At 69.1% G+C, this 109,896-nt stretch carries 116 protein-coding genes and 2 pseudogenes (2 of these 118 running past the window's edge); 70 read left to right on the forward strand and 48 right to left on the reverse strand.

Going from position 1 to position 109,896, the window contains the following annotated elements; genetic code table 11:
* A protein-coding gene (locus tag D9R12_RS10855) for a bifunctional aspartate kinase/diaminopimelate decarboxylase (protein WP_122230439.1) crosses the window boundary here: on the reverse strand, positions 1-1,618 show its 5' portion. It extends 980 nt beyond the left edge of the window; only the first 1,618 of its 2,598 coding nucleotides appear in the window; it begins with the start codon at positions 1,616-1,618; the stop codon falls past the left edge of the window.
* Positions 1,619-1,879: 261 nt separating this feature from the next.
* Between D9R12_RS10855 and D9R12_RS10860 the strand changes: the two genes are divergently transcribed.
* Positions 1,880-2,758 carry a PhzF family phenazine biosynthesis protein gene (locus D9R12_RS10860; protein ID WP_122230441.1) on the forward strand — a complete coding sequence of 293 codons (879 nt, stop codon included), beginning with the start codon at positions 1,880-1,882 and terminating at the stop codon, positions 2,756-2,758.
* Between the two features lie 168 nt (positions 2,759-2,926).
* Complete coding sequence (locus D9R12_RS10865; protein WP_170159235.1) at positions 2,927-4,534, forward strand: IclR family transcriptional regulator domain-containing protein; 1,608 nt, start codon at positions 2,927-2,929, stop codon at positions 4,532-4,534.
* 49 nt (positions 4,535-4,583) lie between these two features.
* Here the strand turns inward: D9R12_RS10865 and D9R12_RS10870 are convergent, their stop codons facing one another.
* Positions 4,584-5,228, reverse strand: coding sequence for a glycine zipper 2TM domain-containing protein (locus D9R12_RS10870; protein ID WP_122230445.1), 645 nt, complete (start codon positions 5,226-5,228; stop codon positions 4,584-4,586).
* A 435-nt stretch (positions 5,229-5,663) separates the two neighbouring features.
* Here D9R12_RS10870 and D9R12_RS10875 point away from each other — a divergent pair, with 435 nt between their 5' ends.
* From D9R12_RS10875 to D9R12_RS10890, 5 genes are all read left to right on the forward strand, one after another.
* A complete protein-coding gene (locus D9R12_RS10875; protein WP_014159997.1) occupies positions 5,664-6,050 on the forward strand; it encodes an HU family DNA-binding protein in 387 nt (128 codons plus the stop codon).
* Positions 6,051-6,183: 133 nt separating this feature from the next.
* Positions 6,184-6,774: a M23 family metallopeptidase gene (locus tag D9R12_RS10880; protein ID WP_425479097.1), complete on the forward strand. Its 591-nt coding sequence runs from the start codon at positions 6,184-6,186 to the stop codon at positions 6,772-6,774.
* A gap of 76 nt (positions 6,775-6,850) precedes the next feature.
* Complete coding sequence (locus tag D9R12_RS10885; RefSeq protein ID WP_170159236.1) at positions 6,851-7,150, forward strand: DUF3861 domain-containing protein; 300 nt, start codon at positions 6,851-6,853, stop codon at positions 7,148-7,150.
* Positions 7,134-7,280: a hypothetical protein gene (locus tag D9R12_RS15810; protein WP_170159237.1), complete on the forward strand. Its 147-nt coding sequence runs from the start codon at positions 7,134-7,136 to the stop codon at positions 7,278-7,280. Before D9R12_RS10885 ends, D9R12_RS15810 begins: the two co-directional genes overlap by 17 nt.
* An 84-nt stretch (positions 7,281-7,364) precedes the next feature.
* Entirely contained in the window at positions 7,365-7,931 is a 567-nt protein-coding gene (locus tag D9R12_RS10890; protein WP_122230449.1) for a YceB family lipoprotein, read from the forward strand.
* Positions 7,932-8,031: 100 nt separating this feature from the next.
* Here the strand turns inward: D9R12_RS10890 and D9R12_RS10895 are convergent, their stop codons facing one another.
* From D9R12_RS10895 to D9R12_RS10915, 5 genes are all read right to left on the reverse strand, one after another.
* Complete coding sequence (locus D9R12_RS10895; protein WP_122230451.1) at positions 8,032-8,571, reverse strand: type 1 glutamine amidotransferase domain-containing protein; 540 nt, start codon at positions 8,569-8,571, stop codon at positions 8,032-8,034.
* A gap of 115 nt (positions 8,572-8,686) precedes the next feature.
* Positions 8,687-9,472, reverse strand: a complete 786-nt coding sequence (locus tag D9R12_RS10900; protein ID WP_122230453.1) for a 3-hydroxybutyrate dehydrogenase — start codon at positions 9,470-9,472, stop codon at positions 8,687-8,689.
* Between the two features lie 119 nt (positions 9,473-9,591).
* Positions 9,592-10,059: an SET domain-containing protein gene (locus D9R12_RS10905; protein ID WP_122230455.1), complete on the reverse strand. Its 468-nt coding sequence runs from the start codon at positions 10,057-10,059 to the stop codon at positions 9,592-9,594.
* Between the two features lie 186 nt (positions 10,060-10,245).
* Positions 10,246-10,566 carry a type II toxin-antitoxin system RelE/ParE family toxin gene (locus D9R12_RS10910; protein WP_122230457.1) on the reverse strand — a complete coding sequence of 107 codons (321 nt, stop codon included), beginning with the start codon at positions 10,564-10,566 and terminating at the stop codon, positions 10,246-10,248.
* Positions 10,567-10,736: 170 nt separating this feature from the next.
* Positions 10,737-11,003 (reverse strand): type II toxin-antitoxin system Phd/YefM family antitoxin, encoded by a 267-nt coding sequence (locus D9R12_RS10915; protein ID WP_122230459.1) that lies wholly within the window; start codon positions 11,001-11,003, stop codon positions 10,737-10,739.
* 175 nt (positions 11,004-11,178) lie between these two features.
* Here D9R12_RS10915 and D9R12_RS10920 point away from each other — a divergent pair, with 175 nt between their 5' ends.
* From D9R12_RS10920 to D9R12_RS10985, 14 genes are all read left to right on the forward strand, one after another.
* Positions 11,179-11,646: an SUF system Fe-S cluster assembly regulator gene (locus D9R12_RS10920; RefSeq protein WP_122230461.1), complete on the forward strand. Its 468-nt coding sequence runs from the start codon at positions 11,179-11,181 to the stop codon at positions 11,644-11,646.
* A 17-nt stretch (positions 11,647-11,663) separates the two neighbouring features.
* On the forward strand, positions 11,664-13,133 hold the full coding sequence (gene sufB / locus D9R12_RS10925; protein ID WP_122230463.1) for a Fe-S cluster assembly protein SufB: 1,470 nt from the start codon (positions 11,664-11,666) through the stop codon (positions 13,131-13,133).
* 220 nt (positions 13,134-13,353) lie between these two features.
* Complete coding sequence (gene sufC / locus D9R12_RS10930; protein ID WP_014159988.1) at positions 13,354-14,118, forward strand: Fe-S cluster assembly ATPase SufC; 765 nt, start codon at positions 13,354-13,356, stop codon at positions 14,116-14,118.
* Positions 14,115-15,377 carry a Fe-S cluster assembly protein SufD gene (sufD, locus tag D9R12_RS10935; protein ID WP_122230465.1) on the forward strand — a complete coding sequence of 421 codons (1,263 nt, stop codon included), beginning with the start codon at positions 14,115-14,117 and terminating at the stop codon, positions 15,375-15,377. The genes sufC and sufD overlap by 4 nt, the downstream gene beginning before the upstream one ends.
* Positions 15,378-15,460: 83 nt before the next feature.
* On the forward strand, positions 15,461-16,651 hold the full coding sequence (locus tag D9R12_RS10940) for a cysteine desulfurase (RefSeq protein ID WP_122230643.1): 1,191 nt from the start codon (positions 15,461-15,463) through the stop codon (positions 16,649-16,651).
* Between the two features lie 123 nt (positions 16,652-16,774).
* Positions 16,775-17,302 (forward strand): GNAT family N-acetyltransferase, encoded by a 528-nt coding sequence (locus D9R12_RS10945; protein WP_122230645.1) that lies wholly within the window; start codon positions 16,775-16,777, stop codon positions 17,300-17,302.
* A gap of 9 nt (positions 17,303-17,311) precedes the next feature.
* Entirely contained in the window at positions 17,312-17,647 is a 336-nt protein-coding gene (locus tag D9R12_RS10950) for a Rieske (2Fe-2S) protein (protein ID WP_122230467.1), read from the forward strand.
* A 331-nt stretch (positions 17,648-17,978) separates the two neighbouring features.
* On the forward strand, positions 17,979-20,372 hold the full coding sequence (locus D9R12_RS10955) for a catecholate siderophore receptor Fiu (protein WP_122230469.1): 2,394 nt from the start codon (positions 17,979-17,981) through the stop codon (positions 20,370-20,372).
* Between the two features lie 97 nt (positions 20,373-20,469).
* The gene (locus D9R12_RS10960) at positions 20,470-21,159 is read left to right on the forward strand and encodes a Fe2+-dependent dioxygenase (RefSeq protein WP_122230471.1); all 690 of its coding nucleotides are present in this window, start codon (positions 20,470-20,472) and stop codon (positions 21,157-21,159) included.
* Positions 21,144-21,782, forward strand: coding sequence for a PepSY-associated TM helix domain-containing protein (locus tag D9R12_RS10965; protein WP_170159244.1), 639 nt, complete (start codon positions 21,144-21,146; stop codon positions 21,780-21,782). Before D9R12_RS10960 ends, D9R12_RS10965 begins: the two co-directional genes overlap by 16 nt.
* A gap of 26 nt (positions 21,783-21,808) precedes the next feature.
* Complete coding sequence (locus D9R12_RS10970; protein WP_122230647.1) at positions 21,809-22,336, forward strand: DUF2271 domain-containing protein; 528 nt, start codon at positions 21,809-21,811, stop codon at positions 22,334-22,336.
* Positions 22,337-22,371: 35 nt separating this feature from the next.
* Positions 22,372-23,184, forward strand: a complete 813-nt coding sequence (locus D9R12_RS10975) for a DUF4198 domain-containing protein (protein ID WP_122230474.1) — start codon at positions 22,372-22,374, stop codon at positions 23,182-23,184.
* A gap of 73 nt (positions 23,185-23,257) precedes the next feature.
* Positions 23,258-24,226, forward strand: a complete 969-nt coding sequence (locus tag D9R12_RS10980; RefSeq protein ID WP_244671811.1) for an FAD:protein FMN transferase — start codon at positions 23,258-23,260, stop codon at positions 24,224-24,226.
* A complete protein-coding gene (locus D9R12_RS10985) occupies positions 24,223-25,863 on the forward strand; it encodes a flavodoxin domain-containing protein (RefSeq protein WP_122230478.1) in 1,641 nt (546 codons plus the stop codon). The genes D9R12_RS10980 and D9R12_RS10985 overlap by 4 nt, the downstream gene beginning before the upstream one ends.
* 740 nt (positions 25,864-26,603) lie before the next feature.
* Here D9R12_RS10985 and D9R12_RS10990 read toward each other — a convergent pair.
* Positions 26,604-26,939, reverse strand: coding sequence for a ComEA family DNA-binding protein (locus D9R12_RS10990; protein ID WP_122230480.1), 336 nt, complete (start codon positions 26,937-26,939; stop codon positions 26,604-26,606).
* Positions 26,940-27,178: 239 nt separating this feature from the next.
* Here D9R12_RS10990 and D9R12_RS10995 point away from each other — a divergent pair, with 239 nt between their 5' ends.
* The gene (locus D9R12_RS10995; protein ID WP_122230482.1) at positions 27,179-28,669 is read left to right on the forward strand and encodes a M20 family metallopeptidase; all 1,491 of its coding nucleotides are present in this window, start codon (positions 27,179-27,181) and stop codon (positions 28,667-28,669) included.
* Between the two features lie 120 nt (positions 28,670-28,789).
* The gene (locus D9R12_RS11000) at positions 28,790-29,074 is read left to right on the forward strand and encodes a GlsB/YeaQ/YmgE family stress response membrane protein (protein ID WP_122230484.1); all 285 of its coding nucleotides are present in this window, start codon (positions 28,790-28,792) and stop codon (positions 29,072-29,074) included.
* Between the two features lie 79 nt (positions 29,075-29,153).
* Here D9R12_RS11000 and D9R12_RS11005 read toward each other — a convergent pair whose 3' ends face one another.
* Positions 29,154-30,518 carry an MFS transporter gene (locus D9R12_RS11005; RefSeq protein ID WP_170159238.1) on the reverse strand — a complete coding sequence of 455 codons (1,365 nt, stop codon included), beginning with the start codon at positions 30,516-30,518 and terminating at the stop codon, positions 29,154-29,156.
* Between the two features lie 207 nt (positions 30,519-30,725).
* On the reverse strand, positions 30,726-32,129 hold the full coding sequence (locus D9R12_RS11010) for a mannose-1-phosphate guanylyltransferase/mannose-6-phosphate isomerase (RefSeq protein ID WP_122230488.1): 1,404 nt from the start codon (positions 32,127-32,129) through the stop codon (positions 30,726-30,728).
* Between the two features lie 74 nt (positions 32,130-32,203).
* Between D9R12_RS11010 and D9R12_RS11015 the strand changes: the two genes are divergently transcribed.
* Both D9R12_RS11015 and murU read left to right on the forward strand, forming a co-directional pair.
* The gene (locus D9R12_RS11015; protein WP_122230490.1) at positions 32,204-33,226 is read left to right on the forward strand and encodes an aminoglycoside phosphotransferase family protein; all 1,023 of its coding nucleotides are present in this window, start codon (positions 32,204-32,206) and stop codon (positions 33,224-33,226) included.
* Positions 33,223-33,957, forward strand: coding sequence for an N-acetylmuramate alpha-1-phosphate uridylyltransferase MurU (gene murU / locus D9R12_RS11020; RefSeq protein WP_122230492.1), 735 nt, complete (start codon positions 33,223-33,225; stop codon positions 33,955-33,957). The genes D9R12_RS11015 and murU overlap by 4 nt, the downstream gene beginning before the upstream one ends.
* A 210-nt stretch (positions 33,958-34,167) precedes the next feature.
* Here the strand turns inward: murU and hda are convergent, their stop codons facing one another.
* Genes hda through D9R12_RS11035 form a run of 3 tightly spaced genes read right to left on the reverse strand, consistent with a single transcriptional unit; the run spans position 34,168 to position 37,128 of the window.
* A complete protein-coding gene (hda, locus tag D9R12_RS11025) occupies positions 34,168-34,866 on the reverse strand; it encodes a DnaA regulatory inactivator Hda (protein WP_122230494.1) in 699 nt (232 codons plus the stop codon).
* The gene (locus D9R12_RS11030; protein WP_014159968.1) at positions 34,863-36,020 is read right to left on the reverse strand and encodes an AI-2E family transporter; all 1,158 of its coding nucleotides are present in this window, start codon (positions 36,018-36,020) and stop codon (positions 34,863-34,865) included. Before D9R12_RS11030 ends, hda begins: the two co-directional genes overlap by 4 nt.
* Before the next feature lie 31 nt (positions 36,021-36,051).
* On the reverse strand, positions 36,052-37,128 hold the full coding sequence (locus tag D9R12_RS11035) for a DUF2066 domain-containing protein (protein WP_043290406.1): 1,077 nt from the start codon (positions 37,126-37,128) through the stop codon (positions 36,052-36,054).
* 173 nt (positions 37,129-37,301) lie between these two features.
* On the opposite strand from D9R12_RS11035, the gene purM reads away from it, so the two are divergent.
* Genes purM through D9R12_RS11060 form a run of 5 tightly spaced genes read left to right on the forward strand, consistent with a single transcriptional unit; the run spans position 37,302 to position 41,109 of the window.
* Positions 37,302-38,336 (forward strand): phosphoribosylformylglycinamidine cyclo-ligase, encoded by a 1,035-nt coding sequence (gene purM, locus D9R12_RS11040; protein WP_170159245.1) that lies wholly within the window; start codon positions 37,302-37,304, stop codon positions 38,334-38,336.
* 14 nt (positions 38,337-38,350) lie between these two features.
* Positions 38,351-38,956: a DUF2238 domain-containing protein gene (locus D9R12_RS11045; RefSeq protein ID WP_122230498.1), complete on the forward strand. Its 606-nt coding sequence runs from the start codon at positions 38,351-38,353 to the stop codon at positions 38,954-38,956.
* Positions 38,953-39,609 carry a phosphoribosylglycinamide formyltransferase gene (gene purN / locus D9R12_RS11050; protein ID WP_122230500.1) on the forward strand — a complete coding sequence of 219 codons (657 nt, stop codon included), beginning with the start codon at positions 38,953-38,955 and terminating at the stop codon, positions 39,607-39,609. Before D9R12_RS11045 ends, purN begins: the two co-directional genes overlap by 4 nt.
* A 23-nt stretch (positions 39,610-39,632) precedes the next feature.
* Complete coding sequence (locus D9R12_RS11055; RefSeq protein WP_122230502.1) at positions 39,633-40,418, forward strand: DUF3108 domain-containing protein; 786 nt, start codon at positions 39,633-39,635, stop codon at positions 40,416-40,418.
* Position 40,419: 1 nt separating this feature from the next.
* Positions 40,420-41,109 carry a DUF3108 domain-containing protein gene (locus tag D9R12_RS11060; RefSeq protein ID WP_043290405.1) on the forward strand — a complete coding sequence of 230 codons (690 nt, stop codon included), beginning with the start codon at positions 40,420-40,422 and terminating at the stop codon, positions 41,107-41,109.
* A gap of 314 nt (positions 41,110-41,423) precedes the next feature.
* Here D9R12_RS11060 and D9R12_RS11065 read toward each other — a convergent pair whose 3' ends face one another.
* Genes D9R12_RS11065 through D9R12_RS11075 form a run of 3 tightly spaced genes read right to left on the reverse strand, consistent with a single transcriptional unit; the run spans position 41,424 to position 43,282 of the window.
* Complete coding sequence (locus D9R12_RS11065) at positions 41,424-41,750, reverse strand: hypothetical protein (RefSeq protein WP_014159961.1); 327 nt, start codon at positions 41,748-41,750, stop codon at positions 41,424-41,426.
* Complete coding sequence (gene murA, locus D9R12_RS11070) at positions 41,747-43,018, reverse strand: UDP-N-acetylglucosamine 1-carboxyvinyltransferase (RefSeq protein WP_014159960.1); 1,272 nt, start codon at positions 43,016-43,018, stop codon at positions 41,747-41,749. Before murA ends, D9R12_RS11065 begins: the two co-directional genes overlap by 4 nt.
* A gap of 33 nt (positions 43,019-43,051) precedes the next feature.
* Positions 43,052-43,282: a BolA family protein gene (locus tag D9R12_RS11075; RefSeq protein WP_014159959.1), complete on the reverse strand. Its 231-nt coding sequence runs from the start codon at positions 43,280-43,282 to the stop codon at positions 43,052-43,054.
* A 53-nt stretch (positions 43,283-43,335) separates the two neighbouring features.
* Here D9R12_RS11075 and D9R12_RS11080 point away from each other — a divergent pair, with 53 nt between their 5' ends.
* The 13 genes from D9R12_RS11080 (at position 43,336) to mgtE (ending at position 54,839) form a co-directional block, all read left to right on the forward strand.
* A complete protein-coding gene (locus D9R12_RS11080; RefSeq protein WP_122230504.1) occupies positions 43,336-44,343 on the forward strand; it encodes a KpsF/GutQ family sugar-phosphate isomerase in 1,008 nt (335 codons plus the stop codon).
* Positions 44,344-44,391: 48 nt separating this feature from the next.
* Positions 44,392-44,940 (forward strand): KdsC family phosphatase, encoded by a 549-nt coding sequence (locus tag D9R12_RS11085; RefSeq protein ID WP_122230506.1) that lies wholly within the window; start codon positions 44,392-44,394, stop codon positions 44,938-44,940.
* Entirely contained in the window at positions 44,937-45,500 is a 564-nt protein-coding gene (lptC, locus tag D9R12_RS11090; protein ID WP_014159956.1) for an LPS export ABC transporter periplasmic protein LptC, read from the forward strand. Before D9R12_RS11085 ends, lptC begins: the two co-directional genes overlap by 4 nt.
* Positions 45,478-46,026, forward strand: a complete 549-nt coding sequence (lptA, locus tag D9R12_RS11095; protein ID WP_122230508.1) for a lipopolysaccharide transport periplasmic protein LptA — start codon at positions 45,478-45,480, stop codon at positions 46,024-46,026. Before lptC ends, lptA begins: the two co-directional genes overlap by 23 nt.
* Positions 46,026-46,745: an LPS export ABC transporter ATP-binding protein gene (gene lptB, locus D9R12_RS11100; protein ID WP_014159954.1), complete on the forward strand. Its 720-nt coding sequence runs from the start codon at positions 46,026-46,028 to the stop codon at positions 46,743-46,745. Before lptA ends, lptB begins: the two co-directional genes overlap by 1 nt.
* Positions 46,746-46,798: 53 nt before the next feature.
* Positions 46,799-48,247 carry an RNA polymerase factor sigma-54 gene (locus tag D9R12_RS11105; protein WP_043290404.1) on the forward strand — a complete coding sequence of 483 codons (1,449 nt, stop codon included), beginning with the start codon at positions 46,799-46,801 and terminating at the stop codon, positions 48,245-48,247.
* A 167-nt stretch (positions 48,248-48,414) separates the two neighbouring features.
* Positions 48,415-48,732 (forward strand): ribosome hibernation-promoting factor, HPF/YfiA family, encoded by a 318-nt coding sequence (gene hpf / locus D9R12_RS11110; RefSeq protein ID WP_014159952.1) that lies wholly within the window; start codon positions 48,415-48,417, stop codon positions 48,730-48,732.
* A 139-nt stretch (positions 48,733-48,871) separates the two neighbouring features.
* Positions 48,872-49,822 (forward strand): HPr(Ser) kinase/phosphatase, encoded by a 951-nt coding sequence (gene hprK, locus D9R12_RS11115; protein WP_014159951.1) that lies wholly within the window; start codon positions 48,872-48,874, stop codon positions 49,820-49,822.
* Positions 49,819-50,727, forward strand: a complete 909-nt coding sequence (gene rapZ, locus D9R12_RS11120) for an RNase adapter RapZ (protein ID WP_014159950.1) — start codon at positions 49,819-49,821, stop codon at positions 50,725-50,727. The genes hprK and rapZ overlap by 4 nt, the downstream gene beginning before the upstream one ends.
* A gap of 122 nt (positions 50,728-50,849) precedes the next feature.
* On the forward strand, positions 50,850-51,242 hold the full coding sequence (locus tag D9R12_RS11125; protein WP_014159949.1) for a PTS sugar transporter subunit IIA: 393 nt from the start codon (positions 50,850-50,852) through the stop codon (positions 51,240-51,242).
* Complete coding sequence (locus D9R12_RS11130; RefSeq protein WP_122230510.1) at positions 51,235-51,504, forward strand: HPr family phosphocarrier protein; 270 nt, start codon at positions 51,235-51,237, stop codon at positions 51,502-51,504. Before D9R12_RS11125 ends, D9R12_RS11130 begins: the two co-directional genes overlap by 8 nt.
* Positions 51,505-51,594: 90 nt before the next feature.
* Positions 51,595-53,313, forward strand: a complete 1,719-nt coding sequence (gene ptsP, locus D9R12_RS11135; RefSeq protein ID WP_122230512.1) for a phosphoenolpyruvate--protein phosphotransferase — start codon at positions 51,595-51,597, stop codon at positions 53,311-53,313.
* Between the two features lie 167 nt (positions 53,314-53,480).
* Complete coding sequence (gene mgtE, locus D9R12_RS11140; RefSeq protein WP_014159946.1) at positions 53,481-54,839, forward strand: magnesium transporter; 1,359 nt, start codon at positions 53,481-53,483, stop codon at positions 54,837-54,839.
* Positions 54,840-54,958: 119 nt separating this feature from the next.
* On the opposite strand, the gene D9R12_RS11145 is transcribed toward mgtE, so the two are convergent.
* The gene (locus D9R12_RS11145) at positions 54,959-55,186 is read right to left on the reverse strand and encodes a CopG family antitoxin (protein ID WP_043290403.1); all 228 of its coding nucleotides are present in this window, start codon (positions 55,184-55,186) and stop codon (positions 54,959-54,961) included.
* A 5-nt stretch (positions 55,187-55,191) separates the two neighbouring features.
* Positions 55,192-55,470, reverse strand: coding sequence for a BrnT family toxin (locus D9R12_RS11150; RefSeq protein WP_122230514.1), 279 nt, complete (start codon positions 55,468-55,470; stop codon positions 55,192-55,194).
* Between the two features lie 214 nt (positions 55,471-55,684).
* Between D9R12_RS11150 and D9R12_RS11155 the strand changes: the two genes are divergently transcribed.
* The 8 genes from D9R12_RS11155 (at position 55,685) to D9R12_RS15815 (ending at position 63,981) form a co-directional block, all read left to right on the forward strand.
* Positions 55,685-56,242, forward strand: a complete 558-nt coding sequence (locus tag D9R12_RS11155; protein ID WP_122230516.1) for a peroxiredoxin — start codon at positions 55,685-55,687, stop codon at positions 56,240-56,242.
* A 101-nt stretch (positions 56,243-56,343) separates the two neighbouring features.
* Entirely contained in the window at positions 56,344-56,835 is a 492-nt protein-coding gene (locus D9R12_RS11160) for a M48 family metallopeptidase (RefSeq protein ID WP_014159942.1), read from the forward strand.
* 227 nt (positions 56,836-57,062) lie between these two features.
* Positions 57,063-57,995 (forward strand): acyl-CoA/acyl-ACP dehydrogenase, encoded by a 933-nt coding sequence (locus D9R12_RS11165; protein ID WP_122230517.1) that lies wholly within the window; start codon positions 57,063-57,065, stop codon positions 57,993-57,995.
* On the forward strand, positions 57,992-58,750 hold the full coding sequence (locus tag D9R12_RS11170) for a PIG-L deacetylase family protein (RefSeq protein WP_122230519.1): 759 nt from the start codon (positions 57,992-57,994) through the stop codon (positions 58,748-58,750). The genes D9R12_RS11165 and D9R12_RS11170 overlap by 4 nt, the downstream gene beginning before the upstream one ends.
* Positions 58,747-59,358: a class I SAM-dependent DNA methyltransferase gene (locus tag D9R12_RS11175; protein ID WP_014159939.1), complete on the forward strand. Its 612-nt coding sequence runs from the start codon at positions 58,747-58,749 to the stop codon at positions 59,356-59,358. Before D9R12_RS11170 ends, D9R12_RS11175 begins: the two co-directional genes overlap by 4 nt.
* Positions 59,355-60,095, forward strand: coding sequence for a glycosyltransferase family 2 protein (locus tag D9R12_RS11180; RefSeq protein WP_122230521.1), 741 nt, complete (start codon positions 59,355-59,357; stop codon positions 60,093-60,095). The genes D9R12_RS11175 and D9R12_RS11180 overlap by 4 nt, the downstream gene beginning before the upstream one ends.
* 179 nt (positions 60,096-60,274) lie before the next feature.
* Positions 60,275-63,322, forward strand: coding sequence for a diguanylate cyclase domain-containing protein (locus D9R12_RS11185; RefSeq protein WP_170159239.1), 3,048 nt, complete (start codon positions 60,275-60,277; stop codon positions 63,320-63,322).
* A 488-nt stretch (positions 63,323-63,810) separates the two neighbouring features.
* On the forward strand, positions 63,811-63,981 hold the full coding sequence (locus D9R12_RS15815; protein WP_158308224.1) for a hypothetical protein: 171 nt from the start codon (positions 63,811-63,813) through the stop codon (positions 63,979-63,981).
* 145 nt (positions 63,982-64,126) lie between these two features.
* Here the strand turns inward: D9R12_RS15815 and D9R12_RS11200 are convergent, their stop codons facing one another.
* The 5 genes from D9R12_RS11200 to D9R12_RS11220 form a co-directional block, all read right to left on the reverse strand.
* Positions 64,127-65,068, reverse strand: a complete 942-nt coding sequence (locus tag D9R12_RS11200; RefSeq protein ID WP_122230527.1) for an aspartate carbamoyltransferase catalytic subunit — start codon at positions 65,066-65,068, stop codon at positions 64,127-64,129.
* Positions 65,069-65,178: 110 nt separating this feature from the next.
* On the reverse strand, positions 65,179-65,628 hold the full coding sequence (gene ruvX / locus D9R12_RS11205; protein ID WP_014159934.1) for a Holliday junction resolvase RuvX: 450 nt from the start codon (positions 65,626-65,628) through the stop codon (positions 65,179-65,181).
* Positions 65,629-65,719: 91 nt separating this feature from the next.
* Positions 65,720-66,286, reverse strand: a complete 567-nt coding sequence (locus tag D9R12_RS11210; protein ID WP_122230529.1) for a YqgE/AlgH family protein — start codon at positions 66,284-66,286, stop codon at positions 65,720-65,722.
* 102 nt (positions 66,287-66,388) lie between these two features.
* Positions 66,389-67,060: a peptide-methionine (S)-S-oxide reductase MsrA gene (msrA, locus tag D9R12_RS11215; protein ID WP_122230531.1), complete on the reverse strand. Its 672-nt coding sequence runs from the start codon at positions 67,058-67,060 to the stop codon at positions 66,389-66,391.
* A gap of 29 nt (positions 67,061-67,089) precedes the next feature.
* A complete protein-coding gene (locus D9R12_RS11220) occupies positions 67,090-67,356 on the reverse strand; it encodes a putative signal transducing protein (RefSeq protein ID WP_014159931.1) in 267 nt (88 codons plus the stop codon).
* Between the two features lie 268 nt (positions 67,357-67,624).
* Here D9R12_RS11220 and D9R12_RS11225 point away from each other — a divergent pair, with 268 nt between their 5' ends.
* From D9R12_RS11225 to D9R12_RS11255, 7 genes are all read left to right on the forward strand, one after another.
* Positions 67,625-69,403, forward strand: a complete 1,779-nt coding sequence (locus tag D9R12_RS11225; protein WP_122230533.1) for a glutamine--tRNA ligase/YqeY domain fusion protein — start codon at positions 67,625-67,627, stop codon at positions 69,401-69,403.
* On the forward strand, positions 69,403-69,882 hold the full coding sequence (locus tag D9R12_RS11230) for a hypothetical protein (RefSeq protein ID WP_122230535.1): 480 nt from the start codon (positions 69,403-69,405) through the stop codon (positions 69,880-69,882). Before D9R12_RS11225 ends, D9R12_RS11230 begins: the two co-directional genes overlap by 1 nt.
* Positions 69,882-70,445, forward strand: a complete 564-nt coding sequence (locus D9R12_RS11235) for a nucleoside deaminase (protein WP_014159928.1) — start codon at positions 69,882-69,884, stop codon at positions 70,443-70,445. The genes D9R12_RS11230 and D9R12_RS11235 overlap by 1 nt, the downstream gene beginning before the upstream one ends.
* Positions 70,446-70,453: 8 nt before the next feature.
* Positions 70,454-71,521, forward strand: coding sequence for a 23S rRNA (cytidine(2498)-2'-O)-methyltransferase RlmM (gene rlmM, locus D9R12_RS11240; RefSeq protein ID WP_122230651.1), 1,068 nt, complete (start codon positions 70,454-70,456; stop codon positions 71,519-71,521).
* A 72-nt stretch (positions 71,522-71,593) separates the two neighbouring features.
* A complete protein-coding gene (locus D9R12_RS11245) occupies positions 71,594-71,812 on the forward strand; it encodes a BrnT family toxin (protein WP_210538822.1) in 219 nt (72 codons plus the stop codon).
* Positions 71,772-72,026: a BrnA antitoxin family protein gene (locus D9R12_RS11250; RefSeq protein WP_122230539.1), complete on the forward strand. Its 255-nt coding sequence runs from the start codon at positions 71,772-71,774 to the stop codon at positions 72,024-72,026. Before D9R12_RS11245 ends, D9R12_RS11250 begins: the two co-directional genes overlap by 41 nt.
* 143 nt (positions 72,027-72,169) lie before the next feature.
* A complete protein-coding gene (locus tag D9R12_RS11255) occupies positions 72,170-72,889 on the forward strand; it encodes a hypothetical protein (RefSeq protein ID WP_122230541.1) in 720 nt (239 codons plus the stop codon).
* A 302-nt stretch (positions 72,890-73,191) separates the two neighbouring features.
* On the opposite strand, the gene D9R12_RS11260 is transcribed toward D9R12_RS11255, so the two are convergent.
* Positions 73,192-74,370, reverse strand: coding sequence for a UbiH/UbiF family hydroxylase (locus tag D9R12_RS11260; RefSeq protein ID WP_122230653.1), 1,179 nt, complete (start codon positions 74,368-74,370; stop codon positions 73,192-73,194).
* Complete coding sequence (ubiH, locus tag D9R12_RS11265) at positions 74,367-75,575, reverse strand: 2-octaprenyl-6-methoxyphenyl hydroxylase (RefSeq protein ID WP_122230656.1); 1,209 nt, start codon at positions 75,573-75,575, stop codon at positions 74,367-74,369. The genes D9R12_RS11260 and ubiH overlap by 4 nt, the downstream gene beginning before the upstream one ends.
* Before the next feature lie 153 nt (positions 75,576-75,728).
* Here ubiH and D9R12_RS11270 point away from each other — a divergent pair, with 153 nt between their 5' ends.
* The 9 genes from D9R12_RS11270 to D9R12_RS11310 all read left to right on the forward strand — a co-directional run bounded on the left by D9R12_RS11270 (position 75,729) and on the right by D9R12_RS11310 (position 84,987).
* Complete coding sequence (locus D9R12_RS11270; protein ID WP_122230543.1) at positions 75,729-76,349, forward strand: hypothetical protein; 621 nt, start codon at positions 75,729-75,731, stop codon at positions 76,347-76,349.
* Positions 76,350-76,368: 19 nt separating this feature from the next.
* Positions 76,369-76,932, forward strand: a complete 564-nt coding sequence (locus D9R12_RS11275) for a cob(I)yrinic acid a,c-diamide adenosyltransferase (protein WP_122230545.1) — start codon at positions 76,369-76,371, stop codon at positions 76,930-76,932.
* Complete coding sequence (locus D9R12_RS11280) at positions 76,929-77,837, forward strand: histone deacetylase family protein (RefSeq protein WP_122230547.1); 909 nt, start codon at positions 76,929-76,931, stop codon at positions 77,835-77,837. The genes D9R12_RS11275 and D9R12_RS11280 overlap by 4 nt, the downstream gene beginning before the upstream one ends.
* A gap of 126 nt (positions 77,838-77,963) precedes the next feature.
* Positions 77,964-80,375 (forward strand): LPS assembly protein LptD, encoded by a 2,412-nt coding sequence (lptD, locus tag D9R12_RS11285; protein ID WP_122230549.1) that lies wholly within the window; start codon positions 77,964-77,966, stop codon positions 80,373-80,375.
* Between the two features lie 8 nt (positions 80,376-80,383).
* Positions 80,384-81,817, forward strand: coding sequence for a peptidylprolyl isomerase (locus D9R12_RS11290; protein ID WP_122230551.1), 1,434 nt, complete (start codon positions 80,384-80,386; stop codon positions 81,815-81,817).
* Between the two features lie 12 nt (positions 81,818-81,829).
* On the forward strand, positions 81,830-82,804 hold the full coding sequence (pdxA, locus tag D9R12_RS11295; protein WP_122230553.1) for a 4-hydroxythreonine-4-phosphate dehydrogenase PdxA: 975 nt from the start codon (positions 81,830-81,832) through the stop codon (positions 82,802-82,804).
* Between the two features lie 96 nt (positions 82,805-82,900).
* Positions 82,901-83,713, forward strand: coding sequence for a 16S rRNA (adenine(1518)-N(6)/adenine(1519)-N(6))-dimethyltransferase RsmA (gene rsmA, locus D9R12_RS11300; protein WP_122230555.1), 813 nt, complete (start codon positions 82,901-82,903; stop codon positions 83,711-83,713).
* Positions 83,714-83,736: 23 nt separating this feature from the next.
* Positions 83,737-84,117, forward strand: coding sequence for a Co2+/Mg2+ efflux protein ApaG (apaG, locus tag D9R12_RS11305; RefSeq protein ID WP_014159914.1), 381 nt, complete (start codon positions 83,737-83,739; stop codon positions 84,115-84,117).
* A 12-nt stretch (positions 84,118-84,129) separates the two neighbouring features.
* Positions 84,130-84,987, forward strand: coding sequence for a symmetrical bis(5'-nucleosyl)-tetraphosphatase (locus tag D9R12_RS11310; RefSeq protein WP_122230557.1), 858 nt, complete (start codon positions 84,130-84,132; stop codon positions 84,985-84,987).
* A 3-nt stretch (positions 84,988-84,990) separates the two neighbouring features.
* Here the strand turns inward: D9R12_RS11310 and D9R12_RS11315 are convergent, their stop codons facing one another.
* The 9 genes from D9R12_RS11315 to D9R12_RS11355 all read right to left on the reverse strand — a co-directional run bounded on the left by D9R12_RS11315 (position 84,991) and on the right by D9R12_RS11355 (position 91,586).
* Positions 84,991-85,482, reverse strand: coding sequence for a dihydrofolate reductase (locus D9R12_RS11315; RefSeq protein WP_170159240.1), 492 nt, complete (start codon positions 85,480-85,482; stop codon positions 84,991-84,993).
* Between the two features lie 3 nt (positions 85,483-85,485).
* A complete protein-coding gene (locus D9R12_RS11320) occupies positions 85,486-86,280 on the reverse strand; it encodes a thymidylate synthase (RefSeq protein WP_122230658.1) in 795 nt (264 codons plus the stop codon).
* Positions 86,280-87,179, reverse strand: coding sequence for a prolipoprotein diacylglyceryl transferase (gene lgt / locus D9R12_RS11325; RefSeq protein WP_014159910.1), 900 nt, complete (start codon positions 87,177-87,179; stop codon positions 86,280-86,282). Before lgt ends, D9R12_RS11320 begins: the two co-directional genes overlap by 1 nt.
* Before the next feature lie 277 nt (positions 87,180-87,456).
* Positions 87,457-88,032, reverse strand: coding sequence for a hypothetical protein (locus tag D9R12_RS11330; RefSeq protein ID WP_014159909.1), 576 nt, complete (start codon positions 88,030-88,032; stop codon positions 87,457-87,459).
* Between the two features lie 227 nt (positions 88,033-88,259).
* On the reverse strand, positions 88,260-88,751 hold the full coding sequence (locus D9R12_RS11335) for a TPM domain-containing protein (RefSeq protein ID WP_122230559.1): 492 nt from the start codon (positions 88,749-88,751) through the stop codon (positions 88,260-88,262).
* Positions 88,751-89,647, reverse strand: a complete 897-nt coding sequence (locus D9R12_RS11340) for a TPM domain-containing protein (protein WP_122230561.1) — start codon at positions 89,645-89,647, stop codon at positions 88,751-88,753. Before D9R12_RS11340 ends, D9R12_RS11335 begins: the two co-directional genes overlap by 1 nt.
* Before the next feature lie 18 nt (positions 89,648-89,665).
* The gene (locus D9R12_RS11345; protein ID WP_014159906.1) at positions 89,666-90,313 is read right to left on the reverse strand and encodes a LemA family protein; all 648 of its coding nucleotides are present in this window, start codon (positions 90,311-90,313) and stop codon (positions 89,666-89,668) included.
* A 104-nt stretch (positions 90,314-90,417) separates the two neighbouring features.
* Entirely contained in the window at positions 90,418-91,167 is a 750-nt protein-coding gene (locus tag D9R12_RS11350; RefSeq protein ID WP_014159905.1) for a TerC family protein, read from the reverse strand.
* A gap of 14 nt (positions 91,168-91,181) precedes the next feature.
* On the reverse strand, positions 91,182-91,586 hold the full coding sequence (locus tag D9R12_RS11355; protein ID WP_043290944.1) for a diacylglycerol kinase: 405 nt from the start codon (positions 91,584-91,586) through the stop codon (positions 91,182-91,184).
* Positions 91,587-91,772: 186 nt separating this feature from the next.
* Between D9R12_RS11355 and D9R12_RS11360 the strand changes: the two genes are divergently transcribed.
* On the forward strand, positions 91,773-92,531 hold the full coding sequence (locus D9R12_RS11360) for an SGNH/GDSL hydrolase family protein (RefSeq protein WP_122230562.1): 759 nt from the start codon (positions 91,773-91,775) through the stop codon (positions 92,529-92,531).
* 10 nt (positions 92,532-92,541) lie between these two features.
* On the opposite strand, the gene D9R12_RS11365 is transcribed toward D9R12_RS11360, so the two are convergent.
* From D9R12_RS11365 to D9R12_RS11375, 3 genes are all read right to left on the reverse strand, one after another.
* Positions 92,542-93,483, reverse strand: coding sequence for an isoaspartyl peptidase/L-asparaginase family protein (locus D9R12_RS11365; RefSeq protein ID WP_043290399.1), 942 nt, complete (start codon positions 93,481-93,483; stop codon positions 92,542-92,544).
* An 87-nt stretch (positions 93,484-93,570) separates the two neighbouring features.
* Positions 93,571-94,836, reverse strand: a complete 1,266-nt coding sequence (locus D9R12_RS11370; RefSeq protein WP_014159901.1) for a sensor histidine kinase — start codon at positions 94,834-94,836, stop codon at positions 93,571-93,573.
* A gap of 65 nt (positions 94,837-94,901) precedes the next feature.
* Positions 94,902-95,603: a response regulator transcription factor gene (locus D9R12_RS11375; protein ID WP_014159900.1), complete on the reverse strand. Its 702-nt coding sequence runs from the start codon at positions 95,601-95,603 to the stop codon at positions 94,902-94,904.
* 189 nt (positions 95,604-95,792) lie between these two features.
* On the opposite strand from D9R12_RS11375, the gene D9R12_RS11380 reads away from it, so the two are divergent.
* Complete coding sequence (locus D9R12_RS11380) at positions 95,793-96,152, forward strand: DMT family protein (RefSeq protein WP_122230564.1); 360 nt, start codon at positions 95,793-95,795, stop codon at positions 96,150-96,152.
* A gap of 4 nt (positions 96,153-96,156) precedes the next feature.
* On the opposite strand, the gene D9R12_RS11385 is transcribed toward D9R12_RS11380, so the two are convergent.
* From D9R12_RS11385 to nudE, 4 genes are all read right to left on the reverse strand, one after another.
* Positions 96,157-96,459 (reverse strand): Mpo1-like protein, encoded by a 303-nt coding sequence (locus tag D9R12_RS11385; RefSeq protein WP_122230566.1) that lies wholly within the window; start codon positions 96,457-96,459, stop codon positions 96,157-96,159.
* A 116-nt stretch (positions 96,460-96,575) separates the two neighbouring features.
* Positions 96,576-97,400: a nucleoside triphosphate pyrophosphohydrolase gene (gene mazG, locus D9R12_RS11390; RefSeq protein ID WP_122230568.1), complete on the reverse strand. Its 825-nt coding sequence runs from the start codon at positions 97,398-97,400 to the stop codon at positions 96,576-96,578.
* Between the two features lie 42 nt (positions 97,401-97,442).
* The gene (gene cysQ, locus D9R12_RS11395; protein ID WP_122230570.1) at positions 97,443-98,237 is read right to left on the reverse strand and encodes a 3'(2'),5'-bisphosphate nucleotidase CysQ; all 795 of its coding nucleotides are present in this window, start codon (positions 98,235-98,237) and stop codon (positions 97,443-97,445) included.
* Positions 98,234-98,782, reverse strand: a complete 549-nt coding sequence (nudE, locus tag D9R12_RS11400; protein WP_122230572.1) for an ADP compounds hydrolase NudE — start codon at positions 98,780-98,782, stop codon at positions 98,234-98,236. The genes cysQ and nudE overlap by 4 nt, the downstream gene beginning before the upstream one ends.
* Before the next feature lie 184 nt (positions 98,783-98,966).
* On the opposite strand from nudE, the gene D9R12_RS11405 reads away from it, so the two are divergent.
* A complete protein-coding gene (locus D9R12_RS11405; protein WP_122230662.1) occupies positions 98,967-99,701 on the forward strand; it encodes a 16S rRNA (uracil(1498)-N(3))-methyltransferase in 735 nt (244 codons plus the stop codon).
* Positions 99,702-100,035: 334 nt separating this feature from the next.
* Here D9R12_RS11405 and D9R12_RS11410 read toward each other — a convergent pair whose 3' ends face one another.
* From D9R12_RS11410 to D9R12_RS11430, 7 genes and pseudogenes are all read right to left on the reverse strand, one after another.
* Positions 100,036-100,425 (reverse strand): EF-hand domain-containing protein, encoded by a 390-nt coding sequence (locus tag D9R12_RS11410; protein ID WP_122230664.1) that lies wholly within the window; start codon positions 100,423-100,425, stop codon positions 100,036-100,038.
* A 98-nt stretch (positions 100,426-100,523) separates the two neighbouring features.
* Positions 100,524-100,994, reverse strand: a complete 471-nt coding sequence (locus D9R12_RS11415) for a chemotaxis protein CheW (RefSeq protein ID WP_014159892.1) — start codon at positions 100,992-100,994, stop codon at positions 100,524-100,526.
* Between the two features lie 5 nt (positions 100,995-100,999).
* Positions 101,000-102,421, reverse strand: coding sequence for a chemotaxis protein CheB (locus tag D9R12_RS11420; protein ID WP_170159241.1), 1,422 nt, complete (start codon positions 102,419-102,421; stop codon positions 101,000-101,002).
* The gene (locus D9R12_RS11425; RefSeq protein ID WP_484569536.1) at positions 102,408-108,878 is read right to left on the reverse strand and encodes a hybrid sensor histidine kinase/response regulator; all 6,471 of its coding nucleotides are present in this window, start codon (positions 108,876-108,878) and stop codon (positions 102,408-102,410) included. Before D9R12_RS11425 ends, D9R12_RS11420 begins: the two co-directional genes overlap by 14 nt.
* Positions 108,852-109,214: pseudogene (locus D9R12_RS16320) on the reverse strand (FimL-related protein); the annotation flags it as partial. The gene D9R12_RS11425 and the pseudogene D9R12_RS16320, both read right to left, overlap by 27 nt.
* A gap of 42 nt (positions 109,215-109,256) precedes the next feature.
* Positions 109,257-109,691: pseudogene (locus D9R12_RS16270) on the reverse strand (Hpt domain-containing protein); the annotation flags it as partial.
* 62 nt (positions 109,692-109,753) lie between these two features.
* Positions 109,754-109,896, reverse strand: partial view of a methyl-accepting chemotaxis protein gene (locus D9R12_RS11430; RefSeq protein ID WP_122230577.1) — the 3' portion only. Its footprint extends 1,891 nt past the window's final position; the window shows 143 of its 2,034 coding nt (coding positions 1,892-2,034); its start codon lies beyond the right edge, outside the window; its stop codon occupies positions 109,754-109,756.

The raw sequence follows: 109,896 nt of genomic DNA on the forward strand, positions 1-109,896 counted from the left end.
TGTTGGCCTTGACCGCGTAGTAGCGCCGGTCGATGGCGCCGATCGCGTTGAGCGCCCGTGCCCGTGCCCGTACCGTGGGCAGGTGGTAGACGTAGGCGGGAGTGCCGGCGGCGGCAAGCTCGATCAGGCGCGCGCGCTGGCCGCGCCACCACGGGGTTTGGCGCGGACGAACAGTACCGGCGATCTGGCGCCAGCGCGGACCGAACACGCTGGTCTCTTCCACCGGCATCGCCCCGCTGTCGATCAGCTCGGCGTGCAGGATCGGCAGCAGGCCGTCGGCATCGGCTTCGTCGATGACGAAGGTCAGGTTGAGGTCGTTGGAGGACTGGCTGATCAGGTGCACGCGCTCCTTGCCGAAGGTCGCCCACACGTCCGAAAGCTTGTGCAGCAGCGAGCGCATGCCACGGCCGACCAGGGTGATGGCCGCGCACGGCGCGATCACCTTGACCCGGCAGATTTCGGCCAGGTCGCTGGACAGCGCGGCCAGCACGTCGGTGCTGACCAGGTTTTCCGACGGGTCCAGCGACACGGTGACGTTGGTCTCCGACGAACCGATCAGATCCACCGACAATCCGTGCTTCTTGAAACGGGCAAACACGTCGGCCAGGAAGCCGACCTGCTGCCACATGCCGATGCCTTCCATCGACACCAGCACGATCCCGTTGCGGCGGCTGATCGCCTTGACACCCGGTACGGTCAGCGCATTGCCGTCGATGCTGGTGCCCGGCAGTTCGGGGCGTTCGGTATCCAGGATCGCCATCGGCACGCCGGCATCGCGGCACGGCTTGATCGAGCGCGGATGCAGCACCTTGGCCCCGGTGGTGGCGATTTCCTGGGCTTCGAAATAATCCAGCCGGGTCAGCAGGCGCGCGTCGGGCACCTCGCGCGGGTTGGCGCTGAACATGCCCGGCACGTCGGTCCAGATCTCCACGCGCTGCGCTTTCAGCAGCGCGCCGAAGTATGCGGCCGAGGTGTCCGAACCGCCGCGACCCAGGATCGCGGTGCCGCCGTCGCCGTGCCGGGCGATGAAGCCCTGGGTGATCAGCATGCGGTTGGACTGGGCGCAAAAGCGCGCGCGCCAGTCCTCGCTGCCGCGCGGATCGCATGACACCGACAGGCGCTGGGCCCAGGCGCTCTGGTTGGGAATGGTCATCGCCTCCAGCCACTGCCGCGCATCGCACCAGCCGATGTCCAGGCCGCCGGCCGACAGATACGCCGCGCCAATGGTGGAGGACAGCAGTTCGCCCTGGGCCAGCACCTCGGCCTGCCAATCCAGGGTGCGGGCGGTGGCGCGCGGATCGGCCACCAGGCTGCGCAGCACCGCCAGGCGCTGGCCCAGCACCGCCTCGGCGTCCAGTTCCAGTTCGGCCAGAAACTCGCGGTGGCGCAGTTCCAGCGCGGCCACCCGCGATGCGGCATCGGCCGCGCCATCGGCGATGGCGGTCAGTTCGTTGGTGACCCCCGACAGCGCCGAGACCACGATCAGCACCCGCGCGTGGGTGTCTTGGGCCCGTTTTTTCGCCAGCTTGCCGATGGTGTCCCAGCGATGACGGCGCGACACCGAGGTGCCGCCGAACTTGAGCACGATCCAGCGATCGTTCGGGGGGGAAGCTGACATGGGGGTTGGAGATCTACGAAGAGGGAGAAAAACCCGACCGCGCGGGCGGAACCGTTAATTCTAAAGGAAGCGCCCGAGCCAGCGGCCCGTGCGCGACGGAGAATGCGCGCCTCGCGTTTACCCATCGGCCAGCGGAAGACCAGGTGTGGGTCGGCGGCCTGACCCAGCCGGTGATCGAGGGTCATCTGCGCTGGTGAACGCCGGGCGTGCCGGCGGGGCGCTGCTACCCTGCACGCCTTCCACTGCCCCGATTCGACCGCCATGACCAGCCGCCGCTTTTTCCAGGTCGATGTGTTCTCCCCGCGCCCCGGCTGCGGCAATGCGCTGGCGGTGGTGCTCGATGCCCAGGGCCTGGACCAGGCGGCGATGCAGGCCATCGCCCGCTGGACCAGGTTGCCGGAGACCACCTTCGTGTTCCCGGCCGCCGATGCCGCCAGCAGTTACCGCATCCGCATCTTCGCCCCGCACCACGAAGTGCCTTTCGCCGGCCATCCCAGCATCGGCACCGCGCACGCGGTGCTGGCCGCCGGCCTGGCGCAGCCGCGCCAGGGAATGCTGGTCCAGGACGGCATCGCCGGCCGGCTGCCGCTCAAGGTCGAAACGATCGACGGCATCGGGCGCATCGCCATCGGCGTGCCGCGCGCGCAGCTGGTCGAAGTGGTGGACGCCGCAGATGCGCGCCTGGCCGCGGCCATCGCCGGCTGGCCGCTGGGCGCGCTGCCGCCGGCGTTGATGGATGGCGGGCGCAGGTGGTGGGTGGTCGAGCTGGCTGACCAAGCCAGCCTGCGCGGGCTCAGTCCGGACTGGGACGCCATCGCGGCGCTGGCGCAAGCGAGCGCGGCGATGGGCGTGTTCGCCTACGCGCGCGTGGCAGGCAACGCCGACTACCAGCTGGCGGTGCGCGCCTTCGTCGGCAACGGCCGGCGTTTCGAGGATGCCGCCTCCGGCGCGGCCAACGCGGTGCTGGCCGCCTGGCTGGACCGCCAGGGCGCCCTGCCCGGCCAGGACGGCCGCTATGTGGCCAGCCAGGGCCGCGAAGTGGGCTTCGATGCCCTGCTGGAGCTGCGCATCGATGCCGATGGCCAGGTCTGGTCCGGCGGCCAGGTCCAGACCGTGGTCACCGGCATGCTGGACTGGTGAACTCACCCGCCCCGGCCCTGATGCGACCGCACGCTGTCCTGATGCACCTGGCGCGTGGCCGTGTTGATGCGATTTGCCCGACAATGCGCGGCACGTGGCGCTCGGCCAGGACCGTCCAACGCGCGCTTGACTGCCCACATCGGCCCGATGGCCAGGATGACCGGCAACATGAGTGAAAACAGGCGCAAGGCCACCAGCACCATCGAGCGGGCGCTCGATGTCCTGGAGGCGATCGGCACCTCGCCCCAGGGCGTGACGTTCGCCGAGATCGCGCGCAAGGTCCAACTGCCGCGCACCACGGCCTATCGCATGCTGAGCGGGCTGATCGAACGCAACCTGGTGCGCCGCGAATCCACCCGCCGCGCCTACCGCCTGGGCTTCGGCGCGCTGCAGCTCAGCCGCGAATCGCACCCGGCCCCGGCGCTGGTGGCCGCAGCCAACATCGAACTCAACTACCTGCGCGCGATCACCGGCGAGACCACCAGCCTGTGGGTCCGCGACGGCCTGGAAGTGATCGCCCTGGAGCGCACTGGTGGCGCGCACCGCTCGCAGAGCGACACCCACGTCGGCCAGGGCCGGCTGCTGCACGTCACCGCGGCCGGCAAGGCCCTGCTGGCGGCCATGCGCACCGGCGAGCGCAACCCGCTGCTGGCGCGCCTGCCAATGACACCGTTCACGCCCAACAGCGCGACCAGTCGCGAGCAGGTCGATGCGATGATCGCCACGGTCAAGGCGCAGGGCTATGCGATCGACGACGAGGAAAGCCGCCTGGGCGCGCGTTGCGTGGCCGCGGTGATCCGCGACATGCAGGGCGTGGTGCGTGGCGCGCTGAGCCTGTCCGGGGCGACGGTGCGCTTCACCCCCGAGCGCATGGCCCGGTTCGGCACCGAGCTGACCGAAGCGGCCCAGCGCATCGGCGAACGCCTGGCCGGCACGGTCGAAGTCACCCACGACGACCAGGTCCAGCACGTGCCCGGCCCGGCTGCGCGCGGCGGCGACTTCGCCACCTGGTCGACGGTGCGCAACTGCTGGTACTGGGTCGATACGGCCACCGCCACCTTGCACCGCGCCCAGGACCACCAGGACTGCGTGCTGATCGCGCTGGAGGTGCAGGCGCGCAGCCTGCACGCCACCCCCAACGGCCTGGAAGTGGTGCACGAGGGCGGCATCCTGCGCCTGGATTTCGACGGCAAGGCCGTGCAACGTCCACTGGAACGTCGCGGTGGAGCCGCACCGCTGGCTGCCTGCGTACAGCCGGACGGTCGCGAATGGCAGGTCACGCCCGATCCGGCCGGCGGCTATCGCATCGCCACCTGGCTGCACACCGGCGTGGCGGTGCCGGGCTGGCGCATCGACGACCGCATCGACGCGCTGTGCTGGAACCCGCAAGGCACCCGCCTGTTCGCCGCCAGCGCCACCACCGGCACGCTTTACCAGATGCGTCCGGGCGATGCGCGCATCCGCCGCCTGGCCGTGGTGCCCAAGGCTTCCGGCGAAATTCGCGGCGTGGCTGCCGATGCGCACGGCGATGTGTGGGTGGCGCTGTACGGCGGCTGGGCCGTGGCGCGGTTTTCGGCCGAAGGCGGGATGATGCAGGAAGTGGTCGGCCTGCCGGTGGCCTGGCCGACCAGCCTGGCCGTGGGTGGGCGCGATGGCCGCCAGCTGGCCATCACCACCAGCGCCGGACCGGACGATGCCGGGGCACAGGGCGCACCGGCGCTTGAAGCAGCGGCCACCGGGCTGTACGTGCTGACCCGCCCGGCGTTGGCCAAATAGGGCGCAAGCGCGCAACCCCGCCGCGGCTTGGCGATCCCGGCCGGCCCGGCTAGTCCTGGAGCGGGACCACATCCACCCGCACGCGGATCCGGTCGCCGGGGTGATACGCAGTGCGGGTGTGGTACTGGCGGCCGGCATATTCGTAGGTGACCTCGTAGCCGTCCACCTCGCCGTCGGCGCGCGGGTCGGCCAGCGGTTCGCACACGCGCACCGTGCCGCGCGTGGTGTGCGAATTGTCGTAGACCGATTGCCCCATCGCCGTCCCCGCTGCGGTGCCGACTGCGGTGCCGACCACCCGCCCGGTGCCGTCGCCGAAGCTGCTGCCCACCACCGCGCCCAGCACGCCGCCCAGGATCGTGGCACCCACCCGTCCACCGGGTGTGGCCTGGGGTGTGCCATTGCCGACGGCGTCACCACCGCCTTGCGTGTAGCGCTCGTCCGCGTCGCGCTCGTAGCACTGCTGCCGGGCCGGTGGCGGCGCCACGATGATCGGGCCGACGCGTACCACCCGGGCGTAGTCCTCGTTTTCGCTGCCGCGCCGGTCACCGTAGTCACCGTCTGAGCGAAAGCTGCGTGCGTCCTCGCCCGGATCGCCATGGGCCTGGCGGTAATAGTCTGCGTAGCGCGACTGTGCCTGGGCATGACCCATGCAGGCCAGGCCAAGCAGTGCGACGACAAGCGTGGCGCGGATCATGCAGTGTCTCCTGCGCCGTTGCGGCGCGCGCGCATCGTCGAGCTGCTTGGGTGAAACAGTCCTGAACCGCTCCATCAGCCGTGCCCGCATGTAGCGACGCGATCGGCCAGGGTCGCGCAAACAGACCTCTCGCGCGCGGCCACAAGGGCCACGCGTGCCGAGTCAATCAGCCGACGATCTCGCTTTTTCAGGCGCATGGGCTGACGGTGAGGCGTTGGACGGCGGCCAGTTTCAGGCCTTGGGTTCCCGGCGATGTCCCTGACCGCCAACGGACCGGTCATCTGTGGTCCTTGCCTCGCCTTTGGTCGCAATCGGCGCGAAAAGCCGAGAAAAAAGCCTGTTTTCCCCTTGGCGGCACGTCACTCTTGGCCTACATTCCGCATGCCGACCGTTTCGGCTCGAATACTTCACCCAACACGGTACAACAGGAGCCATATGGCAAAGACCACCAGCAAGAAGGCAGCACCGAAGAAGGCCGCCAAGACCGCCGCCAAGCCGGCCGCTCCCAAGCCGATCAAGGAAGCCCTGACCAAGTCGGGTCTGGTCGCCCACATCGCCGACAACAGTGGCGTTGCCCCGAAGGACGTGCGCGCCGTGATGGCTGCGCTGCAGTCGGCCATCCAGGGCTCGGTCAGCAAGAAGGGCGCAGGCAGCTTCACCTTGCCGGGCCTGCTCAAGATCAAGACCGTCAGCGTTGCCGCCAAGCCCAGGCGCAAGGGCATCAACCCCTTCACCAAGGAAGAGCAGTGGTTCGCCGCCAAGCCGGCTTCGACCAAGCTCAAGGCCACCTTCATGAAGAGCCTGAAGGATGCCGCCGCCTGATCCTTGGCGCGGCTTCCTGCATCACCTGCTCGGGACGGCTTCAAGCCGTCCCGAGTGTTTTTGAGGCCGATCTTCTGGCCAGCCCGTGCCCATTGACCGTGTACTCATTGCGCTGCAGGCAGGCTTGAGGCCCATGCAACCGGCCCTCGACATCGCCACGCCCACCCGGCACGCACGGCGCGTGCTGGCGCCGATGATCTTCCTGGCGATGCTGGGCTTTGCCGCCGGGTGGGCCTGGAGGCAGCCATTGCTGGACACGCCCAGGATGCTCTGGCGCATCAGCCGGATGCCGCCGGCCACGGCGCTGCCTTCGCCGGTCCAAGGGGTGCCGGCCAGGGCGATCGCGGCAACCTTCGGCGCGCCGCGCGGCAGCACCCGCACCCATGCCGGGGTGGACATCTTCGCCAGCCGCGGCACGCCCGTGCGCAGCGCCACGGCCGGCATCGTGATCACGGTCGACGAGCGCGGACTGGGCGGAAAGCAAGTCTGGATCCTGGGGCCGGGCCGCGAGCGCCATTACTACGCGCACCTGGATGGCTGGGCCGAAGGCCTGCACGAAGGACAGAGCGTCCTGCCCGGCGACCTGCTCGGCCATGTCGGCACCACCGGCAACGCGCGCGGCACGCCGCCGCACCTGCACTACGCGATCTACGGGCGTCAGGGCGCACGCGACCCACTGCCGGCATTGCGCGCGTGGCCGGGGCAGGACCCGCCGGAACACTGAGTCACGCCCCACTCGGTCGCGGCCGCGGCAACAGCCTCCTACCTTGGAACCCTGTTCCCCAGTCGTCGTGTTCGCCATGAGACCCCGGCCGCACCGCTACCGCATCACTGTCACGCCCGTCGAGGAAGACGGCCATCCATGCCACCATCGCTGCAGCATCGAATTCGAACATCGCGCCAGCCAGGACTGGATGCAGCTGCTGGAGACACTCCAGCGCCATCGCCAGCTCAGTGCCGACGAGCGCGCCGGCACCCTGATCAGCAGCCGCCTGCTGCACGACATCGCCCAGCGTCACCGCGATGCCGGCGGGGACCTTTTCGCCCCGCTGCAACCGGCCCTGGAGCGCTTCATCGCCGGGCTTGATCCGCGCCGTTAGAAGACGGCTGCGCATCGCCGATGCACAGGGCAGGGTGCGCAACTGGTCGGGCTGGTACCGGCTGCGGCGCAGGATCGGCAACGACGGCTGGCAGATTTCCACCGCCTCGATGCGGCCGCAGCTTGATTGAAGCCCGGTTCACCGGCCGCGCCTATGGTGTGGCCAGCGCACCGGGCGCCGCGACCAGCCAAGGACATCCATGCAGACCTCGAACATGACCTCCCTTCGCGCCGCGCTGGCCGCCGCGGCCCTGGTGGCCGCTTCCATCGCCGCCGCATGGGCGCAGACCGGGCCTTCCAGCGAGCTGGCCGTCTCGGCCGCGCAGGTGCAGGGCTACCTGCAATCCGAATTCCCGCGCGATTTCCAGGCGCTGGGCGGGCTGGTGTCGATGACCGCCAGCAATCCGCAGCTGAGCATCCCGGCCGACGGCAATCGGGTGCAGATGCAGTTCGACGCCAGCAACGGTGGCGACGCCCTAGGCCGGGTGTGGCTGAGCAGTGGCCTGCGCTACGACCCGCAGGCGATGGCGCTGTACCTGGACGCGCCCCGCGTGGACCGGGTGGTGCCCGCGTCCGGCCAAGAACTGCGCGAACGCGACCGCCAACTGGTCAGCCTGTTCCTGCAGGACTACGCCAGCAGCGAGCCGCTGTACAGGCTCGACCCCCAGCTGCTGGCCAGCTTCGGCAAGGTGCGGGTGGAATCGGCGCGCGTGGCGAACGGGCGGATCGTGGTGCAGTTGAACCAGCCGGTCAGCGCGCCCGACCTGAGCGAAGCGCAATAGGTTGCATCCACCCGTCAGTGCCCATCCGGCCATGACCCAGCGGCCCGCGCAGCAAGCACGGTGAATTGGCCGCGTTTGGTTGTCTGTGTATCCAACTGGATCAGCCAGCAACAGCGTTTGCGATCGCTTCGCTGAAAGCGGGAATGTCGCCTGGGTTGCGACTGGTGATGATGTTGCCGTCCACCACCACTTCGCTGTCCTGCCATTGGGCGCCGGCATTGGACAGGTCGGTCTTGAGCGAGCCCCACGAGGTCAGCTTGCGGCCCTTGGCCAGGCCACTTTCGACCAGCATCCAGGGGCCATGGCAAATCGCTGCCACTGGCTTGTCGGCTGCGGCAAAGGCCTTGACGAAGTCCACGGCCGTGACCTCCTGGCGCAGATGGTCAGGGTTGATCACCCCGCCCGGCAGCACCAGCGCGTCGTAGTCGCTGGCCGCGACCTGGCCCAGCACCTTGTCCACCGGGACCGCCTCGCCCCAGTCCTTCTTGTCCCAGCCGCGGATGCTGTCCTTGCCCGGCAGCGAGACCACGTCCACCCTGGCGCCCATGGCTTCCAGGCGCCGCTTGGGTTCGGTGAGCTCGGACTGCTCGAAACCATCGGTGGCCAGCACCGCGATCGTCTTGCCGGTGAGATCGGTCATGGGAAGAGTCCTCTGTGAAGAATGGAACCCCCATGCTCGACCCTCCCCCATTGGCCCGCCATGAACGTTGAGCGCCACGCTTGCAGACGCGGCACGAACGTCTGCAGCGGCGCGCTCACCCCATGTGCCAGCCATGGCTGACCAGGATGCTCTGTCCGGTCAGCGCGTTGCTGGGGAACCGGCACAGGAACAGCACCGTGGTGGCCACGTCCTCCAGCGTGGTGAAGGTGCCATCGACGGTGTTGCCCAGCATCACCCGCTGGATCACCTCCTGTTCGCTGATCCCCAGGCTTGCGGCCTGCTCGGGGATCTGCTTTTCCACCAGCGGCGTGCGCACGAAGCCCGGGCAGACCACGTGGCTGCGCACGCCATGCGCGCCGCCTTCCTTGGCCAGGGTGCGGGCCAGGCCCAGCAGCCCGTGCTTGGCGGTGACGTAGGCCGACTTCAGCGGCGAGGCCTCGTGCGAATGGGCCGAGCCCATGTAGATCACCGTGCCGCGCTTGCGCGCATACATGCCAGGCAGCACCGCCTTGGTGGTCAGGAACGCGCCATCCAGGTGGATCGCGAGCAGCTTTTTCCAGGCATCGAAGGGAAAGTCCTGGATCGGATGGACGATCTGCACGCCGGCATTGGCAATCAGGATGCCCACCGGGCCAAGCGCCTGTTCGACCTGGGCGATGCCGGCGTTGACCGCGGCCTCATCGGTGACGTCCATCGCCACGCCCAGCGCGCGGCCACCTGCGGCCTGGATTTCGCCCGCCGCAGCTTGCGCGCCTGGCAGGTTCAGATCGGCGATGGCCACCTGCGCGCCGGCCTGCGCCAGTGCCTGGGCCAGGGCCTTGCCGATGCCGCTGGCAGCGCCGGTGATGACGGCCACCTGGCCATCGAGGGAACCGGACATGGAGCACCTCCACAGATGCGGGGAAGGGCCCAGTGTCTCCCAGCACCGGTGACCGCCGCGCGACTACGCCGCAATGCGATCGCTGAACTCCAGCAGCAGCTGTTCACGCATGGCAGGCTTCAGCGCTTGGGCTGGAGCATGGTCCCGGTGCACTTGCTCGAGCCGCAGCGACAGGCCCAGATCTTCTTCAGGCGCGGGGTATGGCGCTCGGCCAGGGTGATGCCGTAGTTGTAGGTCAGCTCCTCGCCCGGCCTGATGTTGCGCAGGGCCTCGATCACCACCTTGTCCTTGCGCCGGTCCGGACCGTCGTGTTCTTCGATCAGCGCCTCGCAGTTGGGATCGCAACTGTGGTTGATCCAGCGCGCGCTGTTGCCGCCGCGGGTGCCGTCGATCACGTACTTGTCATTGAGCGTGAACAGGAAAGTGTGGCCGCTTTCCACATCACCGCCGCTGCCACGATCGGCCTGGGCGTGGGTGCGCCGTTGGCCCTTGTATTCGATCAGCCGTTCGCCCTTCTTGATGGGCGCGATCGCAAACATGCCGTTGCCGTGGATGGTGGATTTGCGGGTGGCGATCTTGCGCGGCATCGAAGCGTCCGGAGGAGAAGTCTTCAGACATTGTGGCGGCGCGGCGCGCTTGCTGCCAATCGCGGTCCGGCATTCATGCCGATCGGGTCAGCCGAGCGCAGGCCAAGCCCGGGTCTGGCCCTGAGGGCACCGCGACCTCCTGCAGGCAGGGCAGCTTACGTTTTTACCAGCGATCTGCTCGGACCCTCAGTCGCGCACGAGTCTGTCCAACAGAACCGACTGGAGGTCACGCCGGCTGTCCAATACGGCTAGCACGAGCACCGAATGCGCTTGGATGCGGTAGATGATGCGCCAGGGCCGTTCGATGAGTTCGCGATAATGCCGCACGTCCACCGCACATAGCTCGGGTACTGGGCGACCTCGCGCCGGGTGGTTCTGCAAGGCCTCCGCCCGCCGTTCAAGCCGGTCGAGGACGGCGGCGGCATCGGCAGAACTCTCCTCGGCGATGTAATCGATGATCGCCGCCAAATCCCGGCGCGCGGTGCGGGTCCAGAGGACGTCAGTCACTCTTTCTGCCGGGCCCTAGTACCGCAACCCGAAGATATCGAAACGTGAAAGCGCGGCTTCAAGCCCAGGGCGGCGTTGCAAGCCTTGCCAAGGCGGCCTGCCTTGGCGGCAGCTTGCGCCTTGCCCTGGACTTGAATCCATCGCCTTCACCATGTTCCGTTATCTCCGGGTTACGGTACTAGCCGCTGACGCAGATCATCGAAGACAGCCTTCTGCGGGGACACATCGCCCTGCTGAACGTCCGCTTCGCCCTGCACCATGAGCTTGAGCATTAGCAGGCTTTCCTGCTGGCGCTGGTATTGCGCGTAGTCATGCAGCACGGCGCTGGCGCGCCCGTTCTGGGTCAGCACCACGGGCCGCGGATGCTCCTGGAGTTCCTTCAGCAGACGACTGGCCTGCGCCTTGAACTCGCTCAGACTCATGACAGTGTCGATCATCGATGGCACCAAATTCAGACTGAATTCGATCCGATACTAACATCGGCGCAGGAACGTGTCAGTACGGTGCCGGGCGGTCCGGATCGGTCCGCGCAAAGGCAGGGGACAGATCCGGTCTGGCCTGGGTCCCGCGGAAAGAGTACAATTTCGGTCCGCTTTAGCCGTTGCCCCCATCATGCTGCGCGTCACCAAGCTCACCGATTACGCCACCGTGTTGCTGACTGTGCTGGCCAGCCGCGCCGGCGAAGTGCTCAGCGCGACCGAGCTGGCCGAGGCCTCGGGCCTGGAAGCCACCACCGTCAGCAAGGTGCTCAAGCCCCTGGCCCAGGCCGGTCTGGTCGAAGGCCTGCGCGGCGTTCATGGCGGCTATCGGTTGGCGCACGCGGCCGGTGACATCACCCTGATGCAGATCATCGAGGCCCTGGAAGGGCCGCTGGCGATCACCGAATGCAGCCAGCACGATAGTCAGTGCGGCATTGCCCAGCAGTGCGGGGCCCGTACCAACTGGCGGCTGATCAACGACGTGGTCGCCGATGCCCTGCGCGGCATGACCCTGGCGCAGATGCTGCACCCGGCGCCGTTTTCCCCTTCCACCCATGTCCACACGCGGCGGCGCTCCATCACCGCGCGTGTGGCCAGCTAAACCGTAGGCAGCCCAACATGGCCACCGAAGCGACCCAAATCCCCGCGCCACTGCGCAACGTCGAGATCATCGAACAGCTCGGCCGCCGCTACGACGCCGGTTTCATCACCGAGATCGAATCCGATTCGCTCCCCGCCGGGCTGAGCGAGGACATCGTCCGTGCACTTTCGGCCAAGAAGGAAGAGCCGCAATGGATGACCGACTGGCGCCTTGCGGCCTACCGCCATTGGCTGACCATGCCCCAGCCGCACTGGGCCAATCTGAAGATCGCGCCGATCGACTTCCAGGCGCTGAGCTACTACTCCGCGCCCAAGGGCCCCAGGTACGCCTCGCTGGATGATGTCCCCAAGGAACTGCTGGACACCTACGACAAGCTGGGCGTGCCGCTGCACGAGCGCGCCCGGCTGGCCGGGGTGGCGGTGGATGCTGTGTTCGACTCGGTTTCTGTCGGCACCACCTTCCGCAAGGAGCTGGCCGAGAAAGGCATCATCTTCTGCTCGATGTCCGAGGCCATCAAGGATCATCCGGAGCTGGTCAGGCAGTACCTGGGCTCGGTGGTGCCGGTGGGCGACAACTATTTCGCCGCGCTCAATTCGGCAGTGTTCTCCGACGGCAGCTTCGTGTTCATTCCTGCCGGGGTGCGCTGCCCGATGGAGCTGTCCACCTATTTCCGCATCAATGCCGGCCATACCGGCCAGTTCGAACGCACCTTGATCGTGTGCCAGGACAGGGCCTCGGTGTCCTACCTGGAAGGCTGCACCGCGCCGATGCGCGATGAGAACCAGCTGCACGCCGCGGTGGTCGAGCTGGTGGCGCTGGAGGATGCGCAGATCAAGTATTCCACGGTGCAGAACTGGTATCCGGGCGATGAGGAAGGCAGGGGCGGCATCTACAACTTCGTGACCAAGCGCGCCGAATGTCGCGGCGCGCGCAGCAAGGTCAGCTGGACCCAGGTCGAGACCGGTTCGGCCATCACCTGGAAGTACCCGTCCTGCGTGCTGCTGGGCGATGATTCCAGCGGCGAGTTCTATTCGGTGGCCCTGACCCACCACCGCCAGCAGGCCGACACCGGCACCAAGATGATCCACGTCGGCAAGCGCACCAAGTCCAAGATCGTCTCCAAGGGCATCAGCGCCGGCCGCGGCCAGAACACCTATCGCGGCCTGGTCAAGGTCGAAAAGGGCGCCGCCGGCGCACGCAACTTCACCCAGTGCGATTCGCTGTTGATCGGCAAGCAGTGCGGTGCCCACACCTTCCCCTACATCGAGGTGAAGAATCCCGGCGCCACGGTCGAGCACGAAGCCACCACCTCCAAGATCAGCGACGACCAGATGTTCTACTGTCGGGCGCGTGGCATCAGCCAGGAAGACGCGGTGTCGATGATCGTGGACGGCTTCTGCAAGCAGGTCTTCCGCGAGCTGCCGATGGAATTCGCGGTCGAGGCCAAGAAGCTGCTGGAAGTCTCGCTGGAAGGCTCGGTCGGTTGACCTGTTTCCTTCTCCCCTCGGGAGACAAATCGGCAGGATTGCCGATCTGCACGGCGAAGCCGCCCGGAGGGTGAAGCACATGGATGTGCCGAATGCATGCGGCGCCAAGCAAGGGTCCGGGCGAAGCCACAGGCATCAACACCCTGTGGCGCTTTGCTGCGAACCCTCACCCCAACCCCTCTCCCGGTGGGAGAGGGGCTCAATCACTGGACCCAAGAACATGTTGAAGATCGACAACCTCCACGCCTCCGTCGCCGGCAAGGAAATCCTCAAGGGCCTGTCCCTGCAGGTGAAAGCGGGCGAAGTGCACGCCATCATGGGCCCCAACGGCGCGGGCAAGTCCACCCTGGCCAACATCCTGTCCGGGCGCGAGGGCTATGAAGTCACCGCCGGCACGGTGGAATTCGAAGGTGCCGGCCTGCTGCAGCTGGAGCCGGAACAACGCGCCGCCGCCGGCATCTTCCTGGCCTTCCAGTACCCGGTCGAAATCCCGGGCGTGAACAACACCTACTTCCTGCGCGCCGCGCTCAACGCCCAGCGCAAGGCGCGCGGCGAAGCCGAGCTGGATTCGATGCAGTTCCTCAAGCTGGTGCGCGAGAAGCTGGCGGTGCTGCACCTGAAGGACGAGCTGCTGCATCGCGGCGTCAACGAAGGCTTCTCCGGCGGTGAGAAGAAGCGCAACGAGATCTTCCAGCTGGCCGTGCTGGAGCCGAAGCTGGCGATCCTGGACGAAACCGATTCGGGCCTGGACATCGATGCGCTCAAGGCCGTGGCCGATGGCGTCAACGCGCTGCGCTCGGCCGGCCGCTCGTTCCTGGTCATTACCCATTACCAGCGCCTGCTGGACTACATCAAGCCGGACCTGGTCCACGTGCTGGCCGATGGCAGGATCGTGCAGAGCGGTGGTCCGGAACTGGCCCTGGAACTGGAAGCCCACGGCTACAACTGGATCAAGGACCGCATCACGCCGGAAGCGGCGGCATGAGCGCGCTGCTGGACTCGCTCGCATCGGCTTTCCACGGCGACAGCGCGCGCCGCACCGTGCTGGATGAGGCCCTGGCCGCCGGCCTGCCGACCCAGCGCGAGGAGGCCTGGAAGTACACCTCGCTGCGCGCGCTGGAGCGCCGCAGCTTCGCCCCGGTCCAGGCCGCACCGCCGGTCGATGCGGCGCCGATCGCGCACATCCCGGCGCCGCGCCTGGTGTTGGTCAACGGTCGCCATGTCGAAAGCCTCAGCGATCTTTCCGGCCTGGCCGACGGCATCAGCGTGCAGCGCCTGTCGCAGGCGCTGGCCGAAGGCGGCGATGCGGCGCGCTTCCTGGCCCGGCGCTTCGAGCGCGGCGATGAAGTCTTTGCCCGGCTCAATGCCGCCCTGGCCACTGAAGGGGTGCTGGTACGCGCCGAGGCCGGCGTGCAGGCCGCCACGCCACTGCAGCTGGTCTTCATCGGCGCAGCCGATTCCACTGACCGCGCCTGGCACCTGCGCCACCTGATCGAGCTGCGCGCAGGCGCGCAGCTGCGGGTGGTCGAGCACCACCTCGCCGCAGGCGAGCACGCGCACCTGGCCAACACGCTGACCCACGTGCACCTGGCCCAGGGCGCGCAGCTGGTCCACGCCCGCCTCCAGCACGAGTCCGACAAGGCCACCAGCCTGCTGCGCACCGATGCGGTGCTGGCCCGCGAGACGGTCTACAGGCGGCTGGACCTGGAACTGGGCGCAGCCCTGTCCCGCCATGAACTCAACGTCCGCCTGGAAGGCGAACACGCCCGGCTGGAAGCCAACGGCGTGCTGCTGGCCGGCGGCCGGCGTCATCTGGACACCCGCCTGGGCATCGACCACATCGCCCGCGACACCGGCTGCGCGCTGACCTGGCGCGGCCTGGGCACCGGCCGCGGCCGCGCGGTGTTCCACGGTGGCATCCTGATCCGCCAGGGCGCCGACGGCACCGACGCACGCCTGTCCAACAAGAACCTGCTGCTGTCCGACGACGCCGAGATCGACACCCAGCCGGTGCTGGAAATCCACGCCGATGAAGTCCAGGCCGCGCACGGGGCCACCGTCGGCCGCCTGGATGCCAATGCGCTGTTCTACCTGCGTTCGCGCGGCCTGCCGCTGGAGCAGGCCCAGCGTCTGCTGACCGCCGCGTTCTGTCGCCAGCCGCTGTCGGTGCTGGGTGATGATGCTTTGGTCGCGCAGCTGGTCCAAGCGCTGGACGCCGCGTTGCATCAGGCAGGTGCGGCATGAACACCAGCGAAAACATCGGCACCGCCGGGGTGCAGGACCGCGAAGCGGCCACCGCGCAAGCGCCGGACTGGAACCGGGTCCGCATGGACTTCCCGCTGCTGACCCGCGCGGTCAACGACAAGCCGCTGATCTACTTCGACAACGCCAACACCTCGCAGAAGCCGGTGCAGGTGATTGCCGCGGTGGACAGCTTCTACCGCAACCAGAACGCCAACGTCAGCCGCGCGGTCCACGCGCTGGGCAGCGAGGCCACCGATGCCTACGAAGGCGCGCGCAACAAGCTGGCCCGCTTCATGGGCGTGCGCGGCGATGCGCTGATCCTGTGCAGCGGCACCACCTTCGCCATCAACCTGGTGGCCTATGCCTGGGCGCTGCCAAACCTGAAGCCCGGCGAGGTCATCCTGGTCTCGCGCATGGAGCACCACGCCAACATCGTGCCCTGGCAGCTCATCGCCCAGCGCACCGGCGCAAGGATCCAGGTGGCCGAGATCCTGCCCGATGGCAGCCTGGACCTGGAGGCGCTGTACAAGGCCATGACCCCGCAGGTGAAGCTGCTGGCGATCACCCATGTCTCCAACGTGCTGGGCACGGTCAATCCGGTGCGCGAGATCTGCAGGGCCGCGCGCAAGGCCGGCATCGTCACCGTCGTGGATGGCTCGCAGGCCGCCCCGCACCTGCCGCTGGATGTGGCCGCGATCGGCTGCGACTTCTACGCGGTCACCGGCCACAAGATCTGCGGCCCGACCGGTACCGGTGCGCTGTGGGGCCGGCGCGAACTGCTCCAGGCCATGCCGCCCTTCATCGGCGGCGGCGAGATGATCAAGGAAGTCAGCTTCGAGCACTCCACCTTCAATGACGTGCCGTACAAGTTCGAGGCCGGGACGCCGAACATCGCCGGCTTCGTCGGCCTGGGCGCGGCGCTGGATTACCTGGAAGGCGTGGGCATGGCTGCGATCCGCGCGCGCGAGGCCGAACTGCTGGCGCATCTGACCGAGGAACTGAATCGGATCGACGGCCTGCGCATCTTCGGCACCGCGCCGGACAAGGCCGCCGTGGTGTCGTTCCTGGTCGAGGGCGCCCATGCCCACGACCTGGCCACGCTGCTGGACCTGGAAGGGGTGGCGGTGCGCTCGGGCCAGCACTGCGCCCACCCGCTGCTGCAGTACTTCGGGGTGGCCGCCACGCTGCGTGCCTCGCTGGCCTTCTACAACACCCACGAAGAGATCGAAGGCTTCGTGAGTGCGTTGCGCAAGGCGCGCATGCTGCTGGGCTGAGGAGCTTCAAGCGTGGGAGCCGCCATGGCGGCCAAGAGGCTTCATCGCGCGCCTCATCGCCGCCATGGCGGCTTCCACGATGAATGCGATCAGGCGCCTGCCCGCGCGTTTTACAATGCGCCCATGCCCGCCCTGACTTATCGCGACGCCACGCTCGCCGACATCGACGCCATCACGGCGCTGGTGACTTGTGCCTATCGCGGCCCGGCCAGCCGGGTCGGCTGGACCACCGAGGCCGACCTGCTCGAGGGCAACCGCATCGACCGCGGCGTGCTGGAACACGATCTCACCCGCCCCGACAGCCGCGTGCTGCTGGCCGAACGCGATGGCGTGCTGCTGGCCTGCGCGCATGTGGCCATCGAGGATGGCGCCGGCTATTTCGGCATGTTCTCGGTGCGTCCGGACCTGCAGGGCGGCGGCATCGGCAAGCAGGTCCTGGCCGAAGCCGAGCGCATCGCCCGCGATGAGATGGGCGTGGAGCGCATGCGCATGACCGTGATCGACCTGCGCGAGACCCTGATCGCCTTCTACCAGCGCCGCGGCTACCTGCGCACTGGCATCTTCAAACCGTTCCCGTATGGCGATGCGCGCTTCGGCACGCCGCTGCGCGATGACCTGCGGTTCGAGGTGCTGGAAAAATCCCTTGTCTAGGAGCGGCCCGTGAGCGAACCGTGGACCTTGGTCTGCGCCACCGAGGAACTGCTGCCCGGCGAAATGCGCGTGGCCTTTGACGAGGTCACCGGCGCGGCGATCGTGGTGTTCAACCTGGACGGCGAGCTGTACGCGCTGGAAGACCGCTGCAGCCATGCCGAGTTCGAACTCTCGGCGGCCGGGACCTTCGACACGCAGGCCGGCAGCATCGAGTGCATGCTGCATGGCGCGCGCTTCGACATCCGCACCGGCACGCCGCTGTGCGGGCCGGCCTACGCGCCGGTGCCCAGGTTCCCGGTCAAGGTCGAACACGGCGGAGTCTGGGTGCGCGACGACCGCGATTGAGTGGCCGCGCAGGACCGGACAACCCGATCAGCCGATTCCATGCGCCACCGGCCGCGTGCAGCGGAATGTGCGGTGCGGGCGCGCACCCGCCCTGCCCACCGCCATGGCCGGCGAATTCGGTCCACCTCACCCAAGGTTGCTAATACAAATCGTTCTCATTACAATGCGGCGATTCAGGGGCAGCCGTTTGCCGTCGCCGGCCCGTCCGGAGCGAGCGACCGGCCTGCCCCGGCCCGACCCCGTGCACAAAGCATGAGGTCGGCTGCCCGCACTCCCGTCAGCCGTCGCCAATGGGGGAATCCGCTTTCACTCCATTGGAAGAACGTCCGACATGTACATCCGCTCCCGCAAGCACACTTCTGCCCGTCCCCTGGCCGTGGCCGCGCTGGCCACATCGCTGGCCCTGGCCCTGCCGGGCGCGGCGTGGGCTGGCGCGGCCACGCCGGTGGACACCGACACCGACACCGACAGCGGCGCCAAGCACGAGGACCACAAGGACAAGGCGCACCAGCACCAGCCCCAGCCCCAGACCCTGGCCCAGGTCCAGGTCACCGGCTCGCGGGTGCGCGACTACTCGGCCGAGCAGGTGTCCTCGGACAAGTTCACCCAGCCCATCCTGGACACCCCGCAGACCCTGCAGGTGATCACCAGCGCCCTGTTCACCGAACAGGGCGCCACCACCCTCACCGAGGCCCTGCGCAACTCGCCGGGCGTCGGCACCTTCTATGCAGGCGAGAACGGCAACACCTCCACCGGCGACACGATCTACATGCGCGGTTTCGACACGTCCGGCAGCATCTTCGTCGATGGCATCCGCGATACCGGTTCGATCTCGCGCGATGTGTTCAACATCCAGCAGGTCGAAGTGCAGAAGGGCCCGGCCGGCACCGACACCGGCCGCTCCGCGCCGACCGGCTCGATCAACCTGGTCACCAAGCACGCGCAGCTGCAGGACGCCACCTCCGGCACGGTCAGCGCCGGCGTTGACGGACAGCGGCGCGCCACCACCGACTGGAACCACACGCTCGATGCCAGATCCGGCACCGCGCTGCGCGTGAACGGCATGTGGCAGGACAGCGACGTCCCCGGCCGCGACCACGTGCAGAACAAGCGCTGGGGGATTGCTCCGTCCCTGGCCGTCGGCCTGGACACGGCCACCCGCTTCCACCTGGACCTGCTGTACGTCGAGCAGGACAACATCCCCGACGGCGGCGTGCCGACCATCGGCCTGCCCGGCTGGACCGCGCAGCCCGGCCTGGCGCAACTGGCAGGCCGGCCGGTGGATCCGGAGAACTTCTATGGCACCGGCGCCGACCACGACGATGTCACCACGCAGATGGCCACGTTCCGCGTCGAGCATGACTTCTCCGACACGCTGAAGCTGACCAACACCGCGCGCTGGGGCAAGACCGAGCAGGACTACCTGCTGACCTCGTTCACCGGCACCGGTGGCACCGCCGCCGATCCGCTGGCCGGCAACATCAAGTGGACCGACATCGACGACCGGTCGACCTACACGCTGGCGCGCAACCTGCCCACCTTCAAGGACCAGGAAAACACCATCCTCACCGACCAGGTCAACCTGCGCGCGGACTTCAACACCGGCCCGGTCGTGCACAACCTCAGCACCGGCCTGGAGTTCACCCGCGAGGAGCAGAAGACCCGCGGCCAGGCGGTCACCGGCGGCACGGCCTGGACCGCGGCCAGCCTGTACGACCCGGACTGGAACGCCACCGGTCTGGCCTGGGCACCCAACGGCGCCGACAGCCAGGGCAAGACCACCACTTCCTCTGCCTACCTGTTCGACACGATCAAGTTCGGCGGGCAGCTCCTGGTCACCGCCGGGCTGCGCGTGGACCATTACAAGACGGACTTCAGCAGCCTGGTCGCCTGCGGTAGCCGCGGCGCCCCGGCCTGCGGCGCCCTGGCCGCCGGCAGCATCGTGCAAGGCGTCGATGCCGACGCCTCCGACACCCTGTTCAACTGGAAGCTGGGCGCGGTCTACAAGGTCGCCGACCTCGTCAGCCTGTACGCCAACTACGCCATTTCCCAGCAGCCGCCCGGTGGCAACAACTTCACCTTCAGCAACTCGGCCAGCAGCCTGGACAATCCCAACCTGGATCCGCAGAAGGCCAGGACCGCCGAGATCGGCAGCAAGTGGAACCTGCTCGACGACGGCCTGCTGTTGAGCGTTGCCTTGTTCCAGACCGAGGTCACCAACGAGCTGGTCCAGGACCCGACCGATACCGCGGTGTATTACCAGACCGGCAAGAAGAAGGTCGAAGGGATCGAACTGTCGGCCGTGGGCAAGCTGACCGATCACTGGTCGCTGTCGGCTGGCTATACCGCCATGAACACCAGCGTGGAGGAGGGCGCGGCGGTGACCAGCGACGGCTCCAATAACCTGAGCTACACCCCGGACGATGCCTTCACCGCCTGGAGCACCTATCGCCTGCCGTTCGGCCTGACCGTGGGCGGCGGGGTGCGCTATTCCGGGCGCATGCACCGCGGCACCGATGGCGCGGTGGGCACCCCGGCATTCACCAAGTCCTACACCGTGTGGGACGCGGTGGCGACTTACACGGTCAACCCCCACCTGGACCTGCGCCTCAACGCCTACAACCTGTTCGACAAGGAACACGTGGTGGGCATCAACAAGAGCGGCTACCGTTACACGCCCGGCGCGCCGCGCACCGTCATGCTCAGCGCGGACTTCCGCTTCTGAGCCGGCATTGACCCCTTTCGGCCGGGCGACCGGCCACCACGGGCACGGCGCAGGGTCCGCTCTTCCCGCGCCCGCCTCGCAAGGCAGGAAACCGCCCATGCTGCTGCACGTACCCAGGATCCTCGACGCCGACCAGCTCGCCCAGATCCGCACGGCGCTGGACGCGGCCGAGTGGGTCGACGGCCGCCAGACCGTCGGCGCGCAGGGCGCGCAGGTCAAGCGCAACCAGCAGCTGCCGGATGCCTCGCCACTGCGCGAGCGGCTGGGCCAGCAGGTGCTGGCAGCGCTGGAGCGCAACCCGCTGTATTTCGCCGCCGCACTGCCGTTGCGCACCCTGCCGCCGCGCTTCAACCGCTATGCCGGAGGTGGCGAATACGGCTTCCATGTCGATGGCTCGGTGATGGCACTGGAGCGCCCGGGCCAGGCGCGCGGCCAGCTCCGCTCGGACCTGTCGTGCACCCTGTTCCTGTGCGAACCGGAGGAGTACGACGGCGGCGAGCTGGTCATCAGCGACACCTACGGCGAGCACGAGGTGAAGCTGCCGGCCGGCGACCTGATCCTGTATCCGTCCAGCAGCCTGCACAGGGTCGCCCCGGTCACCCGCGGGGCGCGGCTGGCCTCGTTCTTCTGGGTGCAGAGCATGGTCCGCGACGACAGCCGCCGGCGCCTGCTGCTGGAGATGGACACCGCCATCCAGGCACTGGCCCGCACCGGCGCCGACCAGCCATCGGTGCTGCAGCTGACCGGCGTCTATCACAACCTGCTGCGTGGCTGGGCCGAAGTGTGAGGCCTGCGTTTTCGGCCCAGCAACGCCGTGGCTTCTGGCTGCGTACGCTGCACCAGTGGCACTGGATCAGTTCGGCGCTGTGCCTGGTCGGGATGCTGCTGTTCGCCGTCACCGGCATCACCTTGAATCATGCGGCCAGCATCGAGGCCAAGCCGATGGTCAGCCGGCGCACGGCCACCGTCCCGGCCGCCTTGCTCAAGTCGCTGGGCACGCGCCAGCAAGGCAATGCGCCGTTGCCCAAGGTGCTGTCGGACTGGCTGGAGGGCGAGCTGGACATCGGCCTGTCCGGACGCCAGGGCGAATGGTCGGCCGAGGAGGTCTACCTGTCCCTGCCGCGTCCCGGCGGCGATGCCTGGCTCTCGCTGGACCGGGCCAGCGGCGCAGTCGAGTACGAAGGCACCGACCGCGGCTGGATCTCCCTGCTCAACGACCTGCACAAGGGCCGCAACGCCGGCACGGTGTGGAGCTGGTTCATCGATCTTTTCGCGCTGGCCTGCCTGGTGTTCTGCATCACCGGCCTGTTGCTGCTGCAGCTGCATGCCGGCCAGCGCCGCATGACCTGGCCGATGGTTGGCCTGGGTCTGCTGGTGCCGCTGGTGCTCGCCCTGATCTTCATCCACTAAAGGCTCCTTTGAAGGACACCTGCGCCATGACCAAGACCGTTCCGCTCACCCTGACCATTGCGCTCAGTGGCTTGCTGGCCATGCCGGGCTACGCCACCACGCTGCAGGTCAAGCTGGAGATCCCCACGCTCAACGTCGCCGAGTACCACCGCCCCTACGTGGCGGTCTACGTGGAAGACGCCAACGGCAAGGCTGCCGCCAACCTGGCGGTGTGGTACCAGCACCAGGACAACAGGGAAGGCCACGGCAGCAAGTGGCTGCCCGACCTGCGCCAGTGGTGGCGCAAGTCCGGCCGCAGCCTGGAGCTGCCGGTGGACGGCGTGACCGGCCCGACCCGCCCGGCCGGCGTGCACACCCTGGATGTGGCCGCCAATGCGCCGCAGCTGGCGGGCCTCAAGCCCGGCAGCTACACGCTGGTGGTGGAGGCGGTGCGCGAGGTCGGCGGCCGCGAACTGGTCAAGGTGCCCTTCACCTGGCCGGCCACCGCCGCGCAGGCCGCCAGCGGCCAGGGCAGCAGCGAGCTGGGCGCCATCTCGCTGGTGGTCAAGCCGTAACCCATCTTTCGACGCAATCCATTGGAGCATCCCGCATGAAGCGTTCCCTGATCCTGATGCTGGCCCTGGCCACCGCCACCGCCTCGTTCTCCGCCGCCGCCCACAAGATGTGGCTGCTGCCTTCGGGGACCACCTTCTCCGGCGCCGAGCCGTGGCTGACGGTGGATGCGGCGGTGTCCAACGAGCTGTTCCACTTCGATCACATGCCGCTGGGCCTGGACGAACTGACCATCACCGCGCCCGACGGCAGCACCGTGCAGGCGCAGAATGCCGCCACCGGCAAGTACCGCAGCGTGTTCGACGTGGCGCTCACCCAGGAAGGCAGCTACCGGGTGGCCATTGCCAGCGACGGCCTGTTGGCCGCGTGGGAAGACCAGGACGGCCAGCGCAAGCGCTGGCGCGGCACGCCGGCCGATTTCGCCGCCAAGGTGCCCAGGGACGCCAGGAACCTGCAGGTTTGGCAGAACGCGATGCGCGTGGAGACCTTCGCCACCCACGGCGCGCCCACCACCACCGCGCTCAAGCCCACCGGCGTGGGCCTGGAACTGCTGCCGGTGACCCATCCCAACGACCTGTTCGCCGGCGAGGCGGCCAGCTTCAGGCTGGTCCTGGACGGCAAGCCGGCGGCCAACCTGCAAGTCAGCGTGATCCGCGGCGACACCCGCTACCGCAACGCGCAGGAAGAGATCAAGGTCAGCACCGATGCGCAGGGCACCTTCAGCGTCACCTGGCCGCAGCCCGGCATGTACTGGCTCAACGCCAGCGCCGAAGACGCCAAGACCTCGCTGCCACAGGCCAGCCAGCGCCGCCTGAGCTACGTGGCCACGCTGGAAGTGCTGCCGCAATAAGCCGCGCAAGGCACGGTCGCGGCCGGCGCAGAGCCGCCGCAAGGTACGTGCCACGCATGTCGAACGCCTCATGATGCCCAGCCCGCTCGCCGCTTCCCGCACCCTGGCCACGCTCGGCGGCCAGACCATGGGCACCACCTGGTCGGCCAGGCTGGCCATTCCTTCGCACCTGGATCTGCATCGGCTGCAGGACCTTCTGCAGGGTGAACTGGACCGGGTGGTCGCGCAGATGAGCACCTGGGAAGCCAACTCCGCGCTGAGCCGCTACAACCGCGCAGCCGCAGGCAGCTGGCAGGTCCTGCCCGAGGATTTCGCCAGGGTGATGGCCGCCGCGCTGCGCATCGCGCGCGACAGCGAAGGTGCGTTCGATCCCACGGTGGGCGCGCTGGTGCATGCCTGGGGCTTCGGTGCCGGCGGCGGCACGCCCGCGCTGCCGCCGGAGCAGACACTGCAACAGGCACGCGCGCGTCCACGCTGGTCGCAGCTGGCGCTGTGCGGGCAACCGTTGGCACTGCTGCAGCCCGGCGAGGTGCAGCTGGACCTGTCGGCGATCGCCAAGGGCTACGCGGTCGACCTGCTGCTGCAGGCGCTGGGCCGCCGCGGCATCGACGATGCGCTGGTGGAGGTGGGCGGCGAACTGGCCGGCCGCGGCCGCAAACCGGATGGCACGCCCTGGCGGGTGCTGGTGGAAACCGGGGCCGACGAACACGCCACCCTGCCGGCGCGCGTGCTGGCGCTCGATGGCCTGGCGGTGGCGACCTCCGGTGATCGCTGGCACCGGTTCGAACACGACGGCGTGCGCTACGGCCACACCCTGGATCCGCGTTCGGGCCGGCCGGTGCCGCAGGCGGCGGCGGTCACGGTGGTCATGCACAGCGCGATGGAGGCCGATGCCTGGGCCACCGCGCTGACCGTGATGGGCGCCGAGGCCGGGCTGCGGTTTGCCCAGGCGCGGCAGATGGCGGCACGCTTGGTGGTGGCCTCGGCCAGCGGCATCCAGGAACACATGAGCGAGCGCTTCGCCGCGCTGCTGGCGGCATGAGCAGCGCGCCCCGCGCCCGCCTGTCCGGCGCCGGGCTGGGCAACGGCCTGGCGCTGCTCGCGCTGGTTGTGCTGGCGGGCTTGCTGTTCACCTGGCAGCCCGGGCCCTGGTGGCCCGGTCCGCCAAGGCCGACGCGCTGGATCGGCGCCGGCGCGGCGGTGCTGGCCTGGCTGGGACTCAGCGGCGCACTGCTGTGGCGCGCGCGGGCCAGGCGCACGCCGGTCGTGACGGCCGCACAGGTGCAACAGGTCGACACCGACACCGTCCTGGTCGCCCATGCCAGCCAGACCGGCCTTGCCATCGAACTGGCCGTGCGCACCGCGCAGTCGCTGCGGGAAGCCGGCCTGCAGGCGCAGGTGCAATCCCTGGCCTGGCTGGATGCGCCGGCGCTGGCGCGCTACCGACGGGTGCTGTTCGTGGTCAGCACCACCGGCGAAGGCGATCCGCCGGACCTGGCGCTGGAATTCGTGCGCACCGTGATGGCCCGTGCCGAGCCGCTGGACACCCTGCACTATGCGGTGCTGGCACTGGGCGATGCGAGCTACGCGCACTATTGCGCCTTCGGCCGGCAGCTGGATCGGTGGCTGCGCAGCCGCGGGGCGGTCCCGCTGTTCGACCGAGTCGAAGTGGACAACGCCCAGGCCGCCGCCCTGCGCCACTGGCAACACCAGCTGTCGCTGCTGGCCGGCAAGGCCGAGCTGGGCCATTGGCGGGCGCCGGTGTACCAGGCCTGGACGCTGCGCGCCCGCCACCTGCTCAATCCGGGCAGCGTCGGCGGGCCGGTCCATCACCTGGAGTTGATCCCGCCGGCGGCGCTGCCGCACTGGCAGGCCGGCGACCTGGTCGAGATCCTCCCGCGCCACCCACCGCAGCTGGTGCAGGCCTGGCTGCGGCGCACCGGCCTGGATGGCGACACGCCGGTGCTCATCGAGCAGCCCCCGGTGCCCCTGGCACAGGTGCTGGCCGCGCGCCAGCTGCCCGATGCCCTCACCGGCGATGTGCACGCGCAGGCCCTGGCCGACGATCTGCCGCTGCTGGCGCATCGCCAATACTCAGTGGCCTCGGTGCCGGCCGATGGCGCGCTGCACCTGTTGCTGCGCCGCGTGCAGTGCGCCGATGGCCAGCTCGGCCTGGCCAGCGGCTGGCTGTGCAGTCACGCGCCGCTGGGCGCGCCGATCGCGCTGCGGCTGCGGTCCAATCCCAACTTCCATCCACCGGCCCCGTCCACGCCGCTGATCCTGATCGGCAACGGCACCGGCATCGCCGGGCTGCGCGCCCTGCTCAAGGCGCGCATCGCCGCCGGTGCGCGCCGCAACTGGCTGCTGTTCGGCGAACGCCAGCGCGCCCACGACCTGCACTACGGCCAGGACATCCACAGCTGGCAGGCGCAGGGCTGGCTGGAGCGCCTGGACCTGGCGTTCTCGCGCGACGATGCGCCGCCGCGTTACGTGCAGGACGCCCTGCGCCAGGCCGCCGCACCCCTGCAGGCGTGGATCGCCGACGGCGCTGCGGTGTATGTGTGCGGCAGCGTGGACGGCATGGCACCCGGTGTCGAAGCGGTCCTGCACGAGACCTTGGGCCAAGCGCTGGTGGAGCAGCTGCGCATGCAGGGCCGCTATCGCCGTGACGTGTACTGACGCCTGGGCCGCAGCCGGCTCCGGAACATTGATGTGTCCTCGTCGGCATCGCCCCCTCACCCCGACCCTCTCCTCCGCGAGCGGGGAGGACCGTAGGGCGGGTCTTGACCCGCCACCACGAGGACCGTAGGGCGGGTCTTGACCCGCCACCACGACGACCGTAGGGCGGGTCTCGACCCGCCACCGCAGCCGAAGTGATTACCGATGGCGGGTCAAGACCCGCCCTACGTCGTCGGCTGGCCGCAGCGCAAAAAGAACCGCCCGGATGCGTGCGGCGCATCCGGGCGGAGTACTTCCCTGTCGGCATCGTGCCTGGTCCGCCGGCGTCCTGCCTTCCCTCGTCTCCACCCAGCCAGGGCCGTAGGGCGGGTCTCGACCCGCCACCACGACGACCGTAGGGCGGGTCTCGACCCGCCACCACGACGACCGTAGGGCGGGTCTCGACCCGCCACCGAGGCCGAAGTGATTACCGATGGCGGGTCAAGACCCGCCCTACGTCGTCGGCTGGCCGCAGCGCAAAAAGAACCGCCCGGATGCGTGCGGCGCATCCGGGCGGAGTACTTCCCTGTCGGCATCGTGCCTGGTCCGCCGGCGTCCTGCCTTCCCTCGTCTCCACCCAGCCAGTGGTGCGGAGGTACGTCCCTGTCGGCGTCCTTGCCGTGTCACTGTGGCGTCCTGCCCCGTGGCTCGCTGCGGTGCTGCCTGCGCCGCTGCGTCCGTGACGTGTTTCTAGGAGTCTCCTAGCGGCGCGCCACCGGCTTGGCCGGCGCGGCGGCGGCCGGCTTCTTCGGCGCGGCGGCCGAACGGCCCACTTCGATGCGGTCGCGGTTCTTCTCCACGGTCTTCAGGCCGATGCCCTTGACCATGGCCAGTTCCTCGGCGCTCTTGAACGGCCCGTTGGTCTTGCGGTAGTCGACGATGGCTTGGGCCTTGCTCGCGCCGACATTGAGCAGCACGGCATCCAGCGCGGCGGCATCGGCGGTATTGATGTTGACCCGGGTGTCGGCGGCGTGCGCGGCGGCGACCAGCACCAGCGACAGCAACAGCGACTTGATCAGGATGGAAATGGATTTCATGGCAACGCTCCTTGTGGCGATGAGTTCAGTGGTTGGTGGGGCGGTTTCCGAAACCGACGCGGTGCGTCGTCCGGTGTGCACAGTCTCAGCGTCGGCACAGGCTCACGCCATCGGTGCAGGCCCGGGCGCGATGCCGGGAAACATCCCGCTGCCGGGTAGGAAAAGTCCGACGCCGCATCCGGCGGGGGTTGGGTACAGGCCCGGCCGCGTAAAATCCAGTTTTGACTCGCAGGACCCGCATGGATACCGCACGCCTGGACCAGTTCGTGGCTGGCCTGTGGGACGAGGACATCGTCCCGCAGCTGGTCGAATACATCCGCATCCCCAACAAGTCGCCGATGTTCGACGCCGACTGGGTCGCCAATGGCTACATGGCCCAGGCCGTGGCCCTGATGGAAACCTGGGCGCGCGCCCAACCCATCGCCGGGATGCAGGTCGAGGTGATCGCGCTCGAGGGCCGCACCCCGCTGATCTTCCTGGATATCCCGGCCAGCGGCGAAGGCACCGGCGAGGATTGTGTGCTGCTGTACGGCCACCTGGACAAGCAGCCGGAGATGACCGGCTGGGAACAGGGCCTGGGCCCGTGGACGCCGGTGATCAAGGGCGAGCGGCTCTACGGACGCGGCGGCGCCGATGATGGCTATGCGCTGTTCGGTTCGCTGGCCGCGATCATGGCGCTGCAGGAACAAGGCCTGCCGCACGCACGCTGCGTGATCCTGATCGAGGCCTGCGAGGAATCGGGCAGCTACGACCTGCCGGCCCATGTCGATCATCTGGCCGAGCGGATCGGCAAGCCCTCGCTGGTGGTGTGCCTGGATTCGGGCTGCGGCAACTACGAACAGCTGTGGTGCACGACCTCGTTGCGCGGCATGGCCGGCGGCAACTTCACCGTCAGGGTGCTCAGCGAAGGCGTCCACTCTGGCGATGCCTCGGGGATCGTGCCCTCCAGCTTCCGCCTGCTGCGCCAGCTGCTCTCGCGCCTGGAGGACGAAAACACCGGCTCGATCCTCATCCAGGACCTGTTCGTGGAGATCCCGGCCGAGCGCCTGGAGCAGGCGGCCAGGGTCGCCGCGGTGCTGGGCAGCGAGGTCTACGACAAGTTCCCGTTCCTGCCCGGCATGACCCCGATGGATCCGGACCTGACCGAGCTGGTGCTCAACCGCACCTGGCGCCCGGCGCTGTCCATCACCGGCGCCGACGGGTTGCCGGCGCTGGCCTCGGCCGGCAATGTGCTGCGCCCGCACACCGCGGTCAAGATCTCGCTGCGGCTGCCGCCGACCCTGGACGGCAAGCGTGCCGGCGAGATCCTCAAGGACGTGCTGCTGCGCGACCCGCCCAACGGCGCCCAGGTCGAGCTGGTGCTGGAGAAGTCCTCGACCGGCTGGAACGCCCCGGCGCAGTCGCCATGGCTGACCGAGGCGATCGAATCGGCCTCGCAGGCGGCCTTCGGCAAGCCGGCGATGTACATGGGCGAAGGCGGCACGATCCCGTTCATGGGCATGCTGGGCGAGAAGTTCCCCGGCGCGCAGTTCATGATCACCGGCGTGCTGGGGCCGCACTCCAATGCGCATGGTCCCAACGAGTTCCTGGACATCCCGATGGGCAAGCGGGTCACGGCCTGCGTCTCGCAGGTGCTGGCCGCACACCGGGCGGCCAGCGTCGCCGGGCTGACCAGCGGGGTGGCCGCGGTGGCCGGCGGTCAGGCCCATGGCGCGCACGGCTGCTGCTGAGCAAGCCGCGCGGTCAGGCAACCCCTCGAACGGCCGCCCGGTGCGGCCGTTCGACATTCAGGCGCCTGTGGCCGCGGCGCTGGCTATGATCGACACTTCCCTTCGCCAAGAGGCCTGCACATGGACAACCTGTTCGGCAGCGACAGCTGGCTCTACATCATCCTGGTCGGTTTCGTGGTCGGCCTGCTGGCGCGGCTGATCACCCCGAACAACGGCCGCATGGGCTGCCTGTTCACCATCGTGCTGGGCATCGCCGGCGCGCTGCTGGCCGGCTGGTTCGGCCGCAGGATGGGCTGGTACGCGGCCGGCGAGCCGGTCGGCTTTGTCGGTGCGCTAATCGGGGCGGTGGTGATCCTCGGGCTCGGCACGCTGTTCACCCGACCGCGCGGAAGCAACATCAGATAACCAGCCCGCGGTCACTGAGCGGCTAAATGCGAACAGGCCATCGGCGCGCGCCTGCCAGCAGGCCTGGTCGGGGCGTGGATCACCCCTTGTTGCCGTGCCGCGCCTGCAGAGCCCTTTCGTGGTCGAGCCAGTTCTCGTCCTTGTTGCTCAGGAAGAAGATGTAGACCAGCAGCGACACGAACATCACCGCCGTGGCGTAGAGGATGAAGCCGGTCATGTGGCCGCTACTCTTGGCGGCCTGGTACAGCATCGGCGCGGTGCCGCCGAACAGCGAGTTGGCCAGCGCATAGCCCAGGCCCACGCCCAGCGCGCGGATGTAGGTGGGGAACAGCTCCGCCTTGACCACGGCATTGATCGAGGTGTAGCCGGTGAGGATCACAAAGCCCACCACCAGGATCGCAAATGCCGAGCCGGCCGAGGTCTGCTGCGGCAGCGCAGTGATCAGGTACCAGGTGTAGAGCACGCTGCCGACGCCGAAGAACACCAGCAGGCTCTTGCGGCCCACGATATCCGACAGCCAGCCACCCACCGGCTGCAGCAGCATCAGGATGGTCAGGGCGATCAGGTTGAGCACCGTGCCGGTCATGACATCGTCACCGGCAAACAGCGTCTGGATCATCTTCGGTCCGGTCACCGAATAGGTGTAGAACGCGAGCGTGCCGCCGGCGGTGATCATGAAGCACAGCAGCAGCGGCCGCCACTGGTGGACGATCAGCTCGCGCAGCGAGCCGGACCTGCGCGCGCCGCTGGACCTGGCCTCTTCAATGGCCGCCGACGGGAGCGATTCGTCCATGGTCCGACGCAGCCAGAACACCACGATCGCCGAGATGCCGCCGATGCCGAAGGCCACCCGCCAGCCCCAATCGGACACCTGCTGCCTGTCCAGCAGCGACAGCATGATGAACAAGGTCAGCTGGGCCAGCACGTGGCCGCCGACCAGGGTCACGTAATGGAACGAGGACAGCAGGCCGCGGCGTCCGGGCATGGCCGCCTCGGACATGTAGGTCGCGCTGGCGCCGTACTCGCCGCCGGTGGCAAAGCCTTGCAGCAGCCGTGCAAGCAGCAGGATGATCGCCGCGCCATAGCCGATGCTGGCCGCGGTCGGCACCACTGCGATGCCGAACGAGCAGATCGCCATCAGCGTCACCGACACGGTCAGCGCAGCACGGCGCCCGTGGCGGTCGGCAAACCGGCCGAAGAACCAGGCCCCGATCGGACGCATCAGGAAGGTCACCGCGAAGATCGCCCACACATAGAGCGTGGCGTTCTTTTCCTCGGGCGAGAAGAATTTCGATTCGAAGTAGGTTGCGAACACCGAGTAGACGTAGACGTCATACCACTCGACCAGATTGCCGGCCGAACCCTTGAGCGTGTTCGAAATGGAGCGACGCAGGCTCTTTTGAGTGTCGTGCATGGGCATTGCTGCAGAAATCGGTGTGCTCATGCGGGTGCCTCGGTGTCATGGCCTTGAAGATCGGAACTGCGTGTCCGTCGCGAGGCCGGGGCCGGTGGCACCCGCGCACTCGCCGGGCATGATGATCAGCCTGTCGTAAGCGGCACGCGATGGGGGTCGCGCTTGACAAACGCCGAAGGCCCGTGCGATCGCGGGCCTTGGACTTATGGCCATGCGGCGGGCGGACCCGCAGCGCGTTCAGCTGCGCCCGTACTGGTCCTGGAAGCGCACGATGTCGTCCTCGCCCAGATAGCTGCCGGACTGCACTTCGATCAGCTCCAGCGGCAGGCGGCCCGGGTTCTTCAAGCGGTGGGTCACGCCCAGCGGAATGTAGGTGCTCTGGTTTTCGGTCAGCAGGATGACCTCCTCGCCCCGGGTCACCTCGGCGGTGCCGCTGACCACGATCCAGTGCTCGGCGCGGTGGTGGTGCATCTGCAGGCTCAGCGTGGCACCGGGATTGACCGTGATGCGCTTGACCTGGAAACGCGCGCCCATGTCGATCGAGTCGTAGGCGCCCCACGGCCGATAGACCTTGCGGTGCAGGACCGCCTGGCTGCGCTCATCGTGCTTGAGCTGGGCCACGACCTTCTTGACCTCCTGCACGCGGTCCTTCCTGGCCACCAGGATCGCGTCGTCGGTTTCCACCACCACCACATCATCCAGGCCCACCAGCGCGACCAGGCTCTCGGCATAGACGTAGCTGTTGTGCGTATCGATGGTGATGACATCGCCGGCGCAGGCATTGCCGTTGGCGTCCTTGTCGGTGACTTCCCACAATGCCGACCACGAACCGACATCATTCCAGCCCACGTCCAGCGGCAGCACCTTGGCATCGGCGGTCTTTTCCATCACCGCGTAATCGATCGAATCGGACGGCGAGGCAGTGAAGGCCTCCTTGTCCAGGCGGATGAAGTCGCCATCGCGCTTGGCCTTTTCCAGCGAGGTGCGGACCGCGGCGACCATCTGCGGATTGAACTTCTGCAATTCCTCGACGTAGCGGCTGGCCTTGAACAGGAACATGCCGCTGTTCCAGAAGTAGCTGCCTTCGGCAAGATACCTGGCGGCAGTCTGGGCGTCGGGTTTTTCGACGAAACGCAGCACCGGCTGCGCGCCCTGGCCGCCACCGGCCTGGATGTAGCCAAAGCCGGTCTCCGGGCTGCTGGGAACCACGCCGAAGGTCACCAGCGCGCCGGCCTCGGCCGCCGGAACGGCCTGCTCGACCGCATCGCGGAACGCCTGCGGATTGCTGATCACGTGATCGGACGGCAGCACCAGCAGCAGCGGGTCGGCGCCGTCTTCCAGCGCACACAGCGCGGCGGCGGCAATGGCCGGCGCGGTGTTGCGGGCGACCGGCTCCAGCAGGATCCGCGGCTGCGGTGCCTTGATCTGGCGCAGCTGTTCGGCCACCAGGAAGCGGTGGTCCTCATTGGCCACCACCAGCGGCGGCAGCGAGGTCAACGGTTCGACCCGGCGCCAGGTGGCCTGGACCATCGTGTCCCGGCCACCGAGCGGCAGGAACTGCTTGGGATAGGCCTCGCGCGAGAGCGGCCACAGGCGCGTTCCGGAACCGCCCGACAGCAGAACGGGCTGAAGCTGGGTCATATCGGGAAGTCTCGTATGGGGGATACGGGGCCGCAGTGTACCCTGCGCACCCGAATCCGAATGCGGCATGGCGCATGAACCAGACGTCTTCTTCACCGGGCAACGCCCGCGGCGCGCAGCGCCTGCAATGGGCACGGACCGCGCTGGAAGATCCTGGCGCCACCCTGGAACGGGCCAGCATCGATGCAGGCCAGCGCAGCTACTGGCGAAGCGCCGGCCAGGGCCCGTCGCGGATCGTGATGGATTCACCACCGGGCCTGGAAGACGTGCGCCCCTGGCTGCACTGGCATGGGGTCCTGGCCGCCGGCGGGGTGCGCCTGCCGCAGGTCTTGGCACGCGACGTGCAGGCCGGTTTCCTGCTGCTGGAAGACCTGGGCCAGCCGACCCTGGCGCAAAGGCTCAGCCGCGATGGCTCCGATGCCGATGCCTGGGTCGATGCCGCCATCGCCCAGCTGCTCACCCTGCAGGCAATCGTCCCGCCCGAAGGCACGGGCGTGTTCGGCGAGGCACTCCTGCAGCGTGATGCGGGCCTGTTCGAAGAATGGTTCCTGCGCCGCCACCTGGGCCTGGAACTGGACGGCGAGCCCAGCCAGGGGCTGCACCTGGTCCAGCGCCGGCTGATGGACAACGCGCTGTCCCAGCACAGGGTGCTGACCCATCGCGATTTCATGCCGCGCAACCTGATGCCGGTGCTGCCTGGGCCGGCGGTGCTGGATTTCCAGGATTGCGTGATCGGCCCGGTCGCCTATGACCCGGTGAGCCTGTTCAAGGACGCGTTCCTGAGCTGGCCGCTGGCGCGCGTGGATGGCTGGCTGCTGCGCTACCACGCACGGGCCCTGGCCGCCGGCGTGGCGGTGCCGAGATCACCGGACATTTTCCTGCGTGATGCCGACTGGATGGGCGTCCAGCGACACCTGAAGATCCTGGGCATCTTCTGCCGCCTGCATTACCGCGACGGCAAATCGCAATACCTGGCTGACCTGCCGCGCTTCATCGGCTACCTGGACCAGGTGCTGCCCCGTCATCGGCCGCTGCAGCCCCTGCAGCGGCTGCTCGATGCGCACATCCGCCCCGCCCTGCAGGCCCGCGTGGCATGAAGGCACTGATCTTCTGCGCCGGGCTGGGCCAGCGCATGCGTCCGCTCACCGACACCACACCCAAGCCGCTGCTGGAAGCCGGTGGTGCACCCTTGGTCGTGTGGCACCTGCGCAAGCTGGCGGCGATGGGCATCACCGAAGTGGTGATCAACCTGAGCTGGCTGGCCGAACGTTTCCCGCAGGTGCTCGGCGATGGCAGCGCCTTTGGCGTGCACATCGCCTGGTCGTGCGAGGGTGCGGTACCGCTGGAAACCGGCGGCGGCATGCTGCAGGCGCTGCCGCTGCTGGGCAACGCGCCGTTCCTGGCGATCAATGGCGATGTCTGGACCGATCTGGATTTTTCCACGCTGCCGCGCGAACCGGCCGGTGATGCGCATCTGGTGATGATCGACAATCCGCCGCACCACCCGCGCGGCGATTTCCATTTCGACCAGGCCGGTCTGCTGCAGCCGCGCAGCGATTCGGCCGCCAACTTCACCTATTCGGGCATCGGCGTGTACCGGCCCTCGGTGCTGCGCGACTGGCACAAGGTGTTCGAATCCAGCACCAGCCCGGGCCTGGACGGGCAGCCGCCGCGCTTCCCGCTGGCACCGTTGCTGCGCGCGGCGATGCGACGCAAGGCGGTCAGCGGCCAGCGCCATCACGGGCGCTGGACCGACGTGGGCACGCCGCAGCGCCTGGCCGAACTGGACGCACAGCTGGCCGCCGAACCCGGTCACGGCGCGGATTGAGCGATCGCCGCGCGCAGAAGTTGCACGCGGCTCAGAGGCCGAGAAAAATTCGACCGCCGTAGCGAGAGCGCCGCCAAGCGTTCGTGACAAGGTGCGTTGGGGGCAAATCCGGGGAGTTTGGTGAGCCAAATGACCCGGATTTGCCCGCAGCGCGTCGCCGGCACGGGCGTTTGGCGACGGTCGCAGTAGGCGGGCGATTTTCTCAGCCTCTCAACCCTCGCCGGCCAGCACCTGGCGCAGGAACGGCACGGTGACCCGGCGCTGGGCCGCCAGCGAGGCGCGGTCCAGGCGTTCGATCAGTTCGACCATCCGCGCCGGCTCGCGTGCGGTGCGGGCCAGCATCCAGTCCACCGCGGCATCCTCCAGGGCCAGCCCCCGACGCGCAGCGCGGTCGCGCAGCAGCGCGGCCCGGCCGGCATCATCCAGTGCGCGCAGCACGATGCGGGCGCACTGGCCCAGACGCGAGCGCAGGTCCGGCAACAGCAGGCCGATTTCATCGGGCAGGTCACTGGCGGTATAGAGCACGCCGATGCCTGCAGCGCGGGCGCGATTGTGGAAATCGAACAGCGCGATCTCATCGCTTCGTTCGCCGGCGATGGCCTGCAGCCCGTCCAGCACCACCAGCGCATTGCGCTCCAGGCCGTCCAGCGCCTGCTGCGCGTAGCCACGCGCGGCCTGCAGCGGCAGGTAGGCGGCCGCGCGCCCGGCTTCGCCGGCGCTGGCGCAGGCGGCCAGTGCCAGGTGGGTCTTGCCGGCGCCGTGCGCGGCCGACAGGTACAGCCAGTCCGCACCGGGCACCTGGGCCAGCGCCTGCAGCTGCGCCAGGGCGCCGGCAGGTGCGTCGATGAAGCTGTCCAGACGCTGGTCCGGCGGGGTCCGCAGCGCCAGCGGCAGCTGCGGCACGCTCATGGCGGGGTCGGGTCCTGCGGGGTCGGTGGGCCTTGACCGGCGGGCGGGTCCAGCAGGACCACCGGCTGCGCGCCGGCGTAGAGCTGGCTGTGGGTGTAGCGCTCATGCGCATAGCGCAGCAGCACATTGGCCACCGCCGCGATCGGCAGCGCCAGCAGCATGCCCACGAAGCCGAACAGCTGGCCGCAGGCCAGCACCGCAAAGATCACCGCCATCGGATGCAGGCCGATGCGGTCGCCGACCAGCTTGGGGGTCAGGAAATAGCTTTCGAGGATCTGGCCCACGCCGAACACGATCGACACCAGCACCAGGTGCTTGATGTCGCCGTACTGGATCAGTGCGGCGATCAGGCCCATGGCCACGCCGCTGGTCGGGCCCAGGTACGGGACGAAGGTCAGCAGGCCGGCCACCAGCCCGATCAGGATGCCCAGGTCCAGACCCACCGCCCACAGCCCGGCGCCATAGAGCGCGCCCAGGATGATCATCACCAGCAGCTGGCCCCTGAGGAAACCGCCCAGCACCGCGCTGGATTCGGCCGCCAGCTGGCTCACCGTGCCAATGTGGTCGCGCGGCACCATCGAAGCGACCCGGCCCACGAACAGGTCCCAGTCGCGCAGGAAGAAGAAGGCGATCACCGGAATCAGCACCAGGTTGGCCACCCAGCCGAACAGCGCAAAGCCCGAGCGCGACACATAACCCCACACCGTGCGTGCCACGCCGCCGGTGCGTTCCCAGTTGCCGCGCAGCAGTTCCCAGATGTGGGTGAAGTCCAGGTAGTCGGCGATGCGCACCCTGAACCTGGCTTCCAGCCATGGTATGGCCACCGTGTAGATCCATTGCTGGTAGCGCGGCAGCGAATGGATCAGGGTGGTCACCTGGTCCTGGATCAGCGGCACCAGCAGCAGCAGCACGACCACCAGCACCAGCACCATCACGGAGAACACCACCGCCACCGAGGTGTTGCGCGACCAGCCGCGCTCCTCGAGCCGGTCCACCAGCGGGTCACCCATCCAGCCCACGATCGCCGCGCAGGCAAACGGGGTCAGCACCGGCGAGAGGACCCACGCCAGCCAGCCCACCGCCGCGGCCACGGCCACCCATTGCAGCCGGCGCAGAAACTGCGCGATGACCTGCTGTGGCTCTTCGATGATCATGCCTGCGCCGTCCTGGTCGTGCGGTGGGAAATCATTTGAGATGGAACACGGCCGGATCGCCCTCGCCGCCGACCACCGGACCGTCTTCGCCGAGCATGCGCTTGAGCCCTTCCACGCCGCTGAGCAGGTCCAGGTCCGCTTCCAGCGTGTCCCCGTCCACGCGCACCGGCGCGATCCGGCGCACCACCGCCGCCTGCTGCAGCGCAGCCGACAGCCGCAGGTAGTCCTCGCTGCTGCCGATGCCGCGGAAGATCACCCGGTAGGTGCCGGGCACGCCCCCCACGGCCTGTCTTGCGTAGCGCTTGACCAGCGCATCGGCCGCACCATCGGCGCCGCTGGCCATGGCCTGGCGGGCGTCGGGGTTGTCCACCGACCAGCTCGCCAGCAGCTTGCCGTTGTCGAGGAAATTCCAGTCCGCCACCCAGCCGGACTTGCCGCGGTACAGCTTGCCGATCAGCTGCATCGGCGGTGCATAACGGGCCGAGGCGCGCGCCACCGCGGCAGTGTCGCCGCGCCAGATGGCGCCGACCAGCGCAGCTTCGGCGGCCGAACCCTGCGGCAGGCCCAGGCGATAGCCGCGGTCCACCGCCCGGTCCAGCAACGGACGCACCGCCGCCGATTGCTGCACGCTGACCAGGCGCGGACCGCTGCCATCGTCGATGGCCAACCAGACCACCGGCTTGGGACGCGGCTGCGGCCATACCGGCAGGCCCAGGGCATTGGCAAGCACGTCGACTTTCTGCTGATCAAAACGCGCCACCAGGGTGGTGCGGAAGGTCGGCGCGCCGCCGGCCGAGGTGCCCTGGTCCTGGCGGTAGTCATAGCTGTCCACGTAGTTGCTGGCATTGCGCAGTTCGCCGGCCACGCCCGGGCGCGAGGTGGCATCCCTGTCGCCACTGACCTTGGCCAGCACCTGGCCCAGCGCGCGGGCGAAGCCGCCGTTACGGTCCCTCTCGCTCTGGCTGGCGACGGCGACCTCGGCCTCGTACAGGCCCTGGGCCTGGGAAACGTCGCCTTCCGTGCGCATGCCCTCCTGCGCCAGCGCAGGCAGGGCGCTCAGGAGGACGAAAAGAAAGGTGACGACGGCGAAAGCAGGCAAACGGCGCATTGAGCGTCCCGGGAACGGCGAATCGGGGGGAATTGTTGCCCGAACGGGCAGTCGCCGCCAGCAGGTGAGGTTTTTCCGGAAGCGGACACCGGCGCGCATCGCCTAAAATGCGCGCCTGCCTTCCGCCACCGGCCCGCCTCGTGACCCAGTCCAATCCGCCCGCTTCCACGCCCCTGACCTATCGCGACGCGGGTGTGGACATCGACGCCGGCAACGCAGTGGTCGAACGCATCAAGCCGCTGGTCAAGCGCAGCTTCCGCCCGGAAGTGATGGGCGGGCTGGGCGGCTTCGGCGCGCTGTTCGACCTGTCCAACAAGTACGCCGAGCCGGTGCTGGTGTCCGGCACCGACGGGGTCGGGACCAAGCTCAAGCTGGCCCAGCAGCTGGGCCGCCACGACACCATCGGCATCGACCTGGTCGGCATGTGCGTCAACGACGTGCTGGTCCAGGGCGCCGAGCCGTTGTTTTTCCTGGATTATTTCGCTACCGGCAAGCTGGATGTGGACACCGCCGTGGCCGTGGTCGGCGGCATCGCCCGCGGCTGCGAACTGTGCGGCTGCGCGCTGATCGGTGGCGAAACGGCCGAGATGCCCGACATGTATGCCCCGGGCGACTATGACCTGGCCGGCTTCACCGTCGGCGCGGTCGAGAAGGCCGACCTGCTGGACGGCAGTGCGGTGGGCGAAGGCGACGTGCTGATCGGCCTGGCCTCCTCGGGTGCGCATTCCAACGGCTATTCGCTGATCCGCCGCATCTACGACCGGGCCGGCCGCCCGGGGGCGCTGGATCTGGGCGGGGTGAGCCTGGAAGACGCGCTGATGGCGCCGACCACCCTGTACGTCAGGCCGGTCCTGGAGCTGCTGCGCGGCCACGGCGCCGGCCACGGCAAGCCGATCCACGCCATGGCCCACATCACCGGCGGCGGCCTGACCGAAAACATCATCCGCGTGATCCCTGAGGGCCTGGGCCTGGACATCGACGCCCGCGCCTGGCCACTGCCGCCGCTGTTCCGGTGGTTGCAGACCGAAGGCGCAGTGGCCGACAGCGAGATGTGGCGCACCTTCAACTGCGGCATCGGCTTCGTGCTGATCGCCGCCAGGCAGGGCGTGGCGGCGCTGGAAGCCAGCCTGGATGCGGCCGGCATCGGCCATTGGCAGATCGGCAAGGTGGTGCCGGCCGGCACCGGCCAGCGCGTGCGGATCGGCTGAGCGGCGCGGCCTGCATGAACCTCACAAAGCGCGTGGTGCTGGGCGCGCTGGCACTGATATTTGCGCTGACCTGGGTCCATCCGCTGCGACCGCTGGAACAGGCCATGCACGGCAGCCTGGCGGTGGCCGGGGTGCTGGCACTGGTCTGGATCGACCGCCGCTGGCCGCTGCGCACCGGCCACTACATCATGATCTGCGCCTTCATGGCGTTGCACAGCCTGGGGTCCCGCTGGCTGTATTCCAACGTGCCCTATGAACAATGGTTCCAGGCGCTGCTGGGCTGGTCGCCCGGCCAGGCCTTTGGCTGGAAGCGCAATCACTTCGATCGCCTGATCCACCTGCTCTACGGGGTGAGCTTCGCCCCGCCGCTGCGGCACTTTGCAGCCCAGCGCTGGCCCGCGCTGTCCATGCGCCAGGCGTTCGTGCTGGCGGTGATGGTGATCATGTGCTCCAGCCTGCTGTACGAATGGATGGAATGGGCCATCGCCTTGACGATGTCGCCGGAAGCGGCCGAATCCTACAACGGCCAGCAGGGCGATCCCTGGGACGCCCATGCCGACATGCTGCTGGCCACACTGGGCAGCCTGCTGACCTGGCCACGCCGCCGGGACCCGGCATGACGAGCTCGCGCATCGCGGTGCTGGCATCCGGTCGTGGCAGCAACCTGCAGGCGCTGCTGGACGCGATCGCCGCCGGCACCCTGCAGGCGCAGGTGGTCGGTGTGTTTTGCGACCGGCCCGGGGCCCCGGCGCTGCTGCGGGTGCCCTCGGCGCTGCGCTGGAGCGCTAGGCCCGTCGACTTCCCCGACCGCGATGGCTACGAACAAGCCCTCGGCGATGCGCTGGCCGCCTCGGGCGCCGACTGGATCGTCTGCGCCGGCTACATGCGGATCCTGGGCGCGGCGCTGGTCGCGCGTTTTTCCGGGCGCATGCTCAACATCCACCCATCCCTGCTGCCGCGCCACCGCGGCCTGCACACCCATGCTGCAGCGCTGGCAAGCGGCGATGCCGAACACGGCGCCAGTGTCCATTTCATCATTCCCGAACTGGATGCAGGCGCGGTGATCGCCCAGGCCCGCCTGGCGATCTCACCGCAGGACACGGCCGATTCCCTGGCCGCGCGGGTACTGGCGCTGGAGCACCGGCTGCTGCCGGCGGTGCTGCGCCTGGCCGTGGCCGGGCGCCTGGCTGAACGTGGCGGCACGGCGCTTGTCGATGGTCAGCCGATGTTTACGCCACTGACACTAGATTCCCACGATCGGCTCATGCCGTGACCCCCCTCCAGCCGACCTTCGTGATGACCAAGCTGCTCAGCGGACTCCTGCTCCTGGCCTGTGCCCTGCCTGCCCTGGCGCAGGACCCGCCCGCCGCGCCTGCGCCAACCCCGGTGGATGACGGCCAACCTGCGGACGCCATCGAATGGCAGCTGGCACCGTTCACCGCCACCTACGAGGCCTGGTACAAGGGCAAGCGCGCCGGCGATGCGACCCTGCAGGTGGTCCACCAGGACGGCAACCAGTGGCGCATGGACCTGGAGATCCGCGGCGAACGCGGGGTGGCCAGCCTGTTGCGACTGAACATCCAGCAGAGCACGGTGTTCGATGTCAGCGGCGCCAACCACGACCAGTTCCGCCCGCTCAGCCAGAGCACGGTGCGCAAGGCGATCTTCGGCGACAAACGGCAGACCGGCCACTACGACTGGAACACCAACACCGCCCAGTGGGAAGGCAAGGTCGACAAGGACCGGGGTGCGCCTTTGCCGCTGCAGCCGGGCGACTTGAGCTCGCTGCTGCTGGACCTGGCGATCATGCGCGACGCCCGGCCGGGTGCGGCGCTGGAATACCGGGTGGTCGACAACGGCCGCGCCCGCCGGTACCAGTACGCGGTCGGGGCACAGACCGAGATCGTCCAGGTGGGCGAGATGAGCTATGACGCCATGCGCGTCCAGCGCAGCAGCGGCGGCGATCGCGAACAGATCTTCTGGGTGGCCAACGGTGTGCCCACACCGGTGCGCATGCTCCAGCGCAACGATGGTGAAGACGCCATCGACCTGCGCCTCATCGATTACCAGGGAGTGCAATGACATGAAACTTCACCTCACCCGTCCGTTGCAGCGGCTGACCGCCGCGGCCGTGCTGGCCCTGGCCGCCGCCCCGGCCCTGGCGCTGAATGCCTTCACTGCCACCTACCAGGCCAGCGCCATGGGCATGCAGGGCGAGGGCCGGATGACGTTGACCCCGCAGGGCGCCGGCAAGTGGAAATACGACCTGTCCGTGCGCAACCAGCTGGTCAACCTGACCCAGTCGACCACCTTCGAGGAGAAGGGCGGCATGTTCCGTCCGCTGTCTTCCAGCGACAGTTCGGTGGTGCTGGTCAAGCGCAAGTCGGTGAACACCCATTACGACTGGTCCAGCAAGCAGGCCACCTGGAGCGGCGACATCAAGGATCGCCGCAAGGGCCCGGTTCCCCTGCAGCCGGGCGACATGGACGCGCTGCTGGTCAACCTAGCGATCGTGCGTGACGTGCAGGCCGGCAAGCCGCTCACCTACCGCATGCTGGAAAACGGCAAGGCCAGCTCGACCAGCTACCAGACCGTGGGCAAGGAGACGATCGAGGTGGCCGGCAAGCAGCTCAGCGCGACCAAGGTCAGCCAGACCGACGGCAAGAGGCAGACGATCGTCTGGGTGGTGCCGGACATGCCGGTGCCAGCGCGCATCCTGCAGCGGGAGGATGGCCGGGACTCCTACGACCTGACCCTGACCTCGTTCAACTAAGCGACGGTCCTTCGGGATCCGTTTCGCGGGCGATGCGGTGTTGCCAGGAAAGCCCTGGATTTGCCCCCTCTCCCCCCGCTGGCGGGGGGAGAGGGTCGGGGTGAGGGGGGGAGACGAAGACCGATCCGGCCAACTTGCGCGAACGGTGCCGAAGCCCCCGGCATCGCCGCGCGCCACCGACGAAAGAGCCCCGCCCCTCGCCCCAGCCCTCTCCCCCGCTTGCGGGGGAGAGGGAGCCAAGCGCCGGCCCTGATGCTGTGGTTGCGACCAGCCCTCCCCGCACGCGGGTAAGGGCATCTGAAAGGACGTTGCTCCTACTCTGCCGCATCCGGGTGCAGCTCGGTGCGGCATTGGACCCGGATCTCCTTGCCGCTGCCGCGCCAGCGCAACCTCGTGCAGGTGCGGTTGCCCTCGGTGGTCTTGTCCGCGACCACCGCATAGTAGGACTGGGCGACTTCCTGGCTGCTGACCTGGCCATCGCCATCCCAGTCCATGTCCCGGGTGGAGATGCCGCTCAGGCCAGCCGCACCGATCCAGCCCATCCAGGCCACGGCCAGCAGCGCCAGCACCACCAGCGTCAGCAGCGCGCGGCGCCGTGGGCTGAAGCCAGCCTTGGAGAAGCGACGCCTGATGACGGTCATGACACGCGCCGGATCCTGGCACCCAGGGCGCCGAGCTTGCCTTCGATGTCTTCGTAGCCGCGATCCAGGTGGTAGATGCGATCGATCGTGGTCTCGCCCTCGGCAACCAGCCCGGCCAGGATCAGCGAGGCCGAGGCGCGCAGGTCGGTGGCCATCACCGGCGCGCCACCGAGCGAGGCCACGCCGCGCACGATTGCGGTATGGCCTTCCACCCGGATATCCGCACCCAGGCGCAGCAGCTCGTTGACGTGCATGAAGCGGTTCTCGAAGATCGTCTCGTTGATCACGCCCACGCCATCGGCCACGCAATTGAGCGCCATGAACTGGGCCTGCATGTCGGTCGGGAACGCCGGGTAGGGCGCGGTGGTCAGGTCCACCGCCCTGGGACGGCGGCCCTGCATGTCCAGGGTGATGCTGTCCTCGGTGGTTTCGATGCCTGCGCCGGCTTCGCGCAACTTGTCCAGCACCGCATCCAGCGTGTCCGGGCGGACCCGGCGCGCGGTGACCCGCCCCCCGGTCAACGCCGCCGCCACCAGGAAGGTGCCGGTCTCGATGCGATCGGGCACCACCTCGTGGCGGCCGCCCTGCAGCCGTTCCACGCCATGGATGACGATGCGCGCGGTCCCGGCGCCCTCGATCCTTGCGCCCAGCGCGTTGAGGAACACCGCCAGGTCGGTGACCTCCGGCTCCATCGCCGCGTTCTCCAGCACGGTGGTGCCTTCGGCCAGCACCGCGGCGGCCATCACGTTCTCGGTGCCGGTGACGGTGACCATGTCGAACACGAAGCGCCGGCCCTTCAGACGCGCCGCGCGGGCCTTGATGTAGCCGTTCTCCACGCTGATGTCCGCGCCCAGGGCCTGCAGGCCCTTGATGTGCTGATCCACCGGGCGCGAACCGATCGCGCAGCCGCCGGGCAGCGAGACCACCGCCGCGCCGTGCCTTGCCAGCAGCGGACCAAGCACCAGGATCGAGGCGCGCATGACCTTGACCAGCTCGTAGGGCGCCAGGAAGCGGCTGACCGTGGTCGGATCGATCGTCACCACCCGCCCGTGGGCCAGGCTGCCGTCGGCGACGGTGACGCCTGCGCCCAGTTCGGCCAGCAGCCTGGTGGTGGTGACCACGTCGTGCAGGTTGGGCACATTGCCGATCTCCACCGGTGCATCGGCCAGCAGGGTCGCGCACAGGATCGGCAGGACGGCGTTCTTGGCGCCGGAGATGGTGACCTCGCCGTTGAGCGGGCAGCCACCGGTGACGATGATCTTCTGCATGGAACTTGGGGGTTTCCCGAAGGGACGAGCGGCTCAGCCAGCTTCGTCGGGGGTGATGGTCTTGAGCTGCAGGGCGTGGATCGCACCCCCCATCAGGTCGCCCAGGGTGGCATAGACCAGGCGGTGGCGAGCCAGCGGCAGCTTGCCCCTGAAAGCCTCGCAGACCACGGTCGCTTCGAAGTGCACGCCGTCATCGCCCTGCACCTGCGCCCGGGCGCCGGGAAGGCCTTGTTCGATGAGTTCACGGATGATTTCGGCGTCCAACGGCCTTTCCTCCTAAAATGGCCGGCCATTCTACGCCCACGCCAACCTCGCCGATGCCTTCCACCGCGCACCACCGCGTTCCTGCAGACGATGCCGCCCTGGCCGCCAGTGGCCGGCGTGCCGTGCAGATCGAAGCCGATGCGCTGATCGCGCTGGCCCGGCGGATCGATGGCCCGTTCTCGGCCGCCTGCCGGGCGATCCTGGCCGGCAGCGGACGGGTGGTCGCGATGGGCATGGGCAAGTCCGGGCACATCGCGCGCAAGATCGCCGCGACCCTGGCCTCGACCGGCACCCCGGCGTTCTTCGTCCATCCCGGCGAAGCCGGGCACGGTGATTTCGGCATGATCACCGACGCCGACCTGGTCCTGGCGATCTCCTACTCGGGCGAGTCGGACGAGATCCTGATGCTGTTGCCGCTGCTGCGGCGCCAGGGCAATGCGCTGATCGCCATGACCGGCAAGCCGGCCTCGACCCTGGCCCGCGCCGCCGACGTACACCTGGATGTCAGCGTTCCGGCCGAAGCCTGCCCACTGCACCTGGCGCCCACCAGCAGCACCACCGCCACCCTGGCCATGGGCGATGCGCTGGCCGTGGCCCTGCTGGAAGCGCGCGGCTTCACCTCCGAGGACTTCGCCCGCTCGCATCCGGCCGGCAACCTGGGCCGCCAGCTGCTGCTGCACATCAGCGACGTCATGCACACCGGCCAGGAGATCCCCGCGGTCCCGGCCGAGGCCACCCTGGCCCAGGCCCTGGTCGAAATGAGCCGCAAGCGGCTGGGCATGACCGCGGTGGTCGATGCCGACCAGACGCTGCTGGGCATCTTCACCGACGGCGACCTGCGCCGCGCCCTGGATACCGTGGGCCTGGATATCCACAGCACGTCCATCGCCTCGGTAATGACCCGCAACCCGGTCACCATCGGCGCCCAGGCGCTGGCCACCGAGGCAGCGCGGCTGCTGGAAACGCGCAACATCGGCAGTGGCCTGATCGTGGTCGACGCCGAGCGGCGGGTGATCGGCGCGCTCAATGTTCACGACCTGTTGCGCGCGCGCGTGGTGTAAGACGCGTTGCAGTTCTCTCCAGACACCTTCACATGACGACTTGCCTTGATGCCCCATTCCCACCTGCGTGAGGTCACCGATGCACTGCTGCAGCGCGCCACGCGGGTGCGCCTGGCCTGTTTCGATGTCGATGGCACCCTGACCGACGGTGGCCTGTTCCTGGATGCCGAGGGCCGAGAGGGCAAGACCTTCCACGTGCAGGACGGACTGGGCCTGGTGCTGCTGCGTCGCAGCGGCATCGAGGTGTTGCTGGTGACCGCACGCAGCGGCCAGGTGGTCGAACATCGTGCCCGTGAGCTTGGCATCGGCGTCCACCAGGGGGTCAAGGACAAGCTGGCCCTGGTCACCGCGCTGTGCGCCGAACGCGGCCTGGCCCTGGACCAGGTGATGTTCATGGGCGACGACCTGGCCGACCTCACCACCCTGCGCCAGGTCGGCCTGGCGGTGGTTCCGGGCAACGTGCACGCCTGGGTCGCGCCGGCGGCGCACTGGCGTACCCGGGCCGGCGGCGGCCACGGCGCCGCGCGCGAGGCCTGCGACCTGCTCCTGGCCGCGCAGGGCCTGGCCGGCAAGTTGCGGCAGGAAGGGGCGGCATGAACTGGCGCATGGGACTGGGCCTGGCGCTGCTGGTGGCGACCCTGCTGTTCGGCTGGTCTGCGTGGAAGAACCGCACCGGGCCGGCCGCCGCCGCGGCCCATTCCACGCAGTCCGACTACATCCTGCATGACTTCGAGATGGTCGCCCTGGACAAGGACGGCAAGGAGTCGATCACCCTGCGCGCGCCGGAAATGCGCCGCAGCGCCGCCGACCACACCTACGCCATCACCGCGCCGCTGTTCCTGATCCCCGACAGGGAGGGCGAGCACATGGAAGTGCGCAGCAGGACCGCCTGGGTCTCGGCCAAGGGCGAAAAAGCCATTCTGCGCGACGATGTGGTGGGCAACAGCCCGCCGGGCGTGGGCGCCGCGTCGGAGTTCAGGACCAGCCGACTGGACATTTTTCCCGACCAGCACCTGGCCAGCACCGACCAGCCGGTAGTGCTGACCCGGCCCGGGGCAACGCTGCAGGGCACGGGTTTTGAAATCAACTCGCAGACCCAACAATACAAATTCAAGTCCAAGGTGAAATCGCGCTATGTCCCCAAATCCGCGCAATAAGGCCCGCCTGGCCCTGCTGGTGGCTGCTTCGCTGCTGATCACCGGGGCTGCGCTGGCCAAGAGTTCCGACCGCAACCAGCCCATGACGATCGACGCGGCCCGCAGCGAGGGCAGCTTCGAGAACGATGGTGTGACCCATCTGTCCGGCGACGTCGTGGTCGTCCAGGGCACACTGGAAGTCCACGCGGACAACGGCGAGATCCACTTCAGGAACGGCGAAATCGCACGCGCGGTCTTCACCGGCAACCAGGCGCGCATGAAGCAGGTCAATGATGACGGCACCCCGGTCGATGCGGTCGCCGATCGCATCGACTACGACGTCATCAACAACATCGTCACCTTGACCGGCAACTACAGGATCACCTCGCCCAAGGGCTCCAACGCCGGCCAGAAGATGGTCTACAACACGGTGACCGGCAAGATGCAAAGTGGCGGCGACGGCACCCGGGTGCACACGGTGATCCAGCCCAAGAACAAGGCCCCGACCTCGCAAACCCCTGCACCGGCCAGGCCGGGAGCCAAGTGATGCTCTCGGCGCAGGGACTGAAGAAACGCTACAGGCAGCGCGACGTGGTGGCCGATTTCGGCCTGACCCTGGAGCCGGGTGAAGTGGTTGGCCTGCTCGGTCCCAACGGCGCCGGCAAGACCACCTGTTTCTACATGATCGTCGGGTTGGTCTCTTCCGATGCGGGCAGCATCGTGCTGGATGGTCAGGACATCACCGAGGCGCCGATGTACCGCCGCGCCAAGCTAGGCGTGGGCTATCTGCCGCAGGAGCCGTCGGTGTTCCGCAAGCTGACCGTGGCCGACAACATCCGCCTGGTCCTGGAGCTGCGCCAGGACCTGGACTCGGCCGGTGCCGAGAAGGAGCTGGCCTCGCTGATGGACGAGCTGCAGATCGCCCATGTCTCCGGGCAGCTCGGCGCCAGCCTCTCCGGCGGCGAGCGCCGGCGCGTGGAAATCGCCCGTGCCCTGGCCGCCAAGCCACGTCTGATGCTGTTGGACGAGCCCTTCGCCGGGGTCGACCCGATCTCGGTTGGCGAGATCCAGCGCATCATCACCCACCTCAAGCGCCGAGGGATCGGGGTCCTGATCACCGACCACAATGTCCGCGAAACCTTGGGAATCTGCGACCGGGCGTATATCCTCGCCGAAGGCAGCGTCCTGGCGCAGGGGGCCCCGGACGATCTGCTGGCCAATGCCGACGTGCGCCGCGTGTACCTGGGAGATACCTTCCGGCTGTGACGCGCGTGGTGCGGCAGGCCATGCCACACCGTCCGTTCCACGGGTCCTTCCGGATGAAGCCACGCCTGCAGACATCGATGGGCCAGCAACTGGTGATGACACCCCAGTTGCGCCAGGCGATCCGCCTGCTGCAGATGTCCACCGCCGAGCTGGAAGCGGAGATCGCCGAGGCGGTGGAGACCAATCCCCTGCTCGACTGGGCCGAGGACAGCCAGGCGCCCGATGCCCTGTCCGCCACTGGCGGCGACCCGCCGCCCGAGCGCGCCCAGGTCGAGGAACAACCCGAGCGCCCGGGCGACAGCGACGACTGGCAGCCGGAGGAAAGCCCGTGGTCCGAATCCAGCGGCGCATCCTCCGGCGGCTCGTTCGACGATGACGACCTGGGCAGCGCTGCCGAGCGGGTGGCCGAGTCGGACACCCTGCAGGACCACCTGCTCTGGCAGCTGCACCTGTCGCACCTGTCTGCGCGCGACCGCCGCATCGGCGCGGCGGTGATCGATGCGATCGAGGACGACGGCTACCTGCGCACGCCGTTTTCCGACATCGCCCAGACCCTGCTGCCGGAAATCAGCGCCGGCGAAGACGAGATCCACACCGTGCTGCGCCAGCTGCAACGCTTCGACCCGGTTGGCGTGGGCGCACGCTCGCTGGGCGAATGCCTGCGCCTGCAGCTTGACGCCCTTTCGCCCGACACGGCCGGCCGCGCCCTGGCCCTGGTGATCGCCCAGGGCCCACTGCTGGAAAAACTGCCACGCAGCGGCGTGGCCGGCCTGGCCAGCGAACTCAAGCGCAGCCAGGTCGAGGTCGAGCAGGCCGTGTCCCTGCTGCGTTCGCTCGACCCCAAGCCCGGCGTGCAGATCGGCGAACTGACCCAGGACACCTACGTGGTGCCCGACTGCGTGGTCTGGCGCCAGAAGGGCGTCTGGCGCGCGGCCCTGGCCAGCCAGCACCTGCCCCGGGTCACCATCCACCGCGGCTACGAGTCGATGATCCGCCAGTGCAACCAGGCCGACGCCGGCTACCTGCGTGGCCACCTGCAGGAGGCCCGCTGGCTGCTCAAGAGCTTGGAAGCCCGCGGCGAGACCCTGCTCAAGGTCACCCGCTGCCTGATCCGCCAGCAGGCCGGCTTCCTGGAGTTCGGCGAACAGGCCCTGCGCCCGCTGACCCTGCGCGAGGTCGCCGGCGAGGTCGGCCTGCATGAATCCACCGTCTCGCGCGCCATCGCCCGCAAGTATGTGCGCACCCCGCGCGGAACCCTGCCGCTGCGGGCGTTCTTCGCCTCCGGGGTCAGCACCGAGGGCGGCGGCGAGGCCTCCAGCACCGCCATCCAGTCGATGATCCGCAAGCTGATCGACGCCGAGAACCCGCGCAAGCCCTTGTCCGACGCCAAGCTGGCCGACCTGCTGAAATCCTCGGGCGTGCCGGTGGCGCGGCGCACGGTGGCCAAGTATCGTGAAGCCATGGACATCCTGTCCTCGCACGAGCGCGTGCGCATGGCGTGATGTCCATGGTTGGCAGCCGGTTCAGTCGCCGCCTGCCAGCTTTTGAAACCGGACGACCGGTTGCGCCACTGAACAACCGCCCAGCCCAGGAGGAACCAGCAAGGAACCCACACCGGCCCGGTTTGTCCGAGACAACCGATGCACCAACCACTGCAGGAGACAATGCGATGCGAATCGAGACCTACGGCCAGTCGATGGAAGTGACACCCGCACTTCGAGACTATGTCGAGACCAAACTCAGGCGCCTTGAACGCCATTTCGACCAGCCGCTTGAATGCCGCACGCAACTGGGCTTTTCCAAGCCCGACTACGTAGCCGAGGCCACCATTACCCTCTCCGGCCGCACCCTGCATGCCGACGCCGGTGCACAGACGATGTACGCGGCCATCGACATCCTGGCCGACAAGCTCGACCGCCTGGTCCTCAAGCACAAGCGCAAGCTGCTCGACCGCCAGCGCAGCCCGCGCGGAGAGAGCGCAGACTGATTGCACTGATGTGAACCCGCTGCCCGCAACGGCGACCGCAAGGTCGCCGTTCTCGTTTCCGCTCGCGCCCGGGACGCGGTTCGGCGAGCCATCGGCACGTCGTATGATCCAGGCTGTTTCCCCTTCGGCGCCCTGAGTCATGACCTCCAGCATCTCCGCAGGCGAGCTGTTCGACCAGATGAAGGACAAGCTGGGCCTGCGCTGGCTGGCCGGCCGTGCCGGCAGCAGCCGCACGATCGACACCACAGGCAAGGTCAAGCGGCGCCCGTCGCTGGCCGGCTACCTCAACGCCATCTATCCCAACAAGGTGCAGATCCTGGGCACAGAGGAACTGGACTGGCTGGACGGGCTGGATTCGCGCCAGCGCTGGGAAACCATCGAGCGCATGGTCGCCGACCGCCCGCTGGCACTGGTGATCAGCAAGAACCAGCCCTGCCCTGAAGACCTGCGCGCAGCCGCCGAGGAATCGGGCACCCCGCTGTGGACCTCGCCGCGCCGCGGCCACGAACTGCTCAACTTCCTGTCCTACCACCTGGCCCGCACGCTGGCGCCGCGGGTCACGCTGCATGGCGTGTTCATGGAGATCTATTCGATCGGCGTGCTGATCACCGGCGAGGCCGGCTCGGGCAAGAGCGAGCTGGCCCTGGAACTGCTGACCCGCGGCCATCGCCTGGTGGCCGACGATGCGCCCGAGTTCACCCAGATCGCGCCGGACGTGCTCGATGGCACCTGTCCGGAACTGCTGCAGGACCTGCTGGAAGTGCGCGGCCTGGGCGTGCTCAACGTGCGCGAGATGTTCGGCGATACCTCGGTGAAGAAGAACAAGTACCTGCGCCTGATCGTGCACCTGACCCGGCCGATGACCGAACCCACCCATCACGGCTACGAGCGCCTGACCGGCGACTCGGGCAGCCGCCACGTGCTGGACCTGGACGTGCCGCTGATCACCCTGCCGGTGATGCCCGGGCGCAACCTGGCGGTGCTCACCGAGGCGGCCACGCGCCTGCACATCCTGCGCACCAAGGGCATCGATCCGGCGGCGATGTTCATCGCCCGCCACAGCAACCTGCTGGAGCGCAGCACGCCATGAACGCCGGCGCCCAGGACCCGCCGGCCGAAGCCAGGGTCAGCCAGGCGCCCTTGGTCCTGATCGTCAGCGGCCTGTCCGGCTCGGGCAAGTCGGTGGCGCTCAAGACGCTGGAGGACCTGGACTACTACTGCGTGGACAACCTGCCGGTGGAGCTGCTGCCCGACTTCATCGGCAGCCTGATGCGCGGGGACGTGCTGCCGCAGAAAATCGCCATTGGCGTGGACGTGCGTGCCCGCCACAGCGACTTGTCCAAGCTGGCGCAGTGGCGCGCGGCGGTGGCCAGGCTCGGCCTGGAGGCCAGGCTGGTGTTCCTCGATGCCGAAGATGCAGTGCTGCTGCGCCGCTATGCCGATACCCGCCGTCGCCATCCCTTGAGCCACAGCGGCCTGTCGCTGCCCGAGGCGATCGCGCGCGAACGCGAGCTGACTCGGCCGCTGCGCCTGGAAGCAGACGTGCTCATCGATACCGGTCAGCTCAACGTGCACCAGCTGCGCCGGCGGGTGGTGGGCGAGTTCGCCTTCGAAGGCGGCGATGCACCTTCGCTGCTGTTCGAATCCTTTGCCTACCGGCGTGGCGTGCCGGGCGATGCGGACTTCGTGTTCGACGCGCGCGTGCTGCCCAACCCGCACTGGCAGCCGGAGCTGCGTCCGCTCACCGGCCGCGACGGCCCGGTGCGCGACTATCTGGATGCGCACCAGGACGTGCAACGCTACCTCGGCCAGGTCAGCGACTTCCTCGACACCTGGCTGCCACGCCTGCGCGGAGAGACCCGCAGCTACGTCACCGTCGCCTTCGGCTGCACCGGCGGCAAGCACCGCTCGGTCTACCTGACCGAGCGCCTGGCCGAGCACGCCCGCAGCCAGGGCTGGGAACAGGTCGCCACCTTCCACCGCGAGCTGGATTGACCCTGCCCGCAGCCGGCTGCAGCGCTGCTGCCGATGGCTGCGCTCAAAATCCAATTGCGCAGGATGAAGAAACCCGTCCGAGGCGGTCGATGCGCAATCCATCGCTCTGCTAACGTGGCAGCATGACCTGCGGCCTCCTGCTCATCACCCATCCCGGCATTGGCCCCTCGCTCCTGGCGGTGGCCAACGGCCTGCTGCGCAAGCTTCCGCTCAAGACCGAGGCGTTCGAGGTGCCCTTCGACGCCGATCTGGAAGCATTGCTGCCGCAGGCTTCTGCCGCGCTGCGGCGCGTGGACGGCGGCGACGGCGTGCTGGTATTGACCGACCTGTATGGCGCCTCGCCCAGCAACCTGGCGGGCAAGGTCGCGCGCCTGGGTACGCCGGTGCGCCGGGTCTCGGCACTGAGCCTGCCCATGCTGCTGCGGGTGATGAACTATCCGGAACAGGGACTGGACCAACTCCCGGCCATCGCCGCGGCCGGCACACGCAACGGAGTGATTCTCGACGATGCTTGAACGCAACCTCACCGTGACCAACAAACTGGGCCTGCACGCCCGGGCCACCGCCAAGCTGGTGCAGGCCGTGGCGCCATTCCGCAGCCAAGTGACCCTGGCCGCCAAGGGCCGCCAGGTCAACGCCAAGAGCATCATGGGCGTGATGTTGCTGGCCGCCGGCCAGGGCACCGCGGTCACCGTGCGTACCGATGGCGAGGATGAAGCCGCGTGCATGGAGGCGATCGAAGCGTTGTTCGAACGACGCTTCGACGAGGAAGGCTAGGGGCGTGGACGGCAGGAAATGCCGTCGCGGCGCGTTTCCGTTCGAGGCGACCGTGTCCACGACGCGCCCCCTTCGCGTGGGCACGCGCTGATGCGCAGGCTGCTGCCGGGCCATGGCGCTTCGCGCGGCAGTGCCCTGGGACGTGCGCGCGTGCGCAACCCGCATGCGCTGCAGGTGGCCGAGCAGCGCATCCGCTCCAGCGAGGTCGAGCACGAACTGGCCCGCCTGCACACCGCGGTCGATGCGGCCCGTACCGAAATGCACGACCTGCGCGCGCGCCTGCATGGCGCCCTGGCGCGCGAGGTCGGCGAGTTCCTCGAGCTGCATGCCCTGCTGCTGGACGATCCGGAACTGCTGCAAGGCCTGGATGAGCTGATCCGCAAGGGCCGCTACGGCGCCGACTACGCGCTCAGGCTGCAGCGCGACCGCCTGGCGGCGGTGTTCGAGGGCATGGACGATGCCTATCTGAGAAGCCGCATGGACGACCTGGACCATGTGATCGGCCGCATCCACGCGCACCTGCACAACCGCGCCGCCGATGCCGAGGGCCTGGCCGGCGAGATCCTGGTCGCCGAAACCGTGGCTCCCTCCGAACTGGCCCAGCTGCAGGCCCAGGGCGTGGTCGCGGTGGTCACGTCCACCGGCAGCGCGCTCTCGCACAGCGCGATCCTGGCCCGCAGCCTGCACATGCCGCTGGTGGTGGGCGCCAGCCAGGCGCTGAGCCGGATCAGCGACGGCGATGCGCTGATCGTCGATGGCGACAGCGGCCAGGTGGTGGTCGATCCGTCGGCCAGGGACCTGCGCCACTACCGCCAGCGCCTGAAGGATGCCGCCCGCGAGCAGCGCGAGCTTGACCGCCTGCGCGGCAAGCCCACCCGCACCCGCGATGGCGTGGACATCGCCCTGCATGCCAACGCCGAATCGCGCACCGATGTTGCCCAGGCCCATGCGCTGGGTGCGGCCGGGATCGGCCTGTACCGCACCGAGTTCCTGTTCCTGCAGCGCAACGCGCTGCCGGACGAGGACGAACAGTTCCGCACCTACCGCGACGTGGTGCTGGGCATGAGCGGGCGCCCGGTGACCATCCGCACCCTCGACCTGGGCGCGGACAAGGCTGACCGCACCGGCCTGGCCCTGCGCGGCGAGGACAACCCGGCCCTGGGCCTGCGCGGGGTACGCCTGTCGCTGGCCCATGGCGAGGTCTTCGATACCCAGCTGCGCGCGATCCTGCGCGCCTCCGGCTACGGTCCGGTGCGCGTGCTGGTGCCGATGGTGGCCGTGCGCGAGGAGCTGCTGGAGGTGCGCAAGCGGCTCAAGCGCCTGACCGCGCAGCTGCGCAGGGGCGGCCACGAGGTCGCCGCCGAGGTGCCGATGGGCGCGATGATCGAAGTGCCGGCCGCGGCGATCTGCGTGGAGCATTTCATCGACCTGGTGGATTTCCTGTCGGTGGGCACCAACGACCTGGTCCAGTACCTGCTGGCCGCCGACCGCAACAACGATGCCCTGGGCGAACTCTACTCGCCGCTGCGTCCGGCCCTGCTGCGGCTGCTGGACACGGTGCTGCGCACCGGTCGCGAGCACGGCAAGCAGGTCACCGTCTGCGGCGAGATCGCCGGCGATGCGGCAATGGCCCCCATCCTGCTGGCGCTGGGACTGGAGCACTTCAGCCTGCATCCGTCCAACATGCTGGAACTGCGCCGCGCCATCCGCGGCCATGACCGGGCCGCACTGCTGGCCTCGGCCGGCAAGCTGCTCAAGGCCCGCGACCGCGCCGGCATCGAACACTGGCTGGAAAAAGCCACGCGCTGAGCGCTTGGCTGCGCGCGATGGGTGTGCACGGGCCGGTCCCTGGCGTGCGCATGCAGGGTGTCCTTTCCCTGCAGCGGGGGCGATAATGCGCGCATGAACACCTGACCTGCAGCGCATCGTCCTTTGGCGAAGCGGTGCTTCCACCGACCGCACAGGGGGCCACGCGCATGGCAGAAGCCGTCCGCCGCGACAAGACCGCCCGACAGCTGCGCCTGCTGTCCGACGCGCTGGACAGTGGCCGCCTGGGCCCGGTGCGGCGTCTGGTCAACACGCTGTCCCCGGCCGAGATCGGCAACCTGCTCGAATCGCTGCCGCCGGGCAAGCGCGAGGTGGTCTGGGGCCTGGTCGATCCGGAAGACGACGGCGAGGTGCTGGTCCACGTCGGCGAGGAAGTGCGCGAAAGCCTGCTGGCCGACATGGACCCCGATGAGATCATCGCGGCGGTCGAAGACCTGGACATCGACGACCTGGCCGACCTGGTCGAGGACCTGCCCGACACGGTCATCGACGAAGTGCTCAAGTCGATGGACCGCGAGAACCGCGAGCGCCTGGAGCAGGTGCTCTCCTATCCGGAGGATTCGGCCGGACGCCTGATGAACCCGGACGTGGTCACGGTGCGGGCCGACGTCAACATCGAGCTGGTGCTGCGCTACCTGCGCCTGCGCGGCGAGCTGCCCGACCACACCGACCACCTGTTCGTGGTCAGCAAGAAGCACCAGTACATGGGCCGGGTGCCGCTGGCCGCACTGGTCACCCACGAGCCGTCCACGCCGATCAACCGCCTGATCGACGACGAGCAGCCGGCGATCGGCGTGGAGGAAGGCTCGGCCGAGGTGGCGCGCAAGTTCTCCGACCACGACTGGGTCTCGGCGCCGGTGGTGGACGACAACAACATCCTGCTCGGCCGCATCACCATCGACGACGTGGTCGACATCATCCGCGACCAGGCCGAGCACCAGGCCCTGAGCGCAGCCGGCCTGGACGAGGAAGAGGACCTGTTCTCGCCGATCCGGCGCGCATTCCGCCGGCGCATGCTGTGGCTGGGCATCAACCTGGGCACCGCGTTCATCGCCTCCTCGGTGGTCAGTTCGTTCGAAGACACCATCGCAAGGCTGGTCGCCCTGGCCGCGTTGATGCCCATCGTCGCCGGCATGGGCGGCAATGCCGGCACCCAGGTGCTGGCGCTGATGGTGCGCGGCCTGGCGCTGGGCCAGATCGGCGGCTCCAACGTCTACGTGCTGCTGCGCAAGGAGCTGGGTGTGGCGCTGATCAACGGCCTCGGCCTGGGCACGCTGCTGGGCCTGATCGTGCTGGTCTGGTTCCGCCAGCCCGGCCTGTCGCTGGTGATCGGCATCGCCTTGACCCTGAACCTGCTCACCGCCGCGGCCGGCGGGGTGGCGGTGCCGCTGGTGCTCAAGCGCTTGGGCTTTGATCCTGCGCTGGCCGGCAGCGTCATCCTGACCACCCTGACCGATGTCATGGGCTTCATGAGCTTCCTGGGCCTGGCCACGCTGGTCCTGCTGTAAGCGGCGGTGGAGGCCGGCATGCAGGCAGTGGCCGGGCGGACGGGGACCCCCTGTGCGGGATGGCTGCGCCCTGCCTCGCGCCGAGCGTCATCGTCTGGTCCGGCGTGAGCAATGAACCGTCAGGACTTGCTGCCTGGCCATGCAATTTGCACCTTGCGATGCTGCATCACACAGTCACGCAGGTACAAATTGATCAGGCTTTGATACGGAACGCCTGCCTCATTGGCCATGGCCTTGAAGTAATCCACCACGTCCTCCGACAGGCGCATGGAGACCGGCTTCTTGAGCTTGGCTGCGTACGGGTTCTTGCGGGACTTCATTTTGGAGAGATCGTATTCGGCTTTCATGGCGGTCACTGCCCGTAGAAGGAGCTTTCGTGTTGCGTGGCTTTGCGTGCTGAAATGATGCGGATAACGCCGCCACTGTCGCGCTCACAGTGGCAAACCAGGAGAAGATGAGCCCCGCTACTCATGCCAAGCATGAGCAAGCGCTCCTCATCCGAGGAGTGGGATGCATCGTAGAACTGGATGGCGAACTCGTCGTAGAAGACGGATTTGGCTTCTTCGAAGGAAACGCCATGTTTGCGAAGGTTTGAGGCGGCCTTGGCCGGATCCCAGTCAAACTTGATCATCTGTACATTGTATGGATGATCGACGCCCTTGCAAGGCCTGACAGGACCTGGCTGTTCGCACAGCCGGGTCCATGAACCGCGCCGGATCGCGCACGGGATGGCCAGGCAGCCAGGCCTTGCCGCGCGCGGTCCTGGCCCCGGTCCGAGCGTCGTGCGCCACTGCGCCTGTCCGGCGACAGGCGTATAAGAACCCATCCCGTCAGGAGTGCGTCGCATGAAAATCCTGCTCAAGATCGCCGCCCTGGGCCTGGTCGGCACCCTGGCCAGCGCCTCGGTCGCCTCGGCCGCGCTGAAGAACGGCACTCCGGCGCCGGCGTTCAGCGCACCGGCCTACCTGGCCGGCAAGCCGTTCACCTTCAACCTGGCCGATGCGCTGAAGAACGGGCCGGTGGTGGTGTATTTCTTCCCGGCCGCCAACACCTCCGGCTGCAACCTGGAGGCGCACCTGTTCTCCGAGGCCGTGGATGAGTTCAGGACCCACGGCGCCACGGTGATCGGCGTGACCGCCGGCAACACCGAGCAGCTGGCCGAGTTTTCCAGGAACACCGAGACCTGCGGCGGCAAGTTCGCCGTGGTGGCCGACGCCGGTGCCCGCATCGCCAGGCAATACGACGCGCTGCTGCCCATGAAGCCCGGCTGGTCCAACCGCACCTCGTATGTGATCACCGCCCAGGGCACCGTGGCCCACGCCTACTCCGACCTCAACCCGAAGCAGCACGTGCAGCAAACCCTGGATGCGGTGAAGGCGCTGGAGCACGGGAAGGACGGCTGATCGGCCCAAGCCGGCCTGCCTGTCGTGACAGTGGCGAAGGTGCCGCCGCGTTGCCGGTGCACCCCGCCCTCCCGGATGCTCACGCCTGCCAGACTTGCCACATGTCCACGCTGAAGTACATCGCCGGCTATCCCCAGCACGTCCAGGACCAGGTCCGGGCGCTGCTCGACGCCGGCACCCTGGGCCAGGTGCTGGCGCGCCGCTATGGCGAGGGCCACGCGGTGCGCACCGACCGCCAGCTCTACGACTACACCCAGCAGATCAAGGAGCGCTACCTGCGCTCGGCCCAGCCGCTGCACAAGGTGATCTACGACGCCAAGCTGCAGGTCCTCAGGCATGCCCTGGGCACCCATACCGCGGTCTCGCGCGTGCAGGGCGCCAGGCTCAAGGCCAGCCGCGAGATCCGCATCGCCACGGTGTTTCGCCAGGCGCCGGCCGAGTTCCTCAGGATGATCGTGGTGCACGAGCTGGCGCACCTGAAGGAAGGCGAACACAACAAGGCCTTCTACCAGCTGTGCACGCACATGGCCGCCGACTATCACCAGCTCGAATTCGACCTGCGCCTGTACCTGACCCAGCTCGAACAGCGCTGACGCGCGGCAGCCTCGGGCCGCCTGGGCTGCACCATGCCCTGCGGCGCGGTGAGCGGCGCATGCCGCGCAAACGCTAACGCCACGTGTGCTTGCCCTGCGTGCCGGTCACGGCTGGCTGACGGCCAGGCAGATAGCGTCGCCGGATGACTGGCGCTTTTTCTGCAAACAGCCCTGGATCGCCTGGACCTTCGACAACCCAGCCAGTCACCAGCGATGGGCTGGCCGCGATGGCGTTTGAGGTCCTGACGCGCACGCCGTCACTGCCGATGCCGGGCGGCGGTTCGACCTGGGCGCGCTGGCAGGCGCTGTCCGCCCTGGGTGCGCGCGACCTGTGCCTGGTCAAGCTGCTCGAGGCCCATTACGACGCGCAGGCCATCCTGCAGGAACTCGGCGGCGATCCACCGCGGCCGGGCCAGCTGTGGGCGGTGTGGGCCGCCGAACCGCCCGGGGTGACCCTGGAGTTCGCGCCGCAGGATCACCTGTCCGGCCACCTGAGCGGCGAAAAGGCCTGGTGCTCCGGCGCATCGCTGGTCAGCCATGCGTTGCTGACGGCCACCCATGACGACGCGCGGCTGTTGTGCCGCATGGCGATGGACCGCACGCGCCTGGACTACGACGACAGCCGCTGGCAAGCCGTGGGCATGGCCCGCATCAGCAGCGGCACCCTGCGCCTGCGGCGGGCGCCAGCCGAACGGGTCGGTGCGCCCGGCGCCTACCTGGCACGGCCCGGTTTCTGGCATGGCGGCGCCGGCATCGCCGCGTGCTGGCATGGCGGCGCGGTCGGGGTGGCCCAGCGCCTGCGCCGTGATGCCCGGATCGGGCGCAATCCGCACGCCGCCGCGCACCTGGGTGCGGTCGACGTCGCCCTGGCCGCGGCATCGGCCCTGCTCAAGGACACCGCGCGACGCATCGACCAACGACCGCACGATCCGCACCGTGAGGCGGTCACCCGCCTGCGCGCCTGCGTCGCGCAGGTGGCCACCGAAGTGGTCGAACGCACCGGCCGCGCCCTGGGCGCCGGCCCGCTGTGCACCGAAGGCGACCACGCCCAGCGCTGCGCGGACCTGCTGATCTTCATCCGCCAATCCCACGCCGAAACCGATCTGCAGTGGCTGGGCGAAGCGGCCGCGCGCCGGGAGGATTGCCCCTGGACGCTGTGAGTCCGCGCGGCGCGCTCATCCAGGGCGGTGGCACCGGCGAATCGGAGTGGCTGGCTTCGCCCCGGCTGCGCGCCGTGCCGGCCACCAACCTGGCCCAGCTGATCGGCGATGCGCGCCGGCTGGTGGTGGTCGCGCCCCATCCGGACGATGAAGTCCTCGGCTGTGGCGGCCTGATCGCCCTGGCGGTGCAGGCGGCCGTGGATGTGGTGGTGGTCGCGCTGAGCGACGGCGAGGCCGCCTACCCCGATGATCCGCACTGGACCGGCCAACGCCTGGCGCCGGCACGGCGCGCCGAGCTCATCGACGCCTGCCGGGCGCTGGGCGTATCGCCGGCCAAGATCGTGCACGCCGGCCTGCCCGACGGCCGGCTTCGTGCCCACTTGGACAAGGCCGCGCAGCTGCTGGCCGGCCTCGTCCAGGCCGGTGATGCGGTGCTGGTGACCTGGGCACGCGATGGCCACCCCGATCACGAAGCGGCCGCCGATGCCACCCTGCGCGCCTGCGCGCAGGTCGGTGCGCGCTGCATCCAGTACCCCATCTGGGCCTGGCATTGGGGCGATCCACGGCAGCCAGCCTTTCTTGAAGGCGCCGCTGCGCGCCTGCCGCTGCCGCAGGCGGCGTGGGACGCCAAGCAGCGGGCACTGGCCTGCTTCGCCACCCAGACCGGCCACTGCACGCCCGCTCCGGCCCAGCCGATCCTGCCTGCACACGTGCTGGTCCGTTTCGGCCGCGACTTCGAGCTGCTCCTGCCATGAACGCCGACCCGCACGGCGCCCTCGCCCGCCAGCTCGATGCCATGCATGCGCAGGACGATCCATTCGGCTATCGCACGCGCTGGTACGAGGCGCGCAAGCGTCAGGTTTTGCTGGCCACGCTGCCGCATCCGCACTTCGAGCGAGCCTGGGAAATCGGCTGTTCCAACGGCGAACTCACCGCCGCGCTCTCGCCGCGCTGCAGCCACCTGCTGGCCACCGACCTGTCGGCCAATGCGGTGCGCCAGGCGCGCGCGCGCAACGCCGGCGATCCGGTGGTCCAGGTGCAGCAGGCGCAGCATCCGGCGCAGTGGCCAGATGGACGCTTCGATCTGATCGTGCTGAGCGAGGTGGGCTACTACATGCCGCCCCAGGCACTGCAGGAGGTGGCCGGGCGCATCGCCGGTTCGCTCACCGCGCACGGCCTGCTGGTGGCCTGCCACTGGCTGCATCCGTTCCAGGGCGCCTACCAGCACGGCGCGCAGGTGCATGGCGTGCTGGCTGCCGGCGTGCCGCTGCCGCGCGTGTATCGCTACCAGGATCCGGACTTCCTGCTGGAAGGCTGGAGCGCGATGCCGCAGTCGATCGCCCAGCGCGAGGGCCTGCGATGATCGCGGTGCTGATCCCGGCCCATGACGAGGCAGCCACCATCGGCCGCTGCCTGGCCTCGGTCCGCGTCGCCGCCGCACATCCGGCGCTGCTGGACGAACCGGTGATCGTGGTCGTGGCGCTGGATCGCTGCAGCGATTCGACCGGGACCATTGCGCTGGAGCACGGCGCGCGGGTGGTGGTGGTGGATGCACCCGGCGGTGTCGGTGCCGCGCGCGCGGCCGCGGCCAGGGTGGCCATCTCCCTGGGCGCACGCTGGCTGGCCATGACCGATGCCGACAGCTGGGTCCCGCCGGACTGGCTGGCAGCCCAGCTCGGCCATTGTGCCGACGCCTTCTGCGGCCTGGTCGAGGTGATCGACTGGGAGGACTACGCCGCGCCGGTGCGCGAGGCGTTCGGCCAGCGCCAGCACAGCGGCGACGACCATCCCCACGTGCACGGCGCCAACCTGGGGGTGAGCACCGAGCTGTATCTGCGCAGTGGCGGCTTCCTGCCCCTGCGCTGCAGCGAGGACGTGGCCCTGGTCCAGGCGCTGGTGCAGGTGCAGGCGTCGATCGCGCGCAAGGCCCGTCCGGCCGTTCGCACCAGCGCGCGCCGCCAGGCCCGCGCCAGCGGCGGGTTCAGCCATTACCTGCAGGCGCTGGAAGAAAGCCTGCCGGTTGAGCGGTTGCTGCCACCGCATGCGGCTGTCAAGGTGACCGCGGACCCGGCCAGCCAGGACGACGCCTTCGCCGCTTGATGCCCGGGTACACGGGCGGGCCGCAGCGCGCCTGGTCCTCCTGGGAAAATGACCCGGTTGACTTCCGATGGCGCGGCCCCGGCACCGCCGGGCTCGGCGCCGTGATCGTCCGCACAATTCCGGCATACTCCCCGCCAGGGGATCAGAATGCCATGTGCCGACTCGGTGGATTGCTCGGAATGCTGCTGTGCCTTGCCGTCCCTGCGTTCGCGCAGGCACCGGCCGGCGCCGACGGTCAGCCGCGCCCGCTGGACCTGATGGACCTGGGCGCCCCGGCGTTCACCAACTTCACCGACCGCGATGGCCTGCCCGACGCCGGGGTGATGTCCACCTGCGTGGATCGCGAAGGTTTCGTGTGGGGCGCCACGCCCGTCGGCGTGTATCGCTACGACGGCCATCGCTGGCTGGCCAGCGATGATCCGGCCGTGGCGCACTCGGCCACCCACGTCTTCGTTGACCACGCCGGCACGCTGTGGGTCGCCTTTCGCAAGGCCGGCCTGGCCCGCTACGACGGCGTGCGCTGGCACCCCGCCAGCACCGAGACCGGGCTGCCGTCCAACCAGATCAAGCGCTTTGCCGAAACGATCGATGCCAGCGGCGCCCACACCTTGTGGGCACTGACCTGGGACCGCGGCCTGATCCGCCTGGCCGGCGACACCTGGGAGCTGGATCCGGGCAACGCCTCGCTGCCAGCCGACCCGCTGCGCTCGATGACCCAGACCAAAGAGCTGGGCGCGCCCGGCCGCCAGTGGCTGGGCACCAATGCGCGCGGCCTATGGTATCGCGACGCCGGTCAGACCGACTGGCATCGCTGGGAGGGTCACCAGCTCGACGCCATGCAGGTCGAGGACCTGCTGGCGGTCATGCACGATGGGCGCGAGGAATTGTGGATCTCCACCTACGTCAACGGCCTGTGGCGGATGCGCGCCGACGGCATGCGCCGCTGGAGCCAGCAGCAGGGCGACTTCCCCAGCAACGTGCTCTATACCCTGGCCAGTACCGCGCTGGCCGACGGCAACCGCGCGATCTGGGTGGCCAGCCGTGCTGGCCTGCTGCGCGTGCAGGACGACACGCTGCAGGTGTTCAACCGTCGCCACGGCATGCACTCGGAGGTGATCCGCTCCGTCAGCGCCTGGCGCAGCCCGGACGGCCTGGACGTGCTGTGGATGGCCAACGACTCGGGCGTCTCGCGCAGCGCACTGGGCGCCAGTCCATGGGCGATCGCCTCGCTGATGGGGCTCGATTCGCTGGGCGTGTTCGGCTTTCTGGTCGAGCCTGACGGCCGTGGCGGCGAGCGGCTGTGGGTCAGCTCGGCCGGCGAAGGCCTGGCCCTGTACGAACGCGGCCAGTGGCAGCACTTCACCCAGGCCGAGGGCGTGCCGCCGGACGCCAACATCGGTTCGGTCATGGCCACGACCGAGGCCGACGGCCGCAAGACCTACTGGGTCAGCCTGCGCGGTGGTGCACTGCTGCGTCGACGCCCGGACGATGCGCGCTTCGTCCCGATCGACACGCCGTGGCGGCAGACCATCGGCGAGATGGTCTACGACACCCTGGTGCGCACCTACGACGGCCGCCGCGAGCAATGGTTCGCCACGCGCGAGACCGGCCTGTACCGGCTGCGCGACGGGATCTGGACCACGTTCACACCGCCCGATGCCAACGCACCGTGGCGGGCGATGCGGGTGCGCGAGGTGATCGATGGCGATGGCCGTTCGTGGCTGTGGGCGGCGACCAACCAGGGCCTGTCGCGCTTCGACGGCCAGCGCTGGGATCCGATGGCCAGGACCCTGGGCCTGCCGGAAACCAACGCGATCGGCCTGACCCAGATCGACGATGCCCAGGGCCGCCAGATCCTGTGGGTGGGCACCAGCAGCGCCGGGGTTAGCCGTGTGGATGTCACCGACCCGCGCCATCCGCGCATGCTGGCCGACGCCCTGCCCGCGCCGCCCGATCCCAGCGTCTACAACCCCGCCGCCGACAGCGCCGGGCGTGTGTACCTGTGCACCAACAACGGCGTGCAGCTGCTCACGCCGACTGCCGGCGGCTACACCAGCCGGGTCTTCAACCGGCGCGACGGCATGGTCCACCAGGAATGCAACTACGTGCACATGGTCGATGCGCACGACCGCTTCTGGACCGGCACGCTCGGCGGCCTGGCCGTGTACGACCCCAGCCGCGAGGTCCGCGACACCCAGCCCAAGCCGCTGAAGATCACCAGCCTGCAAATCGATGGCCGCCGCGTCACCGGGCCGGTGCTCGACGTGCCTGCCGGCACCAGGGAAATCCGGGTCGACTACGCCCTGCTGTCCTGGTATCGCGAGGCCGATTCGCGCTTCCGCACCCAGCTGGTCGGCTACGACGCCAGTCCGAGCCAATGGAGCGACCAGACCACGCGCACCTTCAACGCACTGCCGCCAGGCCGTTACCAGCTGCGCGTGGAAGCGCACGACCACGCCAACAACGCCAGCACCCCGGTGCTGGTCACCATCGTCATGCACGCACAGTGGTGGCAGACGCTGTGGTTTCACCTGGTGATCGCACTGACGATATTGCTGCTGGTCTATGCGGTCGTGCTGCTGCGCACCCGCCACCTGCGCGCCCAGCGCGCGGCGCTGGAAGCCCACATCGCCACGCGCACGGCCGAGCTCAACCTCGCCAACGCGCGCCTGCTGGAACTGTCCTACCTCGACGCGCTGACCGGCCTGCCCAACCGCCGCCGCCTGCTCGAAGCGCTGGAACACCCGGCCGTGCCCACCATGGCCACGCTGATCCTGATGGATGTGGACCACTTCAAGGCCTACAACGATCGCTTTGGCCATCTGGCCGGCGACCAGGCCCTGCGCCACGTGGCCGACGTGCTGCGCCAGTGCGCCGACAGCGACGTGCTGATGGCCCGCTATGGCGGGGAGGAATTCGCCTGCCTGGTGCCCGGCGACGATCCGACGCGCGGCCTGGTCCTGGCCGAATGCATCCGTCAGACGATGGCCGACTGCGCACTGGCGGTCCCCGGCCAGACCCAACTCATGCATGTGACCCTGAGCGCCGGCATCGCCCACGGGCCGCTGGCCGGCGCAGAGCAAGCCGACCGCCTGCTGCACCACGCCGATCTGGCCCTGTACCAGGCCAAGCGCGACGGCCGCAACCGCGTGCGCCGCCGCGACGTGCCCCTGGCACCAGCAGGGGGTGATGTGCCCGATGCCGGCGGCCCCGGCGGCATGAGCTGAGCCACACGACCCGGCGGCGCACGGCCTGGTTCAATTTCCCTGACACCGCATCGGGGGACTGGGCGTAAAGTGCACGCGCGCGCCAGGCCCTGGCGATGCCAGACCGATCGACCTGCCAACTACGAGGGTGTCATGAGCAAGGGGATGGACCAGAAGAAGAACCAGAAGAAAGAGCCGACCAAGACGCTGAAGGAAAAGCGCGAGGCCAAGAAGGAAAAGAAAGGCAAGTAATCCGCTCGGCCGTGCAAGCCTGGTCGGCTGGCCCAGGACGCGGCGGCGCCCGGCTGACACCCTGGCACTGCTTCTTTGCCCGGCGCGGCGTCGCCGCGTTGGGCGCAGTGCCCTGAGTGCAGGCGGTCGCTGGCCCCACCCGTCCTGGCCGGAAAGTGCACGGCTGACAGACCCGGCCCACATCCAGCGGGGCCATGCCTTCACGGCCGGCCGACGCCGCCGATGGCATTGATGCACCGCACCCACGCGAGACGCCCATGACGACACTGCGCACGACCAAGGCCATGCCACCGGATGCCCTTTTCACCCGGCCACGCGAAGACAAGCGCGCCGCCCACGCAGTGCTTCAGGACAAGCTGGACGCCTTTGAACGCGCCGGCGGACAGATCGAGAAACTCGGCACGACCGTCCCGCGCAAGACGGGCTGAGGCCGGCAACCAGGAAGGCCGGCCCGGTGCCGGCCTTTGCTGCAGCTGGACCCGCAGACTGCCCCAGCTTGCTCCTGCCGATGCACCGCCATGGCGCCGGCGCATCTGCGAAGGCTTGCACCGCAAAATTGGGGCGCAGGTCTGCTCAACCCAACAACATCTCCAATACCGCCATCCGGATCGCCACCCCGTTGCCCACCTGCCGCAGCACCAGCGACTGCGGCCCGTCGGCCACCTCGTCGGTGATCTCCACGCCACGGTTGATCGGCCCCGGATGCAGTACCACTGCATCGGGCGCGGCCTGCTTCAGGCGTGCGGCGGTCAGGCCGTAGTGACGGTGGTAGTCCTCCAGCGAGGTCACCAGGCCTTCTTCCATGCGCTCGCGCTGCAGGCGCAGCATCATCAGCACGTCGGCGCCCTGCAGCGCGGCGTCGAAATCGCCGGTGGTCCTGCAGCCGGCGCTGACGGCCGCCTCCGGCAGCAGGTTGTCCGGCGCGCACAGGGTGATGTCGGTGGCGCCCAGCGTGCGCAACGCCTGCAGGTCCGAGCGGGCTACGCGCGAATGCTTGATGTCGCCCACCATCACGATCTTGCGCATGGAGAAATCCGGGCCCTTGGCCTGGCGGATGGACAGCATGTCCAGCAGGCCCTGGGTGGGATGCGAGGCGCGGCCGTCGCCGGCGTTGATGACGGCGGTGCCTTCATGCGCGTGCCGGGCCAGCATCTGCGCCGCGCCGTCCTCGGGGTGGCGCACGATGAACCCGCGCACGCCCATCGCTTCCAGGTTGCGCAACGTGTCCAGCGCGGTCTCGCCCTTGCGCGCCGACGAGGTGGAAGCGTCGAAGTTGATCAGGTCCGCGCCCAGGCGCTGGGCGGCGATCTGGAACGAGCTGCGCGTGCGCGTAGAAGGTTCGAAGAACAGCGTGCACACCGTGCGCCCGACCAGCGTGTCGCGCTTCTGGGTGCGGCCCAGCGCGGTGTCGCGGATGGCACCGGCGCGATCGAGGATGCGGCAGAGCGTTTGCCTGGGCAGGCCCTCCAGGGTCAGCAGGTGCAGCAGGCGGCCGTCGGAATCCAGTTGGGTCATGGGGTGCTCGTGGTGGGGCCAGGGCGACAGGCGCGCGGGGTTGGCATGGTGGGAACAGGGAATGCTGCTGGACGCGTGCCGCCGTCTGCCGTGGGCGAAAAGGCAACAGCTCACTCGACATGCGTGGCCTCATGCGGGGCCGCCAGCCAGCGTTCGACGATCACCGCCGCGGCCACCGCGTCCAGCGCGGCGGCATCGCGCTTGCGCCTGCGGCCCTGGGCGCGGTCCACGGCGAAGCGCTGGGCGGCTTCGACCGAGCTGGAACGCTCGTCCACCAGGACCACCGGCAGCCTGTAGCGCAGGCGCAGTTCGCGGGCGAAGGCCTGGGCGCGCTTGCGCACCGGCTGGTCGCCGCCGTCCAGGGTCAGTGGGTCGCCGACCACCAGGCCGTCGGGCTTCCATTCGGCGCGCAGCCTGTCCAGCGCGGCCCAGTCCGGGCCGCCGGGATGCACATCGACCACGGCCAGGGCGCGCGCGCCGGTGCCAAAGGCGCTGCCCACCGCCACACCGATCCGGCGCGAGCCCACGTCGAAACCCAGCACGGTGCCGTCCAGCCTCATGGAGCCGCGCCAGCGAGCAGGGAAGGAACCGAATGCGCTGTCTGCCAGGAGCGCCAGGCGCGGGCGAGGAAGGCATTCCTGGCCCGAAGCATCATGCGTGCCCGCTGTAGTCCGTCATGCGGGTCATGTCCACGCCGATCCGGCCGGCGGCGGCCTGCCAGCGCTGGTCCAGCGGCGTGGCAAACAGCAGCTCGCGATCGGCCGGCGCGGTCAGCCAGCTGTTCTCGCCCAGTTCGAATTCCAGCTGACCCGCGCCCCAGCCGGCGCAGCCCAGCGCCACCACCGCGTTGTCCGGGCCCTGGCCGCGGGCCATGGCTTCCAGGATGTCGCGCGAAGTGGTCAGGTACAGGTCATCGCTGATCTGCAGGGTGGAATCCCAGTCGCCACCGCCGTCGTGCAGGACGAAACCGCGCTCGGGATGGACCGGGCCGCCATACAGCACCACGCGGTTGCGCAGGGCCTCATCGTCGGTGTCCAGCTGCATCTGGTGCAGCACTTCGCCCAGGGTGTACTCCGAGGCGCGGTTGACCACCACGCCCATGGCGCCGTCGTCGTCGTGCTGGCAGATCAGCGCCACGCTGCGCGAAAAACGCGGATCGTCCAGCGCGGGCAGCGCGATCAGCAGCTGGTTGGCCAGGTTGTCGGACAGCGCGGGCATGGGGACATTCTAGCCGAGCGTGGCGCCCCACCGCGTCGGGATGTTCAGGTTTTGCCGGTGCGTGCAGCGCCTGCAGCCGGCGGGTGCGCGATTCCAGGGCACTTACGCCTCCAGCGCGATCGGGCAACTCACCCCGGTGCCACCCAGGCCGCAGTAGCCATTCGGATTCTTGGCCAGGTACTGCTGGTGGTAGTCCTCGGCGAAGTAGAACGGCGGTGCCGGGTAGACGATCTCGGTGGTGATCTGGCCGTAGCCAGCCTCGCCCAGGCGCTGCTGGTATGCGTCGCGGCTGGCGATGGCGGCCTGGTACTGGTCTTTCGTTTCGCAGTAGATCGCCGAACGGTACTCGGTGCCGCGGTCGTTGCCCTGGCCCATGCCCTGGGTGGGGTCATGGTTTTCCCAGAAGGTGCGCAGGATCTGCTCGCGCGAGACCTTGGCCGGGTCGAACACCACCCGCACCACTTCGGCGTGGCCGGTCATGCCGGTGCAGCTTTCCTCGTAGGTCGGGTTGGGGGTGAAGCCGCCCTGGTAGCCGACCGCGGTGGTGTACACGCCCGGCAGCTGCCAGAACTTGCGCTCGGCGCCCCAGAAGCAGCCCATGCCCAGGCCCAGGATCTCCATGCCGGGAAACTCGCCCCGCAGCGGATGGCCATTGACGAAATGCACGTTGTGCAGCGGCAGCGGCTGGGCGCGCCCGGGCAGGGCTTCGTCTGCGCGCGGCAGGCGCTGCTTGAACGCGCCGATGCCCAGACGGTTGCTGAGTGTTTCGAACATGGGAAACCTCCGGAGGGGAAGGAGCGCCTTCAGGCGGGCAACAGGCCCGCCTCGGGCAGTCCGTCGAAAGTGGGGTCTTGCGGGCCGTCCAGCAAGCCGCTGGCCTGCAGCGCCGCGCGCGCGTCCGGGAGCGCCACATCGGGCACGCAGACCCGCAGCACGCCGAACAGCGGCAGCTCGCCGCCGGCGCCCAGCAGCGATTCGCCAAACACGAACGCCGGGATGCCGGCGTCTTCCAGCGCGTGCCTGGCCAGGTGGGCGTCGAACAGGTTGTCGGCGCGATAGGCGACTTGCATGGAAGGCTCCTGTGGCCAGGGGGAAACGAGGTGCGGTGAGCATACGCGCACGCACGTGCAGGGCGTGGGAGCGGCCATGGCGGCGAAGGGCTCTGTCGGTCAAGCTTCATCGCCGCCATGGCGGCTCCCACCTGGCTTGGCTTGTCGCTGAGCGGGGCGCCGCGAAAAGCGCCCCGGGGGCGTCCTGCCGGGCAAGGCCGCGACCGAGGGCCATGGCCGGCGGGGCCATCGGCTAGACTTGCCGATTATCCAAGTTGCCTGCCCGATCATGTCCCAAGCCCCTGCCGTTCCCGCCGATTCAACCCCGGAAAAGCGCCTCGACGGCGCCTCGGCGTCGCCGGAAAAAAGGGACTTCATCCGCCAGATCGTGCGCGAGGACCTGGCCCAGGGCCGGCACCGCAGCGTGCGCACGCGCTTTCCGCCCGAGCCCAATGGTTATCTGCACATCGGCCACGCCAAGGCGATCTGCCTGGATTTCGGCATCGCCGCCGAGTTCGGCGGGGCCTGCAACCTGCGCCTGGACGACACCAACCCGGCCAAGGAAGACCCCGAGTTCGTCGCCGCCATCCAGGACGACGTGCGCTGGCTGGGCTTTGACTGGGCCAACCTGCGCCATGCCTCGGACTACTTCGAGGTGCTGTACCTGGCCGCTGAAAAACTCGTCCAGCAGGGCGATGCCTTCGTCTGCGACCTGTCGGCCGAGCAGGTGCGCCAGTACCGCGGCACCCTGACCGAGCCCGGCCGCAACTCGCCCTGGCGCGACCGCAGCCCGGCAGAGAACCTGGACCTGCTGCGCCGCATGCGCGCCGGCGAGTTCCCCGATGGGGCCCGCACCCTGCGCGCCAGGATCGACATGGCCAGCGGCAACATCAACCTGCGCGATCCGGCGCTGTACCGGATCAAGCACGTCGAGCACCAGAACACCGGCAATGCCTGGCCGATCTATCCGATGTACGACTTCGCCCATGCGCTGTCCGACGCGATCGAAGGCATCACCCATTCGCTGTGCACGCTGGAATTCGAGGACCACCGCCCGCTGTACGACTGGTGCGTGGACAAGGTGGACCTGGCCGGCCATCCGGCGCTGCTGCAGCCGCTGCTGGACAAGGGCCTGCCGCTCGAGGCGGCCCGGCCGCGCCAGATCGAGTTCTCGCGGCTCAACATCAACTTCACCGTGATGAGCAAGCGCAAGCTGACCCAGCTGGTGCTCGAGGGCCTGGTCGAGGGCTGGGACGATCCGCGCATGTACACCCTGCAGGGCCTGCGCCGGCGCGGCTATACGCCGGCCTCCCTGCGCCTGCTGGTGGACCGGGTCGGCATCTCCAAGCAGAACTCGGTGATCGATTTCTCGGTGCTGGAAGGCTGCCTGCGCGAGGATCTGGATGCCAGCGCGCCGCGGCGCATGGCGGTGGTCGACCCGCTCAGGCTGGTGCTGACCAATCTGCCGGAAGGTCATGAGGAAACCCTGACCTTTTCCAATCATCCCAAGGATGAAACCCAGGGCACCCGCCAGATCCCGTTCTCGCGCGAACTGTGGATCGAGCGCGAGGACTTCGCCGAGCTCCCGCCCAAGGGCTTCAAGCGCCTGGTGCCGGGCGGCGAGGTGCGCCTGCGCGGGGCCGGCATCATCCGCTGCGATGAAGTGATCAAGGACACCAACGGCACCATCACCGAACTGCGCGGCTGGCTGGATCCGGACTCGCGCCCGGGCATGAGCGGGGCCAACCGCAAGGTCAAGGGCACCATCCACTGGGTCAGCGCGACCGGCGGGGTGGCTGCGGAAATCCGCCTGTTCGACCGGCTGTTTTCGGTGCCCAGGCCGGACGATGAAAGCGAAGGCAAGAGCTACCGCGATTACCTCAATCCGGACTCCAGGCGGGTGGTGGCCGGTTATGTCGAACCGGCCGCGGCCCTGGCCGCGCCGGAGCAGTCGTTCCAGTTCGAACGTACCGGTTACTTCGTCGCCGACCGCCGCGACCATACGGCCGACAGGCCGGTGTTCAACCGCAGCGTGACCCTGCGCGACACCTGGGCGGCCCAGGCCTGATGCGCCTACGCCCGGCCCTGTTCGCGCTGCTGGCGGGCATCGCCTTGATCGCCGGCTGCGCCGCGCCTGCCACCACCGCCACCACCCAGGCAGCGCCGTCCGATACCCGCGCGCCCGCAGCCGCCGCCAACCCGGCGCCCGCATCAGCCACCGGGGCGCTGATCGCGCAGCCGGTCACCACCGCACCCGCGCCGGCCGGGGCCACGCCCGTCAAGGTCGATATCAGCTGCACGAGCGACGCCCAGTGCGTGGTCAAGAACGTCGGCAGCTGCTGCGGCGAACTGCCAGCCTGCGTCAACGCCGACAGTCCCACCGATCCGGCCGCGGTCCAGGCCCAATGCCGGGCCAGCGGCCGGGTGGGCATCTGCGGCTTCCGCCCGATCAGCGCCTGCCAGTGCCAGGCCGGCACCTGCGTGCCGGCCGAAGACGGGCCGGCCCCTTCCCACGATCCGGCCGCCACGCCGGCCCCGGTCCGCTGATGCTCTACGCCCAGGTCCACCTCACCCTGCCGGCCTGGATCCACGATGTGGTGGATGCCGACGCGCAGTTTCCCGGCGACGCGGCCAAGGTCGCGCTGGCCATCGAACTGGCGCGGCTGAATGTCGAACACGGCAGCGGCGGCCCGTTCGGCGCGGCGGTGTTCGGCCCGGACGATCGCATCCTCTCGCTGGGCGTCAATCGCGTGGTCCCGCAGAACACCTCGCTGGCCCACGCCGAGAACATGGCCTACATGCTGGCCCAGCAGCGCCTGCAGACCTACCGCCTCAACGCGGTCCTGGCCAGCCCGGTGACCCTGGCCACTTCGGCCCAGCCGTGCTGCCAGTGCTACGGTGCCACCGTATGGGCCGGCGTGGACCGGCTGCTGATCGGCGCGCGCGCCGGAGACGTGGAAGCGCTGACCGAATTCGACGAAGGCCCGCTGCCGGCCGACTGGGTGGGTGAGCTGGGCAAGCGTGGCATCGAGGTCGTGCGCGACCTGCATCGCCAGGCGGCCTGCGCCGTGCTGGCCGCCTATGGCCAGCGCGGCGGCGCCAGGTATTGAACGTTGCCGTGCAAGGCGTGCTGGCCTATTGCCGCCAGGGCTTCGAACCGGAACTGGCGGCCGAACTGACCCAGCGCGCCGCCGATGCCGGCTTTGCCGGTTACGCGCGCACCCAACGCAATGACGGCTATGTGGTCTTCGCCTGCGAGGACCAGGCACTGCCTGCGGCCCTGCCCTGGCAGCAGCTGGTGTTCGCCCGGCAGAGGCTGGCCCTGATCGCCGAGCTGCGCGGGCTGGATCCGGCCGACCGGATCACGCCGATGCTGGCCGCGCTGGCCGGCGCGCCGCACTTTGGCGATGTGTGGGTGGAGCATCCCGATTCGGACGCGGCCAAGCCGCTGGCCGGGCTGGCGCGCAGCTTCGGCAACGCGCTGCGTCCGGCGCTGCGCAAGGCCGGCCTGCTGAGCCCGAAGGAAGATCCGCGCCTGCCGCGCCTGCACGTGCTTTTCGTCCACGGCGACCACGCGTTTCTGGGGCTCGCCCAGCCCTGCGACGCCGCGCCGTGGCCGCTGGGCATCCCGCGCCTGCGCCTGCTGCCCGAGGCGCCATCGCGTTCGGCGCTGAAGCTGGAAGAAGCGATCCTGACCCTGCTGCGCCCGGACGAACGCGAGCACCTGCTGCGCGCCGGCATGCGCGCGGCCGACCTGGGCGCCGCGCCGGGCGGCTGGACCTGGGTGCTGACCCGCCAGCACCTGCGCGTGACCAGCGTGGACAACGGCCCGCTGCGCCAGCATGTGCTGGACAGCGGCCTGGTCGAGCACCTGCGCGCCGATGGCTTTCGCTGGCAGCCGGCCCAGCCGCTGGACTGGATGGTCTGCGACATGGTCGAACAGCCGCGCCGCGTGGTCGAGCGCATGGCCACCTGGCTGCGCGAAGGCTGGTGCCGCCACACCATCTTCAACCTCAAGCTGCCGATGAAAAAGCGCTGGGACGAAACCACGCTTTGCCTGGGGCTCCTGCAAGAGCAGTCCGGCGGACTGCGCATCGTGCGGGCCAAGCAGCTCTACCACGACCGCGAAGAGATCACCGTGTTCGCCAGCAACTACAGTCCCTCGCAGCTTGACAGGGACATTTGACGTAGCTACATTTAATTCGTGCGCATCACATGCGACCCCGCCAAACGCCGCCTGACGCTACAGGAGCGTGGCTTGGACCTGCTCCGCGCCAAGGAAGTCTTCGCCGGCCACCATTTCACTCGCGCGGACGATCGCCAGGACTATGGCGAGCCGCGCTTCATCACCGCCGGTTGGCTTGACGCTCGACTTGTCGTTTTCGCATGGACGCCGCGCGGCGCCGCAAGGCGCATCCTCAGCATGAGGCACTGCCATGAACGTGAAGCAAAAAAACTCCGCCCCCACTTTGCCTGATCCCGACGCCTTGCCAGAGATCACAGAGGCTTGGATTGCCGGCGCCGATCTTTATCACGGTGACAAGCTCGTGCGGCGTGGTCGCCCCAAGTTGGCCAATCCTCGCCAGCTTCTGTCTTTGCGCTTGCCCCCTCAGATCATTGCGCGCTGGAAGGCCACGGGTCCCGGCTGGCAAACACGCATGGCTGAGGCACTGGAGAAGAACGCTCCCTGACCCAAGGCGTTGCAGCGTGATCCGGCGTTTGGCTGCCGGACGAAGGATTGCATCCCCGCCCACCGCCTGCGCGCTTGCGGCGCGCCGGGTCTCAGGCGGCGTGACGGCGGCATGGCATCCTGCCCATCCTCAGGAGGGATGCCATGTCACCGATCGAACTGAAGGACCCGGCCGGGTTCGCCGAGGCGTTCCTGCGCCTGTCGCTGATGCAGGGCTTCGGCTCGCTCAACAAGCGCGACCTGGAACTGCTGACCTTTGTCCTGCTGGAGCGCGACGGGGCCATTTCCCGCGGCAGCTCCAACGCCGCCGTCGCCTTGCAACTGCGGATCACCCCCGCGCGGGTCAGGAGCCTGCGCCGCGACGGCTATGCGCGCTGGCGGGCGCTGGTGCCGGAGCAATCCGATGCCGCCCTGCAGCGGATCGTGGCCACGGTGCTGACCGAGGACAACCTGCGTGCCGGGGCCAAGCACGTGAGCGAGCGAGCCAGGAAGGAGGGCTTCCTGGCCATCCGTGTCGAGCATCCCGACGATGCCCAGCAGTTCGAGCAGGCGATCCTGGAAGTGGGCGCGCTGCCGGTCTACGAGCGCAACCGCGAGGTGGTGGCGGTGCGCTTCGACACCCTGCTCAGGATCGCCGAGAAGTGGGGCTACCTGCAGCCCGATCCGGCGGCCATCACCCGTGAGCTGAAAAAGCTCCAGCCCACCGCCAGTGAAGTGGCCGACCTGCTGCAGAAGGACCTCACCCGGCTGCGCTGGGAAGACGCACGCAACGCGCTCAACAGCCTGGGCGCCAAGGCGATCGCCTCCACCGCCGAGGGTGGGTTGAAGGGGTTGTTGAAGATCGTGTTCCCGTTCCTGCCGTAGGAGCAACTGTCTTCTCGAGCGTTCGGGGCTCCCTCTCTCCCGCTTGCGGGGGAGAGCTGGAAGTCGCGGCCAGCGGCTGAGGGGGTGAGGGGGGTTTTTGCTTTGAAGCCCAGCAAACCGCAGCCGGCTCCGGGACGTTGATGTGTCGTCGTTGGCATGGCCGTCACCTCTGTCCCCCTCACCCCGACCCTCTCCCCCGCGAGCGGGGGAGAGGGGGCAAAATCCCAGCGATGCGGCCGTAGGGCCCATGGCCGCGATCGGGCCTTACCGGGAAAGCCCAATCGCGCCCCTGCGGTGCGCTCCTACGGGCCGGCGGCCCTGCGCCACAGCAGGTTGGTCAAGGGCGGCAGCTTGCCCGCCAGTCCCAGCAGCGGGCCGCGCGCCAGCGTGGTGTGCAGTTCGTCGTTGGAGAACAGCGTGTTGATGCCATCGAAGGTGTAGGCGGCCACGGTGTTCTCGCTGCGGCGGGTGCGCGCCCAGCGCTGCAGGCGATGCGGGGTGTCCCACTCGGCGCGCCGCGCCTGCGCGTCGGCCACCAGCTGGCGCAGGCCTGCCACATCGCGCAGGCCCAGGTTGACGCCCTGCCCGGCCAGCGGATGGACCACATGCGCGGCATCGCCAATGGCGAGGACCCGGCCTTCCACGTATTGCCGGGCCAGCTGCAGTTTCAGAGGGAATGCGGCGCGCGGCGAGTCGATCTGCAGTTGCCCCAGGCGCGCGCCAAAGGCGGTGGTGAGTTCGCGCGAGAACGCCGCATCGTCCAGCGCCAGCACGCGCGCGGCTTCGGCGTTGGGCAAGGTCCACACGATCGAACTGCGCCCTGCGGTGCACGGCAGCACCGCCAGCGGACCGGTCGGCAGGAAGCGCTGCCACGCGGTGTCCTCGTGCGGGCGCTCGCTGCGCAGGTAGCCGACCAGCCCGCGCTGGGCGTAGTCGTGGCCGTGCAGCGGCAGGCCGGCAAGCTGGCGCACGGTGGAAGCGGCGCCATCGGCGGCCACCACCAGGCGCGCATCCAGCCGCGTGCCGTCGTCCAGGCGCAGGCGCACGCCGCTGGCGTCCTGTGCCATCGCCTCCACGCGCGCCGGGCAACGCACCTGCACGCCCGCTGCCGGCAATGCCGCCCACAGCCGATCGGCCAGCAGCGCGTGCTCGACGATCCAGCCCAGATGGCTGCGGCCCAGGCGGTCGGCGTCGAAGCACAACTCGCCACCGCCGGCCGCATCCCACACGCGCATGCGGCGATAGGCCTGCGCGCGCGCAGCGCGCACCGCTTCCCAGACCCCCAGCTGCGCCAGCAGCGCGGCGTTGTCCGGGGCGAAGGCATAGACCCGCAGGTCCGGCTGCTGGGCCGACCACGGCGCGGGCGCCTGGCCTTCGACCAGCACCACCTCCAGGTCCCGCCCGGCCAGGGCCAATGCGCAGGCCGCGCCGACCACCCCGCCGCCGACCACGATCACATCGCTGCGGCCGCGGCGGTTCATGCGGCCACCTGCCGGCACAGCGCCGGGACATCGCCGGCAAAGCCCATCGCCCCGCCGACCAGCATCGACTGCACCGCCGGCAGGTTGCCGGCGGCCAGCAGGCCGACACTGCGCAACGGCCGCAGCAGCGGCGCGGGGTTGCTGGTCAGGCGCGCCAGGCCGTCGGAGAAGCGCAGCGCGCGCTGGCGATCGGGCGCGCGCCGTTGCAGGTACTCGGCCAGCAGCGCATCGCTGCCCGGGTCTTCGGCCGCGGCGATCAGCTCGGCCAGGGTCAGTGCATCGCGCAGACCCAGGTTGAAGCCCTGCGCGCCCAGCGGATGGAGGGTCTGCGCGGCATTGCCCAGCAGCAGCGCGCGCGGGGCGATCACCCGTTCGGCCAGGACCTTGACGATCGGATAGGTGCTGCGCGAACCGCTGGCCAGGAACCTGCCGGCACGCCAGCCGAAGGCGGCCTGCGCATGGGCCAGCCAGGCCGCGTCATCCAGCGCGGCGATGGCATCGGCCTGGGCCTCGGGCACGCCGTGGACCAGGCCGTGGTGGCGATCGCCGCGCGGCAGCAGCGCGGTCGGGCCAGCCTCGCCCAAACGCTCCCAGGCCGTCCCGTCGGGCGCGCGCGAGGTGCGCACGCGGGCGACCAACAGGCGCTGGCCGTAGTCGTGGCGTTGCGCCCCGATTCCCAGCGCCGCGCGCACCGCGCTGTGGCTGCCATCGGCGCCGACCAGCAGCGGCGTGACCAGTTCGGTTGCACCGGCGCCGGCGTCGATGCGTACCTGGCGCAGGCCGTCTCGGTCATGGGCCAGGCCCAGGAAGCTCGCCGGCCGGTAGCGGGTCAGGTGCCGGCAATCGGCCAGCGCTGCTTCCAGCGCCACGCCGAAATCGCGCGCCACCACCACCTGGCCGAATTCGCTGCGCCCGTAGTCGCTGGCCTGCAGCAGCACCCGGCCGAAATCGCCGGCGCGGCTGACGTGGATCCGGCGGATCGGCCCGGTCGGGGCCTGCAGCCGCTGCAGCACGCCCAGCGCGGTCAGGGCGTTGACCGTGGCCGCGGCCAAACTCAGGTTGCGCTGGTCGAACACCGCCGGCACCTGGCCCGGGGGGGTGGCTTCGACCAAGGCGACATCGCGCCCCAGCCGGTCCAGCGCGATCGCCAGGCTGGCCCCGACCAGGCCGCCGCCGACGATCACCACATCATGTCGTGCACTCATGGCCGCCATGATACGGCCAGGGCCATGGGCAACCTGCACGGACGGGCACACAGGCAAGCCATGTTTGAACGGCGCGTCGGGGAACCAAAGGAAATCGCCCCGGCTCCCACTCCCGCGATAGAATCGCCTCTCGCTTCTCCCGAAAAGCCCCACATGACCCGTCATCTCCCGACCCGCAGCGGCCAGCGCGCCGCGATCCTGGTGCTCCTGGCCGCCCTGATGGTGGCCACGCGCTCGCATCTGCCGGCGTTGCTGACGCACCTGGGCCCGATCCCGGATGCGTCCTGGGCGGTGTTCTTCATGGCAGGCTTCTACCTGCGCAGCTGGTCGCGCTGGGCGTTCCCGCTGTTCATGGCGCTGGCCATCGGCGTGGACTACGTGGTGATCACCGGCCAAGGCGTGGATTTCTGGGCGCATTACTGCGTTTCGGCGGCCTACTGGTGCCTGGTCCCTGCGTATCTGGCCCTGTGGGCAGGCGGCAGTCTCACCGCACGCCTGTCCCAGCAGCTCTCCGACCACCGCACACTGGTCGTTGCCGGCCTGGCGCTGGTCGCCTCTGTCGCCCTGTGCCACCTGGTCAGCCAGGGGAGCTTCTACTGGATCAGCGACAGCGTCAGCCAGCCGACCCTGGCCGGCTGGGCGAAGAACTACGGCGACTGGTTCCTGCCGTTCCTGCGCAGCACCGCCATCTACGTGGGCCTGGGCGTGATCGTCCATGTCGGCCTTGCGCAGGTCGCGCGCCTGGCCCGTGCGCAGGAGCGGACCGCCGGCTGAGGCTGGCTTCGGGATACGCATGGGCAACCGCCTCTCCAGGATCTATACCCGCACCGGCGATGACGGCAGCACCGGGCTGGGCGACGGCAGCCGCACCGGCAAGGATTCGGCCCGGGTCGCCGCCTACGGCACGGTGGACGAAGCCAACTCGGCGATCGGCCTGATCCTGGCCGCACCGAAGGTCGATGAGGCCATCGGCGCGCTGCTGACCACCCTCCAGCACCAGCTGTTCGACCTGGGCGGCGAGCTGAGCATCCCCGGCCACGCGGCCATCACCGCGGCAGATGTGGCCGCGCTGGAACAGCACCTGGACCGCTACAACGACACCCTGCCGCCGCTGCGCGACTTCATCCTGCCAGCCGGCGGCGAAGCCGCCGCGCGCTGCCACCTGGCCCGCACCATCGTGCGCCGGGCCGAGCGCGAGACCGTGGCCCTGGCAAGGCTGGAACCGGTCCGCGCCGAAGCCATCCACTTCCTCAACCGCCTGTCCGACCTGCTGTTCGTGCTGGCCCGGGTCCTGGCCCGCGCCGACGGCGCCGGCGAGGTGCTGTGGAACCACCAGCGCCGCCACGCCACGCCATGATCATCTACACCCACCTGGCCTGCCTGGCCCACGATCCCGGCCCGGAGCACCCCGAGCGCCCGGCGCGGCTGAAAGTCGTGCTGGAAGCACTGCACCGCGACCACGCCGACCTGGACTGGCGCGAAGCGCCGGTCGCCAAGCTGGGCGACCTGCTGCTGGTCCACAGCCAAGAGCACGTGGAGACCGTCCTGGACCAGGATTTCAGCGGCTACCGGATCCTGGACCCGGACACGGTGATCTGTCCGGAGTCGCGCGCCGCGGCCCTGCGCGCGGCCGGGGCGGTGGTGGCGGCGGTCGATGCGGTGATCAACGGCAGCGACCCGGCCGCCTTCTGCGCGGTGCGACCGCCGGGCCACCACGCCACCGGCGATGCCGCGATGGGATTCTGCCTGCTCAACAACATCGCCATCGGCGCGGCCCATGCACTGGAGCGGCACGGACTGGAGCGGGTGGCGGTGGTGGATTTCGACGTCCACCACGGCAATGGCACCCAGGCCATCTTCTGCCACGACCGGCGCGTGGCCTACTTCAGCAGCCATGAATCCGGGCTCTACCCCTACAGCGGCGCGCCGTCCGAGCGCTGCGCCGGCAACGTGATGAATGCCCTGCTGCCGCCGGGCAGCGGCAGCTTCAACTTCCGCAACCTGTGGGAAGACCAGATGCTGCCGGCGATCGAGGCCTTCCGCCCGCAGCTGGTGATGATCTCGGCCGGCTTCGACGCGCACCTGCGCGATCCGTTGGCCGACCTGATGCTGGAGACCGAGGACTTCGCCTGGCTCACCGGGCGCCTGCGCCAGATCGCCCAGGCCCACGCCAGCGGGCGCATCGTCTCGGCCCTGGAGGGCGGCTACGACCTGGAGGCCCTGCGCGAATGCAGTGTCGCGCACGTGGCCCAGCTGCGCTGATGCCCAGCGCGCGGATCGGTCCGACAGGCGCATGAACCCGAGCCGGCCGTTGCCGCGGCGTTTTCATTGCCCCCCGCACGCCGATACGGCAATCTAACGGCCGTTTTTATCCGGACTCCCCCACGCGTGCGTCGAGCCCTCCGCCTGCTGCCCATTCCGTTCAGTATTGCCCTGGCCCTGCCGGCCTGGGCCGCGGACGAAAAACCCGTCAGCTACGCGCTGTGCCCGGTGGAGGACCCGATTCCGGCCTTCGACGGCGCACCTGCCGCGGTCGCGCCCCAGGATCAGGCCGCCCGGCGCCAGCAGATCCAGCTGCTGCCCACCGAGATTTTCGGCGACAGACAGGAAGGCACCAGCAGCACCACCACCTACCAGGGTGACGTGGTGCTGACCCGGGGCGACCAGTTCCTCAGGGCCGACAACCTGCGCCTGGACCAGGAACAGGGCACCTACACCGCCGACGGCAACGTGCGCTATCAGGACGCGGGCATCCGCGTGATCGCCAAGCGCGCCAGCGGCAACCAGGACCAGGACACGCACAACATCGAGCAGGTCCAGTACCAGCTGATGGCCCGGCGCGGCAACGGCATCGCCGACAGCATCCACATGGCCGGCCCCGAAGGCCAGCTGCTGGGCTCGACCTACACCACCTGCGACCCGCATGACCCGGCCTGGCACCGCTGGTACCTGCGCGCCAGGGAAATCGACATCAACACCGACGAGGGTTTTGCCACCGCCCACCACGCCACCGTGCGCATCGGCAAGGTGCCGGTGCTGTACGCGCCCTGGTTCAGGTTCCCGATCGACGACCGCCGCCAGACCGGCCTGCTGTACCCCAGCGTGGGCCTTTCGGGCAAGAACGGCTTCGACTACGAGCAGCCGATCTACCTGAACCTGGCGCCCAACTATGACGCCACACTCTATCCGCGCTACATGAGTAGCCGCGGCATCCTGCTTGGCGGCGAGTTCCGCTACCTGTACCACGGCGGCGAAGGCAAGCTCGAAGGCGCCTGGATGTCCAGCGACGACCTGGTCCGCGAGCGCGCCGACGATTACGCCAATGCCCTGCCGGGCAGTGGCGACGAAGACATCTACGGCGACCCGCTGCAGGACAAGAATCGCGGTTTCTTCCGCTTTCGCGGCCACCACGACCTGGACAGCATCTGGCAGGCGCGCGCGGATTATTCCTGGATCAGCGACTCGCGCTACCTGGAGGACAACGGCGGCATTTCCAGTGGCGATGGCGTGCGCTATTCGGTCCTGACCAACACTGCGGGCCTGTACGGCCGGTCCCGCTACTGGAGCGCCCGCGCCGAGGCCCAGACCTATCAGCTGTCCGACTACACCATCAGCGAGGAGACCCTGCCCTACGATGCCCTGCCGCGGCTGTCCTTCAGGTACGACCGCCCGATCCTGGATTGGCTCAACGTGGGCATGAACACCGAGCTGACCCGCTTCGAACACAGCGACAAGGACGGTGGCAGCCGGCTCGACATCAAGCCCTACGTGTCCATCCCGCTGCGCGGCCCGTCATGGTTCGTCGAGCCGGGCCTGGCCTATCGCTATACCGCCTACGAACTGGACAAGGACCTGGCCGACCAGCTGGGCGGCGAGCGCAGCCCGACCCGCTCCACCCCGATCGCGACCCTGGACGCGGGCCTGTACTTCGACCGCGACACCAGCTGGGGCGGAACCCCATTCCTGCAGACCCTCGAGCCGCGCCTGTACTACCTCAACGTGCCGTATCGCGAGCAGAGCAACCTGCCGTTGTTCGACACCCGCATGATGACCTTCAGCTACGGCCAGCTGTTCCGCGACAACCGCTTCTCCAGTGCCGACCGCCAGACCGACGCCAACCAGCTGACCCTGGCCCTGACCAGCCGCAGCATCCGCCAGACCGATGGTCTGGAGAAGTTCAACGTCAGCCTGGGCCAGATCCTGTACTTCGAGGATTCCAACGTGGTCCTGGACAGCAGCCAGGAGCCGATCAGGAATGGCAAGTCGGCCTGGGTGGCCGATTCCAATTACATGCCCAGTGATCGCTGGACCCTGGGTGCGTCCTACCAGTACGACGCCAACAACAGCCGCGCCGACCTGATCAGCTTCCGCTCGCGCTACCTGATCGGCAGCGACGGGGTGGTCAACCTGTCCTACCGCTACCGCCGCGACGTGCTCAAGCAGGCCGATTTCTCCTTCCTGTACCCGATCAACCCGGTCTGGAGCCTGGTTGGCCGCTACTACTATTCCTTCCAGGACAACAAGACCCTGGAAGCCATTGCCGGCGTGCAGTGGGACAGTTGCTGCCTGGCCGTGCGCCTGGTCGGCCGCCATTACGTGCGCAACCGAGAGGGCGACCAGGACAACCAGCTCCAGGTCGAATTCGTGCTCAAGGGGCTGTCGTCGATAGGCAAGGACACCGACAAAAACCTGCGCCGTAGTATCCTCGGCTATTACCGAGACGACCTCTACCTGGTACCGCCCAGCGTCACCGCGCCGAACGTGGATGACAGCGACGAGACCAGCTCCGCTCCGTTCTGAAGACTCCCATGACCATTCGATCGCTGTTCGCCGCCGGCCTGCTGGCCGCTTTCGCCATTGCCGCGCCCCTGCATGCGCAGGAATCCCAGCCCCTGGACGGCATCGCCGCGGTGGTCAACGAGGATGTGATCCTGCAGAGCGAGCTGGACCGCGCCGTGGCCAACGTCAACGCCCAGTACGCCAACAACCCCGGCCAGCTGCCGCCGCCGGACGTGCTCCGCCGTCAGGTGCTTGAGCGCCTGGTCCTGGTCAAGCTGCAGGTTGGCCGCGCCAACGAGAACGGCATCCGCGTCACTGACGAGGAAGTCAACGCCGCCGTGGCCAGCGTGGCCCAGCAGAACAACACCACCGTGGCCGGGCTGCAGCAACGCCTGGCTGCCGAAGGCCTGTCCTTTGACGAATTCCGTGCTTCGCTCAAGGATGAGATCACCGTCCAGCGCCTGCGCCAGAGCTATGGCCAAAGCCGCGTCCGGGTCAGCGAAGCCGAGGTCGATGCCGCCCTGAAAGCCCAGAGCGACGGCATGCAGTACCACCTGGCGCACATCCTGGTCGGCCTGCCCGAGGGCGCCACCGCCGACCAGATCGCGACCGCGCAGAAGAAGGTCGAAGGCATCAAGGGCCTGCTGGAGCGCAACGAGATGGACTTCGCCGCTGCTGCAGTCCGCTACTCGGACAGCCCCAACGCGCTGGAAGGCGGCGACCTGGGCTGGCGCAGCGCCGATGAGATCCCGGTGGCCTTCTCCGATATCCTCAAGGGCATGCAGGCCGGCCAGGTTGTCGGCCCGATCCGCGGCCCGTCCGGCTTCCAGCTGCTCAAACTGGTGGAAACCCGCGACGCCTCGCAGGCCCCCAGCCAGATGGCCACCGAATACCACGCCCGCCACATCCTGGTACGGGTGACCGACGTGCAGGACGCCAACGCCGCCAAGGCCAAGATCGATACCCTGCGCGCGCGCCTCGCTGGCGGCGCCGACTTCGTCACCGTGGCCAAGGAAGCCTCCGAGGACGCCAACACCAAGAACGACGGCGGCGACCTGGGCTGGTTCACCGCCGATCAGTTCGGCCCGGACTTCGGCCAGCGCCTGACCGCCCTGCAGGACGGCCAGGTCAGCGAGCCGTTCCGCACCGAGGCCGGCTGGCACATCGTCCAGCGCGTCGCTGCCCGCCAGACCGACGTGACCGAGCAGAACAGGCGCGCCCAGGTGCGTGACACCATCGGCCGTCGCAAGCTGGAAGAGGAATACAACCGCTACCTGCTGGAACTGCGCGGCGAGGCCTATGTCAGTTTCCGCACTGGCAATTCCACCATCGACAGCGCCACCCCCGATACCGTGATGAGCGCCCCGGGCGCTGCCGAGGAAGCGGCCAAGGCCGGCAACAAGCGCCGCGACGGCATTGGCGAGGGCCAGCCCGGCTCGGCCTCGTCCAGCCAGATGCCGTAGGGCCTGCGGTTGATGGGCCCGTTGCTGGCACTGGTTCCGGGTGAGCCGGCCGGGATCGGGCCGGAGCTGTGCGTGCGCCTGGTGCAGACGCCGCGGCAGGATTGCCGCCTGGTCGCCTTTGCCGATCCAGTCGTGCTCCAGGCCGCCGCCCAGGCCCTTGGCCTGCCGCTGAACCTGCTCGATTCCGGCGCAAGCGCCGCGGCGCCGGGAGACCTGCCACTGGTCGCCGTGCCCAACGCCGTGCCCTCGCGCTTTGGCCTGCCCGATCCACGCAACGCAGCGGCCGTGATCGGCGCCTTGACCCGGGCCGCCGATGGCTGCCTGGCCGGGCATTTTGCCGGCATGGTCACCGGACCGGTGCACAAGGCGGTCATCAACGAGGGCGGCATCGCCTACACCGGCACCACCGAACTGCTGGCCCGGCATGTCGGCTGCGAGGTGGTGATGATGCTGGCCAACCCGATCGTCCGGGTGGCCCTGGTCACCACCCACCTGCCGCTGCGCGCGGTGCCCGATGCGATCACCGAACACGTCCTACGCCACGCGGTGAACACCACCATGGCCGCGCTGCGGCGCGATTTCGGCATCGCCAGCCCGCGCCTGTGCGTGCTGGGCCTGAACCCGCATGCCGGCGAGGACGGCCACCTGGGCCGCGAGGAACTGGACCTGATCATCCCGGTGCTGGATGCGCTGCGGGCCCAAGGCCACATCCTGATCGGCCCGCTGCCGGCCGATACGGCGTTCCTGCCCGGCAAACTGGCCGGCTTCGACGCAGTCCTGGCTATGTACCACGACCAAGGCCTGCCGGTGCTCAAGTACAGCGGCTTCGAGCAGGCGGTGAACCTGACCCTGGGCCTGCCCTATCCGCGCGTGGCGGTCGACCACGGCACCGCCCTGACCCTGGCCGGCAAGGGCCTTGCCGATCCGTCCAGCCTGCTGGCCGCGGTGCGAAGCTGCGCGGCCATGGCCGCGCGCCGGGGCGCCTGAGCAGCGCGGCACTCAGGTCGCGCCGGCCGGCAAGCGCATCCTCAGGCCGGGGCCGTGGCTCCAGGACGCCCGCTCCGCAGCGGGTAAACTGTCACGATGACTGCTTCCCCCGCTTTCCGCGCACCGGCCAAGAAATCGCTCGGCCAGCACTTCCTGCATGATCGCCGCACCATCGACGACATCGTCCTGGCCGTGGACCCAAGGCCCGGCGACATGCTGGTGGAAATCGGGCCGGGCCAGGGCGCGATCACCTTGCCGCTGCTGCGCAGGCACGGCGCGCTGACCGCGATCGAGTTCGACCGCGACCTGATCGCGCCGCTGACCGAAGCCGCGCGCGGCATCGGCGCGCTGACCATCCTCCACCGCGACGTGCTGGCGGTGGATTTCACCGAGCTGGCCGCCGGCCGGCAACTGCGCCTGGTCGGCAACCTGCCCTACAACCTGTCCTCGCCGATCCTGTTCCACGCGCTGGGCCACGCCGCGGCGATCACCGACATGCACTTCATGCTGCAGAAGGAAGTGGTCGATCGCATGGCCGCCGGCCCCGGCAGCAAGGTCTACGGCCGGCTGAGCGTGATGCTGCAGGCCTATTGCGAGGTGACGCCGCTGCTGGTGGTGCCGCCGGGTGCGTTCCGGCCGCCGCCCAAGGTCGACTCGGCCGTGGTGCGGATGGTTCCCAAGGACCCCGCGCGCATCGGCGTGCGCGATCCGGGGCGGCTGCAGGCGGTCGTGCGCGCGGCCTTCGGCCAGCGCCGCAAGACCCTGCGCAATGCGCTGTCTGGCGTCTGCACCACTGAGATGATCGAAGCGGCCGGCATTGGCCCCGATGCACGCGCCGAACAGGTCCAGGTGGCCGATTTCATCACGCTGGCGAACCTTCCCTGGGGCGATCCGGTCCAACGGCCTTGAACGTTTGAAATACACTGGCAACCATGAGCACCACCGATTACGCCATTGATGTCGATGTGGCCACGCGTTTCCTGGAAGAACGCTCCGAACCAGAGAGCGGCCAGTACGTCTTCGCCTACACCATCGTGATCCGCAACCGCGGCACCAAGCCGGTCCGCCTGGTCGGGCGTCGTTGGGTCATCACCGACGGCAACGGCAAGGTCGAAGAGGTTCATGGCGAAGGCGTGGTCGGCGAACAGCCGCGGCTGCGTCCCGGTGAGCAGTTCAGGTACACCTCCGGTGCGGTGCTGCAGACCGACCACGGCACCATGCGCGGCAGTTACGACATGGTCGCCGACGACGGCACCCACTTCGATGCCCCGATCGCGCCGTTCGCGCTGTCGGTGCCGCGCACGCTGCACTGACCGGCGCACGCGATGACCGTCTGGGCCATCGGCGACCTGCAGGGCTGTTACGACGCCACCGCCAGGTTGCTCGAGAAGATCAGGTTCGATCCTGCGCGCGATCGGGTGTGGTTCTGCGGCGACCTGGTCAACCGTGGTGGCCAGTCGCTGGAGACGCTGCGCCTAGTGCATTCGCTGCGCGATCATTGCGAGGTGGTGCTGGGCAACCACGACCTGTCACTGCTGGCCATCGGCGCACGCAGCGAAACCGAACAGCGCAAGGTCAACCCGGACCTGGGCCGCATCGTGCAGGCGCACGACCGCGACACACTGCTGGAATGGCTGCGCCACCGTGAGCTGGTGCATGTGGAACGCGAACTGGGCTGGATGATGGTCCATGCCGGCCTGGCCCCGCGCTGGACCTGCGCGGCGGCCGAAGGTTATGCACGCGAAGTGGAAGCGCAGCTGCGCGGCCCCGGCTTCGACAGGCTGATGCGCAGCATGTACGGCGACAAGCCCAACTGGTCCACCGGGCTGGCCGGCCCGGACCGCTGGCGGGCGATCATCAACGTGCTCACCCGCATGCGCTTCTGCACCCCGCGCGGTCGCATCGCGATGGAGGACAAGGGCGCCCCCGGCACCCAGGCGCAGGGCCTGTACCCCTGGTTCGATGTGCCGGGGCACGCGCCGCGCGAACTCAGGATCGTCTGCGGCCACTGGTCCACGCTGGGCCTGATGATCGGCCACGGTGTGCATGCCATCGACACCGGCGCGGTCTGGGGCGGCAAGCTCACCGCGCTGCAGCTGGATACTGACGAAGTCCGCCTGGTGCAGGTGCCCGGCAACGATGCGGTGATCATCGCCACCTCCCAGCAGCAGCGACGCGCCTGAAGCTCAGCCCTCGCGGGTGTAGTCGATGAATTCAAACGCCAATGCGTGGCCCGGGTCGGCCGGATGCCGCTGGCGCGCGCTCACCACCCAGTCGTGTGGATCGAATGCCGGGAAGAACGCATCGGCGCCCTCGACCACGGTGTCCACCCGGGTCAGGTGCAGCGCATCGGCCCGGGCCAGCACCTGCGCGTAGACCTGGCCGCCGCCGATCACGCACAGCTCGTCCGCTGACTGCGCCTGCGCGATCGCCTGTTCGATCGAGGCCACCGCGACCATGCCCTCGAACGGCACCTGGCCGCTGCGCGTGAGCACCAGGTTCAGGCGCCCCGGCAGGGCCCGCCCCAGCGACTGGGCGGTCTTGCGTCCCATCAGCACCGGCTTACCCAGGGTGAGCGCCTTGAAGCGCCTGAGGTCATCGGGCAGGCGCCAGGGCAGCTGGTTGTCGCGGCCGATGGCGTGGTTGCGGTCCAGCGCGGCGATCAGCGAGATCCGCACCGCTCAGACCGCCACCGGCGCCCTGATCGCCGGCGCCGGATCGTAGCCGTGGATTTCGATGTCTTCGAAGGTGAAGCCGAACAGGTCGGTCACGTCCGGATTCAGACGCAGCCTGGGCAAGGCACGCGGTGCCCGCAAGAGCTGCTCACGCGCCTGGTCGAAGTGGTTCGCGTACAGGTGCGCATCGCCCAGGGTATGCACGAAATCGCCCACGCCCAGGCCGGTCGCCTGCGCCAGCATGTGGGTCAGCAGCGCGTAACTTGCGATGTTGAACGGCACGCCCAGGAAGATGTCGCCGCTGCGCTGGTACAGCTGGCAGCTGAGCCTGCCGTGGACCACGTAGAACTGGAACAGGCAGTGGCACGGCAGCAGCGCCATCTGCGGCAGCTCGGCCACGTTCCAGGCACTGATCACCAGCCGGCGCGAATCGGGGTTGCGCTTGATCTCCTCCACCAGCCACTGCATCTGGTCGATGGTCTGGCCGTTGGCACCTTCCCAACTGCGCCACTGCTTGCCATAGACCGGGCCGAGCTCACCGTCCGCATTGGCCCACGCGTCCCAGATGCTGACCTTGTTGTCCTTCAGGTAAGCGATGTTGGTCTGGCCCTTCAGGAACCACAGCAGCTCGTGGATGATCGAGCGCAGATGCAGCTTCTTGGTGGTGACCAGCGGAAAGCCCTGGTTCAGGTCGAAACGCATCTGCCAGCCGAACACGCTGCGCGTGCCGGTGCCGGTGCGGTCGGCTTTTTCGGCGCCGTGTTCCAGTACGTGCTGCAGCAGGTCCAGATACTGGCGCATCAGCGGGCCTGGGCAGGCGTGTCGGCGGCCGGCAGCACCGGCAGCAGCACCGGTGCGCGGCGCGAGCGCCACAGCAGGAACAGGCCCAGCGCGACCAGCGGCAGGCTCAGCAGCTGGCCCATGGTGACCCAGCCCAGCGCCAGGTATTCCAGCTGCTGGTCGGGCACCCGCACGAACTCGACGATGAAGCGGAACACGCCATAGAGCAGCGCGAACAGGCCCGAGACCGCATAGCGCGCGCGCGGCCTGGCCGAATAGGTCCACAGCACCAAGAACATCACCAGCCCTTCCAGCAGCGCCTCATACAGCTGCGAGGGATGGCGGGCGTAGCGGTCCAGCGCGCCTGCCGCGTACCGGGCCTGCAGTTGCGCCTGGTCCAGGCGCAGGTTGATCACCTCCGGATCGGTGCCGGGGAAGATCACCCCCCAGCCGCTGCCGGTGTGCTTGCCCCAGAGCTCGCCGTTGACGTAGTTGGCCAGCCGCCCCAGGCCCAGCCCGGCCGGCACCAGCGGTGCGACGAAATCCATGGTGTCAAAGAAATGCAGGCGATGCCGGCGCGACCACAGCCAGGCGGCCACCAGCACGCCGAGCAGGCCGCCGTGGAAGCTCATGCCACCTTCCCACACCTTGAACACCTTCAGCGGGCTGTCCAGGTACACCGGCAGGTCGTAGAACAGGATGTAGCCCAGGCGTCCGCCCAGCACCACGCCGAGCATCGCGTAGAAGGCCAGGTCGGAAAAATGCTCCTGGGTCACGCCCGGCAGGCGCCCGGCCAGGATCCGGCCGCGGCCCAGGAACCAGGCGGCGAAGAAGGACAGCGCGTAGGCGATGCCATACCAGTGCACATCGACCGGGCCGATCGAGAAGGCGATGGGGTCGAACTGGTGCAGAAGGATCATGCGTTGGGCGTCTTGCAGCGAAATCAGCCGCCATTCTGCCGCACCCGGGCGGCCCCCGCATGATCGGCGCCACAAGCCTGCCACGCGGCCCGGCGCGTGCGGCGCCGGCAGGCCTAGCAGCCTGTCGGGCTTTGGTGGTCGAGGCGAGAATTCGGCTGTGCGAGGTCAGATTTTCGACGGTTCGCCGGCCCATAGTGGTGCTATGGGCCAAGAAGCGGCGGAAAGATGGACCGCACAGGCGGATTCGCAGCCCGGCCGACCAAAGTCCGACAGACTGCTAGCGGGCCGAGCCTTCGCCCTCACCCACCACCGGCGCCGGCGAGCGCAGGCGGAACAGGCGCAGGCCGGCGGCCTGCAACGCCGCTTCGGCCTGCACGGCCAGATGCGCTTCGCCGGCCAGCCAGGATTCGACCAGCGTGCGGTCGTTGCGGCAGGCGCGCATCAGCTCGTGGGCCGGCACCGACGCACTGGCCTGGGCCACATCGCGCAGGAAGGTCGCGCGCAGCTTCAGCGTGCCGCGCAGGGCCAGCACGGTCTGCACCAGGATGAAGGCGCCCAGCCCCCAGGCCGCATCGCCCATGCCCTCGGCAGTGCTGAGCCAGGCAAAGGCCACGCAGGCCAGTGCCCGCGCCAGGGTGGCACGGGGGTTCTCGCCAGCCATCGTCCAGCGCTGCTGGCACAGGTATTCAAACCAGGTCAGCACCAGCGCGACCGCGGCCAGCGGGTTGCAGCCCACCGCCACCAGCGCGCTGGAGGCGAGCGCCGCGACGGCCAACGCCCGCTGCCGCGGGCGCAAGGCCTGGCTGTACAGCAACGGCAGGCGGGACAGGGTGTCGGCAATGGCGGGATGCATGATCGGGCAGGTCCTGGCGAGGCGCGGGAAGGCGCATCGGCAGCTCGCCGATGCGGGGCCGGGCGCGGCTGCGCCCTTGCCTCCTCCCCGGCATGGCCTGTGCCATGCCCACGGGAGAGTCGCCAGATGATGCCCCATCCCGGCGTGCCAGTGAAGGATGTGTGATGAACCTGCGCGGTGGCACGCGACTTTCTGTGTTGCAGGTCGCACTGCCAAGCGGCCCGGAACTACTCCAGGACCTGCGGCAGATCCGGCAATTCGTTGCGCCCGGGATCGCCTGGCCGTGCCGGAAAGCTGCGCGCCAGCAGCGCCGAAGCGGCGCGGATGCCGGCGATCACGGCCGCCTCCGGCTGGCCCTGGCGCATGCCGGCCTCCACCTGGGCGCACACCGCCTGCCATTCCTCCGGCGCCACCTTTCCGGCCAGGCCGCGATCGGCCACGATCTCGATGCGGTGGTCGGCCAGCAGCAGGTAGATCAGCACGCCGTTGTTGGCCTGCGTGTCCCAGGTGCGCAGCCGGGCGAAGGCGGCCTCGGCCGCCTGCCGGGCCTGCACGCCGGCCCACAGGGCGCCCGGTGCCAGCGCCGACTCGACCGCGAACATCACCTCGCCGCTGTGCTGGCGCTCGCCCTCGGCGATGGCCGCGGCGATGCGCTGCAGGCTTTGCGGCGGAAACAGCCGCTGCACGGACGGGGCAAACAGATGGCGAAGCCAGCGCATCACCAGCTCCCCGAGGCGCCACCGCCTCCCGAAGACCCACCGCCGCCGCTCCAGCCACCGCCGCCAAAGCCACCACCACCGCCGAAGCCGCCGCCCCAGCCGCCACCAAACCCGCCTCCGCCCCAGCCGCCGAACCCGCCCGGCCCGGCAAAGCGCCCGCCGCCGCCACCGAACAGCCCGATCAGCAAGCCGACCAAACCGGCCAGCCCGCCGATCAGCAGCAGCGAGGAAAACAGCCAGGCCACCGCCCCGCCGGCGATGCCGCCGGCCACCGCCCGGATTGGCCGGGGCAGGACGCCGAGCACGCTGCGGACCATGTAGGCCACGACCAGACCGGCCATCAGCCCGAAAATCCAGTCGCCACCGCCGCGGCCACCCGCAGGGGCATGGGTACTCTGCGGTGCGGGCAGGGCTTCGCCGTCGATCAGCCTGACCAGTTGCGCGGTGGCCTCGATCAGGCCGCCGCCGTAGTCGTTCTGGCGGAAGTATGGGGTCATGTATTCCTGGATCAGGCGGTTGGCGATGGCGTCGGGGATCGCACCTTCCAGCCCGTAACCGGGCTGGATGCGCACCCGCCGATCGTCCTTGGCCACCACCACCAGCACCGCATCGTCCACCCCCTTGCGGCCCAGCTTCCACTGGTCGAACACGCGCTGGGTGTACTGCTCGATGGTCTCCGGCTGCGTGCTGGGGACCATCAGGATCTGCAGCTGGGCGCCCTTGCGCTGCTGCAGCTCCAGCGCCTGCTGGCGCAGCTGGGCGGCCTGGGCCGGGTCCAGGGTGCCGGTGGTATCGATCACCGGCGAGTCCAGGGGCGGGATCGCCGCGTCCTGGGCCAGGCCCGGCCAGGCCAGCAGCCACAGCAGCAACGCGCACAGGCGCAGCAGCGGTTTCATCGGGCGCGTGGCATTCGGTTACTGGACCGGCGCCGGCTGCGGCGGGTTCTGTGGTGCAGGCGCCTGCTGCGGCCGGGCTGGCGGCTGGCTGAAGTCCACGACCGGCGCCTGCGAGATCTGGGCCTCGTTGGCGACCGAGAAGTTGGGCTTCTCCTTGGCGCCGATCAGCTTGGCGGTCAGTGCCTGCGGAAACTGGCGGATGTAGGTGTTGTAGTCCTGCACCGCCTGGATATAGCGGCCGCGGGCCACGGTGATCCGGTTTTCGGTGCCTTCCAGCTGCGCCTGCAGGTCGCGAAAGGACTGGTCGGACTTCAGATCCGGGTAGTTCTCGGTGACCACCAGCAGGCGACTGAGCGCGCTGCCCAGTTCGCCCTGGGCCTGGGAAAACTGCTGCAACGAGGCCGGGTCGTCGGCATTGACCTGGATCTGGCCGACCCTGGCGCGGGCATTGGTGACCTCGGTCAGCACCTGGCGCTCCTGCTGGGCATAGCCCTGCACGGTGCGCACCAGGTTGGGGATCAGGTCGGCGCGGCGCTGGTACTGGTTGAGCACTTCGGACCAGGCGGCTTTCACCGCCTGCTCCTTCTGCTGGATCGTGTTGTAGCCGCAGCCAGCCAGCAGCGCGAACACCACAAGCAACAACGACGAACGGATGGCGATCCGCATGGTGCACTCTCTCCTGATCCGAAGGACGGCAGCCGGGGACGGCCGCAACGCCCGGCACTATGAGCAGGCGCGCATTAAGAAACCGTTGAGCCCGGCCCTGATTTTTAGAACCGCCCGGCTCCGGGAATGTGGTGACGCGCGGCGCGCCGGCGCATCAGCAGGTTCAGGATTTCCACCACCGCCGAGAAGCCCATCGCGAAGTACACATAGGCCTTGGTCACATGGATTCCCAGGCCGTCCATGACCAGCACCACGCCGACCAGCACGATGAAGGCCAGGGCCAGCATCTTCACGCTCGGGTTGGCATCGATGAAGCGGCCCAGCGGATTGGCCGCCAGCAGCATCACCGCCACCGCCGCCAAGATGGCCGCGACCATGATCGGGATGTCCTTGGCGAAGCCGACCGCGGTGATCACCGAGTCCAGTGAGAACACGATATCGATGATCGCGATCTGCAGGATCACCAGGCCCAATACCGATGAGGCCGATGTGGTGGTCGGATCGGCGTCCTCGCCGCCGGTGATCAGGTCATTGATTTCCCGGACCCCTTTCACCGCCAGGAACACCCCGCCCAGGATCAGGATCAGGTCGCGGATGGAAATCCCCATGCCGGCCACGGTGAACAGGTCCTCGCTCATGCGCGAGAGGTAGGCCAGCGACACCAGCAGCGCGATGCGGGTGATGCAGGCCACCGCGATGCCCAGCTTGCGCGCGCCCGGACGCTGGGCCTCGGGCAGGCGACTGACGGCGATGGAGATGAACACCAGGTTGTCGATGCCCAGCACGATCTCCAGGGTGCTGAGCGTCAGCAGCGTCAGCCAGGCGTTGGGGTCGGCGAGGAATTCAAGGTTCATGCGGCAGGTGCGTCCTAGAGCGAAGGGGGGGACAGATACAGGTACAGCCGTGGCCCCAGGATCAGGCCCCAGCATGCCAAGACGTTGAGCATCATCATCAGCACCGCGGCCGAGCCCATGTCCTTGGCGCGTCCGGCCAGCGCATGGAACTCGGCGCCGTAGCGTTCGATCACCGCCTCCACGGCCGAATTGAGCAGCTCCACCCCCAGCACCAGCAGCAGCGAGCCGACCAGCAGCGCGCGCTCCACGCCATCGCCGCCCAGCCACAGGCCGATCGGCGCCAGGATCACCAGCAGCACCACTTCCAGGCGAAACGAGGATTCGTGCATCCAGGCCGCGCACAGGCCCTGCCAGGACCACCTGGCCGCCTTGAGTAGACGCGCAGGGCCGCGCGGCGCATGGCCATAGGTGTCGGCCACGGTCAGCTCCTGGCCCAGCGCGGAGCGACCGGCAGGCAGACCGTCGAGTTGGAACAATCGGGAAGCATGGGCGCACGACCGGACAGATGAACCGCAATTTTGCCACACCCCGGCATCCAGGCCGCCTTGCCTGCTGCGGCGCGGGCTGATTCACTGAGCGCCGCGTTCGGGACTGGGAGGTGGAGGATGGGTGTGCAATTGCGTTGTCTGCTGGCCATCGCAGTGCTCGCGCTCGGACTTGGTGGCTGCGCGCAGGCGCCGGTGTCATCGACAGCGCCTGCGCCGCCGCAGTCCACCCAGGCATCGCCTGCGGTGCCGCCCGAGCTGGCCAGCGGCGCGGTTTCCAGTGCACAGTGGGCCAGGGACATGGAGGATTTCGCCGCGCAGGATGCCGCCCATCCGCCTCCGCGCGATGCGGTGCTGTTCATCGGCAGCTCTTCAATCCGCAGGTGGACCACGCTGGCACAGGATTTCCCCGGAACCGCGGTGATCAACCGCGGCTTCGGCGGCTCGGAAGTACGCGACAGCACCTACTACGCCGATCGCATCGTGGTGCCGTACAAGCCGCGCATGGTGGTGTTCTACGCCGGCGACAACGACCTCAACAGCGGCCGCAGCGTGCACCAGGTGGTCCAGGACACCTTCGCCTTCATCGCCCGCATCCGCCAGGACCTGCCGGACGTGCCGGTGGTGTACATCTCGATCAAGCCCAGCCCGTCGCGGGCCGGGTTGCTGCCCAGGATCGGCCAGGCCAACGCGCAGATCGCCCGGCGCGCGGCGCAGCTGAAGGACGTGCACTATGTGGATGTGTTCACCCCGATGCTCGGCGCCGACGGCCAGCCGCGCGCCGAACTGTTCGAACCGGACATGCTGCACATGAAGCCCGAGGGCTATGCGCTGTGGGCCGAGCTGCTGCAGCCCTACGTCAGCGCCGGGCCGCACTGATCGGCGATGTTCAGGCGCCGAAGATCGCCGTACCGCGGCTGCCATCGCGCGCGATCCAGCCGCGGTACATGCCCGCGGTGTTGAACGGCATGGCGATGTTGCCCTGCACATCGACCGCGATCGCGCCGCCGTCGCCGCCCAGCGCCGGCACCGCCTGCATCACCACCGCCTCGGCGGCCTCCTCCAGGCAGGCCCCGCCATAGGCCATGCGCGCGGCGATGTCGTGGGCCACCGCGCAGCGGATGAAGCATTCGCCCCAGCCGGTGCCCGACACGGCCACGCGCGCATCGGCCCAGGTGCCGGCGCCGATCAGCGGCGAATCCCCCACCCGCCCGTAGCGCTTGTTGGTCATGCCGCCGGTGGAGGTAGCCGCAGCCAGATGGCCATGCAGGTCCAGCGCCACCGCGCCAACCGTGCCGAAATACGCGCCTTTCAGGCTCACCGCCTGTGCCTGACGCTCGCGCGCCTGTTCCTGCAGAAGCTGTGCGTGACGGGTGCGGGTATCGAACCAGGCGTTGTCCACCCGCGCGATCTGCGGCTGGGTATCGGCGAAACGCTCCGCACCGGCACCGACCAGCAGCACGTGCGGCGAATGGTCCATCACCGCCCGGGCCAGCGCGATCGGGTTGCGCACCGTGCGCACGCCGGCCACCGCGCCGGCACGCCGGCTGTGGCCTTCCATCAGCGAAGCATCCAGCTCGTGCGCGCCGTCGGCGGTGTAGACCGCGCCCTTGCCGGCGTTGAAGCGCGGCGACTCCTCCAGCGCCACCACCACGGCCTGCACCGCATCCAGGGCGCTGCCGGCCGCGGCCAGGATGCCTTCGCCCGTGGCCAGCGCGGCCTCCAGATCGGCATGGATCCGCGCGCCTTCCTCAACCGAAAGCCGGTCGCGCTCGATCACCCCGGCGCCGCCATGGAGGACCAGGACGAAGCAAGGCACGGGTTGGGACATCGCAGTGCACCGCTGGCGCGAGGAAAACAGGCGCGCAGCATAGCGATTCGGCCCGATCCACGCCCTGCGGCCTGGATCGGGGGAAGCTCAGGGAACGAAGCGCACCGTGGCCGTGGTGCCCTGCCCCAGCACGCTGTCCAGTTCGACCTTCCAGCCGAAGCGCTGGCACAGGCGATGGACGATGGACAGCCCCAGTCCGGTGCTGTGCTGGCGCGACTCGTCCACCCGATAGAACGGCTCGAACGCGCGCCGCATCGCATCGGTGGTCATGCCGATGCCGCTGTCGCGCACCACCAACTGGTCGCTGTCGACGGTGACCTCGATCCGGCCTTCGTCGGTATAGCTGCAGGCATTGCGCAGCAGATTGCTGACCACCACATGCATCACCCGCGGCGGCGCGTGCAGGCGCGGCTTGGCATTGCAGACCACGGTCAGCTCGACCGGCTTGCCGACCAGCAGGTCGCGCGCGCTTTGCGCCTCGTCCAGGACGATCTCGGCCACGTCGAAGTCCTCGCTCTGCGGCTCGATGTCGGCCTCGCGCGCCAGGATCAGGAAGGCGTCGATCACCGCCTCCATCTCGCGGCTGGAGCGCTGGATGCGCTGCAGCGAACGCACCGCGCGCGGCGGCAGGTCGCCGGCCAGGGCCAGGTCACTGGCCACCCGGATGACGGTCAGCGGCGTGCGCAGTTCATGGCTGGCATCGCGGGTGAAGTCGCGTTCGCGCGCCACCTGGGTGGCCACGCGCTGGGAAAGCCCGTGCAGCGCCTCGGCCAGCTGGCGGGCCTCGCCCTGCACCTCCTTGGGCAGCCTGTCCGGCGCCAGGGCCGAGGTATCGGGCTCGCGCGGGTCCCACTGCGCGACCTGCCGGGCCAGCCACGACACCGGCGAGACCAGCCTGCGGAAGAAGCGATAGGTGATGTAGGAGGCGCCATACAGCACCGCCAGGCACAGCAGCAGCGGCAGCGTGCCCGACCAGAAGAACAGCCGTTCGGCCTGGGGTCCCAGCCACAACAGATACAGCCGGCCCGGGGCGCGTTCGTCCACCAGCACCAGCTCGCGGCCGATGCTGTGCAGGCCTGGCCCAAGCCCGCGCAGTTCCTCGGGCAGGCTCAGTTCCGACTGGCCGCGCAGGACCAGGTAGCCGCGCAGGCCGCGGGTGTTCGGCGGCGGCTGCGCAGGCGAGCTGGCGTAGAGCTCCCAGTAGTGGAGCGCCTCCTCCTGCAGCAGGGTATGGATCAGGCTGTGCTTGACCACCGTGGAGGCGATGAGCACCGTTGCGATCACCGCAAGGCTGGCCAGTGCCAGCCTCAGGATGAAGGCAATCCGGATGTTTCTGGGAAGTCCGTGCGGCACGAGGTGAGCAACGAGCCTTCAGGCCAGGACCCGATGCGCGCGCAATGCTGCGCGCGCGCATCGGGTCAGGCAATGTCTGCGACGCGGTAGCCGGCGCTCTGCACGGTGTGCAGCAGGGGCTTGTCGAACGGCTTGTCGATCACCTTGCGCAGGTTGTACAGGTGGCTGCGCAGGGTGTCCGAGTCAGGCAGGCCATTGCCCCAGATCTCGCGCTCGATCTCCTGGCGGGTGACCACGCGCGGCGATTCACGCATCAGGATGGTCAGCAGGCGCAGGCCGATCGGCGAGAGCATCAGCTCGGTGCCGCCACGGGTCACGCGCATGCTCACCGGATCCAGCACCAGGTCGGCGACCTTGAGCACTTCCGAACCCACCTGGCGGCGCTCGCGTCGGATCAGGGCGCGCAGGCGCGCTTCCAGTTCCTGGATGGCGAAGGGCTTGGTGAGGTAGTCGTCGGCGCCGGTGCCCAGGCCACTGAGCTTGTCGTCCAGGGTGTCGCGCGCGGTCAACATCAGCACCGGGGTGGACTTGCGCGCTTCGCTGCGCAGCCGGCGACAGACTTCCAGGCCATCCATGCGCGGCAGCATCAGGTCCAGGACCAGCACGTCATAGCTGTTCTCGGTGGCCAGGCGATAGCCATCCAGGCCATCGGATGCGTAATCGACCTCAAACCCCTTGCCTTCCAGGTATTCGCCGATCATTTCGGAGATGTTGCGGTTGTCTTCGACCACCAACACCAGACCCGAGGTTTCCTGTGCATGCCGCATGTTGTCACTCTCCGCAGACGTCCAGACTTCAGGTTTGTGAAGCTATCGGCCGCCCAGTGCAGGACGCGTGAAGGGTTGCGCCATTTGTCGGCTCCAGGGAGGACACGGCTCACCCGGCAGCGGCCCTGCACGTCATCGCGCTGCGGCCCTGACCAGACTCGCCGCTCCACATGCCCGCGAGTGCGCCCCATGCTTGACCGTGTCCTGCCGATCCTGATGCTGGTCGGCTCCAACGTCTTCATGACCTTTGCCTGGTACGGACACCTCAAGCACAAGAGCGCGCCGCTGCTGATCACCATCCTGGCCAGCTGGGGCATCGCCTTCTTCGAATACAGCCTGCAGGTGCCAGCCAACCGCATGGGCAGCGCGGTGTACTCGGTGGTGCAGCTCAAAACCATCCAGGAGGTGATCACGCTGGTGATCTTCGCCGGGTTCTCGGCCTGGTTCCTGGGCCAGCCGCTGAAGTGGAACCATTACGCGGCGTTTGCGTTGATCGTCGGCGCCTCGTTCCTGATGTTCTACCAGCCCGGCGCCAAACCAGGCGGTTGAGCCTTCAGATCCGCACGCGCCCGCGCAGGATGTCGACGAACATCACCCAGTCGCCCATCAGCGAATACAGCGGATGGCGAAAGGTCGCCGGGCGGTTCTTCTCGAAGAAGAAATGACCGACCCAGGCAAAGCCGTAGCCACACACCACCGCGGCGACGGCAAACCCCCAGTGACCGGTCCACAACGCCGCCGCCAGCAGGCACAACACGCCACAACTGCCCAGGAAATGCAGCCGCCGCGAGGTGCAGTGGCGGTGCTCGTCCAGGTAGAACGGGTAGAACTGGCGAAAGGAGGCGAACCGGCGCATGGGATCGTCAGGCTGCGGCGATGGCGCAAGTCTCCCGCCGGCGGCCCCATGTGGTCACGCTGCGCTGCGGCGCAGGATCCGGCCGGGGCGATGGCCGGGAACAGCGGCGGACCCGGTCATGGCTCCGGCTCGCCTTCGGCCTGCTTGGCCTGCGCCCACAGCGCTTCGTGCGCCGCAAGATCCAGCGCGTGCAGCGTGGTGCCCTGGCCGTGCGCGATCGCTTCCATCGCCCGGAAGCGGCGCTCGAACTTGGCATTGGCCTGCCGCAGCGCGCTGCCGGCATCGACCTGCGCCTTGCGCGCCAGATGGATGCACACGAACAACAGGTCACCGATCTCGTCCTGCAGGCGCGCAGCGCGCAGCGGGTCGTCGCCGGCGCGGGCCAGTTCCACTTCGACCTCGGCGATCTCCTCGTGCAGCTTGGCGATCACCGGCGCAGGATCCGGCCAGTCGAAGCCTGCCCGGGCAGCGCGCGCCTGCAGCTTGGCCGCGCGCTGCCACTCGGGCATGCCACGCGAGATGCCGGCCAGCGCGGAGGCATCGGTGTGGCCCTGGTCGGCGCGTTCCTGGCGCTTGATCGCATCCCAGTTCTGGACCACGGCATTGGCATCGTCGGCCCGGGCCTGCGCAAACACATGCGGATGCCGGCGCAGCAGCTTGTCGCTGATCGCCCTGACCACGTCATCGAAGCCGAACGCACCCTGCTCGGAAGCCATCTGCGCGTGGAACACCACCTGCAGCAGCAGGTCGCCCAGTTCGTCCTTCAGATCGTCCAGGTCGCCACGGTCGATCGCATCGGCCACTTCGTAGGCCTCTTCGATCGTGTACGGGGCAATGCTGGAAAAATCCTGCGCCAGGTCCCACGGGCAGCCGCCGTCAGGATTGCGCAGCTGGGCCATGATCGACAGCAGGCGCTGGATCTGCGTGCCGGACGCGGTCATTGGATCACCTCGTTGCGATGTGTGGCACCTGCGCGGCCGCGCCTACAGCCAGTCGCGCCACGGCAGCGAGGGGTCGCCCAGGGCGATGAAGTCGCCGTTGAGCAGGCTCTCGCGCCGGTTGTAGCGAAATGCGCGCCCGTCCGGTGCCAGCAGCGCACCGCCGGCCGCCTCCAGGATGCACTGGCCGGCGGCGGTGTCCCATTCGCAGGTGTGGCCGAAGCGCGGATACAGGTCCAGCGCGCCTTCTGCGATGTGGCAGAACTTGAGCGAAGAGCCCAGCGGCACGGTCTGGGCATCTGGCAGGCGGTCGAGCACGGCCTGGGTGCGCGGATCGCGGTGCGAACGGCTGGCGGCCACCCGCAGTGGCGCCACGGCCGGATGGCGGGTGCGCAACTCGCGGTCATTCTCGCCGTCGCGGCGCAGCGCACGGCGGCCGGCTTCGGCGTGCCAGATGGTGCCGGTCACCGGCGCCATGATCACGCCGAACACCGGCTGGTGGCCTTCGATCAGGGCGATGTTGACGGTGAACTCGCCATTGCGCTTGACGAACTCGCGGGTGCCGTCCAGTGGATCGACCAGCCAGTAGGCGTGCCAGTCCTGGCGCGTGCTCCAGGGAATGCTGGCGCCCTCCTCGCTGAGCAGCGGCAGCTCGGGCGTGAGCCGGGACAGGCCATCGGCAATGATCCGGTGCGCGGCCAGGTCGGCGCAGGTGAGCGGGCTGTGGTCGGCCTTGTGCTCGACCTGGAAGTCCTCGGCATAGACCTCCATGATCGCGGCCGAGGCGTCGCGGGCGATGGCAATGATGGCCTCGTGCAGGTCCGCGGTGATGCGGCTCATGCCTGGCCCGCCAGCCACTCCCGGGCAATGAACAACGCCGCCAGCGAACGACCTTCGGAAAAATCCTCGCGCAGCATCAACTGGTCCAGTGCAGCAAGTTTCCAGGGCACGACTTCAAGCTCCTCTGGTTCGTCGCCGGGCAGGCGCTCGGGGTAAAGGTCGCGCGCCAGCACCAGCCACGACTGGTGGTTCATGTAGGTAGGCGCCAGGGTCATCGCGCGCAGCACGTCCAGCTGCCTGGCGCCGTAACCGGCTTCCTCCTTGAGTTCGCGGTTGGCCGATTCGATCGGTGTCTCGCCGGCATCCATGCGGCCCTTGACCAGGCCCAGCTCGTAGCGGTGCATGCCGGCAGCGTATTCGCGCACCAACAGCACCGTTTCGTGGTCGAGCATCGGCACCACCACTACCGCGCCGTGGCCGCGGCTGACCTGGCGCTCGAACTGGCGGCGCTCGCCGTTGGAGAATTCAAGATCCAGGCGCTCGATGCGCATCGGGCCGACGCCGTGCTCGGTGATGCCATGGATGATGGGCAGCTTGCAGTTCATGCGCCCGGCCTGCTACCGGATGTGGCCACGCTCGATATCATGTGCGGATGCAGGACGATCATCAGCGGCGAATGCTAGCAGAGCCCGGCGCGGATTCGGTCCTGTCCCGGCCCATGCATTGCACCGGCGCGCGCATGCCGGCCGCAACCCACAGGCCTCGGCGTCCACCTTCAAGGGATATTGCGTGCGCCTGACCCGCGTGCATGTCGAAGGTGCACTGGTGCCCGGCAGTGAGATCGCCCTGCCCGAGGATGCCGCTGCGCACCTGGCGCGCGTGCTGCGCCTGCGCCAAGGCGATGCCTGCGTGCTGTTCAACGGCGATGGCCACGATTACCACGCGCAGCTGCTGCGCATCGACAGGCGCGAGGTGGTCGCAGCGGTCACCGGGGCGCGCGCGGTCGACACCGAGTCGCCGCTGCACATCACCCTGCTGCAGGGCATCGCCCGCGGCGAGAAAATGGACCTGATCCTGCAGAAGGCCACCGAGCTGGGCGTGGCCGCGCTGCTGCCGGTGGATTCAGAGCGCTCTGAGGTCAGGCTGACTGGCGAGCGCCTGCACAAGCGCCTGGCGCACTGGCGCGGCGTGGTGGTCGCCGCGTGCGAGCAGTCCGGCCGTGCGCGGGTGCCACAGGTCGCCGAGCCGCAGGCCTTGCTGGCCGCGGCCGCCGCGCTGCCGGCCGACAGCGTGCGCCTGCTGCTGGACCCGCAAGGCGCGCACGCGCTCAAGATGCTCGCCGCGCCGGCTTCGGGCCAGGTGGTGATCGCCATCGGCCCGGAAGGCGGCTGGTCGCCACGCGACCGGAAGGCGCTGGAAACCCATCGCTTCCAGGGCCTGCGCCTGGGCCCGCGGGTGCTGCGCACCGAAACCGCCGGGCTGGCCGCGATCGCCGCGGTGCAGGCATTGCTGGGCGATCTGTAGGGCGGGTCTCGACCCGCCGCTGCTGGTCGCCGGGCGTTGCGATGGCGGGTCGAGACCCGGCGTACGCGCGGCGTTGCGATGGCGGGTCGAGACCCGGCGTACGCGCGGCATTGCAATGGCGGGTCGAGACCCGCCCTACGCGCGGCATTGCGATGGCGGGTCGAGACCCGCCCTACGCGCGGCATTGCAATGGCGGGTCGAGACCCGGCGTACGCGCGGCGTTGCAATGGCGGGTCGAGACCCGCCCTACGCGCGGCGTTGCGATGGCGGGTCGAGACCCGCCCTACGCGCGGCGTTGCGATGGCGGGTCGAGACCCGCCCTACGTGGTCGGCGCTACTGCCAGTGCGACAGCTCCTCGGCGGTGATCCTGCCGTCGTGGTTCTTGTCGACCAGACGGAACTCGCTGGACAGGGCGTGATGTTCCGGCAGCTCCTGCGGAGTCACGAAGCCATCGCCATTGGCATCGAGCTGCTCGACGGTCGCCTTGTAGTCGGCGGCGTTGGGCAGGGTGGCTGGCTGGCCCCACTGGACCGTGACTGGCCCCTGCGGGGTCTGCATGGTCATGGTCCGGAAGCCCGGCGGCGGCAGCTCGGTGATCAGCGTGTTGGGCGCCGAGGCCGGCGGTGGCGCAATGGTCTGGGCCGGCGCGGCGCTCTGCGCATGTGCCGTGGCGGCCAGCAGCAGGGCGGCGGACGACACCCCGGAAACAGGGAGGATCTTCATGCAACAGGCCTCACGCGATGGTGGCAGCTGGCGCAAACTCGCATCGGCGCCGCGAATGAGGCGTGAACCCTCGTCCCACCGCACCGGCGCCAGGGGTCTCAGACCAGCTGGACGATCGCGCCGGCGACCATGCGTTCGATCGCTTCCAGGTCCGGCAGCAGTGCCGCCTCGTCACCCAGCAACACCCGCATCTGCACCCCTTCGGGCAGCGATTCCTCGCTGGCGTCAGCCAGCAGGCCATCGCGCGGCACCGAGATCAGCCGCGGAAACGACTGGGTCAGCAGGCCAATGTACGGCATCGCCTCGCCGCCGGTGAGGGTCTTGAGCACCACGATCTTGCTGGCCGCGGTGACCGCCTCGCGGCCGAGCCCGCCCAGGTTGACCATGGAAAACAACGGCACCTGCCAGCCCTGCCAGTCGATCGTGCCCTGCAGCCACGGCGGCGCGTCGGCCACCGGCTGCACCGGCACCCGGGCCAGCACCTCGGCCACCGTTGCGTTGGGCAACAGCAGGCGCTCGTCGCCGGCCTGGACCAGGACGCCGCGGATTTCATCATTGGAACGTGCCATGGTCTTCAGCCTCCCAGGTATTCGATCACGCGCTGCGCCAGCGCTTCGGGCGAGGCCGTCGCGCCGCCGCCATGCTCCAGCGCCTGGGCTGCAGCCCAGTCGTAGCAGCCCTGCAGCGACTGGCCGCCAACCAGCGCACCGCGTGCGCCAAGCATCAGCGCCGGCTCGGCAAGGGCCGCATCAGCGCCGCTGAGCAGCAGCACCGCGGTCTTGTCCGGCGGCAGGGCGCCGAGCAGCCTGGGCACATCGGTGCGGCCTTCGGCGAAGCACACCACGCCGTCCACCGCCTCGGCGGCCACCTGGTCGGGCACCACGTAGACACTGCCGGCGCGCGCGGCCATGCCGGCGCGGGCCAGCAGCACCGGCAGCGGCGAGACGCGCTGGATCTGCTTGGTCAGGTTGTCGTAACGGCCCCCGTCCAGGCGCAGGTGGACCAGCACCGGCAGCGACAGTGACACCGGCAGGCCGGCCAGCACCCGGCGCACCGCGTCCGGTCCACCAATGCCGGCGGACAGCAGCACCGCCCCGGCGACCTTGCTGCCCGGCACATCTTCGGCCACGGCTGCCGGCTCGGAAGACTCCAGCGCTTCCAGTTCCAGGTTCAGACTGCCAAAGCCAGGCGGCAGCGGCGGCGGCACCGTGGCCGCTGTCCGCACCGGCACCACCACTTCGAAATCCTCGACCAGCGACAGCTGCGAGATCGACGGCGTCGGCCCGGAACCTGCCTGGGTCACCGGCGTGGCCGCCGGGTCGGCCCTCAGCGACGGCGCATCCGGCGCATCGGCCTTTGACGCAGGCACCGGGTCATCGACCAGCTCCAGCCGCGACGGCAGCGGCGGCGGCGTCCAGGTGTCCGGGTCGATGGCGAACGCATCGGCCGGCTGCGCATGCGCATCGGCATCGGCCAAGGTCAGCGTGCTGCCGAAGCCATGCTCGTCGGGCAGCGAACCGGACTGGGCCGCGGCCTGGTCCAGGTGCTGCTCCAGCGCCGCGTCCTCCACGAACGCCGGCGCCTGCGGGCGGCCGGGCGCGGGCGACTGCGGCAGCTCGGCTTCGGCGCCCGGCGGCAGTACGTCGCGGTGGCCATGCAGCTTGGCCGACAGGTGCCGCGTCCAGCGCTGGGCATCCCAGCCCTGCCGCGAGGAAGCCAGATCGGCCTCGTCGTAGATCACCGTCAGGCCCGGATCGGCCAGCACCCGGTCCAGCCGCAGCAGCGCGTCCTCGATCGCCGGCTCCAGCGCCACCAGCACCGCATGCGGGCGGCTGGCCGCGAGCGCATCGGCATCCAGCGTATTGGGATCGTCCTCCAGCGTGATCTGTGCACCGGCGCCGAGCAGGGCGCCACGCAGCTGCTGGCGCGCCTGGCCTTCGCGCGCCAGCAGCGCGACCCGGACCGCGGCAGGCAGCCCGGGGTCAGTCGCGGACACGGGCAATCCCCAGCAGGTCGTAGACGTTGCGCATCAGATCCAGCTCCTGGTACGGCTTGCCCATGTAGCGTTGCACGCCGATCTCCAGCGCGCGCTGGCGGTGTTTCTCGCCGGTGCGCGAGGTGATCATCACGATCGGCACACCGGCAAGGCGCGGGTCGGCCTTCATCGCCGTGGCCAGCTCGTAGCCATCCATGCGCGGCATCTCGATGTCCAGCAGCATCAGGTCGGGCACGCGCTCTTCCAGGCGCTCCAGTGCCTCCACGCCGTCGCGCGCGGTGCTGACCTCGAAGTTGTGGCGTTCCAGCACCCGGCTGGTGACCTTGCGCATGGTCAGCGAGTCGTCCACCACCATCACCAGCGGCACCTGGCGCTGCTCGGCCGGCGTGGCGGCCGTGCCGGCCAGGGCCGGCTGGGCGATGTAGCGGCGCACCAGCGGCGCGGCGTCCAGGATCACCACCACGCTGCCATCGCCGGTGATCGTGGCGCCGTAGATGCCCGGAATGGAGCCGATCTGTGGGCCGACCGGCTTGACCACGATCTCGCGATTGCCCAGCACCTGGTCCACCGCCACCGCCGCGCGCAGTTCACCGGCGCGCACCAGCAGCAGCGGGACCTGTGGCTGACCCTCGGCCCTGGCCGGACCCAGCCCGACCAGGGTGCCCAGGTCGTGCAGCGCATACGCCTCGCCGCCGTAGACATAGGACGCGTCGGCCGCCTCGAAGCGCGCGCGGCTGATCCTGCCGACCCCGCCCACCGCCGCCACCGGCACCGCGAACTGGGTTTCGCCGATTCGTACGAACACCGCCTGGGTCACCGCCAGGGTCTGTGGCAGGCGCAGGGTGAAGGTCGTGCCCTGACCGCGGGTGGAGCTGATTTCCAGGGAACCGCCAAGCTGGCGCACTTCGTTGTGGACCACGTCCATGCCCACGCCACGGCCGGCCAGCTGGCTGACTTCCTCGGCCGTCGAGAAGCCCGGCTCCAGGATCAGGCGTTCGAGGTCGATGTCGGCCACTTCGGCGCCGACCGGCAGCATGCCGCGCTGTTCGGCCCGGCGACGGATCGCGGCATGATCGATGCCGGCACCGTCGTCGGCCACCTGCAGCACCATTTCCGAGCCTTCGCGGCGCAGCACCACCCGGACCACCCCTTCCTCGGGCTTGCCCGCCTCGCGCCGCGCCTGCGGGGTTTCCAGGCCATGGGCGACCGCATTGCGCAGCAGGTGTTCAAGCGGTGCGGTCATGCGCTCGAGCACGTTGCGGTCCAGCTCGCCGTGCGCGCCTTCCAGCTGCAGCTGGGCCTGCTTGCCGGTGTCGGCGGCGGCCTGGCGCAGGACCCGGCGCAGGCGCGGCACACTGCCTTCGAAGGGCACCATGCGCGCGCGCATCAGCCCGTCCTGCAGCTCGGAACTGACCCGCGACTGCTGGCCGAGCAGGCTGTCGTTCTGGCGGGCCAGATCGTCCAGCACGCCCTGCAGGCCACTGAGGTCGGCTGCCGATTCGGCCAGCGCGCGGCTGAGTTGCTGCAGGGTGGAGAAGCGGTCCAGCTCCAGCGGATCGAACGCGGTATCGCGGGTGTCCTGCTCGCGCTGGTAACGGGCCACGATCTGGGCCTCGGTTTCCAGGTCCAGGCGGCGCAGCTGGTCGTGCAGACGGATATTGGTGCGGTCCAGCTCGGCCATCGCCGCGCGGAAGGCGCCCATCTGCTGTTCCAGGCGGGCCCGATAGATCGCCACTTCGCCGGCGTGATTGACCAGCCGGTCGAGCAGGTCGGCGCGCACCCGCACCTGCTCCTGGCCGCTGCCGAGGGGGGCATGTTCGTCCTCGCCTGTCGCCTCCAGCTCGATCGGTGCCGACAGCGGCGGCAGCGCCGGGATCGGCTGCGGCACCAGCGGCGGCGGTACAGCCGGGACGAACACCGGAACGGGCGCGGACTCGGGAAGCGGGCCGGCGTCGGCAGCAGCAACCACGGCCGGCGCGGCAGGTTCTTGCACATCCGGCGCGGCCGCCGCAGGCGCCTGCGGCGCGGCCGCATCGGCGCTGTTGCCATCGGAAGGGCCCCACGCGGCGTCCAGCGCGGCCAGCAGCTCGGCATCGAGGAACTCGTCGTTGCTGGATTCGGAGGCGGGTGTGGCCGATGCCGACTGCGGCCCATCGGCGGGCGCGGGCGCGGCATCCTGCGCATGCTCGGACCCATCGGACACCCACGTGGTGTCGGCCTGCGCGGAGTCAAACTCCAGGCCCTGCGTGTCGGACACCGGCGGCGAGGCCTCGACCGAGCCGACCTCGTCCAGCGATGTCGCCTGCGCGTCGTCGGGCGTGGCGAAGGCATGCGAGATTTCCAGGTCCAGCGGTTCGACCAGATCGACCGCAGTGCCGCGCAGGGCCTGGTCCGGACCGGTCGCGCCGGTCGGTTCACCGCGGGCCCGGGCATCGAACTCGGCCACCAGCTCCGGGCGCGGGGTGGCCAGGCAATAGGCCGCCGTGCGCGCCAGCATGCCGTGCAGCGCATCGAAGCCGCGCTCGAGCAGGCCGAGCACGTCGCGATCCACCTCGGCGCGGTGTTCGGCGATCTGTTCCAGCAGGGACTCGATGGCGTGGCCGAGGTCGCCGATCGGCTCGATCCCGGCCATGCGCGCGCCGCCCTTGATGGTATGCAGGTCGCGCTGCAGGCCGATCACCAGGCCGCGGTCGTCCGGCGCGCCGCGCAGGCGTGCCAGCAGGCCGTCGGAATGGTCGAGCAGGTCGTTGCCCTCCTCCACGAAGATATCGACCAGGTCGCGGTCGAGCACGGTGAAATCCAGCATCTGCTCGGCCATGGCCGCCGTTTCCGTCGTTTCGGGGATGGGAGGCAGGTCCGGCGCATCCTGTGCGGATGACGCGGCCAGCTCCGCCTCGGGGGCGACGGATTCGGTGTGGCGGTGATCGGTTTGCGCGGCAAGGAACGCCGACCCGGCCATGGCGGCGTCCGGCACGGCCGCCGGCGCCTGGTGGGTGGACGCGGCGTCCTCGCCAACCAGCCCGGCAGCGGGCGCGGCCGTCTCCGGCAGGTCGACGAAGGGCGCGTGCAGCGCATCACGCGCGGGTTCTTCCTGCGGCGCGGGGTTCTGTGCAGCGAGCGACTCGGTGGATTCTGCGTCAGCCAGGTCGGCCTCGCTGCTCAACGGCCCCTCGGTTTCAACCGCGGCCTCGCCCTGCGTCGCAGCTTCGGCGTCGGGCGCCTGTGTCGGCGCCTGGGCGTCGGCTTGGGTTTGGTCCGGGGTTGTGGCCTCCATGTCGAAGGACTCGGCGTCCGACGCCGACTCGGCGTGGACCTCGGCGGTGTCGATCAGGTCCTGCGCGGCAGGCTGCCCGCCGCTGGCGTCGGGCGGGGTTTCGGCTTCGGCGACAGGTTCCGGCGCGGCGACTTCGGTCGACGCGAGCAGAGCCGGCGTCTCGGGCGCGGCCTGCAGGTGTTCGGCCAGATTCATCGCCTCGGCGGCCGCCTCGGTCGGGGTCGTTTCGATGTCGGCACCGGCATCGGGCGCCTCGCCCCCGGCCGGCGTGCGTTCTTCAGCCGCCGCCTGGGTATCGGACCAGTCCGGTGCAAGCGGATCGACGGCCGCCGGCTCCTGGTTCCAGGAATCGGCTTCTGCCGCGGCACCGGTGTCATCGCCCGCGGTCGGCGGCAGAGCCTGGGGCGACAGCGCCTGGACATCGACGCTGGCATCGCGTTCGGCATGGGCCTCGAGCGACTCGGACAGCGGCGCGGATTCGGCCGCGGCAGCGGCGACCGCCGCCGGATCCAGCGTACCGGCCTGGCCCGCCGTGACCTGCGCATCGGCGCTGGTCGGGGCAGGGGCATCGGTCCACTTCGGCTCGGTCCGGTACTCGAGCCTGAGGTCGAACCAGGCGGCCTGGCCGTCGTCGGGCAGCGGCGCCGGCGGCACGGCACCGTCGGCGCTCAGGTCGGGCGCCTGGATGTCCGCAGCGTCCGGCGCCGGCCCGGCCTGTTCGGCGACAGGTCTTTCGGTCGGGTCCTGCGGCAGCTCGGCGGGATGATCGAGGAAGCGCGACAGGTCCATCGCGCCGGTCAGTTCCATCGACGAGGGCACGTCCGGCGTATAGACCTGCTGCGCGCCCTGGCCGGCATAGGTGTGCTGGCTGCGGTCATCGACCAGGGTCGAGACCGGGCGCGCGACCTGCGGCAGGGCGTCGCGCAGTGCCGACAGCTGCGCGCGCAGTTCGGCGAACTGCGGAATGCGCGGCTGCGCCGACTGCAGCGCCGCGATGGTGGTGCGGATCGCCTGCGCGGCCGCGGCCAGTCCGGCCACGCCGGCCGCGCTGGCAGGCACGCCGTTGGCGAGCAGGCGCTTGACGTACTGCTCGGCCCGTCCGGTGATCTCGGTGATCTCCGGCACGTCGGCCATGGCGAAGGCGCCGTTCATGGTATGGAACGCACGCAGCAACGGATCGCTGGCAGGCCCGGCCTGGACCGACTGGACCGACTGGACCGAGGCCAGCCACGCATCGACGGTGTGCAGGTGGTTGCCGACTTCGGTTTCCAGGATTTCGCGCAGCACGCTGTCGACCGCGGCCGGGGTGCCGTCCAGGTCGGGAACAAAGTCGTCCAGCGCCGGTGCTTCGGTCTCCGCCGCCAGTGGCGCGGCCGTGGCGGCGCCGGGTGCGCTGTACAGCGCTTCCTCACCGGCGGCCAGCCGATCGGCAACCGCTTCGATACCGGCCAGATCGGCGCGCGCGCCGGGTTGGCCACGCAGGGCGGCGTTGAGCTGCGGCAGCGTGTCGGTGGCCTGTTGCAGCAGCGCCACCACCGCGGGCGTGGCCGGGCGGGACCCGTCCAGCACCCGGTTGAGCATGTTTTCCACCTTCCACGCAAACTCGCCCAGCAGGCTGGCGCCGACCAGGCGGCCGCTGCCCTTGAGCGTGTGGAACACGCGCCGGATCGGCCGCAGCCGATCCAGGTTTTCCACGTTGGCGACCCAGACCGGCAGCATCTGGCGCAGGTTGTCGATCTCCTCGTCGAATTCCTCCAGGAACACCTCACGGATCTCGTCGTCGATGTCGTGGCTGCCGCCCAGGTCGAACCCGCCCTGCAGCGACGGGGTGTCTTCCGCGGCCAGCGCGTCCTCTGCAGCGGACAGGACCTGTTCGAATGCAGGCGTGGGCTCGGGCGCGGCAGGTGCGGACGCCGCGGACGGGCTGGATGCCTCGACCGTTCCGAAGGCTTCGAAGGCAGCTGATTGGCCGGTGTCCTCGGCTGCATCCCCTGCGGGCGAAGCCACCTCGAAGGGCGCCTCGAATGGTGCTTCCACCTGCGTTGCCGCCGCTTGGCTCGATTCGCCCGACGGCGCGGCAAAGGCCGCGTCGATCTGCGCCTGATCATCGCTGCCGATCCCCTCGAACTCGCCGGCCACCGGATCGAAGGCGCTGGCGGTGTCGGCGGCCGGCACGAAGGCCGGCAGCGCCGGACCGCGCTCGATGTCCAGGTCCCCGGCGAGCGTGGTCTGGGCCGGGTCCGGGGTGAACTCGGGCTCGAACGCCAATGGCGTCGCGTCGGCAACGGGGCTGGCGAGCGTTTCGCCAGCCGGCTCGCCTGCGCCCGGCAGCGGCCAGTAACGCAGCGACTCCAGGCTGGAACGGGTGATGTCGAGGATTTCCTCGCGGTTGGGGCGATGCTCGCGCAGCGCCTCCAGGTAGTACTCCAGGCTGGCCATGGCGTCGGCCAGGGTATCCAGCTGCACGCCACCAGGCACGCGCCGGCGCTCGACCAGCTCGGTGCCGATGTAGCGGCCCACGCCCTCGACGTAATCGGCCGGCGCTGACAGCTCCAGCATGCGCAGCGCGCCGCCCACCTCGCCCAGCAGCCGCGGCACGGTGTCCAGCTGGGCGTGTTCCCAGCCGGTCTCGATGAAGGCCACGAACTGCTGGCGCGCCTGGGCGAAATTGCGGATGGCCTCGCCGGCCAGCGCCTCGACCGTGCGCTGCGATTCGGCCGCCTGGGCATCAGGTGCGCTGCCGTCGCCCAGGTGGGCGACCTGGTCGTCCAGCGAGGCGTCCACATACAGCAGCGCGCCGGCGATGTCCAGCAGCGCACTTTCATCGCAGGCACGGCGCCCTTCGACCAGCTCGGCCAGCGATTGGCGCTGTTGCAGCACCACGTTGCGTGCCAGGCCCAGGCCCATCATCCCGAGCGTGTCGGCCACGCTGCCCAGCTGGGTCACCTGCGGCGCCAGGCCGGCGATGTCGGCGTTGGTGCGCAGCTGCAGGTCCAGCACATCCTTGACCCGCATCAGTTCTTCCTTGACCGCACCGCCGACCGTGTCCAGCAGGGCGCGATTGCGGCCGCTGATGCTGCTGCGGGCGTGTTCGATCTCGGCTTGGCTGGGCGAGGCGGCCTGCAGGTCAAACGCCTTGCGCAGGTCCTCCAGCGCCGGGTGACGCGCGGCCGAATGCGCCACCTGGTAGAGCAGCTGGCGGGTCGGCTCCTGGCCTGGCGCGGCGCCGGGGACCAGGCCCTGCCTGATCTGGCGCACCGCGCGCAACACGCCGCTGAAGCCTTGATGCAGCGCTGGGGTGGGCTGCAGCGCGCCATCGCGCAACGCTTCGGCCACGCACCCGGCAACCCACAGCATGCGCCGGGCGGCGGTGTGCTCGGCCAGGCGTTGCAGCGCGGTCAGCGCCGACACCAGGGCGCCGGGATCGGCTGGAGTACCGTCCTCGGGCCAGCCGGCCAGCACGCGCTCGAGGTGCTCGCAGGCCTGGGCAAGGCGCGCATCGCGGGTGTGGCCGGGCATCGGTTCGGTCGAGGGCACCTCCTGCGGCAATGGCCGTTCCAGGTCGGGCGCGAACAGCACGCTCTCGCTCAGGCCAGCTTCGCCGCGCGCAGCACGGATGTCGTTGAGCAGCGGCAGCAGCACGATCGGGATGTCGCGATGGCCGCCCTGCAGGCGCTCCAGGTAATCGGGCAGCAGCACGGTGCCGCGCATCAGGGTGGCGCAGGCCTCGTCGGGATCGGCGACCCGGCCCTCCTGCAGCGCCTGGGCGAGCTTTTCCAGCTCCTCGGCAACCATCGCCGGGGCGTACAGCTCGACCATGTGCAACGTGCCCTGGACCTGGTGCAGATAGCCCACGCACACCTGCATGCGCGAGCTGTCGGCCGGGTTCTCGGCGAAGGACTCGATCTCCCCGCGCACCTGGCGCAGGGTCTGGTCCAGCTCCGGCTTGACCCAGCCGAGCACGGCATGGCTCATCGCCTCGCGAAGCGCGCTCATGGCTGGCCCCGCGGTTCCAGGGTGGCCAGGTTGTCGCTCATGCACTTCATCGGTATCGATCCTCAGCCTGGCAGCTTGAAGTCAGCCACCGAGCGGCGCAGGTCCGAAGCCAGCTGCGTCAGGTGTCCAATCGATTCTGCAGTCTGCTCGGCGCCCTTGGACGTCTGCAAGGTGATGCGCCGGATCACGCCCATGGTCTGGGTGA

The organism is Pseudoxanthomonas spadix (assembly GCF_003703395.1).
Classification (GTDB): domain Bacteria; phylum Pseudomonadota; class Gammaproteobacteria; order Xanthomonadales; family Xanthomonadaceae; genus Pseudoxanthomonas_A; species Pseudoxanthomonas_A spadix.

Bases quoted from the DNA above. Each gene is read 5' to 3' on its own strand.
- D9R12_RS10870 (WP_122230445.1), bottom strand. From the start codon at position 5,228: ATGATCCGCGCCACGCTTGTCGTCGCACTGCTTGGCCTGGCCTGCATG.
- D9R12_RS11410 (WP_122230664.1), bottom strand. From the start codon at position 100,425: ATGAAGATCCTCCCTGTTTCCGGGGTGTCGTCCGCCGCCCTGCTGCTG.
- D9R12_RS10860 (WP_122230441.1), top strand. From the start codon at position 1,880: ATGACCAGCCGCCGCTTTTTCCAGGTCGATGTGTTCTCCCCGCGCCCC.
- D9R12_RS10875 (WP_014159997.1), top strand. From the start codon at position 5,664: ATGGCAAAGACCACCAGCAAGAAGGCAGCACCGAAGAAGGCCGCCAAG.
- D9R12_RS11225 (WP_122230533.1), top strand. From the start codon at position 67,625: ATGTCCCAAGCCCCTGCCGTTCCCGCCGATTCAACCCCGGAAAAGCGC.
- D9R12_RS11270 (WP_122230543.1), top strand. From the start codon at position 75,729: ATGACCCGTCATCTCCCGACCCGCAGCGGCCAGCGCGCCGCGATCCTG.
- rapZ (WP_014159950.1), top strand. From the start codon at position 49,819: ATGAACGCCGGCGCCCAGGACCCGCCGGCCGAAGCCAGGGTCAGCCAG.
- D9R12_RS10890 (WP_122230449.1), top strand. From the start codon at position 7,365: ATGACCTCCCTTCGCGCCGCGCTGGCCGCCGCGGCCCTGGTGGCCGCT.
- sufB (WP_122230463.1), top strand. From the start codon at position 11,664: ATGGCCACCGAAGCGACCCAAATCCCCGCGCCACTGCGCAACGTCGAG.
- D9R12_RS11275 (WP_122230545.1), top strand. From the start codon at position 76,369: ATGGGCAACCGCCTCTCCAGGATCTATACCCGCACCGGCGATGACGGC.
- lptA (WP_122230508.1), top strand. From the start codon at position 45,478: ATGTCCCCAAATCCGCGCAATAAGGCCCGCCTGGCCCTGCTGGTGGCT.
- D9R12_RS11220 (WP_014159931.1), bottom strand. From the start codon at position 67,356: ATGCAAGTCGCCTATCGCGCCGACAACCTGTTCGACGCCCACCTGGCC.
- D9R12_RS10945 (WP_122230645.1), top strand. From the start codon at position 16,775: ATGCCCGCCCTGACTTATCGCGACGCCACGCTCGCCGACATCGACGCC.
- D9R12_RS10985 (WP_122230478.1), top strand. From the start codon at position 24,223: ATGAGCAGCGCGCCCCGCGCCCGCCTGTCCGGCGCCGGGCTGGGCAAC.
- D9R12_RS11185 (WP_170159239.1), top strand. From the start codon at position 60,275: ATGCTGCTGTGCCTTGCCGTCCCTGCGTTCGCGCAGGCACCGGCCGGC.
- nudE (WP_122230572.1), bottom strand. From the start codon at position 98,782: ATGAACTGCAAGCTGCCCATCATCCATGGCATCACCGAGCACGGCGTC.
- hda (WP_122230494.1), bottom strand. From the start codon at position 34,866: ATGAGCGTGCCGCAGCTGCCGCTGGCGCTGCGGACCCCGCCGGACCAG.
- D9R12_RS11165 (WP_122230517.1), top strand. From the start codon at position 57,063: ATGGCGTTTGAGGTCCTGACGCGCACGCCGTCACTGCCGATGCCGGGC.
- D9R12_RS11230 (WP_122230535.1), top strand. From the start codon at position 69,403: ATGCGCCTACGCCCGGCCCTGTTCGCGCTGCTGGCGGGCATCGCCTTG.
- D9R12_RS11310 (WP_122230557.1), top strand. From the start codon at position 84,130: ATGACCGTCTGGGCCATCGGCGACCTGCAGGGCTGTTACGACGCCACC.
- murU (WP_122230492.1), top strand. From the start codon at position 33,223: ATGAAGGCACTGATCTTCTGCGCCGGGCTGGGCCAGCGCATGCGTCCG.
- D9R12_RS11350 (WP_014159905.1), bottom strand. From the start codon at position 91,167: ATGAACCTTGAATTCCTCGCCGACCCCAACGCCTGGCTGACGCTGCTG.
- D9R12_RS10970 (WP_122230647.1), top strand. From the start codon at position 21,809: ATGACCAAGACCGTTCCGCTCACCCTGACCATTGCGCTCAGTGGCTTG.
- D9R12_RS11175 (WP_014159939.1), top strand. From the start codon at position 58,747: ATGAACGCCGACCCGCACGGCGCCCTCGCCCGCCAGCTCGATGCCATG.
- hprK (WP_014159951.1), top strand. From the start codon at position 48,872: ATGACCTCCAGCATCTCCGCAGGCGAGCTGTTCGACCAGATGAAGGAC.
- D9R12_RS11060 (WP_043290405.1), top strand. From the start codon at position 40,420: ATGAAACTTCACCTCACCCGTCCGTTGCAGCGGCTGACCGCCGCGGCC.
- D9R12_RS10960 (WP_122230471.1), top strand. From the start codon at position 20,470: ATGCTGCTGCACGTACCCAGGATCCTCGACGCCGACCAGCTCGCCCAG.
- lptB (WP_014159954.1), top strand. From the start codon at position 46,026: ATGCTCTCGGCGCAGGGACTGAAGAAACGCTACAGGCAGCGCGACGTG.
- D9R12_RS10905 (WP_122230455.1), bottom strand. From the start codon at position 10,059: ATGCCGCGCAAGATCGCCACCCGCAAATCCACCATCCACGGCAACGGC.
- D9R12_RS11030 (WP_014159968.1), bottom strand. From the start codon at position 36,020: ATGATCATCGAAGAGCCACAGCAGGTCATCGCGCAGTTTCTGCGCCGG.
- D9R12_RS10880 (WP_425479097.1), top strand. From the start codon at position 6,184: ATGCAACCGGCCCTCGACATCGCCACGCCCACCCGGCACGCACGGCGC.
- D9R12_RS11360 (WP_122230562.1), top strand. From the start codon at position 91,773: ATGGGTGTGCAATTGCGTTGTCTGCTGGCCATCGCAGTGCTCGCGCTC.
- D9R12_RS10865 (WP_170159235.1), top strand. From the start codon at position 2,927: ATGAGTGAAAACAGGCGCAAGGCCACCAGCACCATCGAGCGGGCGCTC.
- mazG (WP_122230568.1), bottom strand. From the start codon at position 97,400: ATGACCGCGTCCGGCACGCAGATCCAGCGCCTGCTGTCGATCATGGCC.
- D9R12_RS11375 (WP_014159900.1), bottom strand. From the start codon at position 95,603: ATGCGGCATGCACAGGAAACCTCGGGTCTGGTGTTGGTGGTCGAAGAC.
- D9R12_RS10915 (WP_122230459.1), bottom strand. From the start codon at position 11,003: ATGATCGACACTGTCATGAGTCTGAGCGAGTTCAAGGCGCAGGCCAGT.
- D9R12_RS10940 (WP_122230643.1), top strand. From the start codon at position 15,461: ATGGACTTCCCGCTGCTGACCCGCGCGGTCAACGACAAGCCGCTGATC.
- cysQ (WP_122230570.1), bottom strand. From the start codon at position 98,237: ATGAGCCGCATCACCGCGGACCTGCACGAGGCCATCATTGCCATCGCC.
- ruvX (WP_014159934.1), bottom strand. From the start codon at position 65,628: ATGAGGCTGGACGGCACCGTGCTGGGTTTCGACGTGGGCTCGCGCCGG.
- D9R12_RS11415 (WP_014159892.1), bottom strand. From the start codon at position 100,994: ATGGCACGTTCCAATGATGAAATCCGCGGCGTCCTGGTCCAGGCCGGC.
- D9R12_RS11340 (WP_122230561.1), bottom strand. From the start codon at position 89,647: ATGAAACCGCTGCTGCGCCTGTGCGCGTTGCTGCTGTGGCTGCTGGCC.
- D9R12_RS11085 (WP_122230506.1), top strand. From the start codon at position 44,392: ATGCCCCATTCCCACCTGCGTGAGGTCACCGATGCACTGCTGCAGCGC.
- D9R12_RS11130 (WP_122230510.1), top strand. From the start codon at position 51,235: ATGCTTGAACGCAACCTCACCGTGACCAACAAACTGGGCCTGCACGCC.
- D9R12_RS11250 (WP_122230539.1), top strand. From the start codon at position 71,772: ATGAACGTGAAGCAAAAAAACTCCGCCCCCACTTTGCCTGATCCCGAC.
- D9R12_RS10980 (WP_244671811.1), top strand. From the start codon at position 23,258: ATGCCCAGCCCGCTCGCCGCTTCCCGCACCCTGGCCACGCTCGGCGGC.
- D9R12_RS11335 (WP_122230559.1), bottom strand. From the start codon at position 88,751: ATGCGCTGGCTTCGCCATCTGTTTGCCCCGTCCGTGCAGCGGCTGTTT.
- D9R12_RS11105 (WP_043290404.1), top strand. From the start codon at position 46,799: ATGAAGCCACGCCTGCAGACATCGATGGGCCAGCAACTGGTGATGACA.
- D9R12_RS11125 (WP_014159949.1), top strand. From the start codon at position 50,850: ATGACCTGCGGCCTCCTGCTCATCACCCATCCCGGCATTGGCCCCTCG.
- D9R12_RS11155 (WP_122230516.1), top strand. From the start codon at position 55,685: ATGAAAATCCTGCTCAAGATCGCCGCCCTGGGCCTGGTCGGCACCCTG.
- D9R12_RS11035 (WP_043290406.1), bottom strand. From the start codon at position 37,128: ATGCGCCGTTTGCCTGCTTTCGCCGTCGTCACCTTTCTTTTCGTCCTC.
- D9R12_RS11055 (WP_122230502.1), top strand. From the start codon at position 39,633: ATGACCAAGCTGCTCAGCGGACTCCTGCTCCTGGCCTGTGCCCTGCCT.
- ptsP (WP_122230512.1), top strand. From the start codon at position 51,595: ATGCGCAGGCTGCTGCCGGGCCATGGCGCTTCGCGCGGCAGTGCCCTG.
- D9R12_RS11345 (WP_014159906.1), bottom strand. From the start codon at position 90,313: ATGCGGATCGCCATCCGTTCGTCGTTGTTGCTTGTGGTGTTCGCGCTG.
- msrA (WP_122230531.1), bottom strand. From the start codon at position 67,060: ATGTTCGAAACACTCAGCAACCGTCTGGGCATCGGCGCGTTCAAGCAG.
- D9R12_RS10975 (WP_122230474.1), top strand. From the start codon at position 22,372: ATGAAGCGTTCCCTGATCCTGATGCTGGCCCTGGCCACCGCCACCGCC.
- D9R12_RS10995 (WP_122230482.1), top strand. From the start codon at position 27,179: ATGGATACCGCACGCCTGGACCAGTTCGTGGCTGGCCTGTGGGACGAG.
- D9R12_RS11145 (WP_043290403.1), bottom strand. From the start codon at position 55,186: ATGAAAGCCGAATACGATCTCTCCAAAATGAAGTCCCGCAAGAACCCG.
- D9R12_RS11385 (WP_122230566.1), bottom strand. From the start codon at position 96,459: ATGCGCCGGTTCGCCTCCTTTCGCCAGTTCTACCCGTTCTACCTGGAC.
- D9R12_RS15815 (WP_158308224.1), top strand. From the start codon at position 63,811: ATGACGACACTGCGCACGACCAAGGCCATGCCACCGGATGCCCTTTTC.
- D9R12_RS11380 (WP_122230564.1), top strand. From the start codon at position 95,793: ATGCTTGACCGTGTCCTGCCGATCCTGATGCTGGTCGGCTCCAACGTC.
- D9R12_RS11005 (WP_170159238.1), bottom strand. From the start codon at position 30,518: ATGAGCACACCGATTTCTGCAGCAATGCCCATGCACGACACTCAAAAG.
- D9R12_RS11255 (WP_122230541.1), top strand. From the start codon at position 72,170: ATGTCACCGATCGAACTGAAGGACCCGGCCGGGTTCGCCGAGGCGTTC.
- sufD (WP_122230465.1), top strand. From the start codon at position 14,115: ATGAGCGCGCTGCTGGACTCGCTCGCATCGGCTTTCCACGGCGACAGC.
- D9R12_RS11080 (WP_122230504.1), top strand. From the start codon at position 43,336: ATGCCTTCCACCGCGCACCACCGCGTTCCTGCAGACGATGCCGCCCTG.
- D9R12_RS10895 (WP_122230451.1), bottom strand. From the start codon at position 8,571: ATGACCGATCTCACCGGCAAGACGATCGCGGTGCTGGCCACCGATGGT.
- pdxA (WP_122230553.1), top strand. From the start codon at position 81,830: ATGGGCCCGTTGCTGGCACTGGTTCCGGGTGAGCCGGCCGGGATCGGG.
- D9R12_RS11065 (WP_014159961.1), bottom strand. From the start codon at position 41,750: ATGACCGTCATCAGGCGTCGCTTCTCCAAGGCTGGCTTCAGCCCACGG.
- D9R12_RS11200 (WP_122230527.1), bottom strand. From the start codon at position 65,068: ATGACCCAACTGGATTCCGACGGCCGCCTGCTGCACCTGCTGACCCTG.
- purN (WP_122230500.1), top strand. From the start codon at position 38,953: ATGACGAGCTCGCGCATCGCGGTGCTGGCATCCGGTCGTGGCAGCAAC.
- D9R12_RS10990 (WP_122230480.1), bottom strand. From the start codon at position 26,939: ATGAAATCCATTTCCATCCTGATCAAGTCGCTGTTGCTGTCGCTGGTG.
- mgtE (WP_014159946.1), top strand. From the start codon at position 53,481: ATGGCAGAAGCCGTCCGCCGCGACAAGACCGCCCGACAGCTGCGCCTG.
- D9R12_RS11260 (WP_122230653.1), bottom strand. From the start codon at position 74,370: ATGAACCGCCGCGGCCGCAGCGATGTGATCGTGGTCGGCGGCGGGGTG.
- D9R12_RS11180 (WP_122230521.1), top strand. From the start codon at position 59,355: ATGATCGCGGTGCTGATCCCGGCCCATGACGAGGCAGCCACCATCGGC.
- murA (WP_014159960.1), bottom strand. From the start codon at position 43,018: ATGCAGAAGATCATCGTCACCGGTGGCTGCCCGCTCAACGGCGAGGTC.
- D9R12_RS11365 (WP_043290399.1), bottom strand. From the start codon at position 93,483: ATGTCCCAACCCGTGCCTTGCTTCGTCCTGGTCCTCCATGGCGGCGCC.
- D9R12_RS10955 (WP_122230469.1), top strand. From the start codon at position 17,979: ATGTACATCCGCTCCCGCAAGCACACTTCTGCCCGTCCCCTGGCCGTG.
- D9R12_RS11150 (WP_122230514.1), bottom strand. From the start codon at position 55,470: ATGATCAAGTTTGACTGGGATCCGGCCAAGGCCGCCTCAAACCTTCGC.
- lptC (WP_014159956.1), top strand. From the start codon at position 44,937: ATGAACTGGCGCATGGGACTGGGCCTGGCGCTGCTGGTGGCGACCCTG.
- D9R12_RS10900 (WP_122230453.1), bottom strand. From the start codon at position 9,472: ATGTCCGGTTCCCTCGATGGCCAGGTGGCCGTCATCACCGGCGCTGCC.
- D9R12_RS11045 (WP_122230498.1), top strand. From the start codon at position 38,351: ATGAACCTCACAAAGCGCGTGGTGCTGGGCGCGCTGGCACTGATATTT.
- ubiH (WP_122230656.1), bottom strand. From the start codon at position 75,575: ATGAGTGCACGACATGATGTGGTGATCGTCGGCGGCGGCCTGGTCGGG.
- D9R12_RS11290 (WP_122230551.1), top strand. From the start codon at position 80,384: ATGACCATTCGATCGCTGTTCGCCGCCGGCCTGCTGGCCGCTTTCGCC.
- D9R12_RS11210 (WP_122230529.1), bottom strand. From the start codon at position 66,286: ATGCCCGCGCTGTCCGACAACCTGGCCAACCAGCTGCTGATCGCGCTG.
- lgt (WP_014159910.1), bottom strand. From the start codon at position 87,179: ATGATCCTTCTGCACCAGTTCGACCCCATCGCCTTCTCGATCGGCCCG.
- rsmA (WP_122230555.1), top strand. From the start codon at position 82,901: ATGACTGCTTCCCCCGCTTTCCGCGCACCGGCCAAGAAATCGCTCGGC.
- D9R12_RS10885 (WP_170159236.1), top strand. From the start codon at position 6,851: ATGAGACCCCGGCCGCACCGCTACCGCATCACTGTCACGCCCGTCGAG.
- D9R12_RS11280 (WP_122230547.1), top strand. From the start codon at position 76,929: ATGATCATCTACACCCACCTGGCCTGCCTGGCCCACGATCCCGGCCCG.
- D9R12_RS11235 (WP_014159928.1), top strand. From the start codon at position 69,882: ATGCTCTACGCCCAGGTCCACCTCACCCTGCCGGCCTGGATCCACGAT.
- D9R12_RS11015 (WP_122230490.1), top strand. From the start codon at position 32,204: ATGAACCAGACGTCTTCTTCACCGGGCAACGCCCGCGGCGCGCAGCGC.
- D9R12_RS11010 (WP_122230488.1), bottom strand. From the start codon at position 32,129: ATGACCCAGCTTCAGCCCGTTCTGCTGTCGGGCGGTTCCGGAACGCGC.
- D9R12_RS11000 (WP_122230484.1), top strand. From the start codon at position 28,790: ATGGACAACCTGTTCGGCAGCGACAGCTGGCTCTACATCATCCTGGTC.
- D9R12_RS10920 (WP_122230461.1), top strand. From the start codon at position 11,179: ATGCTGCGCGTCACCAAGCTCACCGATTACGCCACCGTGTTGCTGACT.
- D9R12_RS11320 (WP_122230658.1), bottom strand. From the start codon at position 86,280: ATGCGCCAGTATCTGGACCTGCTGCAGCACGTACTGGAACACGGCGCC.
- D9R12_RS11330 (WP_014159909.1), bottom strand. From the start codon at position 88,032: ATGCATCCCGCCATTGCCGACACCCTGTCCCGCCTGCCGTTGCTGTAC.
- D9R12_RS11160 (WP_014159942.1), top strand. From the start codon at position 56,344: ATGTCCACGCTGAAGTACATCGCCGGCTATCCCCAGCACGTCCAGGAC.
- apaG (WP_014159914.1), top strand. From the start codon at position 83,737: ATGAGCACCACCGATTACGCCATTGATGTCGATGTGGCCACGCGTTTC.
- hpf (WP_014159952.1), top strand. From the start codon at position 48,415: ATGCGAATCGAGACCTACGGCCAGTCGATGGAAGTGACACCCGCACTT.
- sufC (WP_014159988.1), top strand. From the start codon at position 13,354: ATGTTGAAGATCGACAACCTCCACGCCTCCGTCGCCGGCAAGGAAATC.